Origin of the sequence: Streptomyces sp. NPDC048171, from assembly GCF_043202655.1 — a bacterium.
Taxonomy (GTDB): domain Bacteria; phylum Actinomycetota; class Actinomycetes; order Streptomycetales; family Streptomycetaceae; genus Streptomyces.
Window position 1 is genome coordinate 112,834 of record NZ_JBIDAU010000012.1, and the last position, 113,714, is coordinate 226,547.

The window sequence follows — 113,714 nt, forward strand, 5'->3', positions numbered from 1 at the left end:
ACCCTGCCGGCCATCCGGCCGACCGTCGTCTTCACCGTCGTCATCTCCACCATCGGCGGCCTGCAACTCTTCGCCGAGCCCTTCCTGTTCGACCAGCAGGGCAACGCGGAGGGCGGCGCCGAGCACCAGTTCCAGACGCTCACACTGATGCTGTACAAGTACGGCTTCATCAACAACGACGCCGGGTACGCCTCGGCCGTCTCCTGGGTGCTCTTCCTCGTCATCGCGGTCGTCGCCGCCGTGAACTTCCTGCTGGCACGCCGCTCCGAGCGCGGCTGACCGCCGCCCCGGCAACCTGGAGACCCCCATGGCCGTCACCACACCACCCCGCGTCCCGGCACCCGGTCCCGGTGCCACCGCCCGCCGCCGCGCCCCGAGAACCGTCCCGAAGCGCGGACCCGGCAGGCTCGACAAGGCCGGACCCCTCGCCTACGCCCTCCTGGCGGCCATCACCGCCGCCTCCGTCTTCCCTCTGTACTGGAGCGTCGTCGTCGCCTCGCACGACGACAACTCCGTCCTCGCCGGCTCCACACCGCCGCTGGTGCCCGGCGGTCACCTGTTCGAGAACATCCAGCGCGTCTTCGAGCTGTCCGCCTTCTGGCAGGCCCTCGGCAACTCCTTCGTCGTCGCCGGTACCACCGCCGTCAGCAACGTGCTGCTCTCCTCCCTGGCCGGCTTCGCCTTCGCCAAGCTCCGCTTCCGGGGCCGCAACCCGTTGCTGGTGTGCGTGGTGATCACCGTCATGGTCCCGACCCAGCTCGGCATCATCCCGCTGTACATGCTCGTCACCGACCTGGGCCTGTACGGCAAGCTGTCCGCGCTGATCGTGCCCGCGCTGGTCTCCGCAGTGGGCGTCTTCTGGATGCGCCAGGCCGTCGAGGAGAACATCCCCGACGAACTGATCGAGGCCGCCCGCATGGACGGCGCCGGACTCCTGCGCACCTACTGGCACGTGGTGGTGCCTGGGGTGCGGACGACGGCGACGGTACTCGCCATGTTCACCTTCATGTTCGCCTGGAACGACTACTTCTGGCCGCTGATCGCGCTGCCGCCGGAGAACGGCACCGTGCAGATCGCCCTCAACCAGCTGGCCGCCGGCTACTACACGGACTACACCCTGATGCTCGCCGGCGTCGTCGTCTCCGTCCTGCCCGTCCTCGCGGCCTTCACCCTGCTCGCCCGGCGCATCGTCTCCGGCGTGATGGCCGGCGCCATCAAGGGCTGACGCACCCCTCACCCCCGGAGAGACACATGACTGCCGTGCCCACCGCTCCCGGCCAGGACCTTTCCGGGAGCCGAAAGCCCGACGGGCGGCGAGGCCCCGACATCGTCAACCCCGTCCTGCCCGGCTTCCACCCCGACCCGTCGATCCTGCGTGTCGGCGACGACTACTACATCGCCACCTCCACCTTCGAATGGCTCCCCGGCGTCGCCGTCCACCACTCCCGCGACCTCGTCAACTGGCACTCGCTCGGCGGCATCCTGCGCGAGGAACGCCTGATCGACCTGACCGGCCGGCCCGACTCCGGCGGCGTCTGGGCACCCTGCCTGTCCCACAGCGACGGACTCTTCCACCTCGTCTACAGCGACGTCACCAACCTCTCCGGCGCCTTCAAGGACGTACGCAACCAGGTCGTCACCGCCCCCGCCCTCGACGGGCCCTGGTCCGACCCGGCCCCCTTCCCCTCGCACGGCTTCGACCCGTCCCTCTTCCACGACGACGGCCCGGACGGCGACGGACGCAGCTGGGCGCTGTGGATGGAGTGGGACCACCGTCCCGGCCGCCACCCCTTCGCGGGCATCCTCCTCCAGGAGTGGGACCGCGGGGAGCGCCGGGTCACCGGCCCGCTGCACCGCATCTTCGGCGGCACCCGGCTCGCCCACACCGAGGGCCCGCACGTCTACCGACGGGACGGCTGGTACTACCTGATGACCGCCGAGGGCGGCACCTCCTGGTCGCACGCCGTGACCGTCGCCCGCGCCAGGAATCTGACCGGCCCCTACGAGGCCGACCCGGCCGGTCCCCTCCTCACCTCTGCGGGAAACGAACGGCTGCCGCTCCAGAAGGCCGGGCACGGCAGCCTCGTCACGACCCCGGACGGCGAGTGGTACCTCGCCCACCTCCTGGCCCGGCCGCTCGGCCCGCTCGGCCCGTGCGTCCTCGGCCGGGAGACGGCCATCCAGCGTGTCGTGTGGACGGCCGACGGCTGGCCGCGCCTGGACGGCGAACCGCCCGCCGGTGACGGGGGCGGCCCACTGCCGCGCACCGTGGTGCCCGGACCCGCTCTGCCTCCGGCCCCCGCACCCCGCCCACCCGTCCGGGACGACTTCGACCGGCCGCGTCTCGCCGTCCCCTGGGCGACCCTGCGCCGCCATCCGGACCCCTCCTGGCTGAACCTGACCGAACGCCCGGGCCACCTGCGGCTGCGCGGCGGCCAGTCACTCGGCTCCACCCACGGCCAGAGCCTGGTGGCGCGGCGCCAGCAGGCCAAGGAGTTCGACTTCTCGGCCCGCCTCGAGGCCGCACCGCGCTCACCGCTCCAGATGGCGGGCATCGTCCACTACTACAACTCGACCCTCTGGCACTATCTGCACCTGACCTGGGACGAGAGCCTCGGCCGGGTGCTGCGCGTCGGACTGTGCGCCCACGGCCGGTACTTCGAGCCCGCACCCCCGGTGGCGGTACCGCCGGGCGCCGTGGACCTGCGGCTGTCGGTCCGCGGGGCGCAGGGCGCCTTCGCCTGGCGCGGCAGCCGGGTGACGGGCTGGCGGCGGATCGGTCCCGACCTCGACGTGACCCGGCTCTCCGACGAGAGCGCGACCCTCGGCGACCCGTCGACCGGACACTTCACGGCATGGGGGTTCACCGGAGCCTTCGCCGGGATGTGCGCCCAGGACCTCACCGGGGCCCGGATGATCGCCGACTTCGCCTGGGCGGAGTACCGGCACACGCCGCCCGGCGCCGACGAGGCGGGGTGAGCCCGGCGGAGGGACCATGGCAGACTCCTGCGTGGCGGCCCCCGGAGTGGCGGAGTACGCACCACCCAGCGGAACGGACACCTCGAATGACACTCGTATGACGGCGGAGAAGCCCCACGCCCGGGCCCGGGTCACCCTGAGCATGATCGCGTCCGAGGCGGGGGTGTCCGTGTCCACCGTCTCCAAGGTCCTCCACGGGCGCTCCGACATCTCCACGGACACCAAGGACCGCGTCGAGGCGGTCATGGAGCACCTCGGATACCAGCGCCGCCCCACCCGCCGCCGTGGTGCCGTCGTCGACCTCGTCCTCAACGAACTCGACAGTCTCTGGTCGGTGGAGATCATCCGCGGGGTCGACGAGGTGCTCCACGAGGCCGGGGCGAGCATGGTCCTGTCCGCGGTGCACGGGCGCAGCTCCGACACCCGGGAGTGGATCGACCAGCTCGCCGCCCGCCGCAGCAACGGGGCGATCCTCGTCGTCTCCGACCTCACCCCGCAGCAGCGCAAACGGCTGGCCGCGCTGGAGGTCCCGTTCGTCCTGCTCGACCCCGTCGGCAGCGTGGACGCGCTGGTCCCCACCGTCGGCGCCACCAACTGGGCGGGCGCGGTGAGCGCCACCCGGCACCTCATCGACCTCGGACACACCCGGATCGCCCACCTGGCCGGCCCCCGGCACGTGCTGTGCAGCAGAGCCCGCGCCGACGGCTTCCGCGCGACGATGGAGTCGGCCGAACTCCCCGTACCGGCGGGCTGGGTGCCGCACGGGGAGTTCAACGACACCTCGGGCCGCGCCGAGACGGCCCGCCTGCTGGACGCGGCCGAGGCCGCCGGGGAGGCGCCGCCCACCGCCCTCTTCGCCGCCAGCGACCTCCAGGCCCTCGGCGCCTTCGAGGCGCTGCGCGAACGCGGTTACGCCATCCCGGACGACGTCGGGCTCGTCGGCTTCGACGACCTCCCCGTGGCCCGCTGGACCCACCCGCCGCTGACCACGGTCCGCCAGCCCTTGCAGGACATGGCCTCGATGGCCGCCCACACCCTGCTGCGCATCATCGACGGCGAGCCCGCCGAGCGGCTCCGGCTCGAACTCCCCACGCAACTGGTGGTGCGGGGCAGTACCGCCCGGCGGGCCACTCCGTGATCCGGGCCGGTCAGACCCGCTGCAGGCGCCAGAGCTGCGGCTGCAGGCCGTTGCAGGTCCACTGCCGGACGTTGCCGCCCGGTGCCCGGGAGCCCTCGGCCACGTCCAGGCACCGGCCGCCGGCGCGGGACACCAGCCGGTAGTAGCCCCGGCCCGCGTTCTCCAGCCGCCAGTCCTGGGCGGCCGCCCCGTTGCAGTGCCACTGCCGGACGTTCGCGCCCGGCGTGGCGGATCCGTTCTCCACGTCCAGGCAGTGGCCGCTGTTGCGGCCGGTCAGCGTGAAGTGGCCGCCGCCGCGGGCGCGCACGGTCCAGTCCTGCGGACCGAGCCCGTTGCAGGTCCACTGCTGGACGTTGCCCCCGGGTTCCCGCGAGTCGGCCGCGACGTCGAGGCAGTGCCCGCTGTTCGCGTTCACCAGCCGGTGGAGCGCGCCGTCCACGACGCCCGCCGCGTCACCGGTGCCGGTGAGGCTCCCGGTGGCGAAGTACGGCTTGCACACCGAGCCGTCCCAGTCGGTGGCGATCTCCAGCACCCGTCGGCCGTCCGCCGACGGCAGCAGCGGCGAGCTGTAGTTCTGGCAGTAGTTGACCTCCGGCGCCTCCACCGCGACCGGCGCCTCGATCTCGTACCAGGGCCCGCTGCCGTTCTCCGTGTTGGCGAGCATGGTGCGGCCGCTGTCCGCCGCGGGCGTGCCGTCCTTGTTGAGCAGCCGCTGCCCGATCAGCAGCAGCCGTCCGTTCGGAGCGCCGTCCGGGGAGGGTGCCCAGGCGACGGTGGGCGCGGCGCGGAGGTACTTGCCGTCCACCGTCTCCGGCCGGTAGCCGAGGAAGGCGGGGTCGCCCCAGTTCCAGCCGTCCGCCGAGGTCCGGAAGTGGACCACGCACTGGTACTGGCCGCCCGGGTTGCAGATCTCGAAGCTCATGAAGTAGCTGCCGTCGGGCAGTTGCCGCACCATCGGCATGCCGGGCCGGTCCGCCGACACGCCGCTCGCCACGGTGTCGTGGTGGCCCTGCCAGTGGACGCCGTCGTAGCTGCGCGCGGCGACCAGCTTCTGACTGTGCCCGGGGTCCGTCTCGTCCGAGTAGTGGCAGACGAGCGCGCCGTCCGCGGCCACCGAGAACTCTGGCTCCCACAGGCCTCCTGTGCCGCCGGCGACGGCACAGGAGGAGAGGTAGGACCAGGTGCGCCCCACGTCGTCGCTCCGCCAGATCCTGAGCGCCATCCGGCGGTTCTGCTCGTCCTGACCGGCCGACGAGGCCCACAGCAGCGTGCCGGCCCGCAACCCGCCGACCTGCCGGGGCAGTTCGAAGAGTGTGGCGCAGCACAGGCCCTGGCCCGCCGCGGAGTCCGGGTCGAGGACCCGGCCGACCTCGCGGAAGCTCGCACCCTGGTCGGTGCTCTCGTGGATGGCGCCGACGCCGTTGTCGCCGTCGAACGTGACGACGCTCGCGAGGACGCGCCCGTTGGCCGCGCCGTTGTGCGCGAGCCGGACGGCGCGCGGGTACAGGCCGGTGCCGTCACGCAGCGGCGTTCCCGTGGCGGCGGGGGAGACGGCTGGGGACCGGCCGGACACCTGGGGTGTGCCGGCGGTGGCGGGAACGGCCAGGGACAGGCCGAGGACGCCGGTCAGCAGACAGAGCGCGGCCCGGTCCCGGGCGCGCCGGAGGAGGTGGTACAGGCGGAGGATCACGACGGTCTTCCTTCCTGCGAGGACGAAATCCGCGCCAGGGTAGAGCCGCGTGTACATCGATGTAAACAGGAGGGACGCTCTGGCCCTCCTTGAAGGAAAATGTTTGTTTCTAGCTCTTACTGAGGGACTTCGTTGAAGTCTGTTTCCGTGCTACGTTCCCCGCGTCTCAGTCGCTCACCCACGTGTGCCCTGCGCTCAGGAGGAGTTCGATGCGACGCTTCATCGCCTGTCTGGCGGCTCTGCTGATGTTGACCGGAGGTGCCGTGCTCCTCGGCGGCACCGCTTCTGCGGTTGTCATGCCCAAGACACCTCCGCTCTCGACTCCGTGGACCGGCAAGGTGTCCACCACCGACCCCCTGCCCGAGTACCCGAGACCCCAGATGACGCGGCCCGAGTGGCAGTCGCTCAACGGGGAGTGGGAGTTCCTCAACCCGCCGGCCGACGGCTCGGGCAACGTCGACCGCAACGCCCCACCGCCCACCGGCCAGACCCTGCCCGAACGCATCCTGGTCCCGTACCCGGTGGAGTCGGCGCTGTCCGGCATCATGCGCAACGACAACCGGGACCTGATGTTCTACAAGCGCTCCTTCACCGTCCCGCAGAGCTGGAACGGGAGACGGGTGCAACTCCACTTCGGCGCCGTCGACCACGAGGCCACCGTCTGGGTCAACGGCACCCGCGTCACCTCCCACAAGGGCGGCTACGACCGCTTCGAGGTCGACATCACGCCCCAGCTCAGGAGCGGCGCCAACGAACTGATCGTGCGCGTCTACGACCCGACCGACGGACGCGGCGAGAAGCAGACCGTCGGCAAGCAGGTGAACAACCCCGGCGGCATCTTCTACACGCCCACCTCCGGGATCTGGCAGACCGTCTGGATGGAGCCCACCCCCGTGTCGTCGGTCTACTCCGTCGACATCCGGCCCAGCCTGTCGGACAACACCGCCCGGGTCCGCGTCTTCACCCGGGGCAACGTCGACGGCCACACCGTGCTGGCCGAGGCGATGAACGGGTCGGCCGTCGTGGGCCGCGCCACCGGCGGCTTCACCGAGTTCTCCGTACCCGTCCCGGACGCCCGCCGCTGGTCGCCCGACGACCCCTTCCTGTACGACCTGCGGGTCACCCTGCGCAACGCCTCGGGCGCCGCGGTGGACACCGTCACCAGCTACTTCGGCATGCGTGAGATCGGCACCAAGAAGATCGACGGGGTCCTGCGCCCCACGCTCAACGGTGAGTTCGTCTTCCAGGTCGGTACCCTCGACCAGGGCTTCTGGCCCGACGGCCTCTACACCGCGCCCACCGACGACGCCCTCGCCTTCGACCTGCGCAAGCACAAGGAACTCGGCTTCAACATGGTGCGCAAGCACATCAAGGTCGAGCCGGCCCGCTGGTACTACCACGCCGACCGGCTCGGGCTCCTGGTGTGGCAGGACATCCCGTCCACACCGGCGTTCGACCACGCCCGGACCCCGGCGCAGACCGCGCAGTTCGAGACCGAGGCCCGCGAGATCATCGACGAACACCGCTTCTCACCGGCCGTCGTCACCTACGTCCCGTTCAACGAGGGCTGGGGCGAGTGGGACCTCGCCGCCACCCGGCGCGTCACCACCGCGCTGGAGAACCAGGACCCGACCCGCCTGATGAACCCGCACAGCGGCTACAACTGCTGCGACTCCAGAGGCGACCCGGGCACCGGCGACATCGTCGACTGGCACGTCTACACCGGCCCCGACGCACCGCGCCCCTCCGACACCCGCGTCTCCGTGCTCGGCGAGTTCGGCGGCGTCGGACTGCGCACGCCGGGCCACGAGTACAGCCCCAACGGCCAGTTCTTCGCCTACGAGCAGGTCACCAGCCGCGAGCAGCTGAACGACCGCTACACCGGCATGGTGCGCGACGTCCGGCAGCTCATGACGGTCAAGGGGCTGTCCGCCTACGTCTACACCGAGATCACCGACGTGGAGGGCGAGTACAACGGCCTGCTCACGTACGACCGGCGCGTGCAGAAGGTCGACACCGAACAGGTGCGCCAGGCCCACACGGCGCTCCTCGACGCCTCCCGCAACCTCAACGCCCCGGCCGGCCTCACCCTCGGACACGTCCGCTCGTTCAGGGTGACCACACCCGGCCACACCGACCGCTACCTGCGGCACGCCGACTCGGTGGCCCGCACCGACGTACTGAGCACCGGCTCCGCGGACGGCGCGCGCCAGGACGCCTCCTTCCGCACCGTCGCCGGACTGGCCGACCCGCGCTGCTTCTCCTTCGAGTCGGTCAACCAGCCGGGCCGCTATCTGCGGCACGCCGACAGCAGGGTCCGCATCGACTCCGACACCGGCGGCCCGTTCGCCGCCGACGCCACCTGGTGCTCCCGGCCGGGACTGGCCGCGGGCGGCGTCTCCTTCGAGGCGTCCAACCAGCCGGGCAGCTACCTGCGCCACTACGCCGACCAGGTCTACCTGGCCCGCGGCGGCGGACCGAACCCGTGGGACACCAGCACCTCCTTCGCCGCGGACGCCACCTGGAACGCCGGTGAACCGGCACTGTGGCGCAGCTCCGTCCTGCTGCCCACCGACCGGCGCCGGTCCCTGCGGGTGACCACGTGGGGCCACACCAACCGGTACCTCCGGCACGCCGACAGCCTCGCCCACACGGAGATCGTCGACGCCAACAGCGCGGGCCTGCTCAAACAGGACGCCACCTGGACCCTGCGGCGCGGGCTCGCGGACTCGTCGTGCTACTCCTTCGAGTCGGTGAACTACCCGGGCCGGTTCCTGCGCCACGCCGACAGCCGGGTCCGCACGGCGACCGACGACGGCTCGGCCCTCTTCCGGCAGGACGCCACCTTCTGCGCCCGCCCCGGAATCGGCGGTCCGGGCGTCACCTTCGAATCGATCAACATGCCGGGCTCCTATCTACGGCACTTCGAGTCCGCGGTGTACATCGCCTCCGGAAACGGCGCCCAAGGCACCTACAACCGCCCGCAGACCCTCACGGCCGACGCGACGTGGAGCATCGCGGCCCCCTGGGCACCCTGACCGAACGCCCACCGAGCGACCGCGGACCTCTCCGGGCAAGAAAACCCGCGCTCCCCTCATACCTCTCCCTCCCGGCGACGAATACCTGGCAGACGGCAAGACGTCCGACAGGCAGCGGCCCAGGGAGCCCTCATGACGGGACAGCGGCTAGAGGTACGGGAGACAGCCCCCGTCCACCTTCCCGGAGAGTCCGCGGATTCCTCGGCCGGCCATACGCAGGAGACGTTCGCCAGGCTGCTCGCCGACGTGATCCACGTGGAGCAGGTGCACCCCGACAGTCACTTCTTCAACGACCTCGGCGCCGACTCCCTGGTGATGGCGCATTTCTGCGCCCGGGTCAGGAAGCGGCCGGACCTGCCGCCCGTGTCGATGCGCGACATCTACCGGCATCCGAGCGTCGGCGCCCTGACCGCGGCGCTCGCGCACCCGCCGACGCCGGCTCCCGAGCCGGCGACGACCGTGTCCGAGGCGCCGGTGGCACCGGAGCCGCCACCGGCCGGCCGGCCCCACCACCTGCTCTGCGGCGTACTGCAGGTCCTGAGCTACTTCGGCTACGCGGGGCTCCTCGCGGTCGTCACCGCCCTGGGCTACGACTGGATCTCCGCCGGAAGCGGCCTGCTCGACACGTACCTGAGGTCCGTCGCGTTCGGCGCCGTGCTCCTCGTCGTCCTGTCCGCCCTCCCGGTGATCGCGAAGTGGCTGCTCATCGGCCGGTGGACACCGACCCGGTTCCGGCTCTGGAGCCTCGTCTACGTCCGCTTCTGGCTGGTCAAGACGCTGATCCGGGCGAGCCCCCTCGCCCTGTTCGCCGGCACCCCGCTGTACCCCCTGTACCTGAGGGCGCTGGGTGCGCGCGTCGGCCGAGGAGTGACGTTCCTTTCGCGCGGCCTGCCCGTGTGCACCGATCTGCTGACGATCGGCGCCGGCACGGTCGTCCGCAAGGACTCGCTGCTCAGCTGCTACCGCGCCACCGACGGAGTCATCGAGACCGGCCCCGTAGCCCTCGGCCCCGACGCGGTCGTCGGTGAGGCGACCGTGCTGGACATCGGCAGCTCACTCGGGCGCGGCTCCCAGCTGGGCCACGCCTCCTCGCTCCACACCGGCCAGGCCGTCCCGGACGGCGAGCGCTGGTACGGGTCACCCGCGCAGCCCGGCGGACCGGACTTCCGCCGGGTGGAGCCCGCCCCCTGCGGCACCGCACGGCGCGCCGGCTACGGAACCGTCCTCCTCCTGACGGCGCTGCTGGTCTACCTGCCGGTCGCGGTGGGGCTGGTCGACGTACTGGGCTCCCGCGTCCTGGAGGGTGCCTCCGTCCCGGGCCAGGGACCGGTGACACCGGTCGACTGGGTGTTCTACGCCGACCTGCTGATGATCACGTCCGCGGCCTTCTTCGGTGCCGTGCTCCTCGCCATCCTGGTCGTGGGGACCGTCCCGCGCCTGGTGAGCCGATGGGTCGTCCCCGGCCGAACGTACCCGCTCTACGGCCTGCACCACGGCCTGCACCGGGCGACGGCCCTGATCAGCAACCGGAAGTCACTCACCCGGCTGTTCGGCGACAGCACGAGCATCGTGCACTACCTGCGCTGGATCGGGTACGACCTGTGCCGGATCGAGCAGACCGGCTCGAACTTCGGCACCCAGGTCAAGCACGAGAGCCCCTTCGTCAGCGTGGTCGGCACCGGCACCATGGTCGCCGACGGACTCTCGCTGATGAACGCCGAGTACTCCGCGTCCTCGTTCCGGCTGAGGCGGACCGCCGTCGGCGCGCACAACTTCCTCGGCAACCGGATCGCCTACCCGCCGGACGGCAGGACCGGCGACAACTGCCTCCTGGCGACCAAGGTGAACATCCCCCTCGACGGGCCGCTGCGGCACGACGTCGGCCTCCTCGGCTCCCCCTCCTTCGAGATCCCGCGTTCGGTGCCGCGGGACAGCACCTTCGACGAGCTGAAGGAGGGCGACGGGCTGCGCCGCCGTCTGGCGGCCAAGAACCGCCACAACGCGGCGACGATGGCCTGTCACCTGTTCGCGGGCTGGCTGTTCTTCTTCTGCGTCAGCCTGCTCTACGCCTCGGCGGCGAGCCTGTACCCGCAGTGGGGCACGGCGGTCATCGCGCTGGCCAACGCCGTCCTGCTGCCCTTCGCCCTCGTGTACTTCGTCCTGGTGGAGCGGGCCGTCATCGCCCTGCACCCCCCGGGGCCGCTGTTCTGCTCGATCTACGACCCCCGGTTCTGGCTGCGGGAACGCTACTGGAAGATCCCCTCGGAGACGTACTTCCGGATCCTCAACGGCACACCGTTCAAGAGCGTCCTGTGGCGCATGCTCGGCGTCCGGGTCGGTGCCCGGGTCTTCGACGACGGCTGCAGCCTGACCGAGCGCCAGATGGTCACCATCGGCGACGACTGCACCCTCAACGCGGGAAGCGTCGTGCAGTGCCACTCGCAGGAGGACGGCACCTTCAAGTCGGACCGCAGCGCGATCGGTTCCGGCTGCACCCTCGGCGTCGGCGCCTTCGTGCACTACGGCGTGACCGTCGGCGACGGGGCCGAACTGGCGGCGGACGTGTTCCTGATGAAGGGCGAGACCGTCCCCGCCCACGCCCACTGGACGGGCAACCCGGCCCGCCCCGTGTCCCACGGCGACGGAGGCGAATCGTGATGGCGACCGCGACGACCGAACGGCACGCCCCCGTCCCCTGGGTACCGGCCGGCACCGGCGCAACGGTCCTGCCGCGCTGGACGCGCACGCCCGTGCCCGGCACGGCCGAGCACACCGTCACCCTCCCTGGCTCCCTCACGGCGGCCCTGCACCGGCGGGCCGGTGAACTCGGCGTACCGCTCACCGCGATCGTGCTGGCCGCGCACGCCAAGGTGCTGTCGCTGCTCTCCGGCGACCGCACCGTCCGTGCCGGGCACCGGACGTCCGGCTCCGGACCGCTGCCCTGGGAACTGACGATCCGCCCCGGCACCTGGGGCGACCTCGTGCACGCGGCCCGGCGGGCGGCGCCGGAGCCCACCACCCGCCCGACGCCCACGCCCGGCTTCGAGGCCGTCGTCGACCCGGCCGGCGACGCGTCCACGGCACTCCCCGACGGCACCGTCCTCGCCGTCACGGCGGGGGAGCGGGACGGTGGGCGCGTACTGCGCCTGCGGTACCGCACCGACGCACTGGACGCGGACTGCGCCGCCCGGATCGGCGGCTACCACCTGGCCGCCCTCCAACAGATCGCCGCCGACCCCGGCACCCCGCACGACCGGCGGACCCTGCTCTCCCCGGACGAGGTCCGCCGCCAGCTCGACGGACTCGCCGGACCGCGCAGGGACCTGCCCGACCGCCGCGTCCACGAACTGTTCGAGGAGCGCGTCCGGATCCACCCCGAGGCCGTCGCCGTCGTACACCGGGACCGGCACTGGACGTACCGGGAGCTGGACACCCGCGCCAACCGGCTGGCACGCGCCCTGCTCGCGGAGGGGGTGCGCCCCGAGGACGTGGTCGCGGTGGCGACCGAGCGCGACCTGAACTGGACCGCCGCCGTCCTCGCCGTCCTCAAGGCCGGAGCCGCCTACCTGCCCGTCGATCCCCACTACCCGCCCGACCGCATGACCACCGTGCTCGGCCGCGCCGGCTGCCACCTCGTCCTCACCGAACCGGAAAGCAGGGCCAACCTGGACCGGGCCCTCACCGCCCTGCCCGGCACCCGCGCCCTGCTCGTCCCGGACGTCACCGAACGGCCCGCCGACGGAACCTCCCCCGCCCTGCGCGTACCGGCCGACGGGCTCGCCTACGTCTTCTTCACATCGGGCTCCACCGGGGAACCCAAGGGCGCGATGTGCGAGCACGCGGGCCTGCTCAACCATCTCCACGCCAAGATCGACGATCTGGGCATCGTCGAGGGCACGGTGGTGGCGCAGACGGCGTCGCAGTGCTTCGACATCTCCCTGTGGCAACTGCTGGCCGGTCTGCTGACCGGCGGACGCACCCTGCTGATCGGCCAGGACGCGATCCTGGACGCCGACCGCTTCCTCGACACGATCACCGAGGGCCGGGTCGGCGTCCTCCAGGTCGTCCCCTCCTACCTCGACGTCGTCCTGAGCGCGCTGGAACACCGCCCCCGCGCACTGCCCGACCTGCGGTGCGTGTCGGTCACCGGCGAGGAGCTGAAGGGCGAACTCGTCCGGCGGTGGTTCGACTCCCGGCCCGGGGTCCGCCTGGTCAACGCCTACGGACTGACCGAGACGTCGGACGACACCAACCACGAGGTGATGGACGGGCCGCCCGCCACCGGCCGGACCCCACTGGGCCGCCCCGTCCAGAACGTGCGCGTCTACGTCGTCGACGACCACCTCGATCCCGTCCCGCTCGGAGCGCCGGGCACCATCGCCTTCTCCGGCGTGTGCGTCGGCCGCGGCTACGTCAACGACCCGGAGCGCACCCGCGCCGCCTACCTGCCCGATCCGCACCGGCGGGGTGAACGCCTCTACCTGGGCGGCGACATCGGACGCTGGCGGCCCGACGGCAAGCTGGAATTCCTCGGCCGTACGGACGCGCAGGTGAAGATCCGCGGATTCCGCGTCGAACCCGGCGAGGTGGAGAACGCGCTGCTGCGGGTCGCCGGGGTCCGGGACTGCGCCGTCGTCGTGACCGGCGCCGAGGGGCACGGCCGGCAACTGGCCGCCTTCTGCGCGGCCGACCGGAGCGTGTCCGTGGGCGCACTGCGCGAGCGGCTCGCGAACCTGCTGCCCGCGTACATGGTCCCGGCCTCCTTCCACCTGGTGGAGAGCCTGCCGCTCACCCCCAACGGCAAGACCGACCGCAAGGCGCTGGCCGCACTCGCCGAGGAACCCGACGCCCCGGACCACGACGACCGGACCCCGCGCACACCCACCGAGGAACGGCTCGCGTCGGCCTGGGCGAACGTGCTCGGCCTGCCACCCGACCGGATCGGCCGGGGCGACGACTTCTTCACGCTGGGCGGCACCTCCCTGTCCGCGGTGCGGCTCGCCGTCGCCCTCGACCGGGCGATCTCCCTGCGCGACCTCACCGGCCACCCGGCGCTCGCCGACCTGGCCCGCCTGCTCGACACCCGGACCGGCGCGGGACCCGCCGCACCGGCGGCCGGGACCTGAAGAGACACCTCCGAAGGAGGAACCCATGCTGACCGCACTGTTCCGCAAGCACCCGGCCGCCCCGGCGCAGGCCCCGCCCACCGGGATCGTCCCGGCGCCGGACAGCGACGCACCGCCGGTCCTGGAGGCCCCGGCCCCTGCCGACCCAGCGGCCTGGGTGGCCGAGCACCGGGACACCCTGCGCGGCCTCGTCGCCGAGCACGGCGCGCTCACCGTCCGCGGTCTCGGCCTGCGCGACCCGGCCGGTGCCGGGGCGGTCCTCGACCGGCTGGCCGCCCGTCCGATGACCGAACGGGAGGGCTTCGCCGCCCGCGACCGCCACGCGGAGGGTGTCTACTCGTCGTCCGCATGGCCGCAGAACCAACCGATGTGCATGCACCACGAGATGAGCTACGCGATCCGCTGCCCCGGACTCCTGCTGTTCGCCTGCCTCCGGCCGCCCACCGAGGGCGGCGCCACCGCCGTGGCCGACTCGGCCGCCGTACTGCGGTCGCTGCCCCGCGAGGTGGCCGACCGGTTCGAGCGCGAGGGCTGGATACTCACCCGGGCCTACCACGACGAGATCGGCACCTCGCCCGAGCAGTCCTTCGGCACCGGCGACCGGGCCGGGGTCGAGGCGTACTGCCGCGCCCACGCGATCGACTGGTCCTGGCAGCCGGACGGTTCGCTGCGCACCCGGCAGCACCGCGGCGCCGTGGTCCGCCACCCGGTCTCCGGTCTGCGCTGCTGGTTCAACCAGATCGCGTTCCTCAACGAGTGGACCATGGCCCCCGAGGTCCGGGAGTTCCTCGTGGAGGAGTACGGGTCCGGCGGACTCCCCTTCAACACCCTGTACGGCAACGGCGACCCGGTGCCCCCGGACGTCGTGGAGCAGATCAACAAGACCTACGAGGCGCACACGGAACGCCGGCCCTGGCAGACCGGGGACCTGATGATCGTGGACAACATCCGTACCGCGCACAGCCGGGAGGCGTACGAGGGACCGCGCGAGGTGCTCGTGGCCATGGGCGACCCCGTAGCGCCGCACGCTCAAGGATCCGAAGGGACAGCGACATGACCACCGTACGACCCGGCACAGCCGCGACCGCGCTCGCGGACACACCGTCCGTGCCGCCCTTCGCCGTCATCCCCGGCAGTCAGGTCCAGGAGGCCCTGCGGGGACAGGAGAAGGCCGTGGTGGACGTCGTGGAGGAGACCTACCGCCTGCACGGCGCCGGCCGCACCGTCAACCCGCCGTCCTCCTTCCTCCGTTTCACCGACCGGCCCACCGCACGGATCATCGCGCTGCCCGCCTCCCTGGGCGGCGACCACGGCGTGGACGGCATCAAGTGGATATCGAGCTTCCCCACCAACGTCCCCTCCGGCTTCCCCAGGGCGTCGGCCGTCCTCGTGCTCAACGACCACGACACCGGTTACCCCTTGGCCTGTCTGGAGAGCTCCATCATCAGCGCCTCCCGGACCGCCGCGTCCGCCGCGTCGGCCGCCGACCGGCTGAGCCGGGGGCGGGTCCGCCCCGCCCGGGTGGGCTACGTCGGAGCGGGCCTCATCGCCCGGTACATCCACACGTACCTCACGGCCACGGGCTGGTCGTTCGACGCCGTCGGCGTGCACGACGTGTCGGCCGAGAGCGCCGCCGGCTTCCGGACCTACCTGGAGCAGTCCGGGGCCGCCGGCCGGGTCACGGTGCACCGCGGCGCCGAGGAACTGGTCCGCAACAGCGACCTGATCGTCTTCGCCACCGTCGCCGACCGGCCGCACATCGACGAGCCGTCCTGGTTCCGCCACAACCCGGTGGTGCTCCACGTGTCCCTGCGCGACCTGGCCCCCCAGGTGCTCCTGTCCGCCACCAACGTCGTCGACGACATCGACCACTGCCTCCGGGCCTCGACCTCGCCCCACCTGACCGAACGTCTCACCGGCAGCCGCGCCTTCCTGCACGGCACGCTCGACGACGTGATGGCCGGCCGGGTCACCGTTCCGGCAGACAGGCCGGTGGTCTTCTCGCCGTTCGGCCTCGGCGTGCTCGACCTGGCCGTAGGCAAGTTCGTCTACGACGAGGTGGCGCGGTCCGGGGAGCTGCGGATCATCGACGACTTCTTCCACGAACTGAGGCGGCACGGCTGAGACCGTCCCGCCGGGCCACCGGACTTATCCGAGGAGAGCATCGTGCCAGTCATCACCACCCCCCAGTCCTTCAACGAGGAAGACCTCTACGTCGACCTCGCCCCGATGCTCGGGCACCGGCTCTTCCTCAAGTGCGAAGGCTTCAATTTCGCCGGCTCCATCAAGCTGAAGGCGGCCACCGAGATGGTGGAGTCCGCCGAACGCAGCGGAACCCTCTGTCCGGACTCCGTCCTGGTGGAGTCCTCCTCCGGCAATCTCGGCGTGGCGCTGAGCATGATCGCGGCGAGCAAGGGATACCGGTTCGTCTGCGTGACGGACTCCCGCTGCAACCTGACCACCCGGCTGATGATGGAAGCCCTGGGCAGCCAGGTGCACGTCGTCTCCGACGAGCACGCCACCGGCGGCCTGCTGGGCGCGCGGCTGGCCCATGTGCGGGCCCTGTGCGCCGCGGACGCACACTGTGTCTGGCTGAGCCAGTACACCAACGCCGACAACTGGCGGGCCCACTACTTCCGGACCGCTCCCGCCATCGCCCGCCGGTTCCCGCGTCTGGACGTGCTCTTCATCGGCGTCGGGACCACCGGCACCCTCATGGGATGCGCCCGCTGGTTCCGCTCCTGGCACCGGCCGGTGCGGATCGTCGCCGTGGACAGTGTCGGCTCCGCCATCTTCGGGGACCCGCCGGGCCGCCGGATGATCCCGGGCCTGGGCATGAGCACCCGGCCGCCGCTCCTCGACGAGGCGTACGTGGACGAGGCGGTGCGCGTCGACGAGGTCGACACCATCCGCACCTGCAGGAGTCTGGCGCGGCGCGGTTTCCTCTTCGGCGGTTCCACCGGCACCGTGGTCAGCGGCGCGGCGAGCTGGCTCGCCCGGCACGGGACGCCCGGCATCACCCCCGTGGCCATCGCACCGGACCTCGGTGAGCGCTACCTCGACACCGTCTACCAGAGCAACTGGGTGCAGGCCCTCTACGGCGGCGACGCCCACGACCCGGAACAGACGTCCTCGCGGGTCACGCGGGGAGGGCGATGACGCCGAGAGGCTTCGTGGTGGGCTGCGGTGAGCCGCCGGCGGGTTCCACCGTGATACCGACCGCGGTCGCCTCGCGGAGCGGCCCCTCCATCACGTGCGCCACGTCCCCGCCCGTGCCGGGCAGCAGACCGGCGGGCCAGTGCTCGTCCCCCCGTCCGTACCAGAGTTCGTAGACCTGGTCGCCGCTGAGCGGCGGGAGGCCGGCCGCGATGAACGCGGCCTCGCCCTCGCCGCGCGAGGTCACCACGCTCGCCGTCGCGCCGTCCGACAGTGTCGTGGTGCTGATCGTGGCGTCGGAGGCGGCCAGCACAGCGGCGAGTGCCTCGGAGCCGGCCTCAGCCTCGCGGATCTGGTCCCGGGCCGTGTCCGCTTCCGAGTGCTGCCACCAGGCGATCCCTCCAAGGGCCGCGGCCGCCGCGACGGACGCCGCGAGGGCGAACCCCAGTGCACGCCGGCCCCGGCGTCGACGCCGCGCCGCCGGAGCCGCGGTCTCCGCCGCGTCACGGTCGGGTGCGGCACGGTGCTCCTGCCGTACGGTCCCGATCTGCGCGAGCACCCGCCGCCGCACCTCCGGGGAGGGCGCGCGCAGCTCCGCCGCGGCCAGCAGTGCCGCCGTCGCCGCCAGTTCGTCGGCCTCGTCCCGGCAGGCCGGGCAGCTCGCCAGGTGGTTCTCGAAGGCGGCCTCCTCGTCGGGAGGCAGGGCGTGCAGCGTGTAGGCGCCGAGGTCGAGATGCGGGTCGCCGCCGCCCACGGTCATGATCCCGTCTCCACACACTCGCGCAGGCGCCGCAGCCCCTCACGCATCCGTGACTTGATGGTGCCCGCGGGGGTGGCGAGGGAATCGGCCACCTCCGCGTAGGTCAGCCCCTCGTAGTAGGCCAGCACCAGGGGCAGCCGCAGCTTCCGGGACAGCTCCGCCAGGCAGCGGAAGACCGTGCGGTGCTCCTCCCGCTCCTCGACCTCCTCGGCGACGGCGTCGAAAGGCCGGTCGAGTTCCGCGGAGCCGGTGCGCAGCTCACGGGCCCGGCCCGAGACCACGGACCGCACCCGGTCCACGGCCCGCCGGTGCGCGACGGTCAGCACCCAGTTCCGGGCGGCGCCCCGTTCCGGGCGGAAGCGGTCGGCGGTACGCCACACCTCCACCATCACGTCCTGGGTCACCTCCTCCGCCTGCGCCTCGTCTCTCAGAACCCGGAAGACCAGTCCCATCACCGACGGCGCCAGTGCGTCGTAGACCCCGGCGAACGCCTGTTCGTCGCCGGCGGCGGCACGGGTGAGCAGCTCGTCCACCCGGCTCTCGCCGGATGACCGTCCCGCGCCCGTTCCGGCTCCGTCGTCCATTCCCGCTCCTCCGTGCTCTGCTCGACACTGGGGCATCCCAGTGGGGAGCGCACGTGGTCGGGAGCCGTCCGCCTGACGCGTTCACCTCCTGGCCGGACGACGGGAGGCGTGGGGGGCCGCACGGCCCTCACCCATGGTTCGTAGCCGCCGCCCCCTCGGATGCCGGTCGACCGCACGGACCGGCCGCGGTCACCCCCGGGAGGACGACCCCAGCAGTTCGGCCAGCACCTCCTGCGGTTCGCGGCCCATGCTGCGCAGCATCACGGTCTGGTACCCCTCGTCGCCGAGCACCGAGCGGACCGTGCTCTCGTAGTGGTCGCGCACCGGGCCCAGTTCCGGCGTGCCGCGCTGGGGGTGCCCGACCGAACTCCAGAGGGTCTCGCCGACCGCGTAGGCCCGCGCCGCGGGCTCGGCGGAGCCGGCGGCCGCGAGTGCCGCCGCCAGCACGTCCAGGCCCAGTGCCAGCCCGAAGCCGTCACCGATACGCCGCTTGCCGTCCAGCATCGAACGGGCGTACGTGACCGCCTGCGGCGCACGGTCCTGGAAGAGCGAGATGAGGGCCAGCTGGTAGTCGGTGTAGGCGCGGGTCCACCACTCCCCGAGCGCGACGCAGTGCGCGCGCAGGGACTCGGCCTCCTCCCGCGCCCGGTCCAGGAAGCCCTGGCCGGTGAGGGCGAAGACCCGGACCAGGCGGCACATCATCGCGCCCGGGGTGGTGGCCCCCGCCGACCGCGTCAGCGCCAGGTCCGCCGTGTGCCCGGCAGTCATGGGGCGCCCCGTGAGCAGATGGATGAGGCCCACCAGGTACGCCGCCCGCAGTCGGCCGTCCACGTCCTCCACCTGCTCGGCCTCCCGGCCGCAGGCTTCCGCCAGGTCGACGGCGGCCCGGATGTCCCCGCGCAGGACCTGGGCGACACCGAGCGCCCACAGCGCCCGGGCCCGCGCCGGGCCGGGCGCCCCGGGCAGGGCGAGGGCGTCCTCCAGATAGCCGGCGGCCTCCGGGAGATGGCCGCAGCAGCTCCAGAAGAACCCGAGCAGGCCGGTCAGCTCGACGGCCGCGCGGGAGCGGGTGGTGAGGCAGTGGTCGAGCGCGGCACACAGATCGGCGTGGGCGTCCTCCGTCCACCGGTACCAGCGGGTCTGGTCCGGGCCCAGCCAGCCCGCGTCGGCGAGGCGCGCCTGCTCCAGGAAGAACCGGGCGTGCCGCTCGGACACCTCCCGCGTCTCCCCCAGTTCGTCGAGCCACATCCGCCCGTACTCGCGGACCGTGTCGAGCATGCGGTGCCGGCCGCCTCGCACGGCCACGACCGACCTGCGCTCCAGGCCCTGGAGTGCCGACGCCAGCAGCGGTGGGGTGAGCGGCCCGCCGCCGCAGACGGCGAGCACGGTGTCGCCGTCGACCGGGCCGCGGAAGACCGACAGCCGCGCCCACAGCAGGCGCTCCGTCGGGGTGCACAGCTCGTGGCTCCAGCCCACGGTGGTGCGCACCGCGCGGTGCCGGGGCGGTCCGGCACTCCGGTCCGCGGCGATGTCCAGGCGGGAGAGCAGCGCCTCCTCGACCTGTTCGATGTTCTGGCCGGCCAGCTGGCCCGCCACCAGCTCCACGGCGAGCGGGATGCCCTGCAGCCACTGGCACAGGCGGCCCGCGGCGAGCAGATCCGTCGTTCCGTCCAGGGCGACGCCGAGCGCGGCGGCGCGGTCGTACAGGAGTCGCACCGCGTCCGTCTCGGCGGGGAGCGGGTCGACCTCCATGACCCGTTCACCGGTCAGCCCGAGCGGCTCCCGGCTGGTCGCCAGCACCGTCAGCCCCGGACTGGCCCGCAGCAGCCGGTCGACCAGGTCGCGGCAGCCGCCCGTGACGTGCTCACAGGAGTCCAGCACCAGGAGGCGTTGCTGGTCGGCCAGCCATCGGCCCAGCGCGTCGACCGGGTCGATCGCCGTGTGGTCGGAGAAGTCGAGCGCGTCCGCGACGGTCGCGGTGAGCAACCGGTCGTCGGGCAGCGGCCAGAGGTCGGCCCACGCGACCGCCCGGCCGCCCGCGTCGTGCACGCGGTCCGCGGCCTGGAGGGCGAGCCGGCTCTTGCCGACCCCGCCCACCCCCGTGAGGGTCACCAGGCGCGGCTCACGCAACGCCTCTTCCAGGCGGTCCAGTTCGTTCGCGCGGCCGACGAAACCGGTCGGTATCTCAGGGAGATTGCTCAGCACGTACCCAGTCTGGCGTGCCGGCCCGCTTTGGAGGAGGGCCTTCGGCCATGGACCACCGGCCGCACACGGCGGAGTCACCCGACCGTGTGACGCCCCAAACCGGGCTCGAAGGCATCCGCCACCGACATCGGGGCATCCGGCACGTACGGCAACTCCACCGGACGGAAACAGAGATGAGAGTGACGACGTGTCGTTTCCCGAACACCCCGCATCTTCCGGCGACGCCCACCAGACGCACCACGACGCCGGCATGAGACGCTCCAACGGCATGGCGGTCGCCGCCCTCGTCCTCGGCATCCTGGCCGTCCTGCTCTTCTGGACCGTCATCGGCGGGGCACTGCTCGGTCTGCTGGCCCTGATCTTCGGCATCATCGGCGCACGCAGGGCACGCGGCGGACGGGCGCCGCGCCGTGGGATGTCCATCGTCGGCGCCGTACTCGGCGCGCTCGGTCTGATCGCCTCCGTGGTGATCATCGCGATCGGTGCGTCCATCCTCAACTCGGACGAGTTCAAGGACTTCGACGACTGCGTCCAGCACGCCGATTCGCAGAGCGAACGGGACGCCTGCGCCGACGACTTCGAGCAGGACGTGAACAACTGACGCGGCCCGCCCGCGACGCGGCCCACCGCGTCAGCGCGGCCGCTCCGTCAGGAGGTCGCCCGGACGCTCGCCGGGCACGAACGTCACCTGGGGCGCGCCCGTACGCGGATGCACGCTCACCTCGCCCACGACCCCGTACACGTCGGCGAGCAGCGACGGCGTGAGCACCTCGGCCGGCGGGCCCGAGGCCACGACCTCCCCCTCGCGCAGGACATGGAGGCGGTCGCAGTAGTACGCGGCCAGGTTGAGGTCGTGCAGTGCGACCAGCACGGTCGCCGGCAGCCGCCGCAGCACGCCGAGGACGTCCAGTTGATGGCGGATGTCGAGGTGGTTGGTCGGCTCGTCGAGGACCAGCAGGGCAGGTCGCTGGGCGAGGGCGCGGGCGATGAGGACCCGCTGGCGCTCGCCGCCGGAGAGCCGGTCGAAGGGGCGCTCGGCCAGCCGGCCGGCGTCCACCGCGGCGAGGGCGTCGTCGATGATGGCGGCGTCCTCCGCCGTGTCGCCGGCCAGCATCCGCTTGTGCGGCGTGCGGCCCATGGCCACGACCTCCCGGACGGCGAGGTCGAAGTCCGCGGCCGAGTCCTGCACCACGGCCGCCACGGTGCGCGCGAGACGCCGCGCGGGCATCGACCAGGTGTCGGCGCCGTCGACGCGGACGGTGCCGGTGTCCGGGCGCAGGACGCGGTAGACGGCCCTCAGCAGGCTGGACTTGCCGCTGCCGTTGGGACCGACCAGACCGATCACCTCGCCCGCCGAGGCGGTCAGCGAGACGTCGCGCACCAGGTGGCGGGCTCCGGCGGTGAGGGTGACGCCCTCGACGGACAGGTCGGTCGCGGCGCTCATGCCCCTCCTCGGTCGGTGCCGCGCCGGGCGTCCCGGCGCATCAGCCACAGGAAGAACGGCCCGCCGCACAGCGCGGTGAGCACGCCGACCGGGATCTCCATGGGCGCGGCGACGGTGCGTGCGGCGATGTCGGCCCAGATCAGGAAGACCGCTCCGGCGAGCGCAGCCGTGGGCAGCACCCTGCGGTGGTCGCCGCCGACGAACAGGCGTACCACGTGCGGGAGGATCAGGCCGACGAAGCCGATCGGGCCGGACGCCGCGACGAGTACGCCGGTGACCAGGGACAGCAGCACGAACATGCGGGCCCTGAAGCGGGCGACGTCCAGGCCCATCGTCGTCGCCGCCTCCTCACCGGCCAGCAGCAGGTTGAGGTTGCGGGCCTGCACCAGGAGCACGCCGATGCCCAGCAGCACCGCCAGCCCCGGCAGCCACAAGGTCTGCCAGTTGACGCCGCCGAGACCGCCCAGGGTCCAGGCGAGCACCGCCCGGGCCTCGTTGCCGCGGTCGGTGGTGAGCAGCAGCAGGTCGAGGACGGCCGTGAGCATCGCCGCGATCGCCACCCCGGACAGGACCAGGCGCGTCGAGGTGATGCGCCCGCCGGTGCGGGCGGTGGCGTACACGATCGCCAGTGCGCCGAGGGCGCCGGCGAACGCGGCGGCGGACAGCGACAGGGGACCGAGGAAGCCGACGCCGAAGACGATGACCGAGACCGCGCCGAGGGAGGCGCCGGAGGAGACGCCGAGCAGGTACGGCTCGGCGAGCGGGTTGCGGACCAGCGCCTGAAGGGCGGTGCCGACCACCGCGAGACCCGCACCGGTCACCGCTCCCAGCAGGACGCGCGGGGCCCGTACGTCGAGGACGATGGTCTCCCGCGCGCGGGACCAGTCGGGGTGGGTGAAGTCGGCGCCCAGGGCGTGCGTCACGATTCCCCAGACCTGGCCGGGCGGCACCTGGACCGAGCCGATGGCCAGTCCGGCCGTCACGGAGGCCACCAGCAGGGCCGCCAGCGCGAGCGACGTCCCCGCCATCGTCGTACGCCCCGCCCGGCGCGACCGGGCGGCCGTCGGGTCCGGTTCGGCTACCGCCTTGGTGGCGGTGCCCGTCACCGGAAGCTCTCGGGGTGCAGTCCGCGGGCGAGGTCCCCGACCGCGTACGCCGACCGGATGCCGACCAGGGTCGCGGTCAGCGGCAGGACGACGAACCGCTTGTTCTTGACGGCGGGGACGTCGGCGAGGGCCGGCTGGGAGAGCAGGAACTTCTTCTTCTGCTCGACGCTGCCGGCTCCGGCGTAGTCGTAGATCGCGATGACCTCGGGCCTGCGCTCGACGACCTGTTCCCAGGAGACGTCGCCGAACACCTCGTCGAGGTCGCCGAAGACGTTCTTGCCGCCGGCCAGCCGGATCAGGTCGGTGCCCAGGCCCTTGCCGCCCGCGGTGAAGGCGCTCTTGTCGCCGCTGTCGTAGACGAAGACCGGCACCTCCGGCTCGCCCTTCACGGCGGCGGACGCCCTGGCGACACGGCTCTGCAGGTCGGCGATCAGCTTGTCGGCCCGGTCGGGGACGCCGAAGACGCTCGCCACCGTACGGATCTCGGCGTAGGTGTCCTTCATCGTCACCCGCTTCTCGCCGCAGTACTCGCGGTTGAGGTAGGTGTCGATGCCCGCGTCGGCGAACGCCTTGCGGGAGCGGCCCTCGTTCTCGGCGAAGGCACTGCCGTAGCCGCCGTAGACGAGGTCGGGCTCGGTGTCCAGGATCTTCTCGAACGACGGTTCCCGCTCGGCGAGTTCGGGTATCGCCTCGTAGTCCTTCCGCAACTCCGGCAGGACGGCCGAGTCGGGGAAGGCGGTGCCGACCATGCGGTCCTTCAGACCGAGCGCGAGCATCAGCTCCGCGGGGTGCTGATGGATGGTGACCACCCGGGACGGCGGCTTGTCGTACGTCGTCCTCACACCGCAGTTGTCGACGGTGACGGGGAATCCCGCGGGGGACGACGCCGATGCGGATCCGTCCTGGCCGGAGTCGTCGGCGCCGCCGGACGAGCCGCACCCGGCGGTCACCAGGGCCGCCGACAGGGCGAGCGCCGCGGCCGTGGCGCGCAGGCTCCGGCGGCGTCGGGCAGGGGAGAACAGGGCTGACACGTAAGCCTCCTGGGGAGTCCGCGCTCCTCGGATCGGGCCCGCGACAGGCCAGTGTCCTGACTCCCGGGCCGACGGCCCCCGGCTGCCCGCCCGGTGGGCGCGGGGGCAGGTCGAGGGCGTGATGCCCGGTCACAGTGGCGGGACCGTGCCGGATTCGCACCGGCTTCCTGTCTCCCGTCGCGGCTATGACCTGGCGATATTACGTTCCTTTGGACCGGGCGCAAAGCGCGGGTGCTCAGCGGGCACGCGGTGCCCGTGCACGGCGAGGGGCCCCGCTGACAGCCGCGGGGCCGGGATGCGAGGATGCCCGGAGCAATTGGGCGACGGCGGCCCGAGGAAGCCGGTGCGAATCCGGCGCGGTCCCGCCACTGTGATCGGCGAGCGAGCCCCCACACGACCACTGCCCGCACGGGTGGGAAGGGGTGGGGCGAGCGACGACCCGAGAGCCAGGAGACTCACGCGGTCGCCTCCTCGACGGACCACCGGGGCGGATCTCCCCGGGGAGAGGGACGATGCCGTATGCCCGCCCACGCCGGCCCGAACGAAGCGACGCCCGGCGCACCTACGGACCCGACGCCCTCACGCGTCGTCGTCTGCCGGGACTGCTGCTGCGGCACCCCGAAGATCATCGGCGTCGACCACGCGGCGCAGACGGCGCGGCTGCGGGCCCGGGTGCCCGTGCGGGTGTCGGACTGCCTCGACGTGTGCGAACAGGCCAACGTGATCGTCGTCCAGCCCTCCGCGGCGGGCCGCGCCGCCGGCGCCCGTCCGGTCTGGCTCGGACTGGTCAACGACCCCGACGCCACCGAGGACATCGCCGACTGGGTCCGCGCCGGCGGTCCCGGCGTCGCACCGCGGCCCGACATCCTCGACCTGTACGCCATCACGCCCCCGCGACGGGGCCCGTCCGCCTGACTCGGCGCTCACGAGGAGATACCGGTGTCCGGAAAGGTTCAGGCGCCGCCCGCCGACGTCACCGCCGCCCTGCACGACGTGGCCGCCCTCGGGGGCTTCTTCGTCCTGCGCGTCGGGGGTGCGGATGCGGGCTGGCATCCGGTCGGCCACTCCTACGCGCGGGGTTTCACCGACCTCGCCGAGGCCGTCGCGCACCGCCACCGCGCGCCCGAAGCGCGGATCGGCGTGTCCATCGCCCACCTGGGTCACGCGGCACGCCTCTGGTCGCCCGCCCTGGCCTGCGCACTCCTGCACGGCATCGTCCTCGACCTGAGCCGGCTGGAGCGGGCCGACGACGGCCCGGCCCTGCGCATGCCCCACCCCGCCGGCCTGCGCGGCGGGACGGCACGGCCGTCTCCCGCCCTCGCGCTGTACCGGCAGGTGACGGCCCACCTGGAAGCGCTGGCCGAAGGGCTCCGCGTCAAGGTCGCCCCACGACTGCTGGACGGCAACGCCGCCTCGGCGCTCGTCGAGGCGGCCCGCGCCCTGCTGGCGGCGCACCCCGCACTCCGCGAGCCGCTCACCGGCCTCACCACCGAGCTGCTGAACACCGGACGGCTCGTGGGCACCGGAGAGATCACCGGACCGGATCTCACGTTCCGGCGCCGCAGTTGCTGTCTCTACTACCGCGCGCCGAACGGCTCGAAGTGCGGCGACTGCTGCCTGGCGGACTGAGGGGGGCGGTCAGAGGCCGTCCGGGTCAAGGGCGTTCAGGGACTGCTCGGTCCAGATGACCTTGCCCTGCGCGTGGTACCGGGTGCCCCAGCGCCGGGCGCACTGGGCGACGAGGAACAGGCCGCGGCCTCCCTCGTCGGTGGTGGCTGCCATGCGCAGGTGGGGTGCCGTGCTGCTGCCGTCGGAGACCTCGCAGATCAGACTGCGGTCGAGCAGCAGCCGGACGCGCACCGGTTCGGCAGCGTGCCGGATGGCGTTGGTGACCAGCTCGCTGAGGATCAGCTCGGTGGTGAACGCCGTCTCCTCGAGCCCCCACTCGGTGAGCCGGCGCGTTGCGTCGGCCCGGACGCCGGCGACGGCCGCGGGGTCGCGCGGCACGTGCCACTCGGCGACCCGGTCGGCGGGGAAGGCCCGGGTCCGGGCCACCAGGAGGACGATGTCGTCGTCGGGCCGGTCGGGGAGCAGCGCGTCCAGCAGCACGGCACAGGTCTCGTCCGGCGTCCGGTCCGCGCTGGTGAGCCGCCTGCGGAGCAGCTCGAGGCCCGCCTCGATGTCCCGGCCCCGGCCCGTCACCAGTCCGTTGGTGAACAGGACGAGCCGGCTGCCCTCGGGAAGCCGGAACTCGGCCGGGGTGAAGGGCAGGCCGCCGAGGCCCAGCGGAGGGCCGGGTGGCAGCTCGGGGAAGTCCACGCCGCCGTCCGGGCGGACGACGGCCGGCGGCGGGTGCCCGGCGCGGGCCATGGTGCAGTCACCCGAGACCGGGTCGTACACGGCGTAGAGACAGGTCGCACCGACGATGTCCGAACCGCTGCTCGTCTCGGTGCGGTCCCGGTCGAGGCCGGTCACCAGTTCGTCGAGGTGGCCGAGGAGTTCGTCGGGAGCCATGTCGAGACCGGCGAAGTTCTGCACGGCGGTCCGCAGCCGTCCCATGGTGGCCGCGGCGTGCAGACCGTGACCGGCCACGTCGCCCACCACGAGGGCGACCCGAGCGCCTGACAGCGGGATCACGTCGAACCAGTCGCCGCCCACGCCCGCCTGCGCCGGCAGATAGCGGTAGGCGACGTCGAGGGCGTTCTGCACCGGCAGTCCGTGCGGCAGCAGGCTGCGCTGCAGAGCCACCGCGACGGTGTGCTCGCGGTGGTAGCGCCTCGCGTTGTCGATGGCGACCGCGGCCCGCGACGCCAGTTCCTCGGTGATGGACAGGTCCTCCCGGGTGAACGGTTCGGAGCCCGCACCGCGCCAGAAGTTGGCCACGCCGAGCGCGATGCCCCGGGCGCGCAGGGGAACGGAGACCAGGGAGTGGATGCCGTAGGCCAGGACCCTGGGCGCGCGGTCGGGATCCTGCAGCTGCCAGCCGGCCTCCGCGCTCAGGTCCGCGACGAGCACGGCGTGTCCGGAGGCGAGGCCCGTCGTCGCGGGAGTACCGGGGCGAATGGTCATCGCCTCGCCGACCGGGATCAGCGGTGCGTCGTCGCGGACGCCATGCAGGACCACGCGGTGCATGATCAGGTCGCCCGGGGCGGCCTCCTCGCCTCGCGTCACCGCTTCCAGCAGTTCGACGGTGACGAAGTCGGCGCACCGGGGCGTCGACGCCTCCGCCAGTTCCTCGGCGGTGCGCACCACGTCGAGTGTGGTGCCGATCCGGGCACTCGCGTCGTAGAGGAGTTCCAGTCGCTTGTGGGCGCGCTCCGCCCTGCTCCGCTCCCGGTGCAGCTCGGTCGTGTCCCGCAGCGTGGCCACGGATCCGGACGCCGCGCCGTTTCGGTCCAACCGGCGCAGGCTGACCGCCAGGAGCCGGTCACCGGCCGTGTGCATCTCGTCCGTGCGGGTGTCGCCCGAGGTGAGCAGTTCGACGATCCCCGGGTCCAGTCCGAGCCGGTCGAGGGGGAGTCCCTCGCACGTCTCGGGCAGGTCGAGGAGGCGCCGGGCCTCGTCGTTGGCGAGTACCAGACGGTCGCCGTCGACGATCAGCACCCCCTCGCGGATGGTGTGCAGCACCGCGTCGTGGTGTTCGTACATGCGCGTGATCTCGACCGGTCCCAGACCATGGGTCTGCCGCCGCAGCCGCCGGCTCACGAGAGCTCCGGCACCGAGGGCCAGCGCGAGGGAGGCGGCGCCCGCGATCAGCAGAGCGGGCAGCTGCCGGTTGGCCGACTCGTTGACGTTGGTGATCGTGATGCCCACGGCCACACCGCCCACCACGCGGCCGTCCGCGTCCCGCACGGGGGCGTCGGCGTTCACCGTCGGGCCCACCACCGTGTCGAACGTACGGGTGACCGACCCACCGCCGAGAACCTCCTCCAGCAGTCCGGGCGGGCCGGTGACGCGCTTGCCGATCAGCCCCCGGTCGGGGTGGGTCAGGCGGATGCCCTCGTCGTCGAAGACCACGACGTAGTCGACGTCGGAGGACTCGGCGACGGCCTCGGTACGGGGCTGGAGAACCGCCGTGGGGCCGGCTCCGGTGATGGCCGCCGCCGTGCCCGGAGCCCTGGCGAAGGACTCCGCGACGCCCAGGGCGGTGCGGCGGGCGTCGTCGGTGCTGTCGCGCTGTGCCTGGAACACAAGGAGCACCACCGCGGTGACGATGAGCAGCACCGCTGTGCCGACCTGCAGCAGAAAGACCTGGCCGGCGATGCTCCGCCGTGGCAAGCGGTCCATAGCGTCAGTTTTCATCACTCACGCACGTGCGACCAGTCAGGCGGCGCCGGGACCGACGCGTGACCCGGGGCTCAGAGGGGTGGCGGCGCCGCGAAACGGGCCGGATGGTGCGGCCCGAGGAGCACGACGATGCCCCGGCCGTAGGGGGAGGGGTGGGTCACCTGGGTCCAGCCCCGGCGGCGGTAGAAGGCGAGGGCCCGTCCGCTGCGGACCGACGTCAGCAGCCAGGCGCGTCCCCCGGGCGCGTCCTCGGTCACGGCGTCGAGCAGGCGGCCCGCGAGTCCGGAGCCGCGGTCCGCTCGGCGGACGGCCAGTTCGTCGATCCCCCGGGCGCCGCACAGCCAGTCGGCGGTGCGGCCGGCACCCAGGGCCGCGGCGGCCTGCGGGTGGCAGCGGTCGGTGGGGAAGGGCGCCGGGGTCGTCCACGCGGTGGCGAAACCGACGACCTCCCCGTCCCGCACGGAGGTCGCCGCGGTGAACCCGGGCCGGCCCGCGTCCGCCCGCAGCCGCGCCGCGAACTCCGTCGCCCTCTCCTCGTCCTCGTTCCAGGGCGGCGCGCAGAACGCGTCGACGTACACCGCACGGAGCGCTTCGGTGTGCGCGAGCACCCCGGGTCCGCGGTGGACGCGGATGCCGGAGGTCATCGGGCGGTCACCGGCAGCGGAGGGGGAGGAGGGCGGCGCGAGGATCCCCCGCTCGCGCCGCCCGGTCGATGGCCGGCACCCGGCCGGCACGCCTGGACACGGGCACAGCATCCACCCCTTCCTGCGCTCCATGAGCTGTTGCGAACAGTGTGCAACAAGAAGGCGCCGATGTGCACGGGTGATGGGCACCCGACCGGCCCCGCGCAGGTGGGCGCCCCGTAGAGTGCGTCTTCGGCAGAGCGCGTCTGCCGCCTTCCCGGACCCCGAGGTACTCAGCAGTGACCACCGCCCAGACCCCCGCACCGGCCGTCGTCGGGATCGGCGCCGACGGCTGGGAAGGGCTCTCGGACGTCGCGCGAGGGACCCTGCTCGACGCTGACGTCGTGATCGGCGGCGCACGCCAACTCGACCTGCTGTCCCCGGAGTGCACCGGGGAACGGGTCGCCTGGCCCTCCCCGCTGCGGCCCGCGGTCCCCGGCCTCCTCGCCGCGCACGCCGGCCGCCGCATCGCCGTCCTGGCCAGCGGCGACCCCATGTTCTACGGCATCGGCCGCGCCCTCACCGAAGAACTCGGGCCCGGCGCCGTGCGCGTCCTGCCGCACCCCTCCTCCGTCTCCCACGCCTGCGCCCGCCTCGGCTGGCCCCTGGAGGACGTCGAGGTCGTCACGCTCGTGGGACGGCCCGCGGCCCGCCTCACCGCCGCCCTGCACGACGGCCGGCGCCTCCTCGTGCTCAGCGCGGACGCCACCACCCCCGACGGGGTCGCAGCCCTGCTCAGGGACCGCGGCTTCGGCCCGAGCCGGATGCGGGTGCTGGAACAGCTCGGCGGCGCGCGAGAGCGCACGACGACGCCGGCCACCGCCGACGACTGGCCGCCGCCGCACCCGCCGGGCGACCCCCTCAACATCGTCGCCGTCGAGTGCCGCCGGGCCCCGGACGCGCTGCGCCTGGGCGCGGTGCCGGGCCTGCCGGACGCGGCCTACGAGCACGACGGGCAGCTCACCAAACGGCACATCCGGGCCGCCACGCTCGGCGCCTTGGCCCCCGCACCCGGCGAACTCCTGTGGGACGTCGGCGGCGGCTCCGGCTCGATCGCCGTCGAGTGGATGCGCACGCACCCCGCCTGTCGGGCGATCACCGTCGAACGGGACCCGGCCCGCGCCGAACGCATCACTCGCAACGCCGAACGGCTCGGCGTCCCGGGTCTGCGGGTGGTGACCGGAGCCGCCCCCGAGGCGCTGGCCGGGCTGCCCCGGCCGGACGCGGTGTTCGTCGGCGGCGGCCTCACCGCCCCCGGGCTGCTGGCCGCCTGCTGGGACGCGCTGCCGGACGGCGGCCGCATGGTGGCCAACACCGTGACGCTGGAATCCGAGGCGCTGCTGGCCGACGCCCATCGCCGCCACGGCGGCGAACTGGTCCGCCTGGCCGTGGCGCACGCCGTTCCGGTGGGCGGCTTCACCGGGTGGCGACAGGCGATGCCGGTCACCCAGTGGGCCGTGGAGAAGACCGTCGAACCATCCGCAGGAGCAGACACATGACCGTGTACTTCATCGGTGCCGGCCCCGGCGCCGCCGACCTGATCACGGTGCGCGGCGCCCGGACGCTCGCCGCCTGCCGGGTCTGCCTGTACGCGGGCAGCCTGGTGCCGCGCGAACTGCTCGCGGAGTGCCCCACGGACGCGAGGCTGGTGGACACCGCTCAGCTCACTCTGGACGAGATCACGGCCGAACTGGTCCGCGCGCACGAGGAGGGCCACGACGTCGCCCGGCTGCACTCCGGGGACCCCTCCGTGTTCAGCGCGGTCGCCGAGCAGATGCGGCGACTGGACGCGGCCGGGGTGCCGTACGAGGTGGTCCCGGGCGTTCCCGCCTTCGCCGCGGCGGCGGCCGCCCTGAAGCGGGAGCTGACCGTGCCGACGGTCGGGCAGACGGTCATCCTGACCCGCGTCGCCCAGCAGGCCACCGCCATGCCCGAGGGCGAGGACCTCGCCACCCTGGGCCGCAGCGGCGCGCTGATCGTGCTGCACCTCGCCGCCCGGTACGTGGACCGCGTGGTGGACGAGCTGCTGCCGCACTACGGCGCCGACTGCCCCGCCGCCGTCGTCGCCTACGCATCCCGCCCCGACGAGCTGGTCCTGCGCGGCACGCTCGACGAGATCGCCGGGAAGGTGAAGGAGGCGGGGGTGCTGCGCACGGCCGTCATCATGGTCGGGCGGACGCTCGGCGCGGAGCAGTTCCGCGACAGCCACCTGTACTCGGCGGAGAGGGACCGGCATGTCTGCTGAATCCGCGGCACCGGCCGAGGAGGTCGTCCCGGTCCTGCGGGTGCGCGACGCCGCCGCGACGGTGCGCTGGTACGCCCGGCTGGGCTTCGTCCAGCAGTGGGAGCACCGCTTCGAACCGGGATTCCCCGTGTACACGGAGGTCGCCCGCGGGCGGGTCCGGCTCCATCTGTCGGAGCACGAGGGCGACGCGCGCCCGGGCACCCTGGTGTACCTGCGGGTCGCCGACCTCGACGCGGTCGCCGCCGAGTTCGGCGTCGTGCCCGTGGAGCAGCCCTGGGGACGGGAACTCGCCCTCCGGGACCCGGACGGCAACCGCCTGCGGGTGGGCCCGGTGCGGGACGAGAACGGCCACGCGGACGGGTAGTCCCCCTGTCCCGCGCTCAGGCCACCCCGCTGCGGCCCACCACCGTCCCCGCGCGGTCGACGCAGATCACGTCGACCGCGACCGGCGCCCCGCGCAGCACGGCCAGCGACTGGTCGCGGGCCGCCACCGCCACCAGGTCGCCCAGCGGAACCCCGGCCGCCCGGCACAGCTGGAGGGCGGCGAGCCCGGTGTTGGCCCCCGCCACCTCGGCGGCCAGGGCCTCGTCGGCGCCGCCGCGCCGGGCGAGCCCGGCGAGGAAGCCCTTGTCGACCTGGGAGCGCCCGGAGTGCAGATCGAGGTGGCCGGCGGCGAGCTTGGAGAGCTTCGCGAAACCGCCGCACACCGTCAGGCGGTCCACGGGATGACGGCGGACGTACTTCAGTACCGCGCCCGCGAAGTCGCCCATGTCCAGCAGCGCGTCCTCCGGCAGCCCGTACTCCTCGACGACCGTCCGCTCCGAGGTGGAGCCGGTGCACCCCGCGACATGCGTACGCCCCGCCGCGCGGGCCACGTCCACCCCGCGCCGGATCGAGTCGATCCACGCCGAGCACGAGTACGGCACGACGATCCCGGTGGTGCCCAGGACGGAGAGGCCGCCGAGGATGCCGAGCCGGGGGTTCCAGGTGGAGCGGGCGATCTCCTCGCCGTCGTCGACGGAGACGGTGACCTCGACGTCGCCGCTGCCGCCGTACCGCTCGGCGACGCGTGCGACGTGGTCGCGCATCAGCTGCCGGGGCACGGGGTTGACGGCCGGTTCGCCGACCGGCAGCGGCAGGCCGGGGCGGGTGACCGTGCCCACGCCCGGCCCGGCGCGGAAGACGACCCCGGACCCGGCGGGCAGCATCCGCACCGTCGCCCGGACCAGCGCCCCGTGCGTCACGTCCGGATCGTCGCCCGCGTCCTTCACGATCCCCGCCATCGCGTGTCCGTCCGCCAGCTCCTCGGCAGCGAGCACGAAGGACGGCGTCTGGCCCCTGGGCAGCGTGATCGTCACCGGATCGGGGAAGTCACCCGCCAGCAGCGCCGTGTACGCGGCGGTCGTCGCCGCCGTCGCGCAGGCACCCGTGGTCCAGCCGGGACGCAGACCGGTGTGCTTGAGTTGGGCGCCGCGACCGCCCTTGGCCTCGCCGCTCATGTCCCGCTCACTCGTGTCCCACCGGAGGGACGAAACCGCAGAAAGGGAACGACCCTGCCGTGCACGTACTGATCCTCGGCGGCACCACGGAGGCCCGCCGGCTCGCCGAACTCCTGGCGGCCGAACGCCTGCCGGGGCTCCGGGTGACGAACTCCCTGGCCGGACGGGTGGCCGCGTCCCGGATGCCGCCCGGCGAGGTGCGCGTCGGCGGCTTCGGCGGAGCCGAAGGTCTCGCCGTCTGGCTCGGCGAGCACACCGTCGACCTGCTCGTCGACGCCACGCACCCGTTCGCCGGCACCATCAGTTTCAACGCCGCGCGGGCCGCCGCCACCGCCCGGATTCCCCTGCTCGCCCTGCGCCGCCCGGGCTGGGCGCCGGCGGCCGGTGACGACTGGCACGAGGCAGGGTCCCTCGCGGAGGCCGCCGCGCTGCTCCCCGCGCTCGGCGGGCGGGTCTTCCTCACCACCGGCCGCACGGGTCTTGCCGCCTTCGCCGGTCTGCGCGACCTGTGGTTCCTCGTGCGGTCGGTCGACGCCCCTGGCCCACCGCGTCCGCCCCGCATGGAGGTACTGCTCGACCGCGGCCCGTTCACCCTCGACGGGGAACGCGAGCTGCTGAGCCGGCACCGGATCGACGTCCTGGTCACCAAGGACAGCGGGGGAGAGGCCACCGCGCCGAAGCTGGCGGCCGCCCGTGAGGCCGGGGTGCCGGTGGTCGTGGTGCGCAGACCGCCGGTGCCCGAGGGCGTGCCGGTCGTGAGCGGGCCCGGGGAGGCGGCGCGATGGGTCCGGGAGGCACACGCGAGGCGCCGGCCCCCGGGCGACCCTCACGTCTCCGGGTAGCGGCGGGGCGTCCAGACGACCTCTTCGCCGTCGCCGCGCCGCACCACCCGCGTCTGGGACGAGCCGACCAGCAGGATGGTGCGCATGTCGACCTCGGCCGGGTCCAGCTCCGCCAGCCGTACGATCCGCACCCGCTCGCCGGAGCCGCCCACGTCCCGGGCGACCACGACGGGCGTGTCCGGCGCCCGGTGTTCGAGGAGCAGCTCGCGGGCCTTGCCGACCTGCCAGGTCCGGCTGCCGGAACCCGGGTTGTACAGCGCCAGCACCAGGTCGGCGCCGGCCGCGGCCCGCAACCGCTCGGCGATGACCTCCCACGGCTTGAGCCGGTCGGAGAGCGAGAGGGCGGCGTAGTCGTGCCCGAGCGGAGCCCCCGCACGGGCGGCGGCGGCGTTGGCGGCGGTCACCGCGGGCAGCACCCGCACCGGAACGTCCGCGTGCTCCTCGACCGAGGCGGCCTCCAGCACGGCCGTGGCCATGGCGAAGACCCCGGGATCGCCGCCGGAGACGACGGCGACCCGGCGCCCCCGCCGGGCCAGCCCCAGCGCGAACTCCGCGCGCTCGGCCTCCACCTTGTTGTCCGATCCGTGGCGCCGCTGCCCCGCCCGGACCGGGACACGGTCCAGGTAGGTGGTGTAACCGACCAGGTCGTCGGCGGCGGCGAGCGCGCCCCGCGTCTCGGGCGTCAGCCACAACGGCCCGGCCGGCCCGGTCCCCACGACCACGACCTCCCCGACGGCACCCGGCGCCGGCATCGGCGGCTCGGCGTCCACCTGGCTCGGCAGCACCGCCACCGAGAAGTAGGGCACCGACTCGGCCTCCACGTCGGCCAGCTCCGCGAGACGCTCGCCCGCCATCGTGGCCCGCTCGACGTACCGCGCCTCGGCGAGCCGGCCCGACCCCTCCAGCGCGCGGCGCACCTTGGTGAAGGTACGGCCCAGCTTCATCACCACGGCCGAGTCCGTCGAGGCGAGCCGGGCCGTCAGCTCCTCCTCGGGCAACGTGCCCGGCAGGATGGTCAGCACCTCCTCGCCCTCGACGAGCGGCGTGCCCAGCCGGGCCGCGGCGGCGGACACGGACGTCACGCCGGGGATCACCTCGGTGTCGTACCGGTCGGCGAGCCGCTTGTGCATGTGCATGTAGGAGCCGTAGAAGAGCGGGTCGCCCTCCGCGAGGACGGCGACCGTGCGGCCCGCGTCGAGGTGGGCGGCGAGCCGCGCCGAGGCCTCGGCGTAGAAGTCGTCCATGGCGCCCTGGTAGCCGCCCGGGTGGTCGGTGGTCTCGACGGTGAGCGGGTAGACCAGCCGTTCCTCGACATGGTCGGCGCGCAGGTGCCGCTCCGCGATGGAGCGGGCGATGGACCGTCCGTGCCGGGCGCTGTGATACGCGATCACATCCGCCTCGGCGATGGCCTCGACCGCGCGCACGGTCATCAGGGAGGGGTCGCCGGGACCGAGCCCGACCCCGTACAGCTTGCCGCTCATTCTTCCTCGCTCGCGATCGCGTTGAGTGCGGCGGCGGCGATGGCGCTGCCTCCGCGACGGCCCCGGACGACCAGGTGCTCCAGGCCCGACGGATGGGCGGCCAGGGCGTCCTTGGACTCGGCGGCACCGATGAAGCCGACGGGCACGCCGATGACGGCCGCGGGCCTCGGCGCCCCCTCCTCGATCATCTCCAGGAGCCGGAAGAGGGCGGTGGGCGCGTTGCCGACGGCGACCACGGAGCCCTCCAGGCGGTCGCGCCACAGCTCCAGCGCGGCGGCGCTGCGCGTGGTGCCCAGCTCCGCCGCCAGCCCCGGGACGGCCGGGTCGGAGAGGGTGCACAGCACCTCGTTGTCCGCGGGCAGCCGCTTGCGGGTCACACCGCTGGCCACCATCTGCACGTCGCAGAGGATCGGCGCACCGGCCAGCAGGGCCTCGCGGGCACGGGCCACCACCGTGGGCGTGTGGCCGATGTCGCGCACGAGGTCGACCATGCCGCAGGCGTGGATCATCCGGACGGCGACCCGGCTGACGTCGGCGGGCAGGCCCGTGAGGTCCGCCTCCGCCCGGATCGTGGCGAAGGACTGGCGGTAGATGGCCGCTCCGTCCTTCTCGTATGCGTGCGTGGTCACCGTGTAATTCCCGCTGCTCTCGGTCGTCGTAGGGCTCATGGGTTGATCGCCGCCAGTGCGGTGGCGAGTTGGGAGGGGTCCGTCAGGACCGTGGTGCGGGTCGGTCCGCCGGGCGGGCCGACGGTGAGGCGGTAGCCGCCCTCGGGGACGGCGACCAGGTCGATCCGCTCGCCCCGCGGGTGTCCGCAACGGCGTTCGCAGCCGGACCAGTACAGGGGGAGCGGGGACCGGCCCGCGGCGGACAGGCCGCCGGCCGCGTCCGCCCGCACGTCGGCGTGGGACTTCCCGCACCCCGGGCGGCCGATGCAGGCACCGACGCGCGGCCAGGGGGAGGCGGCGTCGGTGACGAGGCCGGCGGCGGAGAGGCGGTCGAGGGCGTCGGCGGTGTCCGTCGTGCCCAGGCCCCCGACGGGTACGACGACGCCGCGCCACGGCGTCAACCGCAGTTCGGTGTCCCGCGTCGAGGCGGCGACGCGGGTCAACTCCCGCCACTGCGGGCCGGTGAGACGGCCCAGCGGAACGTGCACGCACAGGGCGTCCCCGACGAGCCCGGGGGGAGGCCCGGCTGTACGGCGCGTGTCCGTCCGCTCCTTGACGTGGGCGACCCCCGCCTCGGACAGACGGCGGTCCACCGCCCGCGTCAGGACAGCGGCCGGTACGGCGAGTTCGTCCACCCGCCACGCCCGCTCCCCGGACTCGCGCGCGACGTCGAGGAAGGTCTCGGCCGCCAGCAGCGCCGCCCGGGACGCCTCGCCCGCGGCCACCCGCCAGGCGCCGTCCACCGAGCCCAGCGCGACCAGCGCGTCGTCGCCGGCGGCTCGCACGGTGACGTCGGCGCCGAGCCCGGTCACGTCCCCGCGCCCGTCGTCGAGCGCGAACAGGAACCGGCCCGACAGCTCCCGCGCCCCGTCGCTCGCGCACAGCGCGGCGTCCAGGTCCGACAGCCAGGGCCGTACGTCCCGCAGCCCGCGCCCGTCGAGGCCGGACAGCGGTGAGGCGACGATGTTGCGCACCCGTTCGTGCGCGGGCGAGGGCAGCAGCCCGGCCGCGTCCAGCAGCCCGGCGAGCTCCCCGCCGCAGCCGTCGCGCAGCCCCCGCAGTTGCACGTTGCCCCGGGACGTCAGATGGAGGTCCCCGTCGCCCAGCCGCAGGGCCGCGTCCGCCAGCGCCTCGGCCTGGCCGACGCCCAGGACCCCGCCGGGTATCCGTACCCGGGCGAGGGCACCGTCGTCGGCGGCGTGCAGCCTCAGCGTCCCCGGGCAGGCGTCACCACGGTCCCGTGAGACCGCTGTGGCCTGGGAGGATGTGGAAGGGAGCGCCGAGGACATGGCGGCGAGCATACCGACCATCACACCGGTGGCACCCCCCGCCCTTCCCGGCGGGACCCTTACTATGCTCCTGGGTGGATCATCCGGTCCGCCCACCGCCAGACGGCGACAGGGGAGGAAGCCGGTGTGAATCCGGCGCGGTCCCGCCACTGTGAGTCCGGCCACCCTCAGGGGCCGCACGAGTCAGGAACTCCCGCCGTCTCTCACCGCCCGGGGCGCGGACCCCGAGGAAGGGCAGACGCCGCATGCCGCATTCGTCCGGGGAGCGCGCCTCGCACCCCAGCATCCTGCTCCTGTCGACGTCCGACACCGACCTGCTGAGCGCCCGCGCCGCCACCGGTCCGGTCACCTACCGGTTCGCCAACCCCGCCCGCCTCCCGCTCGACGACCTGCCCGCCCTGCTGGACGGCGTCGGGCTGGTCGTCGTACGCCTCCTCGGCGGAGTGCGTGCCTGGCGCGAGGGTCTCGACCTGCTCCTCGCCGACGGCCGCCCCGTCGTGGTGCTCAGCGGCGAACAGGCCCCGGACGCCCAGCTGATGGAGGCCTCCACCGTCCCCGTCGGCCTCGCCGCGGAGGCGCACGCCTACCTCGCCCACGGCGGCCCCGCCAACCTGGAGCAGCTGGCCCGGTTCCTCTCCGACACCGTGCTCCTCACCGGCCACGGCTTCGACCCGCCGACGCCCGCCCCCACCTGGGGCCCGCTGGAGCGCACGCCTCGCCCGGACGCCGACGGGCCCACCGTGGCCGTGCTCTACTACCGCGCCCACCACATGAGCGGCAACACGGACTTCGTGCACGCCCTGTGCGACGCCGTCGAGAACGCGGGCGGGCGGCCGCTGCCCCGCTACGTGGCCTCCCTGCGCGCCCCCGAGCCCGAACTGATCGAGGACCTGCGGGCGGCCGACGCGATCGTCACCACCGTCCTCGCGGCCGGCGGCACCAGGCCCGCCGAGGCGTCCGCCGGCGGTGACGACGAGTCCTGGGACGCCGGCGCGCTCACCACCCTCGACGTCCCCATCCTCCAGGCCCTGTGCCTGACCGGCTCCCGCGCCGACTGGGAGAGCAACGACGAGGGCGTCTCCCCGCTGGACGCCGCCAGCCAGATAGCCGTTCCCGAGTTCGACGGCCGCCTGATCACCGTGCCCTTCTCCTTCAAGGAGATCGACGCGGACGGCCTCCCCGCCTACGTCGCCGACCCCGAGCGCGCCGCCCGCGTCGCCGGCATCGCCGTGCGCCACGCCCGCCTGCGGCACATCCCGGCGGCCGACAAGCGCCTGGCCCTGGTCCTGTCCGCCTACCCGACCAAGCACTCCCGCATCGGCAACGCCGTCGGCCTGGACACCCCGGCCAGCGCGGTGGCCCTGCTGCGCCGACTGCGCGAGGAGGGCTACGACTTCGGCACCGACGCCGAGGTCCCGGGCCTGGCCTCGGGCGACGGCGACGAACTGATCCGCGCGCTCATCGAGGCGGGCGGCCACGACCAGGACTGGCTCACCGAGGAACAGCTCGCCCGCAACCCGGTCCGCATCGCGGCCGCCGACTACAAGCGCTGGTACGCCACCCTGCCCGCGGAGCTGCGCACGGCCGTCGAGGAACACTGGGGCCCGGCACCGGGCGAGATGTTCGTCGACCGCAGCCGCAATCCGGAGGGCGACATCGTCCTCGCCGCCCTGCGCCGCGGTAACCTGCTGATCCTCATCCAGCCGCCGCGCGGCTTCGGCGAGAACCCCATCGCCATCTACCACGACCCCGACCTGCCGCCCTCCCACCACTACCTCGCCGCCTACCGCTGGATCGCCGCGCGGGCCGAGGACGGCGGCTTCGGCGCCGACGCGATGATCCACCTGGGCAAGCACGGCAACCTGGAGTGGCTGCCCGGCAAGAACGCCGGCCTGTCCGCCGCCTGCGGCCCCGACGCCGCCCTCGGCGACCTGCCGCTGATCTACCCCTTCCTCGTCAACGACCCCGGCGAGGGCACCCAGGCCAAGCGCCGCGTGCACGCCACCCTCGTCGACCACCTCGTGCCGCCGATGGCCCGCGCCGACTCCTACGGCGACATCGCGCGCCTGGAGCAACTCCTCGACGAGTACGCGCAGATCGCGTCCATGGACCCGGCGAAGCTCCCGGCGATCCGCGCCCAGATCTGGACCCTGATCCAGGCCGCCAAGCTCGACCACGACCTCGGCATGCAGGACCGCCCGGACGACGACGGCTTCGACGACTTCCTGCTGCACGTCGACGGCTGGCTGTGCGAGGTCAAGGACGCCCAGATCCGCGACGGCCTGCACGTCCTCGGCAACCCGCCGGCCGGCGCCGACCGCGTCAACCTCGTCCTCGCCATCCTGCGGGCCCGCCAGATCTGGGGCGGCACCACCGCTCTGCCCGGCCTGCGCGAAGCCCTGGGCCTCGACGAGTCGGCCGCCACCCGCACCACGGCCGACGCCGCCGAGGAGCAGGCCCGCGCACTGGTCCAGGCCATGGACGACGCCGGCTGGGACCTCGCCGCCGTACCGTCGGAGCACGGCGAACAGGTCGCCGCGGTACTGGAGTTCGCCGCCCGCGAGGTCGTCCCCAGGCTCGCCGCTACCACGGCCGAGATCGACCACGCCGTGCACGCCCTGAACGGCGGCTTCGTCCCCGCGGGACCGTCCGGCTCACCCCTGCGCGGCCTGGTCAACGTCCTGCCGACCGGCCGCAACTTCTACTCCGTCGACCCCAAGGCCGTACCCTCCCGCCTCGCGTGGGAGACCGGCCAGGCCCTCGCGGACAGCCTCCTGGAGCGCTACCGCACCGACAACGGCGAATGGCCCACCTCCGTCGGCCTCTCCCTGTGGGGCACCAGCGCCATGCGCACCGCAGGCGACGACGTCGCCGAGGTCCTCGCGCTGCTCGGCGTGCGGCCCGTCTGGGACGACGCCTCCCGCCGCGTCACCGGCCTCGAAGCCATCCCCCACGAGGAGCTGGGCCGCCCGCGCATCGACGTCACCCTGCGCATCTCCGGCTTCTTCCGCGACGCGTTCCCGCACACCGTGGGCCTCCTCGACGACGCGGTACGCCTGGCCGCCTCCCTGGAGGAACCGGCCGAGGCGAACCACGTCCGCGCCCACGTGCAGGCCGACCTCGCCGAACACGGCGACGAACGCCGCGCCACCACCCGCATCTTCGGCTCCCGCCCCGGCACGTACGGCGCCGGCCTGCTCCAGCTGATCGACTCCCGCGACTGGCGCACCGACGCCGACCTCGCCGAGGTCTACAGCGTCTGGGGCGGCTACGCCTACGGCCGCGAACTCGACGGCCGCCCGGCGCGCGACGAGATGGAGACGGCGTACAAGCGGATCGCGGTGGCGGCCAAGAACACGGACACCCGCGAGCACGACATCGCCGATTCCGACGACTACTTCCAGTACCACGGCGGCATGGTCGCCACCGTCCGCGCCCTGCGCGGCACCGCGCCCGAGGCGTACATCGGCGACTCCACCCGCCCGGAGACGGTCCGCACCCGCACCCTGGTGGAGGAGACCTCCCGCGTCTTCCGCGCCCGCGTGGTCAACCCCAAGTGGATCGAGGCGATGCGCCGCCACGGCTACAAGGGCGCCTTCGAACTCGCCGCCACCGTCGACTACCTCTTCGGCTACGACGCCACCACGGGCGTGGTCGCGGACTGGATGTACGACAAGCTCACCGAGGCGTACGTCCTGGACCCCGCCAACCGCGAGTTCCTCCAGCAGGCCAACCCCTGGGCCCTGCACGGCATCGCCGAGCGCCTGCTGGAGGCGGAGTCGCGCGGCATGTGGGAGAAGCCCGACCCGGCCGTCCTGGAAGCCCTGCGGCAGGTGTACCTGGAGACCGAGGGCGATCTGGAGGGGGAGGACTGACGCCCCGTCGGGGGCGGGTACACGACGCCGGACCTAGGACCAACGGCTGATCAACAATCACCACCGACGCTGTTAGCGTGCAACTGCACATCATTGGCAATAACGTCGGAGGATGTTGGACATGGCGGTGTACTCGCTCCCGGAGCTTCCCTACGACTACTCGGAACTCGAGCCGGTCATCAATCCGCAGATCATCGAGCTGCACCACGACAAGCACCACGCGGCCTACGTGAAGGGGGCCAACGACACGCTCGAGCAGCTCGCCGAGGCGCGGGACAAGGAGCAGTGGGGGTCGATCAACGGCCTGGAGAAGAACCTCGCCTTCCACCTCTCCGGGCACATCCTGCACTCCATCTACTGGCACAACATGACCGGTTCGGGCGGCGGCGAGCCGCTGGCCGCCGACGGCGTCGGCGACCTCGCGGACGCCATCACCGAGTCGTTCGGTTCCTTCGCCGGTTTCAAGACGCAGCTCACCAAGGCCGCCGCGACCACGCAGGGCTCCGGCTGGGGTGTGCTGGCGTACGAGCCGCTGAGCGGCCGTCTCATCGTCGAGCAGGTCTACGACCACCAGGGCAACGTCGGCCAGGGCTCCACGCCGATCCTGGTCTTCGACGCCTGGGAGCACGCCTTCTACCTCCAGTACAAGAACCAGAAGGTCGACTTCATCGACGCCATGTGGGCCGTCGTCAACTGGCAGGACGTGGCCAAGCGCTACGCAGCCGCCAAGGAGCGCGGCGACAGCCTCCTGCTCGCTCCGTGACCGTACCGCTCGCACGCCGGGCCCCGGCCGGGAACTCCTCCCGGCCGGAGGCCCTCCGCGTCAGGAGCGCACGCGGTAGGTCACGTGCGTGACCTGGGTCGCCGCGCGTGAGGCCACCTGCTCCAGCCCGAGCGGCGGGACACCGTCGAAGAGCCGGGTGCCGGCGCCGAGCGTGAGCGGCACGACGTGCAGCCTCAGCTCCTCGATCAGGCCGGCCGCGAGGTACTGGTTGACGGTGGTGGCCCCGCCCTGGACCTGCACGTCGCCGCCGCCAGCCGCCGCCCGCGCCTGTGCCAGCGCCGACTCGATCCCGTCGGTGACGAAGTGGTACGTCGTGCCCCCGGCCATCGCCTGCGGTTCGCGCGCGTGGTGGGTGAGGACGAACACCGGCGCGTGGAACGGCGGATCGTCGCCCCACCAGCCGTTCCACGGCCGGTCCCACGGGCCCCGCACGGGCCCGAACATGTTGCGTCCCATGATGAACGCCTTGGCGGCGGCCATCCGGTCCAGTTCGGCCCTGTTCTCGTCGGGCGTGTCGAACATCCAGGCGTGCAGCTTCGCGCCCGTGCCGTCCCCGCCGTCGTCGCCGAACGGGCGTTCCTCACTCTGGCCGTGCCCTGCCGAGTACCCGTCGGCCGTGACCGTGATGTCGCAGATCACCTTGCCCGCGTGTGTGGTGATGGCTCTCTCCTCGTCGTGAGGGTCGCTACGTCCGTACCGACCGGACCTCCGGACCGCCGCCGCGCCATTCGATCAGGTCCGAGGTCCGCACGTCGACGTCCTCCCTGCTTCGGCCCGCCACCGCAGGACACGTGGCCATGCCTCCAGGTTCCGCTTTAACCTGGTTTGATGCGAGTTGTCCCCAGATGGGTCCTGCTCACCTCAGGGTGCGCGCCCGTCCTGCTGATCGGAGGCTGGACGGGCGCGGCCCTGTTCGAAGGGCCCGGCTACGACCCCGTCTCCCAGACGATCAGCGTGCTTGGAGCCTACGGAGCCCCGGGATTCTGGGTGATGTCGGCGGCGTTCCTCGCCCTGGGCGCCTGCCATCTGCTGACCGCCTGGGGGCTGCGGGCCGCCGCCACCGCCGGCCGGGTGGCACTGGCCGGCGGTGGTCTCGCCGCCCTGGGCGTGGTGGTGCTTCCCGCGCCGAGCAGCGGGGGATCCCTGCACCACGGCGCGGTGGCGGTCGTCGGATTCACCCTGCTGGCGGTGTGGCCGGTCCTCGCCGCCAACGGTGGTCCGGCGGCCCCCTGGGCGCTGCGGCTGATGCCCTCCATCACGGTGACGGCCGTGATGGCGGTCGGTGGGGCGTGGTTCCTGATCGAGATGCACCGGCAGGGCGACGTCGGTATCGCGGAGCGGGTCGTGACCGGCATCCAGTCGCTGTGGCCGTTGGTCGTCGCCGCCTCCTGCCTCCGCCACACCGGAAACCGGGTGCGGCCGGCCTCGGGCCGTCCGTAGCCCGCGCGGCGGTCGGGGTCACCGGGAGGTGACGCGGCCGGGATGGCTCCCGGCCCGGACCGCGGGGGTGCGGTCCGCCCACGGCTGCGCCCGTTCGAGTTGCCCCGCGAGGCGGAAGAGCAGGTCCTCACGTCCGTGATCGGCGGCGAACTGCATGCCGATCGGCAGCCCCGTCGCGGGGTCGGCGGTCAGCGGCACGGACATGGCCGGGTTGCCGGCCACGTTGAACGCCAGGGTGAACGGCGACCGGTCGTTGAGCCGGTCGATCCAGCCGGCTCCGTCCAGCGCCGACGCATCCTCGGTGTAGGTGCCCAGCGGCATCGGAAGCTCCGGGAGGGTGGGGGTGAGGAGGACGTCGTGGGCGGCGAAGTACTGTCCCAGGCTCCGCGCGACCGCGTTGCGTATCGCGAGGGCGGCGACGAACCCGGGGCCGCTGACGCGCTGTCCGTAGTGGTAGCTGGTCAGGGTGGCCGGCTCGAGGGTGGAGGCGTCGGCCGGGCGTCCGAAGGCGGTGGCCACGGCGTCGACCGTGGCGGCGAGGTTGGCCGTGAACAGCCGGGCGGTGGCCGACACGAACTCCTCCCAGTCCGCTCCGAGACCGACCGTGGCCTCCTCCACCTGGTGGCCGAGCGATTCGAGCAGCCGCACGGTGCGGTTGAGCGCGTCGCTCACCGGCGGGGCGGTGCGACGGCCGCCCCAGGCCTGGGTGAGGACGCCGATCCGCAGCTGGCCCGGCGCCCGGGTGACTTCCTCCAGGTAGGGGCGGGAGGGCTGTCGGGCGGAGTAGGGGTCGCCGGGTTCCGGTCCGAGGACGCGGTCGAGCAGCGCCGCGCTGTCACGGACGGTCCGGCTCACGCCGCCCTGCACGGCGAGGCCGTTGAAGGTCTCGTCGGCGTCGGGGCCCAGGGAGACGCGGCCGCGGGTGGGCTTCAGGCCGAAGAGCCCGTTGCAGGCGGCCGGAATCCGCAGCGAGCCGGCGGCGTCGGTGGCGTGGGCGAGCGGAACGACCCCGGCGGCGACGGCCGCGCCCGCACCCCCGCTGGAGCCGCCCGCGCTGCGCTCCAGGTCCCACGGATTGCGGGACGGACCGTACAGCACGGGCTCCGTGGTGATGCTGTAGGCCAGTTCCGGCGTCGCGGTACGGCCGAACGTCACCAGCCCGGTGCGGCGGAAGCGCCGCATCAGGAAGGAGTCGGCGGGGGCGACGTTTCCGGCCGCGAGGCGGCTGCCCAGCTCCGAGCGCCGCCCGGCCATGGTGACTCCGATGTCCTTGATCAGGAAGGGCACCCCGGCCAGCGGCGTACCGCCCGGAACCGGCTCGTCGTCGGTGGGCCAGGTCTCCACGACGGCGTTGACCCGCCCGTTGACCTCGAGCGTGGCCTCGCGTGCGGCCGCCTCGAGTTCGGCCGGGGTCACCTCGCCCCGGGCCACCAGCCGCGCGAGGCCGACCGCGTCGAGACGCACGTACTCGTTCACTCTCATCGTCACTCCACAGAAGAGATCGGTACCGGACAGTCCCGGATGATACCCAACGGTATCGTCCGGGACGGACTGGTACCGTAGCAGGAAGTGAGAGGGTTCCCAGCCGAACGGACGCCGCGGAGGAGTCATGACATCGACCGTCAGAAGGCCGAGCAGGGTCGCGAAGCTGCCCCCTCGCGAGCGCATCCTCGACGCGGCCGAAGAACTCTTCCAGAGCGAGGGGATCCGGCGCGTGAGCGTCCAGGCCATCGCCGACAAGGCCGAGACCACCAAGATGGCGGTCTACCGGCACTTCGCGACCAAGGACGCCCTGGTGGCGGAGTGGCTGCGGATCGTCGCCGCCGACTACCAGGCCGCCTTCGACCGCGTCGAGGCCGACCATCCCGGCCGGCCGAAGGAGCAGATCATGGGCCTGGCCCGCTTCATCGCCGAGGGGCTCCCGGCGATCTCGCACCGGGGCTGCCCCTTCATCAACTCCCTCGCCGAACTCCCCGACCGCGCCCACCCCGCACGGCAGGTGATCGAGGAACACAAGGCCCGCCAGACGCGCAGGCTGACCGCCATGTGCGTCGAGGCCGGGATGGCGGACCCCGGACAGACCGCGGCCCAGATCACCTTCCTCCTCGAAGGCGCCCAGGTCAGCACCCAGAACGGAAGCATCGACCGGGCGGGGGACCGGCTGCTGAGGATCGTCGAGGGGATCGTGGACCCGCACGCCACCCTCGGCTGAGGGGGCTCAGCCCGCCGGGCCGGGAAATCGGATTGCTTCGCGAGGCACGGCTGGCTTGGCTGAGCGCATGACCGAACTGCGTACCGACCGCCTCGTCCTCCGCCGCTGGCGCGACTCCGACCTCGCGCCGTGGGCCGCGATGAACGCCGATCCCGAGGTGCGAGAGCACCTGGGCGACCCGCTCACCCGTGAACAGAGTGACGCCTCCGTCGCCGGCTTCCGGGACGATTTCGACCGGCGGGGCTACGGATGGTGGGCCGTCGAGGTCCGGGCCACGGGCGAGTTCATCGGCTTCGCGGGGCTGGACGAGGTCGAGGACGGGCTGCCGTTCACCGGCGTGGAGATCGGCTGGCGGCTCGCCCGGTCGGCCTGGGGCCGGGGATACGCCGGCGAGGCCGCGCGGGCCGTGCTGGCCCACGGCTTCGAGGTGCTGGACCTGCCCGAGATCCTCGCGGTGACGACCGCCACCAACGTCCGTTCCCAGGCGGTGATGCGCAGGATCGGCATGACCCGGGACGCGTCCGGCGACTTCGACGACCCGGATGCGCCCGAGGGCCCCCTGCGTCCGAACGTGCTGTTCCGCATCACCCGCGACGGCTGAGGAACGCCCCGGTCCTCCGGCTCACGTGTCCTCGTAACGGGCGACGATCGCGGCGGCGCGGTCGCGCAGGGCGGTCCGCACGGACCGCGGGGCCAGGGCTTCCGCGTCCGTACCGAGCTGCCAGAGCGCCCACTCGGCGTGCCGGGTGTCCTGGAACGTCACCTCCAGCCGCAGCCCGCCGTCCGCGTCGGGTTTCTCCGCGCGGACGGCCAGCGCGGTGTCCAGCAACTCCTCGCGCCGCGCCGGGCTCAGCCGTACCAGCACGGTGAGGTGGTCGCCGCTGGAGAGGAACCGTGCGGAGCGTTCCCGCCAGATCCGGTCCAGGTCGACCCGGTCCGGCCGCTCCGCGGCTTCGGGGAGTTCTTCGGCGGCCTGCATCCGGGACAGCCGGTAGGTGCGGTCCGCGCCCGATCTCGTGGCCAGCAGGTAGCTCTGGCCGCGCACGGTGACCAGGCCGATCGGGTCCACCGTGCGCCACCTCGGGCCCTGGTCAACCGCCGCGTAGTGGATACGCAGCTTGTGTCCGGCGAGCACCGCGCGCCGCACCTCGATCATCGTGGTGCCGGACACCTGCTCGGTCGGCAGCCGACGGGAGAGCAGGTCGGTCTTCGGGTCGACGAGAAACCTCTGTGCCGCGTCGCTCGCGGTGGTCCGGTGGATCTCGGGCAGCGAGTCGACCACCTTGCGCAGGGCCGAAGCGAGCGCCGGGCCCAGGCCGAACACCGGCTCGCCGCGGCTCGATCCGGTGGTCAGCAGGGCGAGGGTCTCGTCGTGGTTGAGGCCGGTGAGCTCGGTCCGGAAGCCGGGTGCCAGCGCGAAGCCGCCGTGCCGGCCGCGTTCGGCGTAGACCGGGACGCCGGCCGTGGACAGCGCCTCGATGTCGCGGAGCACGGTGCGGGTGGACACCTCCAGCTCGCGAGCGAGCGTGTCCGCGGTCAACCGACCGCGCTGACGCAGCAGGAGCACCAGTGAGACCAACCGGTCGGCGCGCACGCGAAAACTCTATCCGAATACATGACCATCGGTGTCGTGATTCGCTGACACGCTGGCCGCCACGACGTCGAAGCCGGCGACAACCCGGCCGACGGTCTCCGCACCCCCGACAACCGAATGGAGCTGACGTGGCACTGGAACGCACCGCGGTCAACCCGGTGACCTGGTCGAAGGACTTGGGATTCAACCAGGGAGAGGTCGTCTCCGGGCACACCCGGACCCTGTACATCTCGGGCCAGACCGCGATGGACGGCGACGGAAAGCCCCAGCACGACGGCGACATGGCCGCGCAGTTGGCACTGAGCGCCGACAACCTGGAGGCGGTGCTCGGTGGCGCGGGCATGTCCCTCGCGAACCTGGTCCGGCTCAACGTCTACACGACCGACGTCGATCTCCTGCTCCCGCACTACGGCGTGCTGGCGGCGCGGTTGGGCGCCGCAGGGGTGGCGCCCACCTCCACGATGCTGGGGGTCTCCAGGCTGGCGATTCCCGGCCAGTTGGTGGAGCTGGAGGGAATCGCCGTCGCGTGACGTGACCTCGCCGCGCGCCCCCGCTGGTCGCGCCGGCCCCGGACTCAGGTGGAGAAGCGCTCCGGAGCCAGCGTGGTCAGCAGAGAGCGGATCACCAGGTCCGTCGAGGCGGCCATCTCGACGGAGTCGGGGTCGAGCAGCCACTGGACCTGGAGTCCGTCCATGACGGCGATGATCGCGTTCGCCGCGTCGTGCGCGCGGGCCGCGTCCGACTCCGGCAGGCCGCAGGCCTCGGTCAGCGCGTCGGTGACGAAGGCGCGCAGTCCGGTGTAGCGGTCGCGGAAGTAGGCCTGCGCGGGGTGCTGTTCGGTGACGGACTCCGCGGAGAGGACCGCGTAGAGCCGGACGAGACCCTCCCGTTCGGCGTTGCGCAGGGCGGTGTCGACGAGGTGGCGCAGAAAGGCGATGCCGTGCGGGCGCTCGGGGCCCAGTTGCTCGATGTCTTCCTGATCGCGCCGTTCGAGGACGCTGGTGAGCAGTAGCGCCTTGGAGCGGAAGTAGTGCAGGACGCCCGCCTGGGTCAGCCCGGCGCGGTCCGCGATCTCCGCCAGGGAGGCGTTGTTGTAGCCGCGGGCGGCGAAGGTGTCGGTGGCGATCTCCAGGATGTCCTGCTGGCGCCGCCGGGCCTCGGGGCTGCGTGGTGTGCGGGGCCCGGCCTTGGGTCTGCGCGTGGGCCTGCCCACTGATTGGTCGCTCACCTGCGACAGCCTACGTTCCGTCAGGCGGCCGGATCGGTGGTCTTCGAACGGGTCGCGAGAGTGTGACGCACGCCGCTTACTAAGTACTTAGTAGGTGTGCTTTCATGGCGCCGTCATTCAGCTGAGGCTCCGTTCCCCGCGCCGGGTGCCGACCGGCTGGGCCGCTTCTCCGCACCGCCGTTCCCGGCCGCCGGTACGCCCCGCTCCCCACCGAAGCGAAGGAGATCCGCACCGTGTCGACCAGTACGAGCACCCGCCTTCCGAGATCCCGGTCCCGCTCCCGTGCCTTAGCCGCCCTCGCCCTGGCCCTCGCCGGTCTCGGCACGGGCCTCACCGGGTCCGGAACCGCGCAGGCCGCCGACCCCGTCGCCCAGGTGTGGGTCACCACACCGGACGGCGCCAAGAGGCTCGCGGCCGAGGGGAGCGTCCCCTTCACCGGCGCGCCCCAGTCCGTCGACATCCGCGTCGACGCCGCCAGCAGGGGCCAGCGTTTCACGGGCGCGGGCGCCTCCGTGACGGGCGCCTCCGCCCGCCTGATCCAGGGCCTCCCGCAGGACAGGCGCGGTGAGTTGATGCGGTCGTTGTTCTCCACCGCCGGTGACGGCATCGGACTGAACTACCTGCGCCAGCCGCTGGGCAGCACCGACTTCGACGCGACGAACAGCCCCTACTCCTACGAGGACACCCCCGGCAGTTTCTCCGTCGACCGGGACCGGGCCGAGATCATCCCCGTCCTCAGGCAGGCCACGGCCGTGAACCCGCAGATCCGCTTCATGGGTTCGCCCTGGTCCCCGCCCGCCTGGATGAAGAGCGGCAACTCCCTGAACGGCGGCAGCCTCAAGCCGGAGAACTATGCGGCGTACGCCGACTACCTGGTCAAGGCGATCAGGGCGTACCAGCAGGAGGGCATCGCACTCACCGACCTCACGGTGCAGAACGAGCCCGAGTTCGCGACCAGTTACCCCTCGACGTCGATGACGTCGGCACAGCAGGCCGACTTCCTCAAGGTCCTCGACCCGAAGCTCACGGCGGCGGGGCTGGCGACCAACATCCTCGCCTACGACCACAACTGGGACCATCCGAACTATCCGCTGGACGTGTTCTCCCGCACGGCGGGCATCGACCGCGTCATCGGCGCCGCCTTCCACTGCTACGGCGGACAGGTCTCCGCGCAGCAGCAGGTCGTCGACGCGGGCAAGCGCGTCTTCTTCACCGAGTGCTCCGGCACCGACAGCTCCGACACGAGCAGGACGTTCGCCGACACCCTGCGCTGGCACGCCGAGAACCTCGTCGTCCAGAACTTCCGCCACGGCGGCGAGACCGTGCTCACCTGGAATCTGGCCCTGGACCGGAACGGCGGCCCCCACCAGGGCCACTGCACCAACCGGTGCAACGGCGTGGTCGAGATCGCGGGCGGCGACGTGACCCGCAACGCCGAGTACTACGTGCTCGGCCACGTGAGCAAGTTCGTCGCACCTGGGGCCACCCGCATCGGTTCCAGCAGCCAGGGCGCGGGCGGCGTGCAGAACGTCGCCTTCCAGAACCCCGACGGCTCCCGCGTCGCCTACGTCGTCAACACCGCCTCCTCGTCCCAGCGCTTCTCCCTCACGGACGGCGGGAAATCGCTGGCCTACACCCTGCCGGCCGGAGCCGTCGCGACCTTCGTGTGGAGCGGCACCAGCGGCGAGCCGACCGGTCCGATCGACCCCGCCTCCTGGTACCGCGTCGTGAACACCGGCAGCGGCGCGTGCCTCGACGCCGCCGACTGGGGGACCGCCAACGGCACCGCCGTGCAGCAGTGGGCCTGCGGCGGCGGCGCCAACCAGTCCTGGCAGTTCCGCCCCACCGGAGACGGGTACTACCAGGCCGTCAACCGCCACAACGGCAAGGCCTGGGACGTGGACGGCGGCTCCGGCGCCACCGCGGACGGCACCCGCGTCCATCTGTGGGACTACGTGGGCGGCACCAACCAGCAGTGGCGCCCCGAACCCACCGGCACCGCGAACCGGTACCGCTTCGTCGCCCGCCACAGCGCCAAGTGCCTGACCGTCGACAACGCCTCCACCGCCAACGGAGCCCGCCTCTCCCAGCAGCCCTGCTCCCAGTCGACCGCCCAGACCTTCACACTGACCGGCTGACCTGCGCGACCGCGCGGCCGGCGGACGGGCCCCGGGTGTCCCGGCCTGCCGCCGGCTGCTTCCGCCTGGAGTACACGGGGGCATGACTCGGTGATCGGCAGGGCAGTCGACACGTTGTCCGTGTCAGCCGCCCCAGGGGGAACCTCGTGACGACAGCCGGAAGTGACACCGCCTCGCCGGGAGGGACGGACGACACCCCCCTGAAGCGGGCCATCGGCCCCAAGCTGCTGATCCTCTTCGTCATCGGCGACATCCTCGGCACCGGCATCTACGCCACCACCGGCCAGGTCGCGGGCAAGGTCGGCGGTGCGCTGTGGCTGCCGTTCGTCATCGGATTCGTGGTCGCCATCCTGACGGCCGCCTCATATGTCGAACTGGTCGGCAAGTATCCGAAGGCCGCCGGCGCCGCGCTGTACACGCAGAAGGCGTTCCAGGTCCCGTTCCTCACCTTCATCGTCGCCTTCATGGTGATGTGCTCGGGCCTGTCGTCGGCGAGCGCGGCGGCCCGCGCCTTCAGCGGCGACTACCTCTCCGAGTTCACGGACTTCTTCCCGCCCACGCTCATCGCGATCCTGTTCATCCTCGCCCTCGCCGCCCTCAACCTGCGCGGCGTCTCCGAGTCGGTGAAGACCAACGTGGTCCTCACCCTGGTCGAACTGACGGGCCTCTTCGTCATCCTCGCCGTCGGCGCCTGGGCGGTCCTCACCGGCGACGGCGAACCCTCCCGGCTCGGCGAGTTGCAGGCCGGCGGTTCCGGCTACGCGCTGGTCACCAGCGTGCTGGGCGCGACCGCGCTCGGCTTCTTCGCCTTCGTCGGCTTCGAGGACTCCGTCAACATGGCCGAGGAGACCAAGGACCCGGCACGCACCTTCCCGCGCGCCATCTTCATCGGCGTCACCGTCACCGGCACCATCTACGTCCTGGTCGCCCTGATCTCCTCGCTCCTCGTCGACTACCGCGTGCTGGAGGACTCCAGCGGACCGCTGCTGGAGGTCGTCAAGGCCGGCGGACTCGACTTCCCGCCGAAGCTGTTCGCGCTGATCGCCCTGTTCGCGGTCACCAACTCGGCGCTGATCAACATCATGATGGCGTCCCGCCTCTGCTACGGCATGGCGAACGAACGCATCCTGCCCCGCGCCCTCGGCCGCGTCCTGCCCCGGCGGCGCACACCGGTCGTCGGCATCGTCTTCGTGTCGCTGCTCGCCATCGGCCTGGTCTCCACCGGGGAGATCGCGGGCCTCGGCGACACCACTGCCTTCCTGCTGCTGTGCGTCTTCGCGGTCGTCAACGTCGCCGTCCTGGTCCTGCGCCGCGACCCGGTGGAGCACAAGCACTTCCGTACGCCCACGGTCCTGCCGGTCCTGGGCGCGATCACCTCCCTGGCCCTGGCCAGCCCGCTCGCCGACCGGCCCGCGGACGTGTACATCCGGGCGGGCGTGCTCGTCGCCGTCGGCATCGGGCTGTGGGCGCTGAACAAGGCGGTGCTGAAGGCCCGGGGCGAAGAGTGAGCCACCGCCCCGGACTCTCCGGCGGCCGGGAGGTCAGCGGGCGACGCGGGGGATGCGCCGCTCCCAGGTGCGGTGGAAGACGACGTCCTCGCCGTCCCGGCACACCACCTCGTTCGACGTGACGAAGTCCTCGGCGTCGCAGGTGATCTCCGACCGGGTCTCGACCCGCGCGTCCCAGCCCCGCTCCGGCCGGTGCAGCCGCACGGTCCACTGAGACCGGGCCCGCGCCGACAGCGGGTCGTCCTCCCGGACGGTGTAGGTCTCCAGCGCGTCCTCGGCGAACTCGAGGCCGTCCGGGTACACGCGCGTGCCGCCGTAGCGGGGGTCGACCTCCAGCCGCCACTCGCCCTTGGCCACGTCCCGCACGACCAGCCGCTCCGGGCGTTCCTCCTCCAGCGTCGCCGGTGACACCACCTGCAGGGGTTCGGACTGCTCGGGGGCCTCGAAGCGGATGCCGGTGTCCTCGGGGTGCTCCCCGGCGTCCCGCACGGGGAGTTCGAGCGCCGAGCCGGCCGGCTCCAGGACGAAGCCGTCGGAGCCGGCCTGCGGCCAGATCCACGGCCAGTACGCCGAGGAGACGGCGAGCCGGATGCGGTGTCCGGCGGGGAAGGTGTGACCGATGCCGTTGAGGGGGAAGGTCACCGTCTCCGTGGCCCCCGGCGTCCACGGCACGTTGCGGTCCCGGCCCTCGCGCGCCGCGAGGTTGAGCGCGCCGCGGGTCACCAGGGTCGACGACCCGTCCGGCGCGACGTCGCAGAGCCGGGCGACGGCCTGTCCGTACGGGACGTCCATCCGCAGGCGCAGGGTGACCTCGGGGCGTCCGAGGATCTCGACGGGGGCGCCGGTGACGGGGAACTCGAAACACACCGAGCGGCCGTCCTCCTCCCGCTGGTCCGGCGGCAGGTCGGCGTCGTTGCCGAAGGGGAAGAACCGCCCGGCGTCCACGCCGGTGTGCTGGGGGGACCGTACGACGACCGGGTCGCCGCCGAGGGCATGGGCGGTGGGGGTGACGTACGGGGACGGCCAGGCGGGGTCGCCGACCCAGCGGCCCGGCAGTTCGGGGTAGACGGTGGCCGGCCGGTGCGACTCGCTGATCCAGGAGCGCAGCCGGGGCTCGTCCATGACGCCGGTGTCCTCGCCCTTCAGGTGCTGGTCCCACCAGCGCAGCGTCTCCTGGAGGAAGCCGATCGGCGGGCCCGGCGGCAGGCCGCGGTCCGGGTACTGGTGCGACCAGGGGCCGATCAGCCCCCGCACCCGGTCGCCGGGCAGGTGCTCCACGAGCCGGAGCACGGTGTCGCGGTACGGGTCGTGCCAGCCGCCGACGGCGAGGACGGCGGCGTCGATCGCGGAGTAGTCCTCGCAGACGCTGCCGTGCTTCCAGTAGTCGTCGCGGAGCTGGTGGGCCAGCCAGGTGTGGATGAACGGGTCGACGGCCTCCAGCCGCCGCAGCCACATCTCCCGCCACTCCCCGCCGGCGTACTCCGGGTCCGGCGGGCGGCAGACGAAGGCCAGCATCGTGGCGGCCCAGGCGTGCATGTCCACGCCGAGGACGGAGCCGCCCATGTAGTGCACGTCGTTGTCGTACCGGTCGTCCGCCGAGCAGACGGTGACGACGGCCTTCAGCGGCTCGGGGGCGAGTGCGGCGATCTGGAGCGAGTTGAAGCCGCCCCAGGAGATCCCGAACATGCCCACCTTGCCGCTGCACCAGGGCTGAGCGGCCAGCCACTCGACGACCGCCACGCCGTCGGCCAGCTCGGTGGCGTCGTACTCGTCGCCGGGCAGGCCCTCGCTGTTGCCGTGCCCGCGCACGTCGACGCGCACGGAGGCGTAGCCGTGGCCGGCGTACCAGGGGTGGCGCTGGCTGTCGCGGGGCGCCGTCCAGTCGCTGAGGCGGTACGGCAGGTACTCCAGCAGCGCCGGGACCGGCTCCTCGGTGACCGGCCGCCAGATCCGCGCGTAGAGCCGGGTGCCGTCCGGCAGCGGGATGCGGATGTCTTCGTGGGTCGTCTCGTACGGGAAGTCCGTGCGGATGCGCATGAGGCGGTACCTTCCGGCGTGCCGGTGCTCAGTGGACGGGGTGCATGGTGCGCCGCAGCCACGGCGCGAGGGCGACGACGACCAGGCCGAGAACGACCGCGATGCCGCCGTTGACGCCGAAGTACACGGGGTGGGACACGTCGTCGTAGATCTTCACGACCTGGGCCTGGATCCCGTTGGCGAGGGCCAGCGACAGGAACCACAGGGCCATGGTCTGGCTGGAGAACGCCTTGGGCGCCAGCTTGCTGCTGGCCGACAGGCCCGAGGTCTCCAGGAGGACGTCGCCGAGGCCGAGCAGCAGGTAGGACCCGACGATCCACCAGGCGGCCATCCGGTAGTCGGTGCCCTCGTGGCCCGCGGTGGGAATCACCATGAGCAGGAACGACAGGCCGCCGAGGATGACCCCGAGCGCGATCTTGTTCGAGGCGTGCGGCTGGCGGCGGCCCATCCGCACCCAGACCGCGGCGACCGCGGGGGCCAGCGCCACCTCGAAGGCACCCAGCGCGGAGGCGTACCAGCTGGACGGGAAGTCGAAGCCGAGGATGGTGGTGTCGGCGTTCGTCGACGCGAGCAGCATCATCGTCGAGTACGCCTGGAAGAGGATGAAGTTGAAGACCACCGAGGCCAGGAAGAGCACGATGTAGGGCCGCAGCCGGCCCCGCTCCTCGGTGGTGACCCGGGGGCTGGTGAACATGATCCAGAAGTAGACGGCCGGCGCGACCACCGAGGCGAGGGTGAGCACGTCGACGAAGCGGTCCATGGTCAGCCAGCCGACGCCCGCGAGCAGCCCGCACAGCGCGGCGAAGGCCAGGGTCCCGCCCACCATGAGCCACACGGCCCGGCGCATGGCCGCCGGGGCCAGGGCGAACTCGGCGGCGTGCTTGCGCCCGGCCAGGTGCCGCCGCCCCGCGACGTACTGGATCAGCCCCAGCGTCATGCCGAAGGCCGCCGCCGAGAAGCCCCAGTGCCATCCCTGGTGCTCGCCGAGCCAGCCGGTGATCAGCGGACCGGCGAAGGCGCCGATGTTGATGCCCATGTAGTAGAGGGCGAAGCCGGCGTCACGGCGGTCGTCGTCCGTGCGGTAGAGCTTGCCGACCATGGCGGCCACGTTGGGTTTCAGCAGGCCGGTGCCGGCGCTGATCAGGCCCAGGCCGACCCAGGTCATGGTGGCGGTGGGCACGGCCATGGAGTAGTGGCCGAGGGCGATGAGGACGCCGCCCCACAGCACCGCCCGGTAGGAGCCGAGGATGCGGTCGGCGAGCCAGCCGCCGCCGACGGAGACCAGGTAGACGAGGGTGCCGTAGGCGGCCGACACCGACGCGGCGGTGCCCGCGTCCATGCCCAGGCCCTCGTTCGCCACCGAGTCGGCGAAGTACAGGACGAGGATCGCCTGCATGCCGAGGAACGAGAAACGCTCCCAGACCTCCAGGCCCGACAGGGTGAGCAGGCCCTTCGGCTGTCCGAAGAAGGCACGGTCGTCCCCCGTCGGCGGCTGCTCGTCGTCGGCCGTCACGGGGTGGGCACGGTCTGTCATGGGTCCTGTCGCCGGTCGGGGATGGGGCTGGAACCGCCGTACGGCGAACCGGCCGACAGTCCCACGTCGCTGGTCAGGAGATCAGGGATCACCCCTGGTTCGCAACTGCATACGCCCAGGCCGGGGGCGTCCGGACGGGCGCGACGACTAATGGAGCGCCATGTTCTTGGTCTCCGGCGCCCAGACGACCGACGCGGCCAGCCCCGCGGCCAGGACCAGGGTCAGCACCAGCATGGTGGGGGAGAAGCCGAGGTGGTCCAGGCTCAGCGGGAGCAGGAACGTGCCGATGGCCGAACCCACCCGGCTGAGCCCGTTGAGCAGGCCCACGCCGGAACTGCGCAGGTCGGTGGGGAACAGCTCGGCCGGGTAGACCTGGTCCAGGTTGACCGCGGCCGACATGGTGAAGGTGAAGACCAGGAACAGCGGGAAGAGCACCGCGGTGGGGGCGTCCGGCCAGACCGCCATCGGCGCGAGCGAGGCGATGAGGACGACGAAGGACCAGATGGTCAGGCCACGACGGGAGGCCTTGGCCACGAACCAGAGCCCCGCGACGCTCCCCGCCAGCAGGAACACGTTCAGCCAGCCGTCGCTGGTGGTGTCCTCCTCGCCGACCCCCATCTTCAGCAGCACCAGCGGCAGGAACGTGTAGATCGCGAAGTACGGCACCACCTGGGCGTTGTAGAAGACCACGCCGAAGGCGGTGTGCCGCCAGTGGTCACGGCCGAACAGATCCCGGTAGCGCGCCTTCGCCGCACCCCCCGCGGCCTGAGTGGTCCGCACCAGCGAGGCGAACGCCTCCGTGTCACCGCCGAGCCGGTGGACGACCGCGCGGGCCTGCTCGACCCGGCCCTGCGCCAGCAGCCACCGCGGCGACTCGGGCACGCCGATGCGGAGCAGCACCACGGCCACCGCCGGCACACAGCTGGAGGCGAGCAGCCAGCGCCAGGCGTCGTCGCCCAGCGAGACCATGTAGTTGCCCAGGAAGAAGGCGATCACGTAGCCCACCGTCCACAGGACGGTCAGCGAGGCGAGCAGCCCGCCGCGGTACCGGCGGGGCACGAACTCGGCGACGAGCGTCGGCCCCAGCGCGTAGTCCGCGCCGATCCCGATGCCGATGAGCAGCCTCAGCACGAACAGCTGGGCCGGTCCGGTCACGAAGAACTCGGCCGCGGACGCCACGGCTATCAGCACGAAGTTCCACGTGTACAGCCGCTGGCGGCCGATCCGGTCGGCGGCCCAGCCGACGATCACACTGCCGAGGAAGATACCGATCAGCGCCGACGCGCCCAGCAGACCCTCCCAGACCGCGCCGAAGCCCAACTGCGAGGCGATCAGCGGCAGGGCGATGCTGATGATGCCCAGCTCGTAGCCGTCGGAGGCGTTGGCGCAGAACGTCAGGGACGTGATGCGCAGGTGGAACCGGTTGAGGGGGGCGTCGTCGAACGCGGTGGCCGCCGCCTCGCCTCCGACGGGGACGGCCGAGTCACTCCCGGAGGAAGAGGTCGTGCTCTGCGGCATAGTCTTCGAAACCTTCCAGTCGTTGCCGGGCGAGGGCGCCGGCCGCGTCGGCCATCGCCTCCACCAGTGCCACGGTCAGCGAGACCACCGCGGCGTGGGAGTCGAACACGAACTCGGAGGCGACGCCCGCGCTCAGCACGTCGTCGGCGAGGGGGGTGAGCGCCGAGACGAGCCGGTCCGTGATCAGAAGAGTGTGCAGGCCCAGCTCCCGGGCCTGGTCGAGAGCGGCCGCGCTCTCCCGCGGGTAGCGGGGGAGCGCGACCAGGACGAGGGTGCGGGCACCGCTCCGGTGGGCGTGCCGCAGCTGGTCCCCGAACACGCTGCCGGAGTCGGTCAGCAGCCGTACGTCCGGGTGGATCTTGGTGGCCAGGTAGGCGAAGGACGCCGCCTGTGCCGCCGAGATGCGGTAACCCGCCACGACGAGCGGCGTCGATTCCATCAGCCGCGCGGCGAGCGAGCGCAGCCGGGTGTCGTCCGACAGCTCGGCGCGCAGCGCCGCGATGTTGCGCAGGTCCGCGTCGATGGCGGCCTGGAACTTGTTGCCCCCGCGCCGCACCTCGGGCGCGGCCGTCGCCGTACGGAGATAGCGGCGGAAGTCCCCGTACCCGTCGAAGCCCAGCAGCGCCACGAACCGGGTCACGGACGGCTGGCTGACCTGGGCGCGCTCGGCGAGTTCGGCGCTGGTGAGTGCGGCGGCGTCGACCGGGCGCTCGGCGAGGTAACTGGCGATGCGCCGCTGCGCCGGTGTGAGCCGGTGGGCAGTGAGCAACTCGTGCAGCGACCGGGGCACCGGGATCTCCTTCTTGCCAGTCCGACGAATCAAGAGTTACATGCTATTCGCAGGAATGAATGAAGACTTGTCAAGAGGAGGGGTGATGATCGATACCAGCCGGATCGAGATCAGCGGCGCCGGGCTCCGCTGCACCGACGTGGTCCGCGCGGCCCGGCGCAGTGCGTGGACGGAGCTGACCCCCGACGCCCTGACCAGGGCCGAGCACAGTTACGAGCTGGCGGTCGAGCTGGGCGCCAAGGGAGCCGTCTACGGCAGGACCACCGGGGTCGGCGCCAACCGTCACATCGTCGTCGACCCGGGAGCTGCCGACCTGCACGGGCTGCGCCTGCTGCGCAGCCATGCCGGGGGTTCCGGGGAGCCCCTGTCCGACGACGCGGTGCGCGCGGTGATGGTGATCCGCCTCAACCAGCTCGCCGCCGCCGGCAGCGGCGTGCACCCCCGCCTGCTGCGGGCGCTGGAGCAGGCCCTGCGGGTCGGCGCGCTGCCCCTCGTGCACACCCGTGGCGCGATCGGCACCGGCGACCTGACGGCCCTGGCGGAGATCGCGCTGACGCTCGCCGGGGAACTGCCCTGGGCGTCCGGCGGCATCGAGCCGGTGCCGATCAGCCCGGGGGACGCGCTGGCGTTCATCTCCAGCAACGCCGCCACCCTCGGCGAGGCCGTCCTGGCCTGGCACGACCTGAACCGCCTGCTGGCCGCGAGCCACGTCGTGACCGCGCTGACCTTCCGGGCCCTGGGCGGCTCGGCCGAGGCCTACGACGAACGCGTCCACGCCGCCCGCCCCCACCCCGGGTCGGTGCGCTGCGCCGCGGACCTGCGCAGGCTGCTCACGGGCTCCGGCGACCCGGTTCCCGGGCGGCGGTTGCAGGACCCGTTCGGACTGCGGGCCTTCCCCCAGGTGCAGGGGGCGGCACTCGACGCGGCCGCCCGGGTGGGGGAGGTGCTGGAGGTCGACGTCAACGCCGCCGCGGAGAACCCGCTGATCGACGCGGAGACCCACCAGGCCTACCACCACGGCCAGTTCTCCACGGCCCAGGTGGCGCTCGCCTTCGACTACCTCCGGGCCGCGCTGCACCACATCGCCGAGCTGTCGGCCGCCCGGCTGAGCGACCTGGTGGAACCGGACCTGAGCGGACTGCCGCCGTTCCTCGCGGACGGCCCCGCCGGCAGCTCGGGCATCATGATCCTGGAGTACGTCTCCCACGACGCGCTCGGCACCCTGCGGCACGCCGCCTCACCGGTGACGCTGGGCACCGCGGTGATCTCCCGGGGCCTGGAGGACCACGCCAGCTTCTCGACCCACGCGGTACGCAGCACGGTCACCGCGACGGCCGCGTACCGCACCGTCCTGGCCTGCGAACTGCTCGGCGCGGTACGCGCGTTGCGGATGGCGGACGCCGAACTGCCCGACACCCCGCTGCGCGAGGCGTACCGGCTGGCCACGTCCGCGCTGCCGCACGTCGCCGAGGACCACCCCCTCAGCTCGGAGATCCAGCAGGCGGAGCGGCTCCTCGACCGCTTCTCGACCCTGTGAGGTCCGCGCCCACCGTCACCTGATGCGGTGGGCCTCCCAGAAGGGGCCGAGGTCCTGCTCCGTCACGGCCTGGGCGGCCTTCTTGAAGCCGGCGGTGGTGGAGACTCCGTACCAGTGGTCCCGGGCGTACCGCTTGAGGAGCCGGGCCATGGAGCCGGCACCGACGGTGCGCTCCAGGTCGGCCAGCGCGCAGGGCCCGGCCGTGTAGACGAGGTGGTACGTGCCCGGGTGCGCCGACCAGTAGTCCATCGGGGCGGTCAGCGCGGCGCCGTCGTCCGGCCAGTACACGTCCGCCCAGCAGTCACGGGTGTCCAGGCCGTAGAAGCGGAAGTTGGCGTACTGGGCGAAGCTCTCGTCCAGCCACGGTGAGCCGTATTCGTCGTTGCCGACGATGCCGTACCACCACTGGTGCGCCAGCTCGTGGACGACCGCGCCGCCCTCCTCGGTGGTGCCGAGCAGGACGAGGCCGGGATACTCCATGCCGCCACCGAAGCCGGGGGTCATCACCAGGTCGACCTCGCCGTACGGATAGCGGCCGAACTCCTCGCCGAACCGGTCGATCGCCGCGACGGCTTCCGTACGGTTGAGGCGCACGCCCGCCGCGGAGGTGCCGTCCGCCCAGTACGACTTCACGCGGACGCCACCGGGCGAGGTGTCCGTCGCCGTGCGGAACGGGCCCGCGGCCCAGGCGAAGTCCCGCACCCGGTCCGCGACGCCGAGCGTGATCGTACGGCCGGTCTCGTCCGAGGCGACGGTCCGGGTGCGGCCGGTCGTGGGCACCTTCAGGTCCGACGGGTGGTCGAGACGTACCCGGAAGTCGCTCGCCAGGGCGTAGAAGCTCTCGCCGACTGCCACATACGGGTCGAGGTGCCACCCCTGGGCGTCGTGCACGGCGAGCACGGGCAGCGCGTTGCCGAGGAAGCGGTAGGCGTCCTCGCGGCCGAAGCGCGCGTTGCGGCCGGGGACGGTGAGGGAGACGTCGAAGGCGACGGAGGTCCGCTCGCCGCCGCCGAGGGGCTTCGGCAGGGAGATGCGCAGGGCGGTGCAGTCCACGGACAGCCCGCCCGCCGAACCGCCCCGCACGTGCGACACGGTGACGGGGGACGGGGCACCGGCCGTGCCGCACCCGTCCTCGCCGTTGCCCCACAGGCGCAGGTACACCTCGCGCAGGGGCCGGCCGGACGCGTTCCGGAACGACACCCGCTGCCGCCCGCTCCAGTGACCGCCGTCGGCGTCGGAGCGCAGCGCCACGTCGTAGCGGGCCCGGTCCGGTGTCGCGGCGGCTCCGGACAACAGCCCGGCCCCGCCCGCCGCACCGGCGCTCGCGAGGCCGGTGGCCACCACCGCGAGCAGCAGGAGGAGCACCAGGAAGGGACTGCGACCGGTTCTGGACGACCCCGCGGCAATCGGCGACATGGCAGCGAATACTGCCACAACAGGCCGCCGTCCGGGCCGGGTTGGGACGGCATCTGTCCTTCCCGCGGGCCGCGGCTCAGCCGCCCGACCGGCCGGGGCGTCGGGTGAAGCGGCGCAGCCCCCGGCGGGTGGGCTTGAGAGGCCTGTCCTCGGGGGCGGCCGGTTCCGGTGCCGCGGGCAGGGCAGCCGCCGCCGGGGCGGGGGCCGGGTTCTCCACGTACCGGCTGCCCCGTTCGAGCCGGGTCCGGACGGCCTCGGCCATGGCGTGGTGGGACGGTTCGTGCAACAGGCCCTCCGCGGACAACCGCTCCCACATGCGCAGCAGTTCCTGGCCCCGGGTCGCGACCTGGCCCTCGTCCCACAGCCGCTGCCACGCCGCTGTGGCCCGGGCGACCTCGGGCGCGGCCCGGTTGAGGTCGGTGCGGCAGCGGATCCGCGCGACGGTCAGCGCGAGCACGGTCGAGATCATGTACTCGCCCCGCAGGTAGGCGATGTACGCCTCGATGGCCCGCGCCTCCAGGGAGAGTTCGTCCTCCGCGCCCCTGCGCAGCGTGAGGTGCTCCCGCAGCGCGCTGGCGAGGACGAACGCGGCGTGCAGCTCCTCGCGCTGTGCGTGCTGGATGATGCGCTCGACGCGGGCGAGCGGAGGAAACGCCTCCTCCTCGGCGGCGGTGCGCTCGCGCCCGGGCGGCAGGTCCTCCTCCTCGGCGATGGTCCGGCTGGAGCCGTCGGGGAGCACCCGAAGGCGCGCCACCTGCTGTGCGGGGCGGTCGATGACGGTCGCCGCCACCGGGGCCCCCAGGGTGCGGGCGAACATGGCGATGGCGTCGAGGATCGCCTCGTTGGCCGGGCGCATGCCGCCCATCTCCAGCAGATGGCCGTTGACCACCGTCGACCCGTCCTCGGCCACGTACGCGTCGAGTCGGATCAGCGGCGGTGCGCTGAGCACGGGCAGGTTCCCCTTGTCACGGGGTGTCAGCGAGTGGGGCATACGCTCAGACTCCGGGTCGGACCACACCGAGGATGGGCATGGAGGCGGCCGGCGCGGTCGTGATCGAGCGTCCGGGCCGTGGGGCGTGGACCATCTGTCCGCCTCCGATGTACATGCCCACGTGTGTGGCGTCGTTGTAGTAGATGATCAGGTCGCCCGGGCGCGCGGACGACAGGCCGACCCGGGTCAGTCCCTGCCACTGCGCCTGCGAGGTACGGGGGATGGGATGTCCGGCGGCCGCCCACGCGGCGGAGGTGAGTCCCGAGCAGTCGTAGGACGAGGGGCCCACGGCTCCCCACACGTACGGTTTGCCGATCTGGGCCATCGCGAAGCCGACGGCCTTGCCGGCCGCCCCGCTCACGGTGGTACTGCCACCCGAGTCGCCCCCGGTCGCGGAGCCGCCCCCGGTCGAGGAGCCGCCCCCGTCCGAACCGGAGCCCCGCCACCTGGACTTGGCCTCCTCCGTCCGCTGCCTCTCCAGCGCGGCCAGCCTGCGGGCCTCTTCCTCCTCGAGACCGGCTTCGATGCTCTCGGCCTCGGCGATCTTCTTCTCGATCTTCTCCTTCGCCCCGGCCTTGTCCGCGCGCGTCTTCTTCAGCTCGCGCAGTTCCTTCGCGGCGGCCTCCGTCTGTCCGTCCAGCTCGGCGCGGACGGTCTGCTGGGTCTCGGAGACGTTGACGAGACCCCGCATGGCCTGACGGGCCTGCGACGCCTCGTCCAGGGCCTGGTCGGGGTGGTCGCCGAGGAGTAACTGGATACCGGTGGAGGCCAGATGGCCCCCGCGGTACTGCGTCCGGGCGGCCGCGCCGGCGAGGTCGTGCAGGTCGTCCACCCGGTCCTCGGTGCGGGCGAGGTCCTTGCGCAGCGATGAGAGCCGCTTCTCCTGCTTCTTGGCCTTCTCGTCGGCCGCGTTGTACGCCTCGGTGGCCACCTCCGCCTCGCGGTAGAGGCCGTCGAGTTCCGCGCGGATTCCCTCGATGGAGGTGTCGTCCCGCGGGTCGGGATCGTCGGGGGCCGCGTAACTCGGCCCGGGTATCAGGGTCATCGCGCAGACGATTGCTGCTACGGTGGCCCGGCCCCGCAGCCCTCCGCCGCCGGTCGACACGTTCATCGGCTCCACTTTCAGAGGTCGTGTGCGGGCAGCTCGGACGGGCGGCCTCCGGCCAGCGCGGCCGCCACCACGGGTCACACGGAGATCCGTTCGACCTGTGAACACATTACCCTCACCTGAATGGCGCACCCGGGTATCCCCGCGCGTGTCAACGTCCTCGTAGGCAACTCGCCCACCGCGGTTGGCCGGTTCTTGTCCGTGCCGACGCCGAACCTCAGTCGTGCATCGTCTCGGTGAGCCGTCGCAGCGCTTCCTGTGCGGGGGGGACCCCAGCTGGGCTTGCCGCCGGGAAGGCCGCGTTCACCGGCGTGCCCGATGAGCAGGCCGCCGAGCGCGTTCGCCGCCGCGTTGCCGCGGGCACGGCGGAGGGTGGCACTGTCCGGGGACGGCCGGTAGGCGTCGTGGAAGGGGGCGGTGGCTCCGTCCGGCAGGAGGACCCAGGCGGCGGCGAGGTCGCTCGCCGGATTGCCCGCGCAGAGGTCGCCGAAGTCGATCACACCGCAGAACGTGCCGTCCGCCGTGAGGATGTTGGCCGGATGCAGATCGGCGTGGACCCACAGGGGCGGGCCGTCCCACGGGGGAGCGTCGAGTGCGTCCTCCCACACCGCGCGGACGGCGTCCGGGTCGGGCAGCAGGCCCAGGTCAGTGGCCTGGGCAAGCTGGCCGGCGAACCCTTCCGCGCGGTCGGCCAGAGGCCCCGCACGGCCGCGGCCGACCGGGGCGCCGGCGGGTGCGGGTCGGTGAAGTGCCGTCAGGAAGGCGGCCAGGGCACCGGCCGCGTCGGCCGCGCGCGTCGCGGGAGCACGGTCGGCCGGCGTCCCCGGTACCCAGGTGGTGACGATCCAGGGCCGCGGGAACCGCTCGGTGGGCTCGCCCAGGCGCTGCGGCACGGGGAGGGGCAGCGGCAGCCGCGGGGCGAGCGAGGGCAGCCAGGCGTGTTCCTTCAGCAGGAGCGCGTCCGCGCTCTCCGTCGCCCACGGGAGCCGCACGGCGAGATCCTCCCCGAGCCGCCACAACTGGTTGTCCCAGCCGCGCGCGCCCAGCCCCAACGGCCGGTCCGCCAGGTCCGGGTGCTGCTCCTCGAGGAGATCGCGGATCAGCTCGGCGGTGATCTCGGCCTCGGTGTGGGACATGTGGGACATGGGCAGCAACAGTAGCCGGAGGGCGCCCCCGGCAGCGCGGGACCGAATATCGCCTACGGCCCGGCCGGAGGCCGTAGGCTGCCCGGCGGCTCCTGGTCGACGGAGCCTCGGTGAATGGGGGCGCGCAGGTGAGCAAGGTCGAGCCGTCGGTCAGGGCCCGGTCGTTGGCCCGTTACGCGTTGCTCGCCGCCGCGGCGGCCGTCCTCGTCGTCCTGCTGTCGCTCCTCGACGCGGGCCTCATGATCATCCTGGGCGGACTCGCGGGACTGGCGGTGTGCGCGGTCGGCGCCTGGTGGTTCCTGGCCCATCGAGGTGCCGTGCGGGTGCTGGGCGCGGGGCTCGCCGTGGGCGCGCTGGTGGCCGTGCTGGCGCTGTTCCTGAACGGCGGGCTCTGGTTCACGGCCCCGGTCGGCGTGGTGCTCTGGGCCGGGGCCCTGGGCTGTGCCCGCGGTGCCCTGCGGGCGGACCGGCGGCCGGATCCGGCACCCGCCGCCCTACCGCCGGGCCGGCTGCCCCGGCATGCGGTCCTCATCATGAACCCGGCCTCGGGCGGGGGGAAGGTGGCCCGGTTCGGGCTCGTCGCCCGGGCCGAGGCGCTCGGCGCCCGGGTGATCCTGCTGCGGCCGGACATCCACACCGACGTCGAGGAACTCGCCCGCAAGGCCGTCGCCGAGGGCGCCGACCTGCTCGGCGTCGCGGGCGGGGACGGCACCCAGGCCCTGGTCGCCGCGGTGGCGGCCGAGCACGACCTGCCGTTCCTGGTCGTCTCCGCCGGTACCCGCAACCACCTCGCCATGGACCTGGGCCTGGACCGCACCGACCCGTCCCGGTGCCTGGACGCCCTCACCGACGGCGTGGAACTCAGGGTGGACCTGGGCGACGTGGCGGGCCGGGCGTTCGTCAACACCGTGTCGTTCGGGGTGTACGCGGCGATCGTGCAGCGCCCCGAGTACCGCGACGCCAAGGCGGGCACGGCCCTCGACGCGCTGCCGGACCTGCTGGCCGGCGGTGCCGGTGAGCGCCTCGACGCCCTCGCCGACGACCGGCCGGTCGACGGCCAGCAGGCGCTGCTGGTCAGCAACAACCCGTACTCCTCGGCCGACCCGCTCGACCTCGGACGCCGGCCCCGGCTGGACGGGGGTGAACTCGGCGTGCTCGGCATCCGCGTGGACGGTGCCGCGCAGGCGGCCGACATCGCCGTTCGGGGCTCGATGTCTCCGGCGCTGACCATGCTGACGTCACGGCGGGTGGAGGTCCACGCCGGAGCCGCGAGCATCCCGGTGGCCGTCGACGGCGAGGCGCTGACGCTGCCCACACCGGTGGTGTGCACCCTGCGGCCGCGTGCCCTGCGCGTCCTGGTTCCGCGCGACCGTCCGGGGGCGGTGGACCAGGTCCCCGAGCTGGACTGGCGGCGGATCGCCACCCTGGCCCTCGACCGCCCCGCCTCCGGCGCACGTCGCTGAGCGGTGCCGCCGGGCGTCCGGCGCCTCAAGCGCCGGTGCGCGCCCGCAGAATCCCCTCGACGCCCTGGAGGAAGGTCTCCGACACCAGCTCGGGGTCGAAGAGGCACCCCGCCGCCATGGCGCCGTCCCGGAGCATGACGAGGTGCCGCCCGTCCGCCTCGGCGGGCGCGTCGCCGGTCCGTGCCAGCAGCTCCCTGACGGTGTCCAGGAACCACGCCCGGTGGGCCAGGACGGCCTGGTGGATCGGGTGGTCGGGGTCCGGGTACTCGGCCACCGCGTTGAGGAAGGCGCAGCCGCGGAAGCCGGGGGAGCGGATGCCCTCCGTGATGGACCTGGCGACGGCCCGGACCTCGTCGGCCGGGGACCGGGCGCCCGCACGGGCTTCGGCGACCTGCCCCCGGATGCCCCGGTCGGCCAGGTCGAGGTACGCGAGGACGAGGTCCTCCTTGCCCGAGAAGTGCCGGTACAGCGTCGCCCGGGTCACCTTCGCCTCGGCGGTGATCCGGTCGATGCCGACGGAGTGGATCCCCTCCGCGTAGAAGATCCGGGTCGCGGTACCGAGCAGCCGCTCCCGCGCTTCCGACGTGCTGCCGCCTTCTGGGCTCCTACTCATGCGGCCCAAGGTACCAAATCCATGAGGTAGAACGTTCGGTCTTGACAAGGGCCGCGTCGACCCTCTTGTATCTCAAGGGAGAACGAACGTTCTCCCTCATGGTCGCAAGCGAAAGGTACCTCCGTGGACACCCTTGTCAGCACCACGTCCGCCGCCCCCGCCCCCGTGGCCCTGCGCAAGCTGTACTTCCTGCGCTTCGCGTTCGCCGCGGTGTGGGCCGCGCTGCTCTTCGCGGCCGGCGGCACGCTGGGACCGGTCGCCGTGACCCTCCTGCTGGTCTATCCCCTGTTCGACGTGGTGGCCGCGATCGTCGACATCCGGTCCGCCCGGGCCGACGGCCGTGGCGCGCCCGCGCTCCACGTGAACATCGCGATCAGCTCGCTGGCCGTCGTCGGGCTCGCCGTGGCGGCCACCTCGGGTGTTCCGGCCGTGCTGCGCGTCTGGGGTGTGTGGGCGATCACCTCGGGCATCGTCCAGCTCGTCGCGGGCGCCACCCGCCGGAAGCTGGGCGGTCAGTGGGCCATGATCATCAGCGGCGCCATCTCCACGCTCGCCGGCGCCTCGTTCTTCGCGCAGGCGGGCGGCGACGACGCCTCGCTGACGAGTCTCGCCGGGTACGCCTTCCTCGGCGGCGTGTTCTTCCTCGTCTCCGCGCTCCGGCTGAACCGCGCCCGCAACGAGGTGTGAAGGTCAGGCGACCGCCCAGGCCGCCTCGATCATCCGGAAGATCTCGTCCACGGCGGCCTCCGGATCGGCCGCCTCGCGGGCCAGTGCATAGGCGTCGATCACGAACCGCGCGATCGTCCGGCAGGCCGTCGTGGTCCGGGACAGCGAGGGGTCGGCGGCGATGGCCGCCGCCAGCGACTCCGCGTGACGCAGCCGCATCGACTCCTCGTACTTCCGCAGGGCCGGCGATCCGTCGATCATGCGCCAGACCGGTGCGGCCTCGTCCGCCGTGCAGTGGCGCACCAGGGCAAGGATCTCGTCCCGCAGCGCCGGCATCAGCGGCTCGTCCGGCGCCCGGCCGCCGACCGCGTGCGTGAGCCGTGCCTCGAAGTCCTCGTCCTGCTCGAAGACCAGGGCCTCCTTCGAGGCGAAGTGCGAGAAGAGCGTCGTGACCGCCACGTCGGCCTCGGCGGCCACGTCGCGGATGCCGACCTTGTCGTACCCGCGTTCCAGGAAGAGCCCCATGGCGGTGTCGGCGATCTTCTGGCGGGTCGCGGCCTTCTTGCGCTCGCGGCGCCCGGTCGGTTGCGGCATGCGCTCACGCTACCAGCTGCAAAGGTGTAACCGTTGTTAAAAACTAACCGTTAGTGCTACGGTCCCCGGCATGAAGAAAGTGAGCTTCGCCGAGTTCGGCGGCCCGGAAGTACTGCGCCTCATAGACGCCGAGGAGCCCCACGCGGGCCCCGGTCAGGTCCGCATCGCGGTACGGGCGGCGGGTGTGAACCCCGTCGACTGGAGGATCCGCGAAGGCCAGATCCTCAAGGCCCATCCGATCGAGTTGCCCTCCGGAGTGGGGATGGACGCCTCCGGGGTGGTGGACGAGGTCGGCGAGGGCGTCGAAGGGGTCGCGGTCGGCGACCACGTCTTCGGGGAAGGGGCGAGCACCTACGCCGAGTTCGCCGTACTGTCCGCCTGGGCCCGGATGCCCGAGGGGCTGACCTTCGAGGAGGCCGCCGGCTATCCCTCCGTGGTGGAGACCGCGCTGCGCCTCATCCGCGAGATCGGTCTGCGCGCCGGGCAGACGCTGCTGGTCAGCGGCGCCTCCGGCGGAGTCGGTTCGGCGGTGCTGCAGATCGCCCGCGAACGGGGCATCACGGTGATCGGCACGGCCGGTGCCGCGAACCAGGACTATCTGCGTGGCCTGGGCGCCCTGGCCACCACGTACGGCGAGGGCTGGGTCGAGCGGGTGCGGCGGCTCGGGCGGGTCGACGGGGCGCTCGACCTGGCCGGCTCGGGCGTCATCCGCGAACTGGTCGAGCTGACCGGCGACCCGCGGAAGGTGATCTCCATCGCCGACCTCGACGCCCCGCAACTCGGCGTCCGCTTCTCCGGCGTCGCCGGGAGCGTGCCGGACGCGCTGGCCGAGGCCGCCGACCTCATCTCACGCGGGAGGCTCCACATCCCCGTCGAGAAGTCCTACACGCTCGCCGAGGCCGCGGCGGCACACGCCGACAGCCGCGCGGGTCACACGCGCGGCCGTCGGGTCGTGATCGTCTGAGCGGAGCGGGTCAGATCCGGTCGGCCGCGATCAGCAGGTACTGGAAGCTGCCGTTGCGGTAGGCGTTGAGGAAGGTGTCCTCGATGCCCGTGACGAGGTGGTCGGCCTCGCGACGCAGCTCCCAGTAGGGGATCGTGGCCGCGGTCAGGTCCTGGACATGGACGGGGACCAGCCGGTTGCGGGCCATCGCACGGAAGTACGCCGAGCGCGGGTGGATGTCGCAGATGTAGTGGGCGTTGATGAGGGACACCTCACGGGAGGCCTGTCCGTAGGTGTCGTTGTAGCAGCCGGTGATCACCACGTACCGGCCGCCGCGGCGCAGCAGGCGGGCGTGTTCGGCGAAGAGCAGGTCCAGCTCGACGTACATCGTGGACTCGTTGTTCCAGGAGGCCGCGTAGGCGCCGGTGGTGAGGCCGGTGTCGAGCATGTTGCGGTGGTGGTAGCGCACCTTGCCGTCGATGCCGCGCTTGCGTGCCTGCTCGTTGGCGAATTCCGCCTGCTTGGCCGAGATGGTGACCCCGTCGGCGTGGCAGCCGTGCCGCAGATGGGCCGTCACGCTGCCGCCGCCGCGTCCGCATCCGGCGTCGAAGACCCGGTCGCCCGGGGAGAGGTCGCCGAGGTGGGAGGCGAGGAACTCTGCCTGGGCGTGCTCCAGCCGGTGCAGTTCGTGTGTGATCCGCTCCCGGCGCCGGTCCGCGTCCGGCTCGTTCAGCACCGACGTGTCGGCGTCCCCGATGCCGTAGTGGTGGTGGTACAGGTCGTCGACTCGGCCGAGTTCGAGGTTGACCGGGTTCTCTTCGGCGTTCCAGTAGTCCGCGACACGGTTCTGGTACGTGGACTGGGTGGGTACCGGCGCGGCCTTGGCGGGGGTCTGGGCGGTGGTCAACTATGGCTCCCTGGTGCTGTGGTGCGTGTTCCGTCGTGCCGTGTGCTCTCGGTGCCGGGCGTCGGTCACCAGTAGTCGGGCAGGCTGTAGCGGTCGCTGTTGCTCGCGTGCCACTCGTGGTTGCCCGACACCCAGTCGGCCAGGCCGCGGGCGTATCGCTCGACGAGGGGCGAGGTGGTGGACAGCAGGGCGGACTCCGTTTCGAACGCTTCCATGATCTGGTTGTGGATGTCGACGCTGCGGAGATAGGCGGCCTTCAGACCGCACCGGTCGTTGGCGGCGACCACCTGGGGCAGGTTGAGGTGCTCCGGGTCGCTCGCCAGTTCCTTGGTGAACGAGTACAGGTCGTTGACGATGGTGGTGGCGTTGCAGGCGAGGACGGTGATCCGCTGTACCTCGGGGCGGGCGTAGACGGCTTCGGGCAGTTCGTAACCGTCCACCGTGTCGACGATGGACAGACAGGGCCGGAAGTTGTTGAACTGCCGCATCACCAGGTACTCCCAGACGGGCGGCCGGTGACGCGTCTCGGACCAGGAGGCTTCCGCCAGGTACCCCAGGTGGAGCCGCGCGAGGTCGTGCACGAGCCTGGTCGTCTGGCTGGGCGTGGCGAGCGCCGCGTAGTCCTTGAGGGCCCAGTGGTACGACCGCAGCGGACCGTCGGCCTGGACGCCCTGGCGCCAGTCGCCCTCGGCTTCGGGCGTGGAGTGGAAGGGGTCGAGGGCGGACTGGGCGACGATCAGCCGGCCGCCGAGGCCGCGTCGCGCGCCGCCCCGGCCCTCGTCCTCCTCGCAGTAGCAGCTGTCGACGATGTTCTCCGCCAGCAGCAGCTTGCCGGCGACGGTGAGCCGTTCCATGTCGGCCGCCTCGGGGTGCTGCAGCGCCACGGCACGGCCGAACTGGAACTGTGAGAAGTCCCCGCTCCACTCCGGCGGGAACAGGTCGAGCGCGCGCGCCCAGGCCTCCAGTCTCTCGTCGATCTCGGCGGCCTTGTCCGGGTCGGCGGGTGCGACGGGACGGTGCTTCAGGCCGGGGATGGTCTTCTCGCGCCGGGCCCGCATGGACCGGGCGGGGTTCGGCGGGCCGGGCAGTGAGAACGCGGCCGTGCCGTTCGCGGAGGTGCTCATGGTCGTGTGCTCCAACTGGTCAGTCGGCAACCCGGCCGAGTTGGACGTTCTCCAGAAGGCCGGCCGCGTCGGGTACGAGGATGGCCAGCGAGTAGTAGGCGGTCACGAGATAGTTGGTGACGGCGTTCCGGTTGACGCCCATGTACCGGACGTTCAGCCCGGGTTCGTACTCCTCGGGGATGCCGGTCTGGTAGAGGCCGACGACGCCCTGGTCGGCCTCGCCGGTGCGCAGCGCGAGGATGCTGGTGGTGTGCGAACGGGAGACGGGGATCTTGCCGCACGGGAAGATCGGAACGCCCCGCCAGGCGGGGACGTGATGCCCGTTCACCGTCGCGGAGCCCGGGACGAGACCACGCCGGTTGCACTGCCGGAAGAACGCGGCGATCGCCTTCGGATGGGCGAGGAACAGTCCCGTCCCGCGGCGCATGGAGAGGAGTTCGTCCATGTCGTCGGGTGTGGGCGGTCCCGAGTACGTGCCGATCCGCTGTCCGTGGTCGACGTTGTGCAGCAGCCCGAAGTCCCGGTTGTTCACCAGCTCCCACTCCTGGCGCTCGCGGATCTCCTGGATGGTCAGCCGCAGCTGCTGCCGTGTCTGGTCCATGGGGTCGCCGAAGAGGTCGGCGACCCGGGTGTGCACGCGGAGCACCGTCTGGGTGAGGGACAGCTCGTACTCGCGCGGGGCGAGGTCGTAGTCGACGAAGCCCCCGGACAGCGTGGGCTCACCGCTGTGACCGGCCTGGACCGGCATGTCCGCCTCGCCCCCGCTGTTCGCCGGCAGCCGCTGCCGCTCCGCGTACGCCGCCAGGTGCGCGGCCAGAGAGGGCGCCCGGTCGGTGAACTCGCGCAGCGCGTCCCGCGGCAGCGCCAGCACCACGGCCGCCGTCTGGGCACGCACCGACGCCGGCCACAGCGGGTCGGGCCGGCCGATCGCCTCGTCCCCCACCGGTTCGCCGTCGCCGACGACCCCGACCACCGCCTCCCCGCCGTACTGCCCCACGGCGAGCCGGGTGAAGCGGCCGTGGACGACCAGGTAGATCTCGGTGACCGGACGGCGGGCCTCGCACAGCACTTCACCCGCCCGCACCTCGCGGACCGCGAAGCGGCCGGCCAGCTCCGTCAGGACCTCCTGGTCCGCGTAGCCCCGCAGCACGGGCAGCTCGGTGAGGGTCCGCGGAATCACCCGGACGTCGTCGGCGCCGTTCTGCTCGAACTGGACCCGCCCCCGCCCGACCCGTAACTGCAGGCGGCGGTTGACCCGGTAGGCCCCACCCCTGACGTCCACCCACGGCAGTTTCCTGATCAGCCACCGGGAGGAGATGCCCCGCATCTGGGGCTCGGACTTGGTGGTGGTCGCCAGTTGGCGCGCGGCACGGGTGCCGAGGCTGGTGGGCGGGTTCTCGGCGGACGCCGCGGCACGGTGCTCCGGGGTGACCAGACCTGTGGCGCTGTCCTGAGCGGACAATTTCCCTCCAGGAAGGGCGGGCGGTAGTGAGCGGAACGACCCGTGATGCACAAGTGGACCGTGCGCTTCAGCAAGACAACCAGCGCCGGCCGGCCTGCCGGTAGGCGCGAAGGGGGGCGGTCTTCACCCCACGAGGCACAAACATCGCTGATGAAGCGCAGAGCGCGCGAAGCACCCATCCGCACGCCCCGCCTCTGCTCCACTCACACGGACGGATCAGGGTTCGGTTGGTGAGAACGGTGATCTCCTCACCGTCCGGGGGCTTCCCGTTCTCCGCGTGGCTCGCGTCCCATGCAGACCTCGACGACCAGGTACGTCTCCCCGTCCCGGGGCGCTCGCGTCCACGAGCGCGTGGTGAACGTGTGCAGCCGTCCGCCGTCGATCGCCCGGCGCGGCAGACGCGCGCCGAACTCCTGCGCCACCGCTTCCAGCAGCAGCCGTTCCGCCTCGGGACGGGGTTCCGGGCCGTCCAGGAGCCCGCTCGGGTCCAGCGCACACGGAAGCTCTCCGTCGGACCGGACCTGCCCCTCCGCGTACGTGAGCGAGTACTGCTCGGCACCGTCCTGGGCCACCGACACGTGGAAGAACGATTCCCCGTGCCCACCCCGCAGGCCGCACCACACCACGACGGCGCGCGTGCCCGCACTGGCAGCCACGGCGGGGGAGACGAAGTACTGCGGCGAGAACGGCGCGGGGTCGTGGTCGAAGGCGAAACTCCAACCGTCCCCGGCCCGGCCGACCACCATGACCGCCCTGTCCTCGTAGGGCGGGAACTTCCCGCCCTCTCCTCGAGACCTGCCGCGCGCCTCCCACCCGGTCAGAGGTTCGCCCAGCACGGCGCCGCCCTCGTCCGAGAGACGTCCCGGCAGCTCCTCCGGCTCCACACCCTCCACCAGGACGAACCGGTAGGAGGCGCGCCCGCCTCCCGCACTCGACTCCGCCAGCCAGGCCAGGCCGGCCGGATCCAGATCGGCCGTCGGCCGCGGTGCGTCACCGGGCTGCCCGCCCCGCGGCGTGGACAGCAGCTCCCGGCCCCGCTCCGGCGTCAACAGCGGCCCGAGGAGCGGGTCGGCGATCCATCCCAGTGGCGCGAGATGATCCGGCCCCAGCGGCTCCCACAGGGGCTAACACCTGTTGCGTGATCCATCAGCGAATCTCAGCCTTTCTCAGCTGCTATCTTGATCGCGTGAAGCTTTCCGAGTGGGCGGCACGCAATGGCGTGCACTATCAGACCGCGTGGGCGTGGGCGAAAGAGGGCCGTATGCCGGTCCCGGTCCGCCAGACGCCATCCGGTACATGGTTGGTCGACGAGCCCACCCCGGAGGCGTCCGGACGGGTCGTGGCGTACTGCCGGGTCTCCTCGGCGGACCAGAAAGCGGACCTTGACCGGCAGGTGGCCCGCGTGGTCCAGGCGGCCACGGGGCTGGGCCTTCCGGTCGGGGAAGTGGTGACCGAGGTCGGTTCGGGGCTGAACGGGCGGCGCCGCAAACTGCACCGCTTGTTGTCCGACCCGCAGGCAGCGGTGATCGTGGTTGAGCACCGCGACCGGCTGGCCCGGTTCGGCGTCGAGCACCTCGAAGCGGTGCTGTCGGCGTCCGGGCGGCGCCTGGTCGTCCTCGACCCCACCGAGACCGTCGACGACCTCGTACGGGACATCACCGAGGTGCTCACCTCGATGTGCGCGCGCCTGTACGGGCGGCGGGCGGCGAAGAATCGGGCCGCCCGCGCGGTGGCCGTGGCGACCGGTGAGGCCGCCGAATGAAGAAGTTCCGACCCCAGCCCGGTTTCGTGGTGCAGGCATTCCGGTTCGCTCTGGACCCGAACGCCTCCCAGGAGCACGCGCTGCGCTCGCACTGCGGTGCCGCGCGTGCCGCCTACAACTGGGCTGTCGGCTGGGTCGAGGCGTCGTGGTGGCAGCGCCGCGCGGAGGAGTCGTACGGGATCACCGAGGCGGAGCTGACCGAGTGGCGGCCGTGGTCGCTGCCCGCCCTGCGCAAGGCGTTCAACCAGGCCAAGACGACCGACCCGAGGTTCGCCGCCTGGTGGGAGGAGAACTCCAAGGAGGCGTACTCCACCGGCCTCGCGAACGCGTCGGCCGCGTTCGACAACTACGCGAAGTCCAAACAGGGCAAGCGGCGTGGCAAGCGGGTGGGCACGCCCCGGTTCAAGTCGAAGCGGAAGGCGCGTCTGGCCTGCCGGTTCACCACGGGCACGATCCGCGTGGACACCGACGGCCGGCACGTCACCCTGCCCCGCCTCGGAACGATCCGCACCCACGAACCCACGGTGAAGCTCCTGGCCCACGTCGAGGCCGGGACGGCGCGGGTCCTGTCCGCGACCGTCCGCCACGAACGCGGGCGCTGGTTCGTCTCCTTCCAGGCCGAGGTCAAGCGCGACCTCGAACGCGTGGCGCGCCCGGACACGGCGGTCGGTATCGACCTCGGCGTGAAGACCCTCGCCGTCATGGCTGACTCGACCGGTGAGATCCGGACCGTGCCCAATCCCGGACACTACGACGCCGCGCGCAAGCAGCTGCGCCGCGCGTCCCGGACCGTGTCCCGCCGTCAAGGCCCCGACCGCAGGACCGGGCGCAAGCCGTCGAAGCGGTGGGAGAAGGCCAACGCCCAGCGGAACAAGATGCATCACCGGGTGGCGAACCTCCGCGAGGACGCCCTGCACAAACTCACCACCAGCGTGGCCGCCGAGTACGGCACGGTCGTGGTCGAGGACCTCAACGTCGCCGGCATGCTGAAGAACCGGCGCCTCGCACGCAGGATCGCCGACGCCGGGTTCGGCGAGATCCGCCGCCTGCTCGACTACAAGACGCGCCAGCGCCACGCCACCCGCCTCGTGGCCGCGAACCGCTGGTACCCCTCCTCGAAGACCTGTTCCGGGTGCGGCGCGGTGAAAGCCAAGCTGCCGCTGCACGTCCGGACCTACGAATGCGACGCCTGCGGCCTGGTCATCGACCGGGACGACAACGCCGCACTCAACCTCGCCGCGCTCGCGGCGGCCTGCACCACTGGTACCGGAGTGGCCGGAGACCAGGACACCGCCCCGGCGGCGTCGAAGCCTCGTGGAGCCGACCGTAAGACCCGCGCCACCCGCACCCGTCGCAAGACGAGTGCGGGGCGGGCAGGTGGCGCAACCCTGCCGCACCAGCGGCAGCAGGAAACGAGAGACCGTACTCAAGCCGAAGCCCTCACGCTTTGGTGATGTGACGGACCTTCCGGGCTGAAATGCCCGGAATGCTGAGAGTCGCTGAGGCTCTGAGTAACGGCAGCGCGCTCCTCAGCGTCCGCCACGCCCCGTCGGTGTCGCCCCACCGCGCCAGTTCCCGGGCCCGCTCGACCTGCTCGCCGAAGGGTCCCGCGGGCGCGTACCGGTACGTGCGGTCCCTCACTCGCTCCAGAGTCGCGTGCGCCCACGCCACCAACTCTTCGTCGGCGCCCCGCAGATGGAACCCCAGCGTGGAGTCGTCCCGGTACGAGTGCTCCGCGAACTCGGCGACCAACGGCGGCAGCAGGTCGGGCGCGTACCGCGAGTCCGTCACCAGGTCCTCGAAGTACACCATCGAGGTGTCTCCCAGCAGGCGCCGTATCTGGTCGCCCAGCCCGCCCGCCCGCGGCCTGCCGTATCCCTTGGCCTCCTCCAGTGCCCGCCCGGCCCCCTCCCAGTCGCCGCGCAGTGCCGCCGTTCGGGCCCCCTCCACCTGGGCGTCCAGCCCGCGTGTCGTGTCGTTGACGAACGCCGGGGCCCCGTCCCTCGGGAGAGCGCGCAGGCTGTGGAACTCGCGGTGCATGTCCCGCATGAACTCCAGGAAGCTGGCGTGCCGCACCGGTGGCGCCGCCCGCCAGCCCGCCCAGGTGTACACCGCCCACTCGCCGTCGTCGTCCACGTCCTCGGGATCCATGAGGACGTACATGGCGTCGGACTCCACGTCGAGTTGAAGCCCGCGCCGCCACAGGCCGGCCTCGCGCCACTCCTCGTACTCCGAGTTCTCGTCCAGGTACTCCTCGAACATGACCGCGAGTCCGGACTCGTCGTCGTGCCAGCGCGCCTCCGCGGTCCCCGCCAGTCGCCACACGAATCCGCCGGCGTGCCGCCACCCGTCGCTGGCCTTCAGGAACTCCCGGTACGACGGGGGCATCCGCCGGCCGAGGCGCTTCTCCGCGGCCGTGACGCGATCCTCGGACGCGGGCGGGGACCCCAGCCAGCGCGCCCGCCGGGCCTCCTGGTCGTCCTCTCCACGCCCCTGATCGTCCGCCAGGCCGTCCGCCCACTCCGCACTCCACATGAGGAGGAAACGCCGCCAGTCGAAGGCCTTCGTGTCTGTCATGATCCCGATGCTGCCACCAGCCACTGACATGCCCGGGCGGGCGCCGGAACCCGGCCCGTGCCCGTGGGTAGGCTGAACTGATCACTGCCGCGTATCCCGGCACTCGTGACAGATGTGGAGCCCACGCCATGACCACAGCGCACGACCTGACGATCGTCTCCCTGGAGGCGCGCACCGAGTATCCCGTCGAGCGCGGCGATCTCTCGCTGGCCCTCGCCGGAGCCGAACTGGCCGACCTGCTGGAGACCGGCGCGGTGTCCCTGGATGGGTCCGTTCTCCGTCCGGTGGAGCGGCCGGGGTCCGGCGACCCCCTGCTGGACGCGGCGGCGTCCGAGGTCGGGAAGGAACCGGACGAGTCGGTGGAGGAGTGGCTGTGGCGACGGGGGCGGGGACTGGCGGCCGAGTACCTCGCCGCCGAAGGGGTGGACGACAACCGCCGCAAGCGCCCGCGCTGGATGGGGCGGCGCGACACCGACCGGCCGGCGCCCGCCGATCCGGAGACACATCGGCGGGCCACCGACCGCTGGGCCTCCGGCGAGCCCCTGCTGGTGGGCCTCGCGGCGGCGGTCGGAATCCACCACGAGTCGGCCGACCGGGTCGACGATCCCGAGGACGACCGGATCGCCGCCGTGCTCGCCGCGGTGAACGACGCCGTGGTGGAACTGGCCGCCATCAGGCAACGCCGCAGCATCGAGGACGCCGCCTTCGACAACATCTGGCGCGGACTGTGACGGCCCGCCGGAACGCCTGAAGCCACCCGGAGCACGCGGCCTTCCGACCTGTCGGCATGTCGCGGCCCGGCCCGCCCCGACGGTCGGCGAGGATTCCCGCAGAGCACGTCTTGGCGAACCCGGACGAACGCGCAGGGAGGCAGCGGTGACGGTCGAGCGGGTCGGACTCGTGGTGCACGGCGGCCGCGAGGGCGCGGTGGCGGCGGCGCGGGACGTCCGGCAGTGGTGCCACGAGAACGCGGTCGGATGTGCCGACATCGACGTCTGGAGCGGCGAAGGCCGGCACAGCTCCCGGGAGGAGGTCGAGGCGGCCGGCGACCCGGACCTCGTCGTCACCCTGGGCGGCGACGGCACCTTCCTGCGCGGTGCCCGGCTGGCGGCCGAGAACGACGCGCTGATCCTGGGCGTGGACCTGGGCCGGGTCGGGTTCCTGACCGAGGTCCCCGCACCGGCGGTACGCTCCGCCCTCGACGCCGTCCGGGACGGTCGTGTGGACCCGGAGAACCGCATGCTGCTCACCCTCAGGGCCTCCCGTCTGCTGGAGATCCCGTCGGAGATGGAGGCCCTGCTGCGGTACGGGCGGGGCCCGTTGCTGCCGCCGCCGCGCGTGCGCACGGACTGCGAGCGCGGTGACGAGTGGGGCATCGCGCTGCACGTCACCGCCCTCAACGACGTCGTACTGGAGAAGCTGTCCCGGGACCGGCAGATCTCCGTCGGCGTCTACGTCTCCGGCCGCCTCCTGGCCTCGTACTCCGCCGACGCCCTGCTGGTCGCCACCCCGACGGGCTCCACCGCCTACAGCTTCGCGGCGGGCGGCCCGGTGGTCTCCCCCCGGGCCGAGGCGCTGGTCTTCACCGCGGTGGCCCCGCACATGACCTTCGACCGCTCGGTGGTCACCGCCCCCGACGAACCCGTGGGGCTGCGCATCCTCGAACGGTCCGGACAGGCCGCCGTGAGCATCGACGGACAACTGCGCGGCGTCCTCGACCCGGGGGACTGGCTCGGCGTCTACGCCGCGCCCCGCCGGCTGCGGGCCGTGCGGCTCGGGCCCATGGACTTCTACGGACGGCTGCGCGAACGCATGCGGCTGACCGACGCCCCCGCGGCCGTCGCCGACGGCACCCCCGCGCCCCTGTGGCCGGTGAGCACGCCCCCGCCGGGGGACCTCGCCCACCTGGCGATGCCCCGGCCGGTGACCGGCGGGACCACGGCCGAGGATGTCTCGCCGGGCGGCGCGTGACATAACCTCTCCCAAGGAGACGTCAGTTGCGGCGTGGGTCCACGGGTAGGAGGCGCTGGTGCTCAGGAAGGGCGGCTCGCGATGGCTCGTATGCGCCGTGGCCGGGGCGTGTCTGCTGCTCCTGGGCCCGAGTGCGCCGGACGGTGGGGCTCCCTTCACCAGGGCACTGCCCGTCGACGCCGTCACGGACGTCGTGCCGAACCGGGTCATGACGTGGAACCTCTGCAACCCCTGCGACGCGAGCAACGTCGACCGCGCGGCGGAGATAGCGACGTACGCCCCCCAGGTCGTCGGCATGCAGGAAGCGTGCGCACGTGACGTCGAGAAGATCCGGGACTACCTGGAGGTCTTCTACGGCCTGCGCTACCACGTCGCGTACGGCTCGGTCCTGCAGAACTGGAGCCGCTGCGGGGGAGCGCCGTGGAACCCGGGCGGCTTCGGCCAGGCGCTCCTGTCGGCGGCGCCGATGACGGACCGAGTCGAGGTGGAGTATCCCGAGGGCGGATCCGAGGAGCGCGGGTACATGGCGGTCACCACCACCGTCGGCGGCCGGTCCGTCCGGGTCTTCAACACCCACCTCGCCCAGCGCCGTCAGGAGGAGTTCCGCGACGGCCAGACCCGGGTGCTGGCGAAGGCGGTCGCCCGGCACGACCGCGCCATCGTCCTCGGCGACTTCAACGCCGTACCGGACGCGCCCGAACTCAGCCGGATGTGGGCTCTGGCCACGGACACGGACCCCGCGTGCCGTCCGGCACCGGACGCGGGCTGCGCCCCCACCACCGAATGGCAGAGCAAGTTCGACTATGTCTTCCTGCGCGGCCTCGCTCCGCTGCGGCACCGGGTGCAGCGGAGCGAGTACTCGGACCACTACCTGCTCCACACCGACGTGGACCCGACGCGGCGGGTGGACGAGCCGGGGGCCTGAGACCCGACGCGACGGGGGCGACGGGGAGGGTCGCACCGTCCGGGTGCTGGAGCAAAGTGGTGGCCGCCGGGCTCTGTTGGGGAGAGGATGGGGGCCATGACGGGAGAGATTTCCTCCATCGACAGCACCAGGCCCAGTATCGCCCGCGTCTACGACTACCTGCTCGGCGGCAAGGACAACTACGCCGTGGACCGGGAGATCGGCGACGTGTTCAAGCGTGACCTTCCCGGTTCGGTGGCGATCGCTTTCGCCAACCGGGCCGCCTTGGTCCGGGCGGTGGGGGAGATCGTCGCGACCACGGACGTGCGGCAGTTCATCGACCTGGGCAGCGGCCTGCCCACCGCGGACAACGTCCATCAGGTCGCGCAGCGACAGGATCCGCGGGCCCGGGTGGTGTACGTGGACACCGACCCCCAGGTGCTGGTCCACGGGCGGGCGTTGCTGGAGGAGAACGACCTGACCCGGGTGGTCCCGGTCGACGTGCGCGACCCCGAAGCGGTGCGGAGTCATCCGGACATCGTGGAACTGATCGACTTCGACCGGCCCGTCGCCGTCATGTTCAGCGCCATCCTCCACCACGTCAACGACGAGGAGGACCCCGCCGGCATCGTGCGCTACTGGCAGGACCAAGTGCCCACGGGGAGCCACTTCTTCGTCAGCCACTTCCGATCCGGGAACGGCCCGGAGACCGCGGAGGCGGAGAAGGTCCTCCAGGGGACGTTCGGCCGCGGCAGGTGGCGGACCGACGACGAGATCGAGTCCCTGCTGGACGGCTTGGAGATCCTCGAACCCGGGATAGTCCCGGCGTCCCTGTGGCGCTCCGGGGCGGCCGAGCGGGAACTCACCGTGTGGGAGCGCCTCATCGCCGCCGGGATGGCCCGCAAACGGTGAAGGCGGTCCGTGAGCGGTGACGGCGGCCCGCAAAAGGTGAAGGGGACCGTCTGGCGGGCCGGGCGGCGGTCCGAGTAGCGTCACGGTGTGGATGACGACGAACGACCCGTTCACGCCTCGTCGTTCGGCGCGGCGGCGGTCGAGTACGCCGAACACCGTCCGGACTACGCGCGGGCCGCGGTGGGCTGGGCACTGGCACCCGCCCCCGGCCCCCGCGTGCTCGACCTCGGCGCCGGGACCGGCAAGCTGACCGCCACGCTCGTCGCCCTCGGTGCCGAGGTCGTCGCGGTCGAGCCCGATCCGGCGATGCTCGGCGAGCTGCGCCGCTCGCTGCCCGACGTGCGTGTCCTGCGGGGGAGCGCCGAGGCGATCCCGCTGCCGGACGCCTCCGTCGACGCCGTGCTGGCCGGCAACGCCATGCACTGGTTCGACATGGCCGTCGCGGGACCCGAGATCGCGAGGGTCCTCGCGCCCGACGGCATCCTGGCCGGACTCTGGAACCTCCTCGACGACCGGGCCGACTGGGTTGCCGAACTCGCCCGGGTCGGCGGCGGCGCGGCCGTCGGCCCGCGCGACACGCCCGCCGCCTGGCGGGCCGAGACGGCCGGCTTGCACCTGCCGGAGACGCCGGCCGCCGCCCGGTTCGGCTCCCCGGAGCAGGCCGAGTTCCCGCACGGGCAGCGCCGCACCGCCGACTCCCTCGTCGCGACCCTCGCCACACGCGCGGGGATGCTGGTCATGCCGGAATCGGAACGAACGGCCACGCTGGACCGGATCCGCGCGTTTCTGGCCGGCGCGGCGGAGACCGCAAGCGGCGAGTTCACCCTGCCCATGCTGACGGGCGTGCTGCGCGTCCGGCGACTGTGAAACCGTTGCCGGAGTGACTACGTTGCCGGAGTGGTTCCGTTGCCGAACGAGCGAGTCGCCGGAGCGAGTCCGTCGCGGAGGAAGGTACGGGGAATGGCCCAGGTGGGGACGACGGCGGTGCTGGCCGTGCTGCCGGACGCCGAACCGCTGCTCGAGTCCGCGGCCCGCGTGGACCCGAGGGCGGTGCGCCCGGGGGTACCCGCGCATGCCGCGCTGCTCTACCCGTGGCTGGCAGCCGACGAGGTGGGGGAACCGGAGCTGCGCCGACTGCGGGCCGTGCTGCCGGCCGGCCGGATCCCGATCAGGCTGGCCGCCGTCGAACGGTCCGGTGGTTTCGTCGGGATCCCGGTCCCCGAGTTGCGTGGCGTGGCCACCGCGGTCCGCGCGGCCTTTCCGGCACCGGCTCCCTACGGCGGCCGGTTCGGTCCCGATCCGCCGGTGCACGTCACCGTGGCCCTGGACGCGGAAACCGAGGCCGCCGCCGGCATCGCCGCCCGCACGGCGGCCCGCCTCCCGATCGTCACCGGGATCGACGCCTTGCACGTGGTCGCCCTGACACCCACGGGCTGGCAGGCCCTGGCCGAGCTGCCGCTCACCCACCAGGGCCCGATCGATTCGTACGTTAAACTTACTTAGCGAGCCTCACTGCTTCAACGGGCACGTTCCCGCTCGCCGAGATCTCACGGCCTTCCTGCGGACCTGTGCCGGGAATCCGCCGCGACTCCCGCTACCGCCAGGAGAGGCATGTGACCGTGCAAGACCCGCCCGCGGCGTTCCTCGACGGCTTCGTACAGGTCCTGTCCGACGCAGCCGCCACCGGCCGCCGTCTCACCCGCGAGGAACGCGCCACCCGCCGCGAACTGGGCGCACGTGCCGCGGCCTCCGGCCTCGGCTGGCGGGTCCTCGTCCGGGAACACCTCGCCGCCAGCCGCGGCGCGTGGCCCGCCGCGGCGTCGCCCGACCATGTGCTGTCCGTCGTCGAACAGGCACTGGACGCCTTCGCCGAAGGCTACGAGAGCGCCCAGCGGCTGGTCATCCGCCAGGAGGAGGCGGCCCGGCGGGAGTTCATCGACGACCTGCTCCACGGGCGTGGCGACTCCGGTCATCTCGCCGCGCGGGCCGAACGGTTCGGACTGCGCCTGTCCCGCGATCACGCCGTCGCCGTGGCGGAGGGGCCGGCCCCCTACGACGAGACCGACTCCGTCCCCCGCCAGGTGCAGGACGCCCTGTTCAGCCACTTCGAGAGCCGGCGTCTCCTGCTCACCACCAAGGACGGCCGGATGGTCTGCATCGCCCCCGGCGACCAGGGGGACGTGCTGACCCGCTTCGCCAAACAGGCCCACGCCGCGACCGAGGGCGGCCAGGTGGCCCTCGGCCGCGCCCGCTCCGGCGCGGTGGGCATCGGGCACAGCTACCAGGAGGCGCTCAACGCCTTGGACGTCGCCCACCGGATGGGCTTCGACGACCCGCTCCTGCGCGCCGCCGACCTGCTGGTCTTCCCGGTCCTCGCCCGCGACCGGCCCGCCCTGGTCGACCTCGTGCGCGAGACGCTCAGCCCGCTGGAGCAGGCCCGCGGCGGCGCGCGGCCACTCCTCGACACGCTCACCGAGTACTTCGACGCCGGCTGCGTCGCCGCCGAGACCGCCCGCAGACTCTCACTGAGCGTCCGGGCGCTGACCTACCGCCTGGAACGCGTCCACACGCTGACGGGCGTCGACCCCACGGAGCCCGAACAGCGCTACATGCTGCAGACCGCGGTCATCGGCGCCCGCCTGCTCGACTGGCCGGCCAGGGCGCTGTGACCACGGTCGCGGGCAGCCGCTCCGGTACTCAGAGATCGGCACAGATGCCGCGGGCTTCGCTCAGTTTGGCCTTCACCCCGGCATCGACCTCGAAGACCTGACGGTGCCGGCAGGTGGGGAGGGGGCCGTGTGGGGGCCGAGGAGCCTGGACATCGTCCCAATATCAGAGACCTCGTCACCGAGTGGGCCATACCCGTGACTTCAGCCTGATTTCCCTTGGAACGCAGCGATCCGGCCAACCTGCCACCGCTTTCCCCGACCCGGACAACCGGGCATCGGGTCCTCCCCTCTCACAGCGCGGGCACAGCGAGTGCCCCCAACACCCGGAGGACGAGGGATCGATGACCAGAACGCGCACCACCCGGCTGCGGCGTCCGCTGCTCGCCGGCACCACGGCCGTCGCCGCCATGGCCGTGACGGCGGGCCTCGTGGCCGCCACGTCCGAACCCGCGAAGGCCGCGACAGGGCCCAAGCTGAGCCTCATCGCCGCGACCGACTCGATCACGCTCACCTCCTGGAAGGAGGAGCCGGGCGTCTACCTCGACCTCGGCACCTACCTCACCGCCGAGGGAACCCCGTTCGAGCTGAAGGTGACCCGGAAGTCCTACAAGGACCCGGTGGCCGTCACCCAGACCGTGTACGAGGGCGGCAAGGCCAAGTCCAAGGCCCTGCCCAAGGGCACGGTGAAGGACTTCGCCGGGCTCCCCGGCTTCGCGGAGATCACGGTCACCGACAAGGCCGGCAAGAAGGTCCTCGGCAGGACCGAGGACTTCTGCCCGAACAACGCCAGCGGCCGGGTGCGGCCCGACGCGCCCGCCACCTCCAAGTATCCGGAGAGCTGCCCCACCAACCCGTTCACCCTCGGATCGGTATGGGGCGTCGAGAAGGGCTGGGCGGCCAACACCTACGCGGGCTCCTACAGCGACTCGGTCAAGCTGGCGGCCGGCACCTACACCGCCAAGGTCGCCGTCGCCAAGAAGTACCGCGACCTGTTCGGCATCGCCGACAAGCCGGCCACGGTGAAGGTGACCGTGCAGGAGCGGAGTTACGAGGACGAGGAGGGCGCCGCCGAGCCCGCCTCCCGGGCCGCGTCGGCCGGCAAGCACGCCGGACACGGTGCCGCCCACCAGGCGCCTGCCGCGCACGCCGGCCACGGGCCGGGTCACGCCCCGACGCCCGCCCAGGCCGGCGCGCCGGTCACCAGCGGCGCGACCCCCTCGTACAACGTGGGCCACGGGCCGCTGAAGGCCGCTCCGCCGGCCCTGCCGTGGGCGCTGAAGAAGAAGGAGCAGGCCGCGCGCTCGATGCGGGTCGGCGACACGGGTGGCCAGACCGACGGCTCGCGCAAGGCGCCCGCCCTCCAGCCGCTGGCGAAGCGGCCCGCGGGCAAGCCCACCGTGCCGGACGTCCCCAAGCCCGACCTGCGCTCGCTGCCGGCCTACGGCATCGTCATCAGCGACGGCGAGAAGGACATCCCCGGCAAGGACTACCTGGCGTTCAGCGCCAACGTGTGGAACGCCGGCCCGGCACAGCTGGTGGTGGACGGCTTCCGCTCACCCGGCAAGGCCAAGATGGACGCCTACCAGTACTTCTACGACGCCAAGGGCAAGCAGGTCGGCTACACCCCGACCGGCACCATGGAGTGGGACCCGCGCCCGGGCCACGTGCACTGGCACTTCACCGACTTCGCCAGCTACCGGCTGCTGAAGGCGGACAAGAAGGAGACCGTGCGCAGCGGCAAGGAGGCCTTCTGCCTCGCCAACACCGACGCGATCGACTACACGGTGAAGAACGCCAACTGGCACCCGTTCAACACCGACCTGTCGACCGCCTGCGGTGAGGAGAACTCGATCTCCGTCCGCGAGGTGCTGGACGTCGGCTCCGGCGACACGTACTCGCAGGACCTGCCGGGCCAGTCCTTCGACATCACCGGCCTGCCCAACGGCACGTACTACATCCAGGTGCTGGCCAACCCGGAGAAGCGGCTCAAGGAGACCAGCGTCGACAACAACAGCGCCCTGCGGAAGATCGTGCTGGGCGGCAAGCCGGACAAGCGGACGGTGACCGTGCCGCCGCACGACCTGGTGAACGCGAACTGACGCACCCCGCAAGAGCGACTGACCGGCAGCAAGAACGCCGACGGCCACCCATCCACGGTGGCCGTCGGCCCTGTGCCGAAGAGCCCGAGCGGACCTCCGTAACACCTTCCGGTGGAATGTCCCGTACACCTCGTCGCGGCGACGCGCGCCTCCTACGCTGGATGCCCGCCCAACCGCGAAGGGACGGTCATGCGCGTTGAGTTGAGGCCCGCGCCGGACGACGATGTACAGACCGCGCTCGACCTGTACGCGTGGTTGCGCAAGGACCCCGACATCCGCCGCCACGCCGAGCTGACCCTCGGGTCGTCGGATCCCACCGGCGAGGCCATGGGCGCCACCGAGATCGTCGGCCTCGTTCTCGGGCAGACCTTCGCGGCGCTCAACCTCGCCCTCGCCTACGCGAGCTGGCGCGCGGCGCGGCGCACCGCCCCGCCCATCACCATCACCGTCGGCTCCAGGTCGCTCACGGTGGCGGGCGCGTCGGAGGAGACCCTGCTGCGGATCGTGGAGCTGCTGGGCCAACCGGGTGCTGAGGACGGAGCGGCACCGCGCCCGGACACCCCGGACGAACCCCCGCGCCGTGACGGCGACGGCACTCCGGGGCCGGCGTGACGTCCCTGCCCGACCCCGCCGCCTCCCGCGCGGTGCTCATCGGCGTGGAGCAGTACACCGAACCGCTCCAGCCCCTGCCCACGGTCGCCAACAACCTCGCCGGACTCAAGGCCGTACTGACCGGCCCCGACTCGTGGCGCCTGCCACCGGAGCACTGCACCGTCCTGTCCAACCCCGAGTCGGCCACACAGGTCCTCGACGCCGTGCACGCCGCCGCCAGCGAGGCGACCGACGGCCTGTTCGTCTACTTCGCCGGCCACGGCCTGCTGTCCCCGGTCGGCGACCTCTACCTGGCCCTCTCGGACTCACCGCCGGGCCGGCTCTTCCACGCCGTGGCCTACGACCAGCTCCGCTACCAGGTCGCCGAGGAGTGCGCCGCGCTCAGCCGCGTCGTCGTCCTCGACTGCTGCTACAGCGGCCGCGCCCTGCACGGATACATGGGCGCCCCGCTCGAACTCGCCGACTGCGGCGACATCGACGGCACGTACGTCCTGACCGCGTCCGCCGAGACCAAGCGGGCCATGGCACCGAAGGGCGAGCACTACACGGCGTTCTCCGGCGCACTGCTGAGAGCCGTCACCGAAGGCGTGCCGCACGGCCCCGAAATGCTGGACATGGAGACCGTCTACCGGCACGTGCGCCGGGAACTGCAGGCCAGGAAGCGGCCGGTGCCGCAGCAGCGCGCCCGCAACGAGGGCCACCGCATCACCCTCGCCCGCAACCGATGGAGCCCGGCAGCCGGCCCCGAGGCACAGGAGTACGCGGCCGCCCTGCGCGAGGCCCTGCGCGACGGCGACAACGCCGCGGACCCGGACACCGCCCCCTACCTCCGGGGCGAACGCGTCGCCCCGCGCGCCTTCGTGAACGCCTTGGCGGACCGCCTCCCCGAGACCCGACTGACCCGCCTGCACGACCTGCGCCGCACCGCCCAGCGGGCCGCACCCGATGCCGCGACCCAGCTCCAGTACTGGCAGGAGGAGGTGGAACTCCTCACCCACCGCCTCACCAGGGCGGGCGACTACAGCCGGGACGTCGAGGGCGAACTGACGCGGGCGCAGGAGCGGGTGCGGCAGCTGGACGTGGAGGTGCGGGTACTGAACCGGCAGGTGCGCCTGCTGCTGGACGAGAAGGGGCGGGACACCGCCACCGCCGAGGCACTGGTGGCGGCGACCGCCACGCAGTCCGAGGCCGCGGAATCCGCGGTGCGCGTCAGTGCACCCCCGAAGACCCCCGCAGAGCGCGGCGCGCCGGGCACGACACCTGCCGCACGCCCATCCGCACCCGTGGCCCGCACCTCCTGGACGCTGGCCGTCATCGCCGTCCTGTACGTCGTGATCGCCTGGGCGTTCACGCTGGACACGGTGGCGCTGACATACGACTCCGGGCGGAAGCCCGCGTCGATGCCGAGCACCTCCGACCTGGCGAGCGGCGAGGGCCCCCACTACGTCTGGGACGTGGAGACCGACGTGACCAGCACCTTCCGCCCGGAGGAGAACGACGCCGTCGACAAGCTGACCGGCGACCTCGTGGTCTCCGTGCCACAGCCCTGCCGGGACCGGACGATCGAGTGGGAGATCACCATCGACGGACGGGAAGGCGACCGCGGCTCCCTCGCCGGCGACACGGAACACCAGGTGTCCCTCGACCTACCCCTGAACGGGTCCCCGGACCGCGTCACCATCAGTGCCTCCTGGGCGGGCGGCACCGAATCCTGCCCCAGCTTCGGACTGGTCTGGACGGACCCCCGCCTCGCAGTCGACCTCGACCTGGTCCCGTGGTGAGGAGGGCGGAATGACATTCACCGACCGCCCGCGCGCCTGGCTCGGCGGCACCACGGCGGGCCTGCTGCTCACCCTGGGCCTCCTCGCCGGACTCGCGGCGGCCTGCAGCATCTCCGGCCGCCAGCTGAGATACGACAGCGGAGACCGGCCCGTGCAGCAGACCGTCTCCCGCGGCGGCAAGTTCGCCGACCCGGTCTACGCCTACGTCTGGGACGTCCGGCACGGCGTCGACAGCACGTTCACCGTCCCCTCGGGCTTCGGTACCGGCGAGGCGTGGCTGCTGAGCAGCACTGTCCGCGTCTCCGTACCGGAAGGCTGCGCCGACCACACGGTCCACTGGCAGGTGACAGCCGACGGCGAACACCGCATCGGCCAGGGAACCACCCGATGGCTGCGGCAGTACGACGAGACCTTCAAGCCGCGACCGCACGGGCTGCGCCCCAGGACCGTCACCGTCGAGGCCTGGTGGGACGGCGGGGACGCGGCCTGCCCGTCCTTCTCCTTCATCTGGCAGGATCCGACCCTCTACTTCGAGCCGGACCCGGACTTCCTGGACGGTGACTACTACCCGACTTGACCTTGACACCGTGGCAAGGTCTTCACTGCCCGTCAGGGAGGTGGTCTCGATGACGACCACGAAACTTGACGACGCCGACGCCCTCCGGGTGCTGCGGACGCTGGAGGACCACCGTTCGTCGGTACGGCTGCGGGCCGCGTTGACGGCCGGCACGACGCCCGACCCGCGCTTCGTCGACAAGCTCGTCGAGCGCAGCGCGGTCGAGCCCGACTTCTTCGTACGCGACATGCTGACCTGGGCACTCACCAGGCACCCGGTCTCCGCGACACTGCCCGGACTGGTCCGGGAGGTCCGCTCGGAGCGCGCCCGGGCGAGAAGCCAGGCGTTGCACACGCTGTCCAAGATCGGGGACCGGCGGGCGTGGCCGGCCATCACGCCCGCGCTGCTGTCCGACGCCGACGACGAGGTGGCGCGGAGCGCCTGGCGGGCCGCGGTCGTACTGGTGCCGGAGGGCGACGAGCCGGAGCTGGCCGAGCTGCTGGTGAGGCAGCTGGGGCGCGGTGAGCGGGAGACGCAGCTGAGTCTCAGCCGGGCGCTGGTCGCACTCGGCGAGGCGGTCGTGCCCGCTCTGCGCGCGGTCGCCAGGGCCGCCGACCCGCCGGTGCGGGCGCACGCCCTCGCCACCGAGCGGCTGCTGCGGGACCCGGACACCGGCTTCGGCTACGCGATCGAGGAGGCCAAGCGCGTGGTGGCCCTCGGCGGAGCCCCCGCCCAGGGCGACGAGGAACGAGGCACGCGGGATGAGGGATGATGGGACGTGTTGATCGGTGAGGTGGCGCGACGGTCCGGGGTCAGTGCCCGCATGCTCCGGCACTACGAGTCGCTCGGTCTGGTGAGGCCCTCCGGCCGCACCGGCTCCGGATACCGGGAGTACTCCGGGCAGGACATCCGGCGGATCTTCCACATCGAGAGCCTGCGGTCACTGGGACTGTCGCTGCGTGAGATCGGGCGCGCGCTCGACGACCCCGGCTTCACGCCCTCGGAACTCGTCGGCGACCTCATCCACCGGACGCGCGAACGCGTCGCGGCCGAGACCGAGCTGCTCACGCGGCTGTCCCGGATCGACGCCGCGGATCCCGCCGGCTGGGAGGACGTTCTCCAGGTCGTCGCGCTCCTCCAGGCGCTGGGATCGAAGAGTCCCGGCGCCCGCCAACGCGCGGCCCTCTCCTCCGGCGAAGAGGTCCCGGTGCCGGTGGAGGCCCTGGTCGAGGCGGTTCTGAGCGAGCCGGACCCGATCGTCGCGGGCGCCCTGCGGTGGGCGCTGGCGCGGTCGGGCGACCGGGGCCCGGCCCTCCTGGCGGAAGCCCTCGGCTCATCGGCGGCCGCGGTGCGGGAACGCGCGGTGCGGAGCCTCGCCGAGCTGCCGGGCGACGAGGTCACCGGGCATCTGCGGCACGCTCTCGCCGGCCCCGACGCCGCGGTGCGCCGGTGTGCGGCGCTCGCTCTCGGGACACGAGGCGTGGCCGAGGCGGTGCCGGAACTGGTCGACATGATCGTGGAGGGGCGGAACGACACCGACGCCGCGGACGCGCTGAGCGTGCTGGCCGCCGACCCCGCGACGGCGGACCGGATCGCCGACAGGCTCGTCGGCCGTCTCGCCCGCGCCACCACCGGAGCACCGGCACGCGGACGGCTGACCCAGGCCCTGGCGGGCATCCCGGGAACGAGGGCGTCACACGCCCTCGAGGAACTGTCTCGGGACGAGGACCGCGCCGTCGCGCTGACCGCGGTGTACCTCCGCCGCTTGCGCGCCTGACCAACGCCCCTGCTCCGCGGCGGCGTGCGGGTCCTGGACCCCGTACGTACATTGGAGAGGTGGGTGTGACTGCTGAGCCACCATGGACGGGCCAGGTCGACTACGCGGCGCTGTTCGCCGCGACGCCCAGCCCGTACCTGGTCGTCGACCGGGACCTGGTGATCGTGAGCGTCAACGCCGCCTACTGCCGCGTGACGGGGCGGGCGGCGGCGGACCTGCTCGGCCGGTACCTCTTCGACGCCGTCCCCGAGAACCCCGCCGATCCCGAGTCCGACGGAGCGCGCAAGGTGTCCGCCTCCCTGCGGCGGGTGCTGGCCACGGGACAGGCGGAGAGCATGGCCGTGCAGCGCTACGACATCCCCAGCGCCGACCAACCCGGTGGCTTCGAGGAACGCTGGTGGTCACCGGTGAACACACCTGTGTTCGACCCCGGGGGCAAGGTCGCGTGGATCATCCACCGGGTCGAGGACGTGACCGCGTTCATCCGCGACCGCCGGCACTGGCTCCGCTCTCCCGTCGACTCCCCGGGTCCGCCGGAAGCCGGCATGGAGGCCGGCATCGAGGCCGAGCTGTACGCCCGGGCCAAGGCACTGGAGCGACTGAACGAGGAACTGCGGCAGGCACACGCCCGGGAGCGGCAGGTGGCGATCACCCTCCAGGAGGCCATGCTGCGCTCACCCGACCTCGCACGCCACCCCGACGTCGCGGTGCGCTACCTGCCTGCCATCGGTTCGCTGAACGTGTGCGGGGACTGGTACGACGCCGTGGACCTGACCGACGGGCGCTTCTTCGTCGCCGTGGGCGACGTGGTGGGCCACGGTCTGGAGGCGGCCACCGTCATGGGAATGCTGCGCAGCGCGCTGTCGGCGGCCAGTCGCACCGTCCCCGGCCCCGCCCAGGCGCTGGAGGTGCTGGGCCTGTACGCGCGTTCCGTGGAGGGCGCCCTGGCCGCGACCGCCGTCACCGCCCTCGTCGACACCCGCTCACAGCTGATCATCTACTCCAGTGCCGGGCACCCGCCGCCCGTCCTGATGCGCGGCGACGGCACCTGCCACCTCCTCGACCAGGCCACCGACCCGCCTCTCGGCGCGCGGCTCACCCACGTGCCGCGCCCCCAGGCCGGCATCGGCTACCAGCCCGGCGACATCCTGGTCCTCTACACGGACGGTCTGGTCGAACGCCGGGAGGAGGACATCGACATCAGCCTGCGGCGCCTGACCGACACCCTGCGCCAGTGCCTCGGGCTGGACCCCGAGCGCCTCGCCGACGCCCTCCTGGAGAGCCTGGGCGTCAGCCACGGCGCCCGCGACGACATCGCGCTGGTCGTGGTGGGACTTTGAGGCGGCGCCGTGTGGAACCTAGAGGCGGCGGCCGTTCAGTGCCTTCGTAGACGACGGAACCCGGTGACCGCGCTCCCCCTACCGCCCACCGCCACCCCACCGCCGGGCCCCCATCACCCCACCACCGGCCACCAGCCCCACGACGACCCCAGCCGCCACCACCCGTCCCGCATCGAACTCCGCCCCGGTCACCGGAACCACCGAGGCCGCCGCCACCACGCCGGCGCCCGCGCACGCCGCCACCGCCTCTCCCCACACGCGCGCGGTCCCGCGCCCCCACCTCCATGGCCGGCTCTCGCTCGTCACGAGGTAGGCGACCAGCAGCAGGACCACCCCGGCGCCCTCCCACCACGCCGGGTCGCCGAACGCGGCGACGACCACAACACCCGTCGCCAACACGGTCGTCCGGTGCCGCACCACGAGGTGGGACCAGCGGACCGACTCCAGTGTCGGCCGCCGGTCCAGCGCCGGTGCCGCCCACACCGCGAAGACGACCGCGCATCCGAACAGCACGGCGTCCCGCGCCCCACCCACGGTCGCCCACGGCCGCCAGGCCATCACGACGGCAGCCGACCCGATCACCCGCACGGGCAGGGTGCCGACCCAGTAACCCACCCACTCCCGCAGGCTCACCCGCGTCTCGAGCACCGTCATCGCCGCCTCCCGCCGACCCGCCCGGACAACAGCGGTGCCAGCGCCAGATCCAACGGCTCACCCACGACGTGCCGCAGCACCGGCACCCCGCTGTCCCGCAGGGCGAACCTCATGGCGTCCCGGTCCGCGTGCCACAGCCGCAGCCCCAACTCGCCCGACACGTCGCCGGGTTCGACCGGTGGGTCCCCGCTCGGGATCTCCACGACCACCGGGCGGCGTCCCCGACCCTGAAGATCCCGCAGCACCTTGAGTATCCGGGCGTCGCTCAACGGAGTGAACACGTAGACCAGCGCGCCCTCCGGGAGCGCGGGCGGCGGCACCCGCTCGAGTCCGGGCCCGTCGAAGCGCCGGTCCCTGCGGACGTCGAGGACGCTCTCGACGATGCGGTAGAACGCCGTGTCCCCGGTGCCCGGTGTCAGCCAGCGCGTGGTGCCCCCGGTCGAGACGACCCCCACCCGATCGTGGGTGCGCAGATACGCGCTGGCCAGCCCGGCGGCCGCCCGCACCGTCTCGTCCAGGGACGACACCCCCGTCACCGGGTCGACCACGTCCCCGAACGCGTCGAGCAGCATCACCGTGTCGGCGGCCCGCTCCGCCGCGAACCGGTGCAACTGCACCGAGCCGCGCCGGGTCGTCGACGGCCAGTGGATGCGCCGCTGCCGTTCCCCGGGCACCCACGCCCCCACCCCGACGACCTCGACGCCCTCTCCGGCCTGTACGGAGGCGTGTTCGCCGAGCCGCTGCGGCAACCGCGCCGGAATCGGCGTGAACCGGGCCTGCGTGGGGCGCGGGAACACCGACACCTCGGCCGCCTCGACCCGCACGGTACGGCGCACGGTACCCCCGGCGTCGTACACGTCGAGGTCCACGGGCCCGAGCGACCAGCGCCCCCAGAGCAGCGCCGTGTGGCGCAACGTCACCGTGGACTCGCCGACCACGACCTCGTCCAGCCGCAGGCCCGGACCGAGCGTGACTCCGGGATCGAGCCGGACGGCGCCACCGTCGTGGGCCACCGAGATCCGGAGGGTGACGGTGTCGCCCTCGAAGCAGCGCCTCGGTTCCACGGCGGCGGACGTCTCGACACGCCGGGCGTACGCGCGCGGCAGCGCGAGCGCCAGCAGCACCAGCGGCGCGGCCGCGAGCGCGAGCAACCACGCCCGGCCGGTGAGCAGGGCGGCGGACAGCGCGACGACGGCGACCGTCAGCAGGCGCAGCGCCCGCTCACCCGGGCGCGGCCCGCCGGGCGGCGGGGGCGGCGGCTGCGCGGGGGAGGTGCGCCCCTCCAGGGCACGGACCACCGCGGCGCCGGGCCGGGGTGCCGTCGCGGGCGCGGTCACGACGACACTGCGGCCGTACGCCGCGTGGACGGTGTGCCGACGCTGTCGACTATCTCCCGCAGCACGTCGTCCGTGGCCACCTCGCGCACCCACAACTCCGGCCGCAGCGACACTCGGTGGGCCAGTGCCGGCACCGCGAGGGCCTTGACGTCCTCCGGGACGACGTAGTCGCGGCCGTTCAGCACGGCGCGGGCGCGCGCGAGCTGGACCAGAGCGAGCCCGCCCCGCGGCGAGGCGCCGATGCTGATCTGGGGGTGCTCGCGGGTCGCGCCGACGAGCGCGACGGCGTACTCCAGCAGGTCGTCGTCGATCTCCACGCCCTCCACCACGCGCCGCCACGCCACGACGTCCGCCGGCCCCGCCAGAGGCTTGAGCACGGCCTCGGGCGCGGCCCGGTCGATCCGGGCCCGCAGCATCGCCAGCTCCTCCCGCGCGCTCAGATATCCCATCCGAACCCGCAGCTGGAACCGGTCGAGCTGTGCCTCGGGCAGCGAGTACGTGCCCTCGTACTCCACCGGGTTGGCGGTCGCGACCACCATGAACGGGTCGGCGAGCGGCCGCGTCTCGCCGTCCACGGTCACCTGCGACTCGGCCATCGCCTCCAGCAGCGCGGCCTGCGTCTTGGGCGGCGTCCGGTTGATCTCGTCGGCGAGCAGCAGGTGCGTGAAGACCGGCCCGGGACGGAACACCATCTCGCCGGTGCGCTGGTCGTACAACGGTGCCCCCGTGACGTCCGACGGCAGCAGGTCGGGCGTGAACTGGATGCGGGAGAAGTCCAGGCCGAGCGTGGTGGCGAAGGACCGCGCCAGGAGCGTCTTGCCGAGCCCCGGCAGATCCTCGACGAGTACGTGCCCGCCGGCCAATACGCCCAGCATCACCAGTTCGAGGGCGTCCGGCTTGCCGACGACGGCACGTTCGATCTCGCGCAGCACGGCACCGGCCTGCTCGCCGACCTGCTCGGGGGTACGGGACTGAGGCGTGGTGGGACTCGTCACGTCGCTTCTTCCTTGTGGGTGCCGGGGGTACGGGTGCGGGGTGAGCCGAGCTGTTCGAGCCGGTCGACGAGGCGGCCGAGCACGTCGACGGGGATGCCGCCGTCGGGCCCGGTGCGGGGCGTCTCGGAACCGAGCCAGGGCCACAGGTCGGGTCCGATCAGCTCGGCGGCGCGCCGGGGCTGGTGGTCGAGTGAGACGTGGTGGTGCTCGGCGAGTGCCGCGGCGTAGAGGCGGCGCAGCTCGGGCCGCAGCACCGCCCGGTAGTAGAGGGCGCCGTCGGGACCGGTGGCGGTGCGTACGTTCCGTCGCCATTCGCCCATGCCCGGCGTCCGGGTCCGCAGCAGCCGTACGTCATCCCGCCGTGCGGAGTCGAGGGCGCCGGCCCCGGCTACGTACCGGGTCACGATCAGCGTCGCGACTGCGAGCAGGGTGACGACGGCGCCGGCCGCCCGGGCGCCGTCGAGGAGCAGGACGAGCAGGATGCCGGAGACGGCGACCGCCGCGCCGAGCAGACCGAGCCCGCGCAGCGAGAAGGTGCCCTGCCTCGCGGGCCGTTGCGTGCGCCCGTTCACCGCCGCGCCTCCCGGTGTCGGAGCATCGACGCGATCTCCTCCAGGGCGCCGGCCGCGGTCTCCCGGTGCGAGGGCCCCATCGGATGCGAGGAGTAGCGGGCCTCGCGGAACAGCGTGGTGAGCCGTGGCGCGGCCGGGCCGGGTGCCAGGCCCGCGTCGGCGGCGCGGGTGAGCAGGTCGGCAGGGCTGTCGGAGGCATGCCGCCGTACGCCGGACGCGACGAGGGCGTCCTCCATCGCCGCGTAGCAGGCGATGACGGCCGTGCGGGCGTCACCCGTGTCGGCGAGGGCGCGGCGGCCCGATTGCACGGCGGACAGGAGCAGGCGCGCGTCCTCGTCCTCCGCCGGGGCGCCCGCGCGTTCGGGGAGCGCCGGCACGGTCAGACCCCGTCGGCGCAGCCGCCGCACGACGAGCACGGTGACGACCACGACGACCACCGCGGCCAGCAGGCCAAGCAGAACGTACAGCGGCAGGGAGTAGCCGTGCCCGGAGCCTCCCTCGGGATCGGCCCGGCCGGGAACCGGCGGCGGAGAGACCGGCGGCGGCATGTCCACCGGCGGGACGGGTGATGTGCTGCGGCGGTTGAACCGATGCATGACCAGGGCCAGTACGCCGATGACGCCCGGCCCGGCCAGAAGCAGCGGCACGGCCGCCCGCCGCAGCCGTTCCTCGCCCGGTGACGGCGGGTCGCGGTCGGCAGCGATCCTGGGGCGCAGCCGCTCGACGACGAGCATGACCCCCAGCGCCCAGGCGACGGACGACCCGATCGCGACGATGCCCCGGTGGCCGAGCGGCCCTTGATGGGAGTGCAGCAGGCCCTCCGCGGGACGCAGTACGAGTGCCGCCACCGCCAACGCCCCGACCACCCCGGCGGCGACCACCGCCCCGGGTACCGCCCGGCGTCTTCCACGCTCCGCATGTTCCATGCCGCCCCCCGGCTGAACCCTTCCCCCAAGGTCCGTTCACCGCATCCTGACACATGAAGAGCGCCGCCCGACGGGCCACCCGCCCACGGCACGGCTCGCCGTCCGACGGGTGTGGTCAAGATCCACCGGGTTACAGGACTGTCCCAGGGGGCGGCCGGTCGCGAACAGGTGGGGAACGGCGGCTGCACGTGTCTGTCGGGCCGATCGAGGGCGTGCCCTGGCGGGTGTGCGCCGGCGGTGGTGCCACGTGTGCCTTGCGATGCGTGTAACAGGAATGTCTTCAGCGGTGGTTGTGCGGAACGGACTGCCGGGCGGGACGGCTCTTGGTTTGCACAAGCGCCGGTACAGCAGCCACTGGTACCGACGGTCGGCACGCTCAACCGATACTGAGGAAGAAACGATGCGCGTTCACAAGCTCACCTTCGCAGCTCTCGCCGTTGCCGCGAGCCTCTCGCTCACGGCCTGCCAGAACGACGACGACGCCACGGGGCAGAGCGACCCGTCGGCAGCGTCCAGCGAGGCCTCGGGCGGCGGTTCGGGCTCGGGCGATGCGCAGCAGGGCGCGGAGGGCGAGTCCGGCGGGCAGGGGACGGCAGCGGGGTCCGACTCCGGCTCCGAAGGCGCCTCCGGCTCCGGCTCCGGCTCCGGGGAGAACGACAAGACCGGCAAGTGCCGTACCGACGAGCTGAAGTTCAAGGCGATGGACGCCACCATCGACGGCGACACCGAGGGCACCGTCGCGGTGGAGCTGACCAACGGCGGCGGCCGGGAGTGCGCGATCTCCGGATACGCCGGCGTCGACCTGAAGACCAACTCGGGCACGCTGTCCGCGAAGCGCAGCGGCGAGCCGGTCGTCCCGGGCACCCTCAAGGACGGGGAGACCGTGGCCTTCGGCATCCACTACCCGATCAACGACTCGGGCGGCTCCGGCGTCCGCATCACCGGGCTCGTCGTCACCCCGCCCGACGAGACGAAGTCCGTCACCCTCGACTGGCCGGGCGCCGCCACGCTGCCCGTCACGGACGGCAGCGGCTCCCCGGTGAAGGTCGGCCCGATCGGCAGCGCCGGCCAGGGCGGCTGATCGCGGCCCGGCCAACGCCACCGGGTGCAGCCCTCGCCCCGCTCGCTGGCGATCCCACTCTGAACCTGAAGTACCGTCAGACAGCGCCGCGAAGCCGCGGGGTGCCGCAGCAGGCGGCTTCGGTGGAGAGGAGCAGGGCAACACATGGAGGAGCCGGAGTTCCGTCGGGCGGTGACCGCGGCCACGTCCATCGCCTCGTCACTCGGCCTGGCCACCGAAGACGTGACCGTTCTCCACGACTCGAGCAAGCTCACCCTGCGTCTGCTGCCCTGCGACGTCCTGGCCAGGGTGGCACCCGCGGCGCAGCAGGTCGCGGAGTTCGAGGTCGAACTGGCACAGCGGCTCGCCGGATCCGGCTGCCCGGTGGCCGCCCTGGAACCTCGGGTGGAGCCACGCGTCCATGAGCGTGACGGCTTCGAGGTCACGTTCTGGACCTACTACGAGCCCATGGCGCCACCCGAGGTGTCACCGGTCGACTACGCCGACGCGCTGAAGCGTCTGCACGCCGGCATGAGCGGGCTCGACGTCGCGACGCCGCACTTCACGGACCGGGTCGAGCAGGCGCAACAACTCGTCGCCAACCGCGACCGCACCCCGGATCTCGCCGAAGCGGACCGGCAACTGCTGCGCAACACGCTGCAGAGCCTGAGGCGAGCGATTTGCCGGCGCGGTGAGGCCGACCAACTGCTGCACGGCGAGCCGCACCCCGGCAACGTCCTCACGACGCGGCACGGACTCCTGTTCATCGACCTGGAGACGTGCTGCCGCGGCCCCGTCGAATTCGACCTCGCCCATGCCCCCGAGGAGGTCGGCGCGCACTACCCGGACGTCAACCAGGACCTGCTGCGCGAGTGCGGCCTCCTCGTCCTGGCGATGATCACAACGTGGCGCTGGGACCGGGACGACCAGTTCCCCGACGGGCGACGGATGGGAACGGAGTGGCTCGGCCGGATCCGAGCAGAACTCGACGGCGCTTGACGATTGCCCGTCAGGTCACGTCACGGCCGCACTCGGGGGACAGCCCTTGATCCTTAATACCAGGCGGTCTCTGCCAGGCGCTGGTCGTTGCAGAACAGCACCGCCTTGCTCTGCCGGCCGCTGAGGTTGTTGATCACCTTGGTGTAGGCGTAGTCGATGCCGGGATCGACGGTTTCGAGCACCCATTCGACGCCGGAATCGGTGAGCCGGTTGCTGTGTGCGGCGCAGCCCTGGGGCGCGTTCTCGATGCGGGCGAACGACCCGCAGCCGGCGCTGTAGAAGTACTTGAGGGTGATGGTGCGTCCGGCGTAGACCGCCGTCTTCGTCGCTCCGCCAGGCACGGCGGGCTGTGCGTAGCTGCCCGAGCAGGAGGACTGCTGGGGGTAGAGCCCCTCGTGGGGGAGCGTGCCGTAGCCGACGCTCTGCATGGGCGCGGCCTGTGCCTGAAGCGGCGTCAGCGCCGCCAAGCCGAAGGCGAAGACGACGCCGAACATGGCGCGCCACCCCCGGCGGCCGGTCGCACGGTTGGTCTCACTGCTCGGTTTCCGCATCACGTTCCGTTTCTTCTTGGTTGTCGAGGCCCGCACGGTCTTGCCGGAGCTTTGTGGGGTGGCTCGCGGTACATGCAGAGGATTCAGACACTGAAGAGGTCCGGGGCGTCTGCTCGATCTCACCCGGGTACACAGGCGGCGTCTCCGTAGATGAGCTGCCCTCCGGGCGAGCCGTACACCTCGAGGATCGGCGTGACGCACCCAGCGCCCAGGTAGGTGTGGGACGTCTTGGTCCCGGTGTCCTGGCCGGCCTGGAGGTAGTGGTGCCCGAGGAACATGTTGCGGGGTCCCCCCTGGTCGTTCTGCCAGCCGATGCGCACCTCGACCGCACCACCCCAGTGCTTCCAGTAGCCGACGCCGATGACTCCGTTCTGGCCGACACTGCCGGTGATGTCGATGCACAGTGTGCCGTTGCCGATGTTCTTGCACTTCTGCGTGTACGCCTGCGCGGACTCGGGCGGGGCAGCGTGGGCGGCCGTCGGAAGCGCCGCGAGGCAGACCGCGGCGGCCACCGTCGCGAGGACGCGTGATGCAGGCCGTGGGGACATGAGCACTCTCCTGGTCTGGTCGAGGGTCGGGCGGCGTCGGCGTAGGGACCGATGCCGTTGCCCGAAGCGTGCCGACGTCCCGCTGCCGACGACCATCGATTCGATCAGATTCGAAGCCTGCCCGTCCTGTACGGGGGTTCCTGAGGCGTGCGGTTCGAGGACGAACCGTCGGCACCGCCGGCCGGAGACCACCATCCCCCCGTCACCCCCATCGGCGCGTGGCTGTGCCCCCCCCGGGACTCCTAAGCCTGGCCAGTCGCGCGCAACGTTCGCGAAAGCGCGCCAACGGTCACGCCCACGATGGCCAAGAGCTGCGCCGGGCTCGCCCCGGCTCTGCTCATGACGGCGAGAGACTGGTTCACGGCCGCCGCGTGTTCAGCGAAGGCATCGGCGTCCTCGTCGGTCAGCCGCCCCGCCTTCAGCGCGGCGCGCAGGCGCAAACGCTGGAAGCCGAGCGACTCCTTGGCGTGCGCCGCGACGGCCGGGCTCAGCACCGGAATAACGGCGAACAACAGCGACAGGGACTGACAAGGCAGCCAGACACCGAGAAGCCATCGGTGCCCCGGACCGAGATGTCCGAGGGGCGACCGCAACACATGGCATCGCCGAGGCCGCGATGCCGTCGGCTGGTCTTGCTGTGGCTGACCTTGGTGCCGGACCGATTCGCACAAGCCGTTGCCCCCGGGACTCCGACAGGCCGGGATGCACGCGAAGGCGCGCCGTCTGGCGAAGGTGCCGTGCTTGCCGGCCTCGGCCTCCTGCATTCCTCGGCTCTTGATTCCGAGCGCGGGGGGCTCGACGACGCCGTACCTGTCAGAACACGTCGAGGCTGCCCTCCAGGCTCAGCCACGACAGGGACGCGACGGTGCTCAGCGTTGGGCACAGGTCACGTAGCTTGTCCGGACTCGTCTTCGGAGGCTTCGGGCTCATCCCGTAGCAGCCGGCTTTCCGGAGCATGTTCACTGCCCGCGTCACCTGACCGGCGGCCTTCTTGGGGGCGGCGTACTCGCTGCCGGGGAAGTGTTTCTGAATGTGCCGGGTCATCGCGTCGGCGACTTTGCCGGCCGCGGTGAGGTCCTTTCCGCACCCGGCGTCGTCCCAGGGGGCACCAGTGCACGCGGGCGTTCCGACGAGGCCGTAGACGGTCTGATAGACCGGCATGATCTCCGGTGGTGTCGCCGGGGCGTCCGAGGCTCCGGCACCCGACGGCGACGGCGGCTGCGAGGTCGGGATGGGCGACGAGGGGGAGGCGGTGACGGAGGACGACGTTCTGGGCGACGTACGGCCTTTGTCCGCCTGCCCGTTCCCGTTCCCGCTTCCGCCCCCGCAGGCGGTCAGCGCCAGAGCGGCCGTGAGTGCGGTGGTCAAGGTGGTGGCGGCAGCATGCCGGTGCTTGATCATCGGTTCCCTGTTCGGTTGCGGCGGGGCGACCGGTCGCGGACCGTGCGGCCGCCGGGGTGGTCGCGTCCCGGACTCAACCGCCCGGCGAGTTGTTCAGCGACGGGAACCGCAGGACTGAACAACACACCCTCGGATCCGTCATGGTTCGCCCGTGCTGCCGTTGCCCTTCAGGCGTTCCAGGTCCGACGCGCGGACCTGGATGACGAACAACGCGATGACGGCGGCCAGCCCGGCCATCACCGCCGCTACGACGAACGCCGCGCTCACGCCCGCGGTAAGCACCTGATCGCCCCAGATGCCCGGCAACTCCCCGGTGCGTCGCGCCTCCGCCTGCTCCTGCGGCGTCGCCTCGGAGAGGAAGCTCGGCAGCAACGACTCGGCCTTGTTGCGGCTGGCCGTGCCGAACGTGGTCACCAGAATGGAGAGGCCGAGCGAACCGCCCACCTGCTGCGTCGCGTTGAGCACCCCGGACGCCGCCCCCGACTCGCGTTCCGCGACCCCCGAGACCGCCATCAGTGTGAGGGACACGAATTCCATGCCCATGCCGAGGCCGAACACCAGCATCGGCCCCAGCACACTGCCCGCGTAGGTGCTGTCGATGTCGGTCAGCGTCAGCCACGCCAGGCCCCCCGCCGCGAGCAGTCCGCCGAGCACCATGAACGGCTTGGGGCCCGTTCTCGGCAGCAGTTGCGACGCCAGGCCGGCGCCGACCGCGATCACGGCGCTCACGGGGAGGAAGGCCAGCCCGGCCTCCAGTGGCCCGAACCCCAGCACGTTCTGCACGTACAGCGTGAGGAAGAAGAACATGCCGAAGATGGCCGCGGACAGGCTGAGCATCATCGCGTACGTGCCGGCCCGATTGCGGTCGCGGAACATCCGCAACGGCGTGATCGGCTGCCGGGACCGCCGTTCCACCAGCAGGAACGTGGCCAGCAGTACCACGGCGACCGCGAAGGCGACGAGGGTGACCACGTCCCGCCAGCCGTCCTCGGACGCCCGGATGAAGCCGTACACCAGTGAGACCATGCCGAGTGTCGAGGTCAGCGCCCCGGTGACGTCGAAGCGGCCCGGCCGGCGCTGCGACTCACGGATGTACCGTGGCGCCGCCAGCGCGATGAGCAGGCCTATCGGCACGTTCACGAAGAAGATCCAGCGCCAGTCGAGCCATTCGACCAGGATTCCGCCCGCGAGCAGCCCGACCGCGCCGCCGCCCGCCGACACCGCGGCGAACACACCGAACGCGCGATTGCGTTCGGGCCCCTCGGTGAAGGTCGTCGCGATCAGCGCCAACGCCGTCGGGGAGGCGATGGCGCCGCCCATGCCCTGGAGCGATCGGGCCAGCAGCAACTCCCACGGGTTCTGTGCCAGCCCGCACAGCAACGAAGCGCCGACGAACAGCAGCACTCCGATGACGAACATCCGCCGTCGGCCCAGGATGTCCCCGGACCGTCCGCCGAGCAGCAACAGCCCGCCGAAGGTGAGGGTGTACGCGTTGATCACCCAGGACAGACCTTCGGTGGAGAAACCGAGCGAGGTCTGGATGTGGGGGAGGGCGATGTTCACGATGGTGATGTCCAGGACCACCATCAGCTGACACGAGGCGATGACCAGCAGTGCTACGCCTTTGCCGCGCTTTCGTCGCGGCTGAGTGATCGAATCGGCCGGGACAGGCTGAGGGTTCGACATGTGGCGTTCCCTATGGCGAGGGCCTGAGGGTGGGCTGCAGGAGCCCCACGACGACCGTAAGCCCACACCTCGGACTGCACCATTCGGGTGAGTACGGACATCGGCGACCGGCTGCCGGCTGGTCGCCACCGGCCGCCGCTGTACAGCGTGTACGCAATCCGTACGGATGCGTTACGGAGTCGACTCGGTGTCCGTTCGACGGAGACCTCGGCTCGCGGGACCGCGACAGGAGCCCGGGAACGTGTCCGGCGCACAACGGGCTTCAAAACCCGTCCGGTTCACTCTGGTCCAACCAGTTGACCAGGTGCCGTACACGGTTCAGGCTCTGGGCCATGACAGAGCAGCCGATCCGGCGTGAGGCGGTCTCCGACCAGTTGTTCACGCTGCTGAGAGACCGAATCCTGAGCGGGACGCTCGCCGCCGGAGCGCCCATGACCGCCGAACGGGAGCTGGCCACCGAGTTCGGGGTGAACCGGCACGCCGTACGGGAGGCGGTCAAGCGGTTGCAGCAGGCGCGGCTCGTCGAGGTGAGCCACGGCGGACGCACCAGGGTCCTGGACTGGCGGCGCACCGCCGGTCTCGACCTCGCCGTGCAGCTCGCCCGCGCGACCGGGTCCCCCACGCACGACCTGCGGCGGGACGTCCTGGAGATGCGGGCCTCGCTCGGAGCGGACGCCGCCCGGCTGTGTGCGGCCCGTTGCTCGCGCGAGACCGCCGCCGACATCGTCAGCGCCGCGGCCGGGTACATCGGCTGCGGACCGGACCTCGCCGAACTGGGCGCCGCGGACGTCGCGTGGTGGCGGCTGATCGTGGAGGGCTCCGGAAACCTCGCCTACCTCCTCGCCTTCAACACCCTCGTCGACGGCTCCCTCATCGCCGGTGAGGTGCCGACGGAGCTGCGCGCGGCCGAGCTGCTGGACATCGAGGGCCACGTGCGGCTCGCCGCGCTCATCGGGACGCGCGACGAGCAGGGCGCGGAGGCCGCGGCACGCGCCCTGCTCGCCCGCAGTGTGCCCACCGCACCCGTCGCCACCGAACTCGAAGGAGGACCGGAGTGATACCCGCCGTCGTCTACGCGATACCCGCCTTCCTGCTGCTGGTCGCCGTGGAGGCGCTGTCGTACCGCTTCCTGCCGGACGACGAGGAACGGGGCTACGAGACCCGCGACACCGTCACCAGCATGTCGATGGGTGCGGGCAGCCAGGTCGTCGGCCTGCCGTGGAAGGCGGTCGCCGTCGTCGCGTACGCCGGGCTCTACACCCTGGCGCCCTGGCAGCTTTCCCCCGGCTCCGTCTGGACCTGGGTGCTGCTGTTCTTCGCGGACGACCTCGCCTACTACGTCTTCCACCGCGCGCACCACCGCGTCCGGGTCCTGTGGGCGAGCCATGTCGTCCACCACTCCAGTGTGCGCTTCAACCTCTCCACCGCACTCCGGCAGAGCTGGACACCCATGACCACGCTGCCGTTCTGGCTCCCGCTCGCCCTGCTCGGCGTACCGCCGTGGATGATTCTGCTCCAGCAGTCGATCAGTCTCGTCTACCAGTTCTTCCTGCACACCGAACGCGTGGACAAGCTCTGGCGCCCGATCGAGTTCCTCTTCAACACCCCTTCGCACCACCGCGTCCACCACGGCTCCAACAACGCCTATCTGGACCGCAACTACGGCGGCATCCTGATCGTCTGGGACCGGCTCTTCGGTACGTTCGAGGCCGAGGGCGAGCGGGTGGTCTACGGGCTGACGAAGAACATCGACACCTACAACCCGCTGCGTGTCGCCTTCCACGAGTACGCGGCCACCTGGCGCGACGTACGCTCAGCCACCCGCTGGCGGGACCGTGCCGGCCACGTCTTCGGACCGCCCGGCTGGATGCCGAAAACGGACCGCTGAGCCGGGGCTGCCGCCGGTCGCGCCCCTTCGGCGAGGACAATGGGAACAACGCGTTCCCGTGAGAGAGCCGCGACGAGGGTGAGGACGATGGAACCGGATGAGCACAGCATCGGCGTTCTCGTGTTCGACGGGATGAAGATGCTGGACCTGTCCGGGCCCGCCGAGGTCTTCACCGAGGCCAACCGGTACGGGGCCCGCTACCGGCTGACCCTCGTGTCGGTCGGCGGGGGAGCGGTCGCCACCTCCATCGGCGTCCGCGTCCCGGTCGACGCCGACGTCACCGAGGGCTCCGCCTTCGACACCCTGCTGGTCGTGGGCGGCGACCAGGTGCCCCACGGCGCGGTGGCCCCTGACCTCGCCGCCGCCGCACGAGAGCTGGCCTCCCGGTCCGGCCGGGTCGCGTCGATCTGTACCGGTGCGTTCATCCTCGGCTCCGCGGGGCTGCTCGACGGCAGGCGGGCGACGACGCACTGGCAGCACACCGCGCTGCTGGCCCGTCGCTGCCCCGCCGCACGCGTGGAGCCCGACGCGCTCTACGTACGGGACGGCGCGCTCTACACCTCGGCCGGCGTCACCGCGGGCATCGACCTGGCGCTGGCCCTGGTGGAGCACGATCACGGACCGGACCTGGCCCGCGGCGTCGCCCGCTCCTTGGTCGTGTACATGCAGCGGGCGGGCGGGCAGTCCCAGTTCTCCGCCTCCCTCCAGGGCCCGCCCCCGCGCACGCCGGTCCTGCGGCAGATCCAGGACGCCGTACAGGCCGATCCCACGGCCGATCACGGCCTGGGGGCCCTCGCCGCACGGGTGCGGGTCAGTCCGCGGCACCTGACCCGCATGTTCCGTACGGAGCTGGACACGACACCCATGAGGTACGTGGAGCTGATCCGCTTCGACATGGCGAAGGCGCTGCTGGACGCGGGGCACAACGCGACGGAGGCGGCCGCCCGGTCGGGATTCCCCAGCTACGAGAGCCTGCGCCGCGCCTTCGCCCGGCATCTGGGCGTCTCACCGACCAGGTACCAGCGCCGATTCACCACGACCGGGGCGGGTACCCGGGCCTCGCGCGCCTCTCACTGACACGCCGCGGTGCCCCCGCGCGGCTGTGTCCGTCCGGGAGGGGTTGTCGGCCATCCGGAAGCGGACGCGCGGACACCGGCGGACGCAGGGTGGAACCACCGATCACCTCTGCAAAGGAGTGCCGTCATGAGTGAGAAGATCGCCGGCGTCGAAATCCCCGACAGCGCCCTCGTCCGTGAAGCCACGGAGCTGATCCGCACCACCACCCCACCGCTGATCTTTCACCACTCCCGGCGGGTCTACCTGTTCGGCAGCCTCCAGGCCGCCGCGCTCGGGCTCCGCCCCGACCCCGAGCTGCTGTACGTGGCGGCACTGTTCCACGACACCGGGCTCGTCCCGCCCTACCGCGGCGACGACCAGCGGTTCGAGATGGACGGCGCCGACCAGGCCCGCGCCTTCCTGCTGGCCGGCGGAGCGTCCGTGTCGGACGCCGAGACGGTCTGGACGGCCGTCGCCCTGCACACCACGCCCGAGGTGCCCTACAAGCTGGCGCCGGAGATCGCGGCCACCACGGCGGGGGTGGAGACGGACGTGCTCGGGCTGAACCTGGGCAACCTCACCCGGGCCCAGATCGACGAGGTCACGGCGGCCCACCCCCGCCCGGACTTCAAGCGGCAGATCCTCCACGCCTTCACGGAGGGCTTCCGGCACCGTCCGGCCACCACGTTCGGGACGGTGAACGCGGACGTCCTCGAACACTTCGTCCCCGGCTTCCGCCGCACCGACTTCGTCGAGGTCATCGAGGGCTCCGACTGGCCCGAGTGAGCGGGTCCGCAAAGGGGTCGTGGGCCCGCCCGGACGGGACGGGGGAGGGATGACCCGGGAGCCAACACAGGCCGGACGAGCGGCGCAGCAGGAAGCGGAGAAGTCCAACCGGTCGGCGCAGCAGGGAATCGATTCGGCGGGTGAACGGTGTCCGGAGGAGCCGAAACGTCCGCTCCGAGCTGTGAGTCTCGGACACCGACAGCGGATCGGCGGACACCCTGCACCGGGAACGCCGATCCCCCTACCGTTGGGAGCTCTCCTTGCGTCTTCGTCGTATCGCGACCAGTGCCCTCGGCTCCGTCGCTCTCGTCCTCGCGTCGGCCGGCGCGGTCACCCTGACCGCGGGCCCCGCCGCCGCGAACCCCTGCGGCTTCTACGAGACCGCCTCCGATGCCTATTACAACCACTGCACCTCGGACGGCTCACGCATCATCATCGAGATCGACGACTGGGGGCCGAACAGCGAACAGTGCGTGGGCCCGGGCGTGACCTGGATCGGCTCCAGCTCCGGTGTCGACGGCGCCTGGTACACCGGCCGCACGTGCTGACCTCGGAGCGCCCCGTCAGCTGACGGGACCGTAGCACCGAGCACCGAGCGCCGTGCGGGGAGGCCATCGCGAGATCGCGGCCTCCCCGCACGCACTCGGGTGAACCGCTCAACCATCCGCCGTACCGGCCCGGTCCTGATCGCGCCACTCCCGGGGCGACATGCCGTACGCCTGCTTGAAGACCTTGCTGAAGTGCGTGGCGTTCACGAAGCCCCAGCTGCGGCCGACCGCCGCGATGGTCCGCCGCCGACCGGCCGGGCCGGCCAGTTCCCGCCGGCATTCGGCGAGGCGGCGGGTACGGATCCAGTCTCCCAGGCTGATGCCCGAGCGGGGCAGGACTGCGTAGAGGTGGCGCACGGAGATGCCGTGCGCGGCGGCGATCCGGGCCGCCGACAGATCGGCGTCCGCCAGGTGCTCCCGCATGAACCGGGCGATCCGCAGGCCCAGCGTCGCCTCCAACGGGCCCTTGGCCCAACCTGAGTTGCCGTACTGGGTGGTGAGGACCGCGCGCAGGAGTTCGACACTGGGCTCCACGACGGCGTCGGCGTGCCCGCCCTGGTGCAGGGCGTCGGTGACGGCCAGCTGGGCGAAGTAGCCGAAGGCGAGCGGCGCGACGGGGTTGTCGGCCCCCATCGCCACCGCGCCGGTCTCCCGCAGCAGCCGGTCCAGCAACGCGAGCGATGAGCGGGGAAAGCGCAGGAAGTGGTGGTCGACACCGTTATCGAAGAGCAGCGTGTAAGGAGAGATCGACTCGTAGACGGCCAACTGGCCGGGCTGCAGCACGCACTCGCGGCCGTTCTGCACCACGAGGCTGGTCCCGGCCATCTGGAGGCCGAGGAAGACGGCCGGCTCCTCGTCCTGCCGGGCCAGCCGTTCCGTCCGCCGGACGGTGACCGCGGACGCCCGCGCCGAACAGAACCTCATGGGCCCGACGGCGCCGAGCCCGATGCGGACAGAGATCTCCTCGACCGGCGGCCGGTGGTCGATGTCGACCGCCACCAAGGACTCCCACACGGCATGTCGGACCACCTCCTCCCGGTCCCGCGGCGAAACGAACGCCGTGTCCAGAACCGGACTCATGAGGCGGACCTCCCGTCGCGCCGGTCATGGCGCCGCCCCTTTGGCCGCTCGGCCCGTTCCCCCACAAGTCCCCCTCGGCACGGACGGATACCGGCCTCATTCTGACCCGAAGCCCTCGCGCTGAACAGCGTGTCCGGCATGTCACCGCGGGGTCTCGCCCGCCCCGCACGGGCCGGTGACGGCGCGGCGCACACCTTCGCGCACGCCCGGCAAAGTACTCCGCACGCACGACAAAACCGCCTCCCCATGACCGCCCTAGGGTCTTCCACGGCACGTCCGGAGTGCCGGCGCACAGGCCGCCGATCCTCCGGCCGGGAAAGGTGACACGTCCGTGAGGAACAAGACCCTCGTCGCCGCCGTCCTCGCCGCGGCGGTGAGTGGCGCGGCCGGCTGCCACGCCTCGGCGGAACGGCAGACCGTCTCGAACACGGAGGTCCGGGACCTCACCGTCCGGGAGGAGATCCGCATCGGGCGCGCCGAGGAGCGGCTCGTGAAGGAGTGCATGGCCGAGAAGGGCCACCCGTACTGGGAGTTGCCGGTGCCCGGCGTCGACGAGCGCAAGGCCGGCCGCTACGTCACCGACGACGTGGACTGGGCGCGGAAGTACGGCTACGGCCGCGTCTTCGAGGAACGCGGCGAGGAGATCCGCAGGACCGACCCGACCACCGTGCACATCAACAAGCTGCGCCCCCGGGAGCGAGCCGCGTACAACAACGCCCTGGACGGCGACCACCGGAAACGCATGAGCACCGAACTGCCGGGCGGGACAGGCACGGTGGACGCGCCCCGCGGAGGGTGTGCCAACCAGGCACGCTCCACGCTCTACGGTGACGCCGAGAAATGGTTCGCCGCCCGCAAGACCATCGAGGGCATCTTGCCGCTCTACGGCCGGGACCTCATGGAGGACAGCCGGCTCACGAAGCCGGTCGCACAGTGGGCGCGCTGCATGAAGGACGCCGGCCGCCCCTTCGACGACCCAGGCCGGCTCCGCCAGGAACGTGCCCGGGCCACGGCGGACATGCCGTCCGCCGAGGCCCACAGGTTCGACAGGACACTGGCGGTGGTCGACGCGACCTGTGCCGGGAAGACCTCCCTCGCCCGGACCATGCGCGCCCTGGAGACCTCGTACCGGGAGAACGTACTGAAGAGGTACGTGAAGCAGCGGGACGCCTACCGCACGATGCGCCTGCACGCCCTGCGCCAGGCCGAAGACGTCCTGTCCTGACACCGCATCGCCATCACACCCACCCAAGGAGATCCACCATGCGCAAAACGTCTGCCGCGGCCGCCGTGGCCGTGTTCGCCGGCATCAGCCTTCTCGGCCCCGTGCCCGGCGCGTCCGCCGCCCCGGCGGCCACCTGCGCCGACAACTACGAATCGGCGCGCGCCGGCTACATGTACGCCTACAACGGCGCCAACTGCGAGGGACAGCTCGGCCTCGCGGTCGGCAACGACCAGGACTGGGGCGACTCCGCGAGCAGCTTCCAGGGCTCCGACGACAACAGGGCCTCCTCGGTCCTGAACATGGGCCGCTACTCGGAGGTCAAGTTCTTCGCGTCCCGCACCAGCTTCTCCGGCTTCAACCCCCACATATGCCTGAGCCGAGCGGAGGGTTACGCCTCCAACCTCAGCGACGACTACTTCATGGAGGACCCGATCTTCGGCAGCGCCAACAACAGCATCAGCGCCCACATCTGGGTCGACCGCACCTCGTGCACCGCCTACGCGGTGTGACGGCCGTCCGACCCGGGTCCGGCCCAGCAGAAGATGCGCTGGGACACGACGCATGGTAGGCGGGTGGGGAGCCCGGCGGCGCAGTCATGTGTCCCATTCGTCGGGCCCCCCGCCCCGCCATTCGATGCCCTTGGACCGGACGACGTCCATGTCGTCGAAATCCTGCAACCCGGCCTCCTGTACGAAGGCGGCGATGTCGGTGGTGGTGTAAGCGATGCCGACGAAGTGACCGTTGATGCGGACGCGTCTGCCGCTGTCCGCTCCGGCGGGGTAGATGACGATCGGCTGCTCGCTCATGGTCTCAGGGTGGGCCGGACGGCGGCGGCACGCACGCGGAGCGCTCAGGCGCGGAGGTCCGTGCGGGACACCGTGGAGCCGCGCCGCCCACGGGGCCTCCAGGGGGCGCACCTCGTCGTCGGTCAGTTCCCACGTCGAGGGAGGCCACGGCATGGTCGATCTGCCGGACCGAGCCGGCGGGGGTGGGTATTGACATGCTCAGCACCCCTCGCGATCCTGTGACAGCCGACTTCCATCGATGTAAATGTCCGACGCGAGCCGCTCGGCGCACCCCCTCCACGCTCTTGCCGACCGCACGGACAACCCGCTCGACGGTCACGGGCCGACCCCACAGACTCCGCCGGTCCGCTGCTGACCGGATGCCAGGCCCGACCCGTCACGCCACGGCCGGCCCGGCGTCGAACAGGAGACCGATCAGGGAACGGGACCATGAAACCTCTTCGCCTGCTCCACGCCGCCGTCGCCTTCGGCCTCTCCGGCATCCTCGCGGCCGCGCTGTCCCTGGCGTCCGCCGAGCCCGCCACCGCCGACCAGACCGGGCTGCGCGCCGCCGACCCCAGCGTCCTGCGCGTCGGCAGCACCTACGTCTCCGTGCAGTCGGCGGGCGGCGGCATCGTCGTGCGCCAAGCCCCGTCGACGGCCGCACTGGCGTCGGCGCCCGCCCGCCAGGTCTGGTCGGACACCGGGAACCGCGGGGAGGTGTGGGCCCCCGAGATCGTGCGGGACGGCGGCCGCTACTACATCTACTTCTCGGCCGGCCGCGGCGCCGCCCACCGGATGTACGTCATCAGCTCCGCCTCCCCGGACAGCGGATACACCGCCGAGACGAAGCTGGCGCTGCCGGACGACAAGTGGGCCATCGACGGCACCCTGTTCACGTTCAACGGGCAGCGATGGTTCGTGTGGTCCGGCTGGGCGGGCGACACGAACGTCGAGCAGAACCTGTACATCGCGCGGATGAGCAGCCCCACCACGCCCACCGGCGCGCGCCACGTCATCTCGCAGCCCCGGGAGAGCTGGGAGCGGGTGGTCGGCAACCCGTACATCAACGAGGGGCCCGAGCCCATCAAGGACCCCAACGGTCAGTTGCACATCGCGTACTCGGCCAACGGCAGCTGGAGCGACCAGTACTGCCTGGCCGACCTGCGGCTGCGGGCCGGCGGTGATCCGACGTACGTGTGGGACTGGTACAAGTCCAACGGCTGCCTCTTCGGCTCGAACCGCGCCACCATGATGTCGGGCTGGGACCCGACGCTGCACGTCAACGGACCCGGCCACCACACCTTCGTGCTGCTCGACGGCGACATCAACACGAGCCCGCCCGCAGGCCCGCGCTTCCCCCTGATGTTCCACGCGGTGCCGAAGGGGACGCCGTACTCCTGGGAGAACCGGTACTGGTACACCGGCACCTTCGCCTGGTGGGGGAACACCACCTACAGCCGCGCCAACGTCCCCGGCCCGAACAACGACAACGGCTGGAGCCTCAAGTTCTTCGAGTAGCACGCCCGTGCGGCCCGCCTCCCGGCGGGGTGTGCGACCATCCCGGATAGTGCGGTGCCGGCCGGTCGCCATGCTTGTCAGCGCCGGGAGACGAGCTGTATAACGTTGTAAACTCGTGCCCAGGGGCTTGGAGTCCGGCTCACCGTGGGGACACCCGCCCCGCACCGAACACCGAGTGGGGACGCTTCGGAGGGATTCGACGTGCGGGTCAGCCTCAAGGACGTCGCCGCGCACGCGGGGGTCTCCGTCAAGACCGTCTCCAACGTGGTGAACGACTACCCCTACGTCACCGCCGGAATGCGGGAGCGCGTCCAGCGCTCCATCGACGAGCTGGGATACCGGCCGAACCTGACGGCACGCCACCTGCGCAAGGGGCGCACCGGCATCATCGCGCTCGCCCTGCCCGAGCTGGGGAACCCCTACTTCGCCGAGCTGGCCGCCGCCGTCATCGACGCGGCCGCCGCGCACGACTACACCGTGCTCCTCGACCACACCGGCGGGCTGCGGGAGCAGGAGATCCTGGTCAGCCAGGGTTTCCGGGCCCGGGTGATCGACGGACTCATCCTCAGCCCGATCGAACTGGAGACGGAGGACCTGCGCGACCGCACGGAGAACGTGCCGCTGGTGCTCCTCGGCGAGCGGGACTACGACCTGCCCTACGACCACATCGCCATCGACAACGTCGCGGCGGCCCGCGCGGCGGTACGCCACCTGATCGGCCTCGGCCGCCGGGAGGTCGCGTTCATCGGTGACCGGCTCGGTCGCAGCGAACCCGCCCAGCTGCGTGTGCGCGGCTGGCGCGAGGAACTGGCCGCCGCCGGGCTGCCGGCCGACGACGGACTCGTCGCCGCCACCGACGGCTGGGGGCACGCGGACGGTGCGGCGGCCATGGCCCGGATCCTGGAGGCCGGCCGGCGGCCCGACGCGGTCTTCGCCTACAACGACCTTGTGGCGATCGGGGCGATGCGCGTCCTGCACGCGCGAGGGCTGCGGGTGCCGGAGGACATCGCGGTCGTCGGATTCGACGACGTGGTCGAGGGCCGGTTCGGTGCGGTGACGCTCACCTCGGTGTCGCCGGACAAGGAGGCCATCGGCCGGCTCGCGGTGGAGTCGGTGCTGGCCCGGCTGGGCGGCCAACCGGCTGAACCCCGCCGCTTCCTGGCCGACCACCGGCTGGTGGAGCGGGAGAGCACGCTGGGCCGCGGCGCCGAAGGCGTCTGAGCTACGCGCCCCGACCCGACCCGGCGGGTGGGCCGTTCAGCAAGGCGTCGGTCGAGCTGACATCGTTGTCACTCGCGTCGATGACCCAGTCTCGGCGGAACGGCGGCAGCAAGTCAAGAGGCCGCCGCGTGTTCGCCGGGGTTCGGTGAACGGGACCGCCTGAAAAGCGAGTTCGGGCCGCACGCTCTGATCGCAGGTCGCGCACGGGGGGTTTACAGCATCCTTGCAACGATGTAAAACCTCTGTGCGGCGGACCGGACAAGGTCCTCCGCAGGGGGAGAAGCAGTAGTCGTCGCACGTAGTCCGGCTCCCCAATTCCCTTTCAGCGCCACCCGGATCGGGGTCACCATGCAGCGCACCACTCACCGTCCACACCTCCTCGGCCGCCCGGTCGTCGTGGCCCTGGCCGCCGCCGTGGCCCTCACCGCGACCGCCTGCGCCAAGTCGGAGGACGACGCGTCGGACAGCAAGCAGTCCGGGTCGTCCGCGGCCGGCGCCGAGCAGAAGGCCGTCGAGCAGAAGCCGGGCAGCAAGACCTGCACCATCGACGCGTACGGCGCCGAGAAGCTGGACCTGAAGGGTGCGACCGTCGGCTTCTCCCAGTCGGAGAAGGAGGCCAACCCGTTCCGCATCGCCGAGACCCAGTCCATCAAGGACGAGGCGAAGAAGCGGGGCGTCAAGCTGCTCACCGCCAACGCCCAGTCGCAGTTCTCCAAGCAGATCACCGACGTGCAGGACCTGCTCGCCAAGGGCGCCGACCTGCTGGTCATCGCGCCGCTGAACTCCGACGGCTGGGACCCGGTGCTCCAGGCCGCCGCCGCCAAGAAGGTCCCGATCGTCACCATCGACCGGAAGATCAACGCCGAGGCCTGCAAGGACTACGTCTCCTTCATCGCCTCGGACTTCGTCGAGCAGGGACGCCGCGCCGCCGACCAGATGATCGAGGCGACGGGAGGCAAGGGTGAGGTCGCCATCCTCCTCGGCGCGGCCGGCAACAACGTCACCACCGAGCGCACCAAGGGCTTCAAGGAGCGCGTGGCCGAGAAGGCCCCCGACCTGAAGGTGGTGTTCGAGCAGACCGGTGACTTCGCCCGGGAGAAGGGCCAGCAGGTCACCGAGCAGCTCATACAGTCGAAGCCCGGCATCAAGGGGATCTACGCGGAGAACGACGAGATGGGCCTCGGCGCGGTGGCCGCGCTGAAGGGAGCCGGCAAGAAGGCCGGCGACGTCAAGATCATCACCGTCGACGGCACGCGCAACGCCGTCCAGGGCATCGTCGACGGGTGGATCAGCGGGGTCGTCGAGTCCAACCCCCGCTTCGGGCCGCTCGCGTTCCAGACCCTCGACACCTTCACCAAGGGCGAGGCGGTGCCCCAGGACATCGTCATCGAGGACGGCGCGTACAACACGGACAACGCCAAGCAGGACATCGGCAAGGCCTACTGACCCTCCGCGGGGCCCGGGACACCTGGGCCCCGCCGTCCTGCCCGCACCACACTTCCTGGAGGCACAGGTGGCACCCCCCGCCGAAGTCCTCGCCGTCCGCGGACTGAGCAAGACCTTCCCCGGCGTCCGCGCCCTGGACGACGTGGACCTGACCGTGCACGCCGGCGAGGTCCACGCCCTGATCGGCGAGAACGGCGCCGGAAAGTCGACCCTCATCAAGCTCCTCACCGGCGTCTACCGACCGGACGCCGGCCGCATCACCTTCCAGGACCGGGAGGTCTCCTTCGAGACCCCGCTGGAGGCGCAGAAGGCCGGCATCTCGACCATCTACCAAGAGGTCAACCTCATCCCGCTGCTGAGCGTGGCCCGCAACCTCTTCCTCGGCCGCGAGCCCCGCACCCGCCTCGGCCTGCTCGACTTCGCCCGCATGAACCGCGAGGCCGGCGAGATCCTGCGCACCTACGGCGTGCGGGTCGACGTCCGCCAGTCGCTGCGCACCCTCGGTGTCGGCGCCCAGCAGATGGTGGCCCTGGCCCGCGCCGTCGCCACCGACGCACGGGTCGTCATCATGGACGAACCGACGTCCTCCCT

Annotated in this window: 98 protein-coding genes, 5 pseudogenes and 3 riboswitches (2 of these 106 only partly in view); of the genes and pseudogenes, 59 read left to right on the top strand and 44 right to left on the bottom strand. The window is 72.4% G+C overall.

The features are described from left to right. The 4 genes from ACGF3J_RS30880 to ACGF3J_RS30895 form a co-directional block, all read left to right on the top strand. Positions 1–279: the 3' portion of a carbohydrate ABC transporter permease gene (locus ACGF3J_RS30880; RefSeq protein ID WP_122617897.1), read on the top strand. The gene continues 672 nt to the left of window position 1, outside the view; 279 of the gene's 951 nt are visible here — the last part of the coding sequence; the start codon falls outside the window, past its left edge; the stop codon is at positions 277–279. A gap of 28 nt (positions 280–307) precedes the next feature. Continuing rightward, positions 308–1,225 (top strand): carbohydrate ABC transporter permease, encoded by a 918-nt coding sequence (locus ACGF3J_RS30885; protein ID WP_161329025.1) that lies wholly within the window; start codon positions 308–310, stop codon positions 1,223–1,225. Between the two features lie 26 nt (positions 1,226–1,251). Beyond that, positions 1,252–2,979, top strand: coding sequence for a glycoside hydrolase family 43 protein (locus ACGF3J_RS30890; protein WP_393855245.1), 1,728 nt, complete (start codon positions 1,252–1,254; stop codon positions 2,977–2,979). Between the two features lie 97 nt (positions 2,980–3,076). After that, positions 3,077–4,117, top strand: coding sequence for a LacI family DNA-binding transcriptional regulator (locus tag ACGF3J_RS30895; protein WP_161326081.1), 1,041 nt, complete (start codon positions 3,077–3,079; stop codon positions 4,115–4,117). Positions 4,118–4,127: 10 nt separating this feature from the next. Here the strand turns inward: ACGF3J_RS30895 and ACGF3J_RS30900 are convergent, their stop codons facing one another. Continuing rightward, the gene (locus tag ACGF3J_RS30900; RefSeq protein WP_393855246.1) at positions 4,128–5,807 is read right to left on the bottom strand and encodes an RICIN domain-containing protein; all 1,680 of its coding nucleotides are present in this window, start codon (positions 5,805–5,807) and stop codon (positions 4,128–4,130) included. Positions 5,808–6,052: 245 nt separating this feature from the next. On the opposite strand from ACGF3J_RS30900, the pseudogene ACGF3J_RS30905 reads away from it, so the two are divergent. The 7 genes and pseudogenes from ACGF3J_RS30905 to sbnA all read left to right on the top strand — a co-directional run. After that, a pseudogene (locus tag ACGF3J_RS30905) lies at positions 6,053–8,347 on the top strand (AbfB domain-containing protein); the annotation flags it as partial. Positions 8,348–8,407: 60 nt separating this feature from the next. After that, a pseudogene (locus ACGF3J_RS30910) lies at positions 8,408–8,845 on the top strand (AbfB domain-containing protein); the annotation flags it as partial. Positions 8,846–8,977: 132 nt separating this feature from the next. Beyond that, positions 8,978–11,503: a Pls/PosA family non-ribosomal peptide synthetase gene (locus ACGF3J_RS30915; RefSeq protein ID WP_393855247.1), complete on the top strand. Its 2,526-nt coding sequence runs from the start codon at positions 8,978–8,980 to the stop codon at positions 11,501–11,503. Continuing rightward, the gene (locus ACGF3J_RS30920) at positions 11,503–13,971 is read left to right on the top strand and encodes an amino acid adenylation domain-containing protein (protein ID WP_237552574.1); all 2,469 of its coding nucleotides are present in this window, start codon (positions 11,503–11,505) and stop codon (positions 13,969–13,971) included. The genes ACGF3J_RS30915 and ACGF3J_RS30920 overlap by 1 nt, the downstream gene beginning before the upstream one ends. Before the next feature lie 25 nt (positions 13,972–13,996). Continuing rightward, a complete protein-coding gene (locus ACGF3J_RS30925) occupies positions 13,997–15,028 on the top strand; it encodes a TauD/TfdA family dioxygenase (RefSeq protein ID WP_161329428.1) in 1,032 nt (343 codons plus the stop codon). Next, entirely contained in the window at positions 15,025–16,095 is a 1,071-nt protein-coding gene (gene sbnB / locus ACGF3J_RS30930) for a 2,3-diaminopropionate biosynthesis protein SbnB (protein WP_161329429.1), read from the top strand. The genes ACGF3J_RS30925 and sbnB overlap by 4 nt, the downstream gene beginning before the upstream one ends. A gap of 42 nt (positions 16,096–16,137) precedes the next feature. Next, positions 16,138–17,130: a 2,3-diaminopropionate biosynthesis protein SbnA gene (sbnA, locus tag ACGF3J_RS30935; protein WP_161329430.1), complete on the top strand. Its 993-nt coding sequence runs from the start codon at positions 16,138–16,140 to the stop codon at positions 17,128–17,130. Here the strand turns inward: sbnA and ACGF3J_RS30940 are convergent. The 3 genes from ACGF3J_RS30940 to ACGF3J_RS30950 form a co-directional block, all read right to left on the bottom strand. Beyond that, positions 17,111–17,887, bottom strand: coding sequence for an anti-sigma factor (locus ACGF3J_RS30940; RefSeq protein WP_161329431.1), 777 nt, complete (start codon positions 17,885–17,887; stop codon positions 17,111–17,113). The two genes, sbnA and ACGF3J_RS30940, sit on opposite strands and share 20 nt — an antisense overlap. Continuing rightward, positions 17,884–18,471: an ECF RNA polymerase sigma factor SigK gene (gene sigK / locus ACGF3J_RS30945; RefSeq protein WP_161329432.1), complete on the bottom strand. Its 588-nt coding sequence runs from the start codon at positions 18,469–18,471 to the stop codon at positions 17,884–17,886. The genes ACGF3J_RS30940 and sigK overlap by 4 nt, the downstream gene beginning before the upstream one ends. A gap of 189 nt (positions 18,472–18,660) precedes the next feature. Beyond that, on the bottom strand, positions 18,661–20,676 hold the full coding sequence (locus tag ACGF3J_RS30950) for an AAA family ATPase (RefSeq protein ID WP_346346138.1): 2,016 nt from the start codon (positions 20,674–20,676) through the stop codon (positions 18,661–18,663). A gap of 187 nt (positions 20,677–20,863) precedes the next feature. Between ACGF3J_RS30950 and ACGF3J_RS30955 the strand changes: the two genes are divergently transcribed. Next, positions 20,864–21,277, top strand: a complete 414-nt coding sequence (locus ACGF3J_RS30955; protein WP_161329433.1) for a DUF4190 domain-containing protein — start codon at positions 20,864–20,866, stop codon at positions 21,275–21,277. A gap of 30 nt (positions 21,278–21,307) precedes the next feature. Here the strand turns inward: ACGF3J_RS30955 and ACGF3J_RS30960 are convergent, their stop codons facing one another. From ACGF3J_RS30960 to ACGF3J_RS30970, 3 genes are read right to left on the bottom strand one after another with little or no spacing between them, the layout of a single operon-like run. Further along, positions 21,308–22,120 (bottom strand): ABC transporter ATP-binding protein, encoded by an 813-nt coding sequence (locus ACGF3J_RS30960; RefSeq protein ID WP_161329434.1) that lies wholly within the window; start codon positions 22,118–22,120, stop codon positions 21,308–21,310. After that, positions 22,117–23,226, bottom strand: coding sequence for an iron ABC transporter permease (locus tag ACGF3J_RS30965; RefSeq protein WP_346346139.1), 1,110 nt, complete (start codon positions 23,224–23,226; stop codon positions 22,117–22,119). The genes ACGF3J_RS30960 and ACGF3J_RS30965 overlap by 4 nt, the downstream gene beginning before the upstream one ends. Then, positions 23,223–24,248, bottom strand: a complete 1,026-nt coding sequence (locus ACGF3J_RS30970) for an ABC transporter substrate-binding protein (RefSeq protein ID WP_202558291.1) — start codon at positions 24,246–24,248, stop codon at positions 23,223–23,225. Before ACGF3J_RS30970 ends, ACGF3J_RS30965 begins: the two co-directional genes overlap by 4 nt. Before the next feature lie 37 nt (positions 24,249–24,285). Then, a riboswitch (cobalamin riboswitch) is annotated at positions 24,286–24,466 on the bottom strand. Positions 24,467–24,590: 124 nt separating this feature from the next. Then, a riboswitch (cobalamin riboswitch) is annotated at positions 24,591–24,714 on the top strand. A 62-nt stretch (positions 24,715–24,776) separates the two neighbouring features. Between ACGF3J_RS30970 and ACGF3J_RS30975 the strand changes: the two genes are divergently transcribed. Together ACGF3J_RS30975 and ACGF3J_RS30980 are read left to right on the top strand one after the other, a co-directional pair. Beyond that, entirely contained in the window at positions 24,777–25,172 is a 396-nt protein-coding gene (locus tag ACGF3J_RS30975) for a (2Fe-2S) ferredoxin domain-containing protein (protein ID WP_202558290.1), read from the top strand. A gap of 24 nt (positions 25,173–25,196) precedes the next feature. Continuing rightward, the gene (locus ACGF3J_RS30980; RefSeq protein ID WP_393855248.1) at positions 25,197–25,886 is read left to right on the top strand and encodes a (2Fe-2S)-binding protein; all 690 of its coding nucleotides are present in this window, start codon (positions 25,197–25,199) and stop codon (positions 25,884–25,886) included. A 9-nt stretch (positions 25,887–25,895) separates the two neighbouring features. Here the strand turns inward: ACGF3J_RS30980 and ACGF3J_RS30985 are convergent, their stop codons facing one another. Further along, positions 25,896–28,544, bottom strand: coding sequence for a SpoIIE family protein phosphatase (locus ACGF3J_RS30985; protein WP_237552576.1), 2,649 nt, complete (start codon positions 28,542–28,544; stop codon positions 25,896–25,898). A 71-nt stretch (positions 28,545–28,615) separates the two neighbouring features. Beyond that, positions 28,616–29,188: a GNAT family N-acetyltransferase gene (locus tag ACGF3J_RS30990; protein WP_161329437.1), complete on the bottom strand. Its 573-nt coding sequence runs from the start codon at positions 29,186–29,188 to the stop codon at positions 28,616–28,618. Positions 29,189–29,466: 278 nt separating this feature from the next. Between ACGF3J_RS30990 and cbiE the strand changes: the two genes are divergently transcribed. From cbiE to ACGF3J_RS31005, 3 genes are read left to right on the top strand one after another with little or no spacing between them, the layout of a single operon-like run. Beyond that, the gene (cbiE, locus tag ACGF3J_RS30995) at positions 29,467–30,726 is read left to right on the top strand and encodes a precorrin-6y C5,15-methyltransferase (decarboxylating) subunit CbiE (RefSeq protein WP_161329438.1); all 1,260 of its coding nucleotides are present in this window, start codon (positions 29,467–29,469) and stop codon (positions 30,724–30,726) included. After that, positions 30,723–31,472, top strand: a complete 750-nt coding sequence (cobM, locus tag ACGF3J_RS31000) for a precorrin-4 C(11)-methyltransferase (protein ID WP_161329439.1) — start codon at positions 30,723–30,725, stop codon at positions 31,470–31,472. Before cbiE ends, cobM begins: the two co-directional genes overlap by 4 nt. Then, positions 31,462–31,836 carry a glyoxalase superfamily protein gene (locus ACGF3J_RS31005; protein WP_161329440.1) on the top strand — a complete coding sequence of 125 codons (375 nt, stop codon included), beginning with the start codon at positions 31,462–31,464 and terminating at the stop codon, positions 31,834–31,836. Before cobM ends, ACGF3J_RS31005 begins: the two co-directional genes overlap by 11 nt. Positions 31,837–31,852: 16 nt before the next feature. Here ACGF3J_RS31005 and ACGF3J_RS31010 read toward each other — a convergent pair whose 3' ends face one another. Beyond that, the gene (locus ACGF3J_RS31010; protein WP_161329441.1) at positions 31,853–32,971 is read right to left on the bottom strand and encodes a cobalt-precorrin-5B (C(1))-methyltransferase; all 1,119 of its coding nucleotides are present in this window, start codon (positions 32,969–32,971) and stop codon (positions 31,853–31,855) included. A gap of 59 nt (positions 32,972–33,030) precedes the next feature. On the opposite strand from ACGF3J_RS31010, the gene ACGF3J_RS31015 reads away from it, so the two are divergent. Then, positions 33,031–33,813 (top strand): cobalt-precorrin-6A reductase, encoded by a 783-nt coding sequence (locus ACGF3J_RS31015; RefSeq protein WP_393855249.1) that lies wholly within the window; start codon positions 33,031–33,033, stop codon positions 33,811–33,813. Here ACGF3J_RS31015 and ACGF3J_RS31020 read toward each other — a convergent pair. From ACGF3J_RS31020 to cobG, 3 genes are read right to left on the bottom strand one after another with little or no spacing between them, the layout of a single operon-like run. After that, positions 33,798–35,294, bottom strand: a complete 1,497-nt coding sequence (locus ACGF3J_RS31020) for a precorrin-2 C(20)-methyltransferase (RefSeq protein ID WP_393855250.1) — start codon at positions 35,292–35,294, stop codon at positions 33,798–33,800. The two genes, ACGF3J_RS31015 and ACGF3J_RS31020, sit on opposite strands and share 16 nt — an antisense overlap. Next, on the bottom strand, positions 35,291–35,962 hold the full coding sequence (locus ACGF3J_RS31025; RefSeq protein WP_161331288.1) for a precorrin-8X methylmutase: 672 nt from the start codon (positions 35,960–35,962) through the stop codon (positions 35,291–35,293). Before ACGF3J_RS31025 ends, ACGF3J_RS31020 begins: the two co-directional genes overlap by 4 nt. After that, positions 35,959–37,263 (bottom strand): precorrin-3B synthase, encoded by a 1,305-nt coding sequence (gene cobG / locus ACGF3J_RS31030; protein WP_202558765.1) that lies wholly within the window; start codon positions 37,261–37,263, stop codon positions 35,959–35,961. The genes ACGF3J_RS31025 and cobG overlap by 4 nt, the downstream gene beginning before the upstream one ends. Positions 37,264–37,318: 55 nt before the next feature. Then, positions 37,319–37,467, top strand: a riboswitch (cobalamin riboswitch). A gap of 29 nt (positions 37,468–37,496) precedes the next feature. Here cobG and cobN point away from each other — a divergent pair. Continuing rightward, positions 37,497–41,126 (top strand): cobaltochelatase subunit CobN, encoded by a 3,630-nt coding sequence (gene cobN / locus ACGF3J_RS31035; RefSeq protein WP_161331286.1) that lies wholly within the window; start codon positions 37,497–37,499, stop codon positions 41,124–41,126. 121 nt (positions 41,127–41,247) lie between these two features. Beyond that, a complete protein-coding gene (locus ACGF3J_RS31040) occupies positions 41,248–41,889 on the top strand; it encodes a superoxide dismutase (protein WP_386930212.1) in 642 nt (213 codons plus the stop codon). A gap of 60 nt (positions 41,890–41,949) precedes the next feature. On the opposite strand, the gene ACGF3J_RS31045 is transcribed toward ACGF3J_RS31040, so the two are convergent. After that, positions 41,950–42,570, bottom strand: coding sequence for a dihydrofolate reductase family protein (locus ACGF3J_RS31045; protein ID WP_161331499.1), 621 nt, complete (start codon positions 42,568–42,570; stop codon positions 41,950–41,952). Positions 42,571–42,738: 168 nt separating this feature from the next. Here ACGF3J_RS31045 and ACGF3J_RS31050 point away from each other — a divergent pair, with 168 nt between their 5' ends. Then, on the top strand, positions 42,739–43,350 hold the full coding sequence (locus ACGF3J_RS31050; protein WP_393855251.1) for a DUF998 domain-containing protein: 612 nt from the start codon (positions 42,739–42,741) through the stop codon (positions 43,348–43,350). An 18-nt stretch (positions 43,351–43,368) separates the two neighbouring features. On the opposite strand, the gene ACGF3J_RS31055 is transcribed toward ACGF3J_RS31050, so the two are convergent. Further along, the gene (locus ACGF3J_RS31055; RefSeq protein WP_393855252.1) at positions 43,369–44,832 is read right to left on the bottom strand and encodes an amidase; all 1,464 of its coding nucleotides are present in this window, start codon (positions 44,830–44,832) and stop codon (positions 43,369–43,371) included. Between the two features lie 127 nt (positions 44,833–44,959). Here ACGF3J_RS31055 and ACGF3J_RS31060 point away from each other — a divergent pair, with 127 nt between their 5' ends. Both ACGF3J_RS31060 and ACGF3J_RS31065 read left to right on the top strand, forming a co-directional pair. Further along, positions 44,960–45,562, top strand: a complete 603-nt coding sequence (locus ACGF3J_RS31060; RefSeq protein WP_161327476.1) for a TetR/AcrR family transcriptional regulator — start codon at positions 44,960–44,962, stop codon at positions 45,560–45,562. 67 nt (positions 45,563–45,629) lie between these two features. Next, positions 45,630–46,163 (top strand): GNAT family N-acetyltransferase, encoded by a 534-nt coding sequence (locus tag ACGF3J_RS31065; RefSeq protein ID WP_393855253.1) that lies wholly within the window; start codon positions 45,630–45,632, stop codon positions 46,161–46,163. A gap of 21 nt (positions 46,164–46,184) precedes the next feature. Here the strand turns inward: ACGF3J_RS31065 and ACGF3J_RS31070 are convergent, their stop codons facing one another. Then, positions 46,185–47,156 (bottom strand): helix-turn-helix transcriptional regulator, encoded by a 972-nt coding sequence (locus ACGF3J_RS31070; protein ID WP_393855254.1) that lies wholly within the window; start codon positions 47,154–47,156, stop codon positions 46,185–46,187. 134 nt (positions 47,157–47,290) lie between these two features. Here ACGF3J_RS31070 and ACGF3J_RS31075 point away from each other — a divergent pair, with 134 nt between their 5' ends. After that, the gene (locus ACGF3J_RS31075; protein ID WP_161326088.1) at positions 47,291–47,686 is read left to right on the top strand and encodes a RidA family protein; all 396 of its coding nucleotides are present in this window, start codon (positions 47,291–47,293) and stop codon (positions 47,684–47,686) included. A 44-nt stretch (positions 47,687–47,730) separates the two neighbouring features. Here the strand turns inward: ACGF3J_RS31075 and ACGF3J_RS31080 are convergent, their stop codons facing one another. Beyond that, positions 47,731–48,384: a TetR/AcrR family transcriptional regulator gene (locus ACGF3J_RS31080; protein ID WP_161326084.1), complete on the bottom strand. Its 654-nt coding sequence runs from the start codon at positions 48,382–48,384 to the stop codon at positions 47,731–47,733. A gap of 302 nt (positions 48,385–48,686) precedes the next feature. On the opposite strand from ACGF3J_RS31080, the gene ACGF3J_RS31085 reads away from it, so the two are divergent. Beyond that, entirely contained in the window at positions 48,687–50,522 is a 1,836-nt protein-coding gene (locus ACGF3J_RS31085; protein ID WP_161326089.1) for an RICIN domain-containing protein, read from the top strand. Between the two features lie 146 nt (positions 50,523–50,668). Then, on the top strand, positions 50,669–52,030 hold the full coding sequence (locus tag ACGF3J_RS31090) for an APC family permease (protein ID WP_161326085.1): 1,362 nt from the start codon (positions 50,669–50,671) through the stop codon (positions 52,028–52,030). Between the two features lie 33 nt (positions 52,031–52,063). Here ACGF3J_RS31090 and ACGF3J_RS31095 read toward each other — a convergent pair whose 3' ends face one another. From ACGF3J_RS31095 to ACGF3J_RS31110, 4 genes are all read right to left on the bottom strand, one after another. After that, positions 52,064–54,067, bottom strand: a complete 2,004-nt coding sequence (locus ACGF3J_RS31095) for a CocE/NonD family hydrolase (protein WP_161326086.1) — start codon at positions 54,065–54,067, stop codon at positions 52,064–52,066. Between the two features lie 28 nt (positions 54,068–54,095). Beyond that, positions 54,096–55,601 carry a peptide MFS transporter gene (locus ACGF3J_RS31100; RefSeq protein ID WP_393855255.1) on the bottom strand — a complete coding sequence of 502 codons (1,506 nt, stop codon included), beginning with the start codon at positions 55,599–55,601 and terminating at the stop codon, positions 54,096–54,098. A gap of 147 nt (positions 55,602–55,748) precedes the next feature. Then, complete coding sequence (locus tag ACGF3J_RS31105; RefSeq protein WP_161327788.1) at positions 55,749–57,119, bottom strand: MFS transporter; 1,371 nt, start codon at positions 57,117–57,119, stop codon at positions 55,749–55,751. Then, positions 57,085–57,942, bottom strand: a complete 858-nt coding sequence (locus tag ACGF3J_RS31110) for a MurR/RpiR family transcriptional regulator (protein WP_202557835.1) — start codon at positions 57,940–57,942, stop codon at positions 57,085–57,087. The genes ACGF3J_RS31105 and ACGF3J_RS31110 overlap by 35 nt, the downstream gene beginning before the upstream one ends. Positions 57,943–57,994: 52 nt before the next feature. Between ACGF3J_RS31110 and ACGF3J_RS31115 the strand changes: the two genes are divergently transcribed. Continuing rightward, positions 57,995–59,446: an aromatic amino acid ammonia-lyase gene (locus ACGF3J_RS31115; RefSeq protein ID WP_161327789.1), complete on the top strand. Its 1,452-nt coding sequence runs from the start codon at positions 57,995–57,997 to the stop codon at positions 59,444–59,446. A gap of 15 nt (positions 59,447–59,461) precedes the next feature. Here ACGF3J_RS31115 and ACGF3J_RS31120 read toward each other — a convergent pair whose 3' ends face one another. From ACGF3J_RS31120 to ACGF3J_RS31135, 4 genes are all read right to left on the bottom strand, one after another. Further along, positions 59,462–60,862, bottom strand: a complete 1,401-nt coding sequence (locus ACGF3J_RS31120) for a M1 family metallopeptidase (RefSeq protein ID WP_393855256.1) — start codon at positions 60,860–60,862, stop codon at positions 59,462–59,464. A gap of 76 nt (positions 60,863–60,938) precedes the next feature. Then, a complete protein-coding gene (locus tag ACGF3J_RS31125) occupies positions 60,939–61,853 on the bottom strand; it encodes a hypothetical protein (RefSeq protein ID WP_161327791.1) in 915 nt (304 codons plus the stop codon). Positions 61,854–61,857: 4 nt separating this feature from the next. After that, positions 61,858–62,964: an NlpC/P60 family protein gene (locus tag ACGF3J_RS31130; RefSeq protein WP_393855257.1), complete on the bottom strand. Its 1,107-nt coding sequence runs from the start codon at positions 62,962–62,964 to the stop codon at positions 61,858–61,860. Between the two features lie 74 nt (positions 62,965–63,038). Continuing rightward, positions 63,039–64,106 carry a phosphotransferase gene (locus ACGF3J_RS31135; protein WP_393855258.1) on the bottom strand — a complete coding sequence of 356 codons (1,068 nt, stop codon included), beginning with the start codon at positions 64,104–64,106 and terminating at the stop codon, positions 63,039–63,041. A gap of 128 nt (positions 64,107–64,234) precedes the next feature. Between ACGF3J_RS31135 and ACGF3J_RS31140 the strand changes: the two genes are divergently transcribed. Continuing rightward, the gene (locus tag ACGF3J_RS31140) at positions 64,235–65,569 is read left to right on the top strand and encodes a diacylglycerol/lipid kinase family protein (RefSeq protein ID WP_393855259.1); all 1,335 of its coding nucleotides are present in this window, start codon (positions 64,235–64,237) and stop codon (positions 65,567–65,569) included. Positions 65,570–65,594: 25 nt separating this feature from the next. On the opposite strand, the gene ACGF3J_RS31145 is transcribed toward ACGF3J_RS31140, so the two are convergent. Next, complete coding sequence (locus tag ACGF3J_RS31145) at positions 65,595–66,182, bottom strand: TetR/AcrR family transcriptional regulator (protein ID WP_393855260.1); 588 nt, start codon at positions 66,180–66,182, stop codon at positions 65,595–65,597. 123 nt (positions 66,183–66,305) lie between these two features. Here ACGF3J_RS31145 and ACGF3J_RS31150 point away from each other — a divergent pair, with 123 nt between their 5' ends. Beyond that, the gene (locus ACGF3J_RS31150; protein ID WP_393855261.1) at positions 66,306–66,869 is read left to right on the top strand and encodes a hypothetical protein; all 564 of its coding nucleotides are present in this window, start codon (positions 66,306–66,308) and stop codon (positions 66,867–66,869) included. A 3-nt stretch (positions 66,870–66,872) separates the two neighbouring features. On the opposite strand, the gene ACGF3J_RS31155 is transcribed toward ACGF3J_RS31150, so the two are convergent. Further along, a complete protein-coding gene (locus tag ACGF3J_RS31155; RefSeq protein ID WP_393855262.1) occupies positions 66,873–67,442 on the bottom strand; it encodes a TetR/AcrR family transcriptional regulator in 570 nt (189 codons plus the stop codon). Positions 67,443–67,512: 70 nt separating this feature from the next. Between ACGF3J_RS31155 and ACGF3J_RS31160 the strand changes: the two genes are divergently transcribed. Continuing rightward, positions 67,513–68,406, top strand: a complete 894-nt coding sequence (locus ACGF3J_RS31160) for an NADP-dependent oxidoreductase (protein ID WP_393855263.1) — start codon at positions 67,513–67,515, stop codon at positions 68,404–68,406. A gap of 10 nt (positions 68,407–68,416) precedes the next feature. Here ACGF3J_RS31160 and ACGF3J_RS31165 read toward each other — a convergent pair whose 3' ends face one another. The 4 genes and pseudogenes from ACGF3J_RS31165 to ACGF3J_RS31180 form a co-directional block, all read right to left on the bottom strand. After that, a complete protein-coding gene (locus tag ACGF3J_RS31165; RefSeq protein ID WP_161332256.1) occupies positions 68,417–69,292 on the bottom strand; it encodes a geranyl diphosphate 2-C-methyltransferase in 876 nt (291 codons plus the stop codon). A gap of 65 nt (positions 69,293–69,357) precedes the next feature. Next, positions 69,358–70,416 (bottom strand): family 2 encapsulin nanocompartment cargo protein terpene cyclase, encoded by a 1,059-nt coding sequence (locus ACGF3J_RS31170; protein WP_161332255.1) that lies wholly within the window; start codon positions 70,414–70,416, stop codon positions 69,358–69,360. Positions 70,417–70,435: 19 nt separating this feature from the next. After that, on the bottom strand, positions 70,436–71,878 hold the full coding sequence (locus ACGF3J_RS31175; RefSeq protein WP_393855264.1) for a family 2B encapsulin nanocompartment shell protein: 1,443 nt from the start codon (positions 71,876–71,878) through the stop codon (positions 70,436–70,438). Between the two features lie 248 nt (positions 71,879–72,126). Beyond that, positions 72,127–73,002 (bottom strand): annotated as a pseudogene (locus ACGF3J_RS31180) (SMI1/KNR4 family protein); the annotation flags it as partial. Between the two features lie 62 nt (positions 73,003–73,064). On the opposite strand from ACGF3J_RS31180, the gene ACGF3J_RS31185 reads away from it, so the two are divergent. Both ACGF3J_RS31185 and tnpB read left to right on the top strand, forming a co-directional pair. After that, positions 73,065–73,640 carry an IS607 family transposase gene (locus tag ACGF3J_RS31185; RefSeq protein WP_234955848.1) on the top strand — a complete coding sequence of 192 codons (576 nt, stop codon included), beginning with the start codon at positions 73,065–73,067 and terminating at the stop codon, positions 73,638–73,640. Then, positions 73,637–75,094, top strand: a complete 1,458-nt coding sequence (gene tnpB / locus ACGF3J_RS31190) for an IS607 family element RNA-guided endonuclease TnpB (RefSeq protein WP_393855265.1) — start codon at positions 73,637–73,639, stop codon at positions 75,092–75,094. Before ACGF3J_RS31185 ends, tnpB begins: the two co-directional genes overlap by 4 nt. 58 nt (positions 75,095–75,152) lie before the next feature. On the opposite strand, the pseudogene ACGF3J_RS31195 reads toward tnpB, so the two are convergent. Further along, positions 75,153–76,217: pseudogene (locus ACGF3J_RS31195) on the bottom strand (SMI1/KNR4 family protein); the annotation flags it as partial. Between the two features lie 128 nt (positions 76,218–76,345). On the opposite strand from ACGF3J_RS31195, the gene ACGF3J_RS31200 reads away from it, so the two are divergent. The 14 genes from ACGF3J_RS31200 to ACGF3J_RS31265 all read left to right on the top strand — a co-directional run bounded on the left by ACGF3J_RS31200 (position 76,346) and on the right by ACGF3J_RS31265 (position 90,838). Continuing rightward, positions 76,346–76,948, top strand: a complete 603-nt coding sequence (locus ACGF3J_RS31200; RefSeq protein ID WP_393855266.1) for a GPP34 family phosphoprotein — start codon at positions 76,346–76,348, stop codon at positions 76,946–76,948. A gap of 145 nt (positions 76,949–77,093) precedes the next feature. Further along, positions 77,094–78,188 (top strand): NAD(+)/NADH kinase, encoded by a 1,095-nt coding sequence (locus ACGF3J_RS31205; RefSeq protein ID WP_393855267.1) that lies wholly within the window; start codon positions 77,094–77,096, stop codon positions 78,186–78,188. 58 nt (positions 78,189–78,246) lie between these two features. Continuing rightward, positions 78,247–79,113, top strand: a complete 867-nt coding sequence (locus ACGF3J_RS31210; protein ID WP_393855268.1) for an endonuclease/exonuclease/phosphatase family protein — start codon at positions 78,247–78,249, stop codon at positions 79,111–79,113. Positions 79,114–79,209: 96 nt separating this feature from the next. Then, on the top strand, positions 79,210–80,004 hold the full coding sequence (locus ACGF3J_RS31215) for an SAM-dependent methyltransferase (RefSeq protein ID WP_161329421.1): 795 nt from the start codon (positions 79,210–79,212) through the stop codon (positions 80,002–80,004). Between the two features lie 87 nt (positions 80,005–80,091). Beyond that, positions 80,092–80,871, top strand: a complete 780-nt coding sequence (locus ACGF3J_RS31220) for a class I SAM-dependent methyltransferase (protein ID WP_393855269.1) — start codon at positions 80,092–80,094, stop codon at positions 80,869–80,871. A 93-nt stretch (positions 80,872–80,964) separates the two neighbouring features. Continuing rightward, a complete protein-coding gene (locus ACGF3J_RS31225) occupies positions 80,965–81,507 on the top strand; it encodes a 2'-5' RNA ligase family protein (protein ID WP_202558886.1) in 543 nt (180 codons plus the stop codon). Between the two features lie 110 nt (positions 81,508–81,617). Next, positions 81,618–82,673, top strand: a complete 1,056-nt coding sequence (locus ACGF3J_RS31230) for a PucR family transcriptional regulator (RefSeq protein WP_393855270.1) — start codon at positions 81,618–81,620, stop codon at positions 82,671–82,673. Between the two features lie 341 nt (positions 82,674–83,014). Then, on the top strand, positions 83,015–84,772 hold the full coding sequence (locus ACGF3J_RS31235; RefSeq protein ID WP_393855271.1) for a lysyl oxidase family protein: 1,758 nt from the start codon (positions 83,015–83,017) through the stop codon (positions 84,770–84,772). A 189-nt stretch (positions 84,773–84,961) separates the two neighbouring features. Next, on the top strand, positions 84,962–85,384 hold the full coding sequence (locus ACGF3J_RS31240; RefSeq protein ID WP_202557872.1) for a hypothetical protein: 423 nt from the start codon (positions 84,962–84,964) through the stop codon (positions 85,382–85,384). Next, positions 85,381–87,165, top strand: coding sequence for a caspase family protein (locus ACGF3J_RS31245; RefSeq protein ID WP_393855272.1), 1,785 nt, complete (start codon positions 85,381–85,383; stop codon positions 87,163–87,165). Before ACGF3J_RS31240 ends, ACGF3J_RS31245 begins: the two co-directional genes overlap by 4 nt. A gap of 10 nt (positions 87,166–87,175) precedes the next feature. Next, on the top strand, positions 87,176–87,742 hold the full coding sequence (locus tag ACGF3J_RS31250) for a hypothetical protein (protein ID WP_161327934.1): 567 nt from the start codon (positions 87,176–87,178) through the stop codon (positions 87,740–87,742). Between the two features lie 49 nt (positions 87,743–87,791). Then, positions 87,792–88,493 carry a HEAT repeat domain-containing protein gene (locus ACGF3J_RS31255; RefSeq protein ID WP_393855273.1) on the top strand — a complete coding sequence of 234 codons (702 nt, stop codon included), beginning with the start codon at positions 87,792–87,794 and terminating at the stop codon, positions 88,491–88,493. A 6-nt stretch (positions 88,494–88,499) separates the two neighbouring features. After that, a complete protein-coding gene (locus tag ACGF3J_RS31260) occupies positions 88,500–89,498 on the top strand; it encodes a MerR family transcriptional regulator (protein WP_393855274.1) in 999 nt (332 codons plus the stop codon). Between the two features lie 65 nt (positions 89,499–89,563). Further along, positions 89,564–90,838, top strand: coding sequence for a PP2C family protein-serine/threonine phosphatase (locus ACGF3J_RS31265; protein WP_393855275.1), 1,275 nt, complete (start codon positions 89,564–89,566; stop codon positions 90,836–90,838). A gap of 78 nt (positions 90,839–90,916) precedes the next feature. Here the strand turns inward: ACGF3J_RS31265 and ACGF3J_RS31270 are convergent, their stop codons facing one another. Genes ACGF3J_RS31270 through ACGF3J_RS31290 form a run of 5 tightly spaced genes read right to left on the bottom strand, consistent with a single transcriptional unit; the run spans position 90,917 to position 95,322 of the window. Further along, positions 90,917–91,492 carry a hypothetical protein gene (locus ACGF3J_RS31270; RefSeq protein WP_393855276.1) on the bottom strand — a complete coding sequence of 192 codons (576 nt, stop codon included), beginning with the start codon at positions 91,490–91,492 and terminating at the stop codon, positions 90,917–90,919. Further along, positions 91,489–92,829, bottom strand: coding sequence for a DUF58 domain-containing protein (locus ACGF3J_RS31275; RefSeq protein WP_393855277.1), 1,341 nt, complete (start codon positions 92,827–92,829; stop codon positions 91,489–91,491). The genes ACGF3J_RS31270 and ACGF3J_RS31275 overlap by 4 nt, the downstream gene beginning before the upstream one ends. Beyond that, the gene (locus ACGF3J_RS31280) at positions 92,826–93,824 is read right to left on the bottom strand and encodes an AAA family ATPase (RefSeq protein ID WP_393855278.1); all 999 of its coding nucleotides are present in this window, start codon (positions 93,822–93,824) and stop codon (positions 92,826–92,828) included. The genes ACGF3J_RS31275 and ACGF3J_RS31280 overlap by 4 nt, the downstream gene beginning before the upstream one ends. Further along, complete coding sequence (locus ACGF3J_RS31285) at positions 93,821–94,396, bottom strand: hypothetical protein (RefSeq protein ID WP_393855279.1); 576 nt, start codon at positions 94,394–94,396, stop codon at positions 93,821–93,823. The genes ACGF3J_RS31280 and ACGF3J_RS31285 overlap by 4 nt, the downstream gene beginning before the upstream one ends. After that, complete coding sequence (locus ACGF3J_RS31290) at positions 94,393–95,322, bottom strand: DUF4129 domain-containing protein (RefSeq protein WP_393855280.1); 930 nt, start codon at positions 95,320–95,322, stop codon at positions 94,393–94,395. The genes ACGF3J_RS31285 and ACGF3J_RS31290 overlap by 4 nt, the downstream gene beginning before the upstream one ends. 400 nt (positions 95,323–95,722) lie before the next feature. Between ACGF3J_RS31290 and ACGF3J_RS31295 the strand changes: the two genes are divergently transcribed. Beyond that, a complete protein-coding gene (locus tag ACGF3J_RS31295; protein ID WP_393855281.1) occupies positions 95,723–96,403 on the top strand; it encodes a DUF4232 domain-containing protein in 681 nt (226 codons plus the stop codon). A 144-nt stretch (positions 96,404–96,547) separates the two neighbouring features. Continuing rightward, positions 96,548–97,381: a phosphotransferase gene (locus tag ACGF3J_RS31300; RefSeq protein ID WP_393855282.1), complete on the top strand. Its 834-nt coding sequence runs from the start codon at positions 96,548–96,550 to the stop codon at positions 97,379–97,381. Positions 97,382–97,434: 53 nt separating this feature from the next. Here ACGF3J_RS31300 and ACGF3J_RS31305 read toward each other — a convergent pair whose 3' ends face one another. The 5 genes and pseudogenes from ACGF3J_RS31305 to ACGF3J_RS31325 all read right to left on the bottom strand — a co-directional run bounded on the left by ACGF3J_RS31305 (position 97,435) and on the right by ACGF3J_RS31325 (position 101,567). Next, positions 97,435–97,932 carry a hypothetical protein gene (locus ACGF3J_RS31305; RefSeq protein WP_202558596.1) on the bottom strand — a complete coding sequence of 166 codons (498 nt, stop codon included), beginning with the start codon at positions 97,930–97,932 and terminating at the stop codon, positions 97,435–97,437. Between the two features lie 119 nt (positions 97,933–98,051). Then, positions 98,052–98,480, bottom strand: a complete 429-nt coding sequence (locus ACGF3J_RS31310) for a hypothetical protein (RefSeq protein ID WP_393855283.1) — start codon at positions 98,478–98,480, stop codon at positions 98,052–98,054. Between the two features lie 242 nt (positions 98,481–98,722). Continuing rightward, positions 98,723–98,980 (bottom strand): annotated as a pseudogene (locus tag ACGF3J_RS31315) (TetR/AcrR family transcriptional regulator); the annotation flags it as partial. A 313-nt stretch (positions 98,981–99,293) separates the two neighbouring features. Beyond that, positions 99,294–99,881 carry a hypothetical protein gene (locus ACGF3J_RS31320; RefSeq protein WP_393855284.1) on the bottom strand — a complete coding sequence of 196 codons (588 nt, stop codon included), beginning with the start codon at positions 99,879–99,881 and terminating at the stop codon, positions 99,294–99,296. A 138-nt stretch (positions 99,882–100,019) separates the two neighbouring features. Beyond that, positions 100,020–101,567: an MFS transporter gene (locus tag ACGF3J_RS31325; protein WP_161330689.1), complete on the bottom strand. Its 1,548-nt coding sequence runs from the start codon at positions 101,565–101,567 to the stop codon at positions 100,020–100,022. A 332-nt stretch (positions 101,568–101,899) separates the two neighbouring features. On the opposite strand from ACGF3J_RS31325, the gene ACGF3J_RS31330 reads away from it, so the two are divergent. From ACGF3J_RS31330 to ACGF3J_RS31350, 5 genes are all read left to right on the top strand, one after another. Further along, positions 101,900–102,625 (top strand): FadR/GntR family transcriptional regulator, encoded by a 726-nt coding sequence (locus ACGF3J_RS31330; RefSeq protein ID WP_161330433.1) that lies wholly within the window; start codon positions 101,900–101,902, stop codon positions 102,623–102,625. Continuing rightward, positions 102,625–103,455: a sterol desaturase family protein gene (locus ACGF3J_RS31335; RefSeq protein ID WP_393855353.1), complete on the top strand. Its 831-nt coding sequence runs from the start codon at positions 102,625–102,627 to the stop codon at positions 103,453–103,455. Before ACGF3J_RS31330 ends, ACGF3J_RS31335 begins: the two co-directional genes overlap by 1 nt. 87 nt (positions 103,456–103,542) lie before the next feature. After that, positions 103,543–104,532: a GlxA family transcriptional regulator gene (locus ACGF3J_RS31340; protein ID WP_393855285.1), complete on the top strand. Its 990-nt coding sequence runs from the start codon at positions 103,543–103,545 to the stop codon at positions 104,530–104,532. 126 nt (positions 104,533–104,658) lie between these two features. After that, entirely contained in the window at positions 104,659–105,297 is a 639-nt protein-coding gene (locus ACGF3J_RS31345; protein ID WP_393855286.1) for an HD domain-containing protein, read from the top strand. A gap of 260 nt (positions 105,298–105,557) precedes the next feature. Further along, positions 105,558–105,845 carry a DUF6355 family natural product biosynthesis protein gene (locus ACGF3J_RS31350; protein WP_161330437.1) on the top strand — a complete coding sequence of 96 codons (288 nt, stop codon included), beginning with the start codon at positions 105,558–105,560 and terminating at the stop codon, positions 105,843–105,845. A gap of 108 nt (positions 105,846–105,953) precedes the next feature. Here ACGF3J_RS31350 and ACGF3J_RS31355 read toward each other — a convergent pair whose 3' ends face one another. Further along, on the bottom strand, positions 105,954–106,925 hold the full coding sequence (locus ACGF3J_RS31355; RefSeq protein WP_393855287.1) for a helix-turn-helix domain-containing protein: 972 nt from the start codon (positions 106,923–106,925) through the stop codon (positions 105,954–105,956). A gap of 331 nt (positions 106,926–107,256) precedes the next feature. Between ACGF3J_RS31355 and ACGF3J_RS31360 the strand changes: the two genes are divergently transcribed. Then, a complete protein-coding gene (locus tag ACGF3J_RS31360) occupies positions 107,257–108,150 on the top strand; it encodes a hypothetical protein (protein ID WP_393855288.1) in 894 nt (297 codons plus the stop codon). 38 nt (positions 108,151–108,188) lie between these two features. Beyond that, entirely contained in the window at positions 108,189–108,659 is a 471-nt protein-coding gene (locus ACGF3J_RS31365) for a hypothetical protein (protein ID WP_393855289.1), read from the top strand. 84 nt (positions 108,660–108,743) lie between these two features. Here the strand turns inward: ACGF3J_RS31365 and ACGF3J_RS31370 are convergent, their stop codons facing one another. Further along, positions 108,744–108,956, bottom strand: a complete 213-nt coding sequence (locus ACGF3J_RS31370; RefSeq protein WP_161330440.1) for a hypothetical protein — start codon at positions 108,954–108,956, stop codon at positions 108,744–108,746. Between the two features lie 429 nt (positions 108,957–109,385). Here ACGF3J_RS31370 and ACGF3J_RS31375 point away from each other — a divergent pair, with 429 nt between their 5' ends. The 4 genes from ACGF3J_RS31375 to ACGF3J_RS31390 form a co-directional block, all read left to right on the top strand. Continuing rightward, entirely contained in the window at positions 109,386–110,456 is a 1,071-nt protein-coding gene (locus ACGF3J_RS31375; protein WP_393855290.1) for a glycoside hydrolase family 43 protein, read from the top strand. Between the two features lie 201 nt (positions 110,457–110,657). Further along, positions 110,658–111,677, top strand: a complete 1,020-nt coding sequence (locus ACGF3J_RS31380; protein ID WP_386928487.1) for a LacI family DNA-binding transcriptional regulator — start codon at positions 110,658–110,660, stop codon at positions 111,675–111,677. A 348-nt stretch (positions 111,678–112,025) separates the two neighbouring features. Continuing rightward, on the top strand, positions 112,026–113,123 hold the full coding sequence (locus ACGF3J_RS31385) for an ABC transporter substrate-binding protein (protein WP_386928485.1): 1,098 nt from the start codon (positions 112,026–112,028) through the stop codon (positions 113,121–113,123). Between the two features lie 67 nt (positions 113,124–113,190). Continuing rightward, on the top strand, positions 113,191–113,714 hold the beginning of the coding sequence (locus ACGF3J_RS31390; protein ID WP_161326076.1) for a sugar ABC transporter ATP-binding protein. Its footprint extends 1,036 nt past the window's final position; only the first 524 of its 1,560 coding nucleotides appear in the window; the start codon lies at positions 113,191–113,193; its stop codon lies off the right edge, out of view.

What these genes read in the sequence shown, in the direction of transcription:
- ACGF3J_RS30885 (WP_161329025.1), top strand. Translation starts at nt 308, where the DNA reads ATGGCCGTCACCACACCACCCCGCGTCCCGGCACCCGGTCCCGGTGCC.
- ACGF3J_RS30890 (WP_393855245.1), top strand. Translation starts at nt 1,252, where the DNA reads ATGACTGCCGTGCCCACCGCTCCCGGCCAGGACCTTTCCGGGAGCCGA.
- ACGF3J_RS30895 (WP_161326081.1), top strand. Translation starts at nt 3,077, where the DNA reads ATGACGGCGGAGAAGCCCCACGCCCGGGCCCGGGTCACCCTGAGCATG.
- ACGF3J_RS30915 (WP_393855247.1), top strand. Translation starts at nt 8,978, where the DNA reads ATGACGGGACAGCGGCTAGAGGTACGGGAGACAGCCCCCGTCCACCTT.
- ACGF3J_RS30920 (WP_237552574.1), top strand. Translation starts at nt 11,503, where the DNA reads ATGGCGACCGCGACGACCGAACGGCACGCCCCCGTCCCCTGGGTACCG.
- ACGF3J_RS30925 (WP_161329428.1), top strand. Translation starts at nt 13,997, where the DNA reads ATGCTGACCGCACTGTTCCGCAAGCACCCGGCCGCCCCGGCGCAGGCC.
- sbnB (WP_161329429.1), top strand. Translation starts at nt 15,025, where the DNA reads ATGACCACCGTACGACCCGGCACAGCCGCGACCGCGCTCGCGGACACA.
- ACGF3J_RS30940 (WP_161329431.1), bottom strand. Translation starts at nt 17,887, where the DNA reads ATGACCGTGGGCGGCGGCGACCCGCATCTCGACCTCGGCGCCTACACG.
- sigK (WP_161329432.1), bottom strand. Translation starts at nt 18,471, where the DNA reads ATGGACGACGGAGCCGGAACGGGCGCGGGACGGTCATCCGGCGAGAGC.
- ACGF3J_RS30960 (WP_161329434.1), bottom strand. Translation starts at nt 22,120, where the DNA reads ATGAGCGCCGCGACCGACCTGTCCGTCGAGGGCGTCACCCTCACCGCC.
- ACGF3J_RS30975 (WP_202558290.1), top strand. Translation starts at nt 24,777, where the DNA reads ATGCCCGCCCACGCCGGCCCGAACGAAGCGACGCCCGGCGCACCTACG.
- ACGF3J_RS30985 (WP_237552576.1), bottom strand. Translation starts at nt 28,544, where the DNA reads ATGGACCGCTTGCCACGGCGGAGCATCGCCGGCCAGGTCTTTCTGCTG.
- ACGF3J_RS30990 (WP_161329437.1), bottom strand. Translation starts at nt 29,188, where the DNA reads ATGACCTCCGGCATCCGCGTCCACCGCGGACCCGGGGTGCTCGCGCAC.
- cobM (WP_161329439.1), top strand. Translation starts at nt 30,723, where the DNA reads ATGACCGTGTACTTCATCGGTGCCGGCCCCGGCGCCGCCGACCTGATC.
- ACGF3J_RS31005 (WP_161329440.1), top strand. Translation starts at nt 31,462, where the DNA reads ATGTCTGCTGAATCCGCGGCACCGGCCGAGGAGGTCGTCCCGGTCCTG.
- ACGF3J_RS31010 (WP_161329441.1), bottom strand. Translation starts at nt 32,971, where the DNA reads ATGAGCGGCGAGGCCAAGGGCGGTCGCGGCGCCCAACTCAAGCACACC.
- ACGF3J_RS31020 (WP_393855250.1), bottom strand. Translation starts at nt 35,294, where the DNA reads ATGAGCGGCAAGCTGTACGGGGTCGGGCTCGGTCCCGGCGACCCCTCC.
- ACGF3J_RS31025 (WP_161331288.1), bottom strand. Translation starts at nt 35,962, where the DNA reads ATGAGCCCTACGACGACCGAGAGCAGCGGGAATTACACGGTGACCACG.
- cobG (WP_202558765.1), bottom strand. Translation starts at nt 37,263, where the DNA reads ATGCTCGCCGCCATGTCCTCGGCGCTCCCTTCCACATCCTCCCAGGCC.
- cobN (WP_161331286.1), top strand. Translation starts at nt 37,497, where the DNA reads ATGCCGCATTCGTCCGGGGAGCGCGCCTCGCACCCCAGCATCCTGCTC.
- ACGF3J_RS31040 (WP_386930212.1), top strand. Translation starts at nt 41,248, where the DNA reads ATGGCGGTGTACTCGCTCCCGGAGCTTCCCTACGACTACTCGGAACTC.
- ACGF3J_RS31050 (WP_393855251.1), top strand. Translation starts at nt 42,739, where the DNA reads ATGCGAGTTGTCCCCAGATGGGTCCTGCTCACCTCAGGGTGCGCGCCC.
- ACGF3J_RS31055 (WP_393855252.1), bottom strand. Translation starts at nt 44,832, where the DNA reads ATGAGAGTGAACGAGTACGTGCGTCTCGACGCGGTCGGCCTCGCGCGG.
- ACGF3J_RS31060 (WP_161327476.1), top strand. Translation starts at nt 44,960, where the DNA reads ATGACATCGACCGTCAGAAGGCCGAGCAGGGTCGCGAAGCTGCCCCCT.
- ACGF3J_RS31065 (WP_393855253.1), top strand. Translation starts at nt 45,630, where the DNA reads ATGACCGAACTGCGTACCGACCGCCTCGTCCTCCGCCGCTGGCGCGAC.
- ACGF3J_RS31095 (WP_161326086.1), bottom strand. Translation starts at nt 54,067, where the DNA reads ATGCGCATCCGCACGGACTTCCCGTACGAGACGACCCACGAAGACATC.
- ACGF3J_RS31100 (WP_393855255.1), bottom strand. Translation starts at nt 55,601, where the DNA reads ATGACAGACCGTGCCCACCCCGTGACGGCCGACGACGAGCAGCCGCCG.
- ACGF3J_RS31105 (WP_161327788.1), bottom strand. Translation starts at nt 57,119, where the DNA reads ATGCCGCAGAGCACGACCTCTTCCTCCGGGAGTGACTCGGCCGTCCCC.
- ACGF3J_RS31115 (WP_161327789.1), top strand. Translation starts at nt 57,995, where the DNA reads ATGATCGATACCAGCCGGATCGAGATCAGCGGCGCCGGGCTCCGCTGC.
- ACGF3J_RS31120 (WP_393855256.1), bottom strand. Translation starts at nt 60,862, where the DNA reads ATGTCGCCGATTGCCGCGGGGTCGTCCAGAACCGGTCGCAGTCCCTTC.
- ACGF3J_RS31125 (WP_161327791.1), bottom strand. Translation starts at nt 61,853, where the DNA reads ATGCCCCACTCGCTGACACCCCGTGACAAGGGGAACCTGCCCGTGCTC.
- ACGF3J_RS31130 (WP_393855257.1), bottom strand. Translation starts at nt 62,964, where the DNA reads ATGAACGTGTCGACCGGCGGCGGAGGGCTGCGGGGCCGGGCCACCGTA.
- ACGF3J_RS31135 (WP_393855258.1), bottom strand. Translation starts at nt 64,106, where the DNA reads ATGTCCCACATGTCCCACACCGAGGCCGAGATCACCGCCGAGCTGATC.
- ACGF3J_RS31145 (WP_393855260.1), bottom strand. Translation starts at nt 66,182, where the DNA reads ATGAGTAGGAGCCCAGAAGGCGGCAGCACGTCGGAAGCGCGGGAGCGG.
- ACGF3J_RS31155 (WP_393855262.1), bottom strand. Translation starts at nt 67,442, where the DNA reads ATGCCGCAACCGACCGGGCGCCGCGAGCGCAAGAAGGCCGCGACCCGC.
- ACGF3J_RS31160 (WP_393855263.1), top strand. Translation starts at nt 67,513, where the DNA reads ATGAAGAAAGTGAGCTTCGCCGAGTTCGGCGGCCCGGAAGTACTGCGC.
- ACGF3J_RS31170 (WP_161332255.1), bottom strand. Translation starts at nt 70,416, where the DNA reads ATGAGCACCTCCGCGAACGGCACGGCCGCGTTCTCACTGCCCGGCCCG.
- tnpB (WP_393855265.1), top strand. Translation starts at nt 73,637, where the DNA reads ATGAAGAAGTTCCGACCCCAGCCCGGTTTCGTGGTGCAGGCATTCCGG.
- ACGF3J_RS31200 (WP_393855266.1), top strand. Translation starts at nt 76,346, where the DNA reads ATGACCACAGCGCACGACCTGACGATCGTCTCCCTGGAGGCGCGCACC.
- ACGF3J_RS31215 (WP_161329421.1), top strand. Translation starts at nt 79,210, where the DNA reads ATGACGGGAGAGATTTCCTCCATCGACAGCACCAGGCCCAGTATCGCC.
- ACGF3J_RS31225 (WP_202558886.1), top strand. Translation starts at nt 80,965, where the DNA reads ATGGCCCAGGTGGGGACGACGGCGGTGCTGGCCGTGCTGCCGGACGCC.
- ACGF3J_RS31235 (WP_393855271.1), top strand. Translation starts at nt 83,015, where the DNA reads ATGACCAGAACGCGCACCACCCGGCTGCGGCGTCCGCTGCTCGCCGGC.
- ACGF3J_RS31240 (WP_202557872.1), top strand. Translation starts at nt 84,962, where the DNA reads ATGCGCGTTGAGTTGAGGCCCGCGCCGGACGACGATGTACAGACCGCG.
- ACGF3J_RS31250 (WP_161327934.1), top strand. Translation starts at nt 87,176, where the DNA reads ATGACATTCACCGACCGCCCGCGCGCCTGGCTCGGCGGCACCACGGCG.
- ACGF3J_RS31255 (WP_393855273.1), top strand. Translation starts at nt 87,792, where the DNA reads ATGACGACCACGAAACTTGACGACGCCGACGCCCTCCGGGTGCTGCGG.
- ACGF3J_RS31270 (WP_393855276.1), bottom strand. Translation starts at nt 91,492, where the DNA reads ATGACGGTGCTCGAGACGCGGGTGAGCCTGCGGGAGTGGGTGGGTTAC.
- ACGF3J_RS31290 (WP_393855280.1), bottom strand. Translation starts at nt 95,322, where the DNA reads ATGGAACATGCGGAGCGTGGAAGACGCCGGGCGGTACCCGGGGCGGTG.
- ACGF3J_RS31295 (WP_393855281.1), top strand. Translation starts at nt 95,723, where the DNA reads ATGCGCGTTCACAAGCTCACCTTCGCAGCTCTCGCCGTTGCCGCGAGC.
- ACGF3J_RS31300 (WP_393855282.1), top strand. Translation starts at nt 96,548, where the DNA reads ATGGAGGAGCCGGAGTTCCGTCGGGCGGTGACCGCGGCCACGTCCATC.
- ACGF3J_RS31305 (WP_202558596.1), bottom strand. Translation starts at nt 97,932, where the DNA reads ATGCGGAAACCGAGCAGTGAGACCAACCGTGCGACCGGCCGCCGGGGG.
- ACGF3J_RS31310 (WP_393855283.1), bottom strand. Translation starts at nt 98,480, where the DNA reads ATGTCCCCACGGCCTGCATCACGCGTCCTCGCGACGGTGGCCGCCGCG.
- ACGF3J_RS31320 (WP_393855284.1), bottom strand. Translation starts at nt 99,881, where the DNA reads ATGATCAAGCACCGGCATGCTGCCGCCACCACCTTGACCACCGCACTC.
- ACGF3J_RS31325 (WP_161330689.1), bottom strand. Translation starts at nt 101,567, where the DNA reads ATGTCGAACCCTCAGCCTGTCCCGGCCGATTCGATCACTCAGCCGCGA.
- ACGF3J_RS31330 (WP_161330433.1), top strand. Translation starts at nt 101,900, where the DNA reads ATGACAGAGCAGCCGATCCGGCGTGAGGCGGTCTCCGACCAGTTGTTC.
- ACGF3J_RS31340 (WP_393855285.1), top strand. Translation starts at nt 103,543, where the DNA reads ATGGAACCGGATGAGCACAGCATCGGCGTTCTCGTGTTCGACGGGATG.
- ACGF3J_RS31345 (WP_393855286.1), top strand. Translation starts at nt 104,659, where the DNA reads ATGAGTGAGAAGATCGCCGGCGTCGAAATCCCCGACAGCGCCCTCGTC.
- ACGF3J_RS31355 (WP_393855287.1), bottom strand. Translation starts at nt 106,925, where the DNA reads ATGAGTCCGGTTCTGGACACGGCGTTCGTTTCGCCGCGGGACCGGGAG.
- ACGF3J_RS31365 (WP_393855289.1), top strand. Translation starts at nt 108,189, where the DNA reads ATGCGCAAAACGTCTGCCGCGGCCGCCGTGGCCGTGTTCGCCGGCATC.
- ACGF3J_RS31370 (WP_161330440.1), bottom strand. Translation starts at nt 108,956, where the DNA reads ATGAGCGAGCAGCCGATCGTCATCTACCCCGCCGGAGCGGACAGCGGC.
- ACGF3J_RS31375 (WP_393855290.1), top strand. Translation starts at nt 109,386, where the DNA reads ATGAAACCTCTTCGCCTGCTCCACGCCGCCGTCGCCTTCGGCCTCTCC.
- ACGF3J_RS31385 (WP_386928485.1), top strand. Translation starts at nt 112,026, where the DNA reads ATGCAGCGCACCACTCACCGTCCACACCTCCTCGGCCGCCCGGTCGTC.